The sequence below is a fragment of the Acidaminobacter sp. JC074 genome (assembly GCF_022496765.1).
Classification (GTDB): Bacteria; Bacillota; Clostridia; order Peptostreptococcales; family Acidaminobacteraceae; genus JABXKX01.
The window spans coordinates 230686-346028 of the sequence record NZ_VANV01000001.1 but is presented as its reverse complement, the minus strand read 5'-3'; the positions used below and the strand labels follow the sequence as shown (position 1 = coordinate 346028).

The window sequence follows — 115343 nt, the reverse complement described above, 5'->3', positions numbered from 1 at the left end:
AATTATAGAAAAATTTGACCAAACAGAGCATGCAGGAGGCGACATGATTAAAGGAAAGTTAGTAACTTTAGTACCATACACAAATGAGCTTTGTCACGATTTTTATAGAGGCTATGTACCGGATTCTCAAATGACATATGATGAATACTCATATGATCAAGGTATAGTCGATGATTATTTTGAACTTAAAACTTCTGAATCGAATAGGAGGATTTTTGCAATTTTAGTCAATGATAAGGTAATTGGTGAGATTCAACTCAAGTATATTGATTACAGTAAAAAGCATGCGACTTTAAGTATCCATTTGAAAGATGATTCTGTTAAAGGAAAAGGTTATGGAACTGAAGCTGAAAATCTCATAATTAATTATGCATTTAATGCGTTGAATCTTGATAAGATATTGGCAGATGCTACCTTTAGGAATGAAAGAAGTAAACATATTCTAAGAAAACTTGGTTTTAGACATATCAAAGATGAAAATGAAATGAGCTATTTTGAGTTAGAAAAGATAGAGGATTAGGGAAGTTTCCCCAATATGACATCGTTTGGAGATGAATATGAACAAAAAAATGATGATGGATATTGTAAAAAAACAGTTAGCACTTGATATGAACTGTCTTGTTAGTGACTTTGATGGTGATGAAACCAGATATTGTGAGGCAAGACTCAATGAAGGCAGAAGACTCTTTGATAGACAAGAGCCCTTTCTAGAAGTTGTGACTATGGGAAAGAGTGTGGTGGTTTCTGCTGATAAAGCTATTATTGATTATATAAAACCAGCGCTACAATCTAAATCAAGAGATGATATATTTAATGCCCCATTTTTATATGGTCAGTCTATTTATTATATACCTGACCCAAAGAAACTAAAAAGATATAAGAGCCATCGTAAATTTGATTTTATTGAGAAAAGAAATGCAGAAATACATGAACTCTATAAGTTGTCTGGTTTCGAAAACGCATTGATGTATAATCCAAACCACCCAAGGCCAGATGTTATAGCATTATGTGCATTGCATAATGATGTGATTGTTGCCATTGCAGGTGCTTCAGCAGATAGTGAAGCCATGTGGCAGATTGGTATTGATGTACTTCCTAAGTATAGAAACTTGGGGTTGGCAACTGCTTTAGTAAGTGATCTGGCAATTAAGATAATCGAAGAAGGGCGTGTGCCCTATTACGGTACTGCTTCTTCTAACATAGCCTCTCAGGCTGTTGCCTTCAAGAGTGGATTCATACCTACTTGGATGTGTTCATATAAAAACGTTTTCGATGGAACGACACCGTATGAGGGTGAGTACCAAAAGCATGTTATTATTAATAAATGAAACATTGGAGATAATATGATTCATCTATGACTGTATTCATAAAATGAGATTATTGACTTGAATAAAGGAGGAGTAATGAAAGTTAAATTGACGATAACTGATGCTAACTGTAGATGTGGCTACCATCACGAAGGTGAGGAACATATTGTAGGCGATTTGTGTCCGCCAATATGTCATGAGTTATGGCAGTGTATTTATCCAAGTGTGTATGTTCTTATGAATGGTGGTATCCTTGATTATGGTAATGATAAAGCTAAGAAGTTTATTGGGAAATGTCCTGATGGTGGTAGAGTTGAAATCATGGGTGAAGTCGTTGAATAGCGTTTGTTGTAATTCAAGCCATATGGTAAAATAATATGATAATTGGTATTGAAGTTTGGAGGTAACTGTTGAATACGCATATAACAAAAGTAAGACAGAGTCTGGTCTTAGAAGGTATTCTAAGTATCTTTTCTAATAAATACGGGGATGATTGGTTTGGCCTAGAAAGCAGAAACAAGAAACGTAGGATTTATTACTTTATACTAGATACCATATTGTATATAGATGAAAGGGACCATCTAGATGATTATTTAAAGGCACTCTCAGAAATACCTGAAAACAAGTTAAATGAGATGTTACTGGCAAATGATTACGAAACTCAAGAAGTCGAAGAGATGGATTATACGGCTTTTCTTAACAAAGTTAAGGCCTTGCTTGAAGAAGTCTTGGTAAATGATCCAAGTGTGGTAGAGCGTTTTGATACACATCAAGATGAAATAAGTCAAATGAAAAATCAGATGTTAGTAGAACTTGAAAATAGACATCCTTTAAGTTATGGACAAGGCCTGATGGGTAAAAGTTTTTACAACATTTTTGATTGGTCGGAATATGAGTTCATTCCTGTTTGCTCTGGACCTTTTAAGTCACTTAGAGTCATGACGGATAGAAAAAACATTCTTATATACAATGTGAAAAAGAGTAAAGAAAAACTTGAAGAGACCAAGGAGAGACTTAGTCAGGGCATGAAGCTTCTTGCGGATCCTAATCGCTTAGAAATCATGCGTATGATTAAACATTCGCCTATGTGTGGTAAAGACATTGCAAGTGCAATGAACTTAACGACAGCAACGGTTTCTCATCATATGGATTTACTAAGAAAAGCTGGGCTTTTACACGTCGAAAGAGACCAAAACACCAAGTATTTTTCAGTGAATTATCATAAGGTAATGGGATTATCGAGAGACATTCAATCATATATATTAAATCGAAAGTGAAGCAAATGCACCTTATGTATTGACTTCACTTTTATTTTTGGTGTATATTAGACGAGTATCTAATTAGATTAACATCTAAATAGCTATCTGTGATTATAAAATATTAAATTAGGAGAATATGATGGGGGAAAAAGTAGTAAATTTAAAAGCTGATGGCGACTACAGAATTATAGCAATAAGTGATATACATGGTCATGTAAGCCATTTTGCAAATCTTATCAAAAGAATAAATCTGACTGACGATGATTATTTGGTCGTCATAGGCGATTTTATCAACAAGGGTGAAAACAGCTATCAGACGTTAAAGTGTCTTAAAGATTTGGGTAAAAGAAAAAGAACCTTTGTACTCAAAGGCAATCATGAGTATTCAATGGAGATTTTCACAGGTAGTAAAGAAAGGTTTCATCAGATATATGATTACTTAAAAGGTGACCATTTAGAAACTTTATTAGATGGTCTTCTAGAGGATGCCGAGCTTTCTATAGATGATTTTAAAGACAGTGATGACTTCTTTGCATTTGTAAATAAAGAATACAGACACGTAGTTGACTATATCAGATCATTGCCAATCATTTTATATCTAGATGACTTTCGATTTGTCCATGGTGGCTTTGACAGTGAACTATGTACTCAAAAGGATGAACACAAGTTTCTTAAGTTTGACAACTATAACAGTCTTTCTAAAATCAACGAAATCACAACAGTAGTAGGTCATTGGCCTGCATGTATGCTTAGAGAGGATAAGTTAAGCAATATGCCTTACTTTAACCATGAAAAGAAAATAATATCTATTGATGGGGGCATGGGTGTAAAAAATGCACCTGAGTTGAATGCATTGATCATTGAAAAAAAAGATGGTGTCATCAGTTATGAGTGTGTTCAAGAAAATGATTTTGAAATGAAGAAGATTGTTAAAAGTCATCAGTTTTTAGATGAAGAGATCATCCATATAAAGTATCCCTCATATGAGTTTGAGGTTATAGAAAGTGATGATCTTATGTCTCTTTGTAAGCATAAGGATACCAATCAAGAGTTTTCAATATTTAACTCATTGATTATGGAAAATGGTGAAGCACTGGTGCCTAAAATTGATTATATTAACAAGTTCTTTAATCTTGAGGTTGGTGATGACGTTCTGGTCTGTGATACATATGATGAATGTGTACTCATTAAACGTGATGATGAGTTTGGGTGGGTTTTAAGAGAGCAAATTGGCTAGATCTTTAAAGTATAAAATGACTTGATATAGACCTTAAATCTTGACTATGATGATAGAAAAGTTAACGGAGAGAGTTTTCTCCGTTTTTTTGTGGATTTAATCTTTTGTTTATGTAATAAAATGGAACTATGCTGTAAAATTGAAAGAGAGTGAATAGCTTGTTAGGAGATTCTATGGCTAAAAATAAGAAGTGGATAGTTTTAATTATAGTACTGGTCATATCTTACTATTCTTTTGATATGATTATGCCCATCATAAGACAAGAAGACCATGTTGGAAAAATCATATTGAGTGGTTTTAAAGTGATCTTTACAAATCAGGATATGGTCAAATATCATGAAGATGATTCAGGTGCTTATTACCTAACAAGGACTGAAAACAGTCATAAGTTGATTAAAGACTATATGGAAGAAAAGGATTGGATCTTCAAAGAACAAGCGGGGTCTGGTTTTATATTTATAAAAGAAAACAGCGATAACACATTAGTGGTGTCTACAAGACAGTTTACTAGATTCTTTAGGATCTGGTATATGCCAACGAATGATGATTAAAAGGTGATTTGTGATGAAAAAAGTTATAGTTTTAATGGTATTGTTATTATGTATCTCTTCTGTATATGCAGATCAAGTAGAGATTGGTACAGTTGTTAATCATGTTTTATCCACTGACATTAAAGCCTTTGTTAATGGACATGAAATTCCTTCTATGAATATCAATGGCTTAACAGCAATTATTGTTGAGGACTTAAGAAAATATGGCTTTGAAGTCACCTGGGATTCATCACAGAGAAGGCTGAGTGTATCAGGTGAAATAACGAATCAAGTCGATCCGATTCTTGTAGAGAAAGATTCTAACACAATCGGAGAGGTTGTAGCTGATGTGCTCTATACAGATATTAAAACAATGATAAATGACCTTGAAGTCGAATCCTTTAACATTGGTGGTTATACAGCCATTTACATAGATGCTTTAGATCAACTTGGCCAAGTGGTATGGGATGAAAATGCACGAAAAATTACTTTTACACCAGACAAGCTGAGCACAAGTAAAAGACAGTCTTCACTTGATATTAATTATGGAGACTATCATACGTTTAAGGCAAAAATAATAGACGATGAAATTATCTATGATGAGGCTAAGTTGGGCTATATCGATAGATCAAATAATGGCTATAAAATCTATTTATCTCTAGAAAATCTGTATAAGGCGTTTGCTTTTACAGTAGAAAAGGATGAAGATTCTTATAAGCTTATAAAAGGTGATTATACCTGTATCATAGACATAGATAATGGGACTTATACAGAATATTATAATGGCATACAAACAAGACAAGAATTTGTAGAGCTTCACAAGAAAAATGATGACTTATTTATAGTGGATACTGATTTGATATTAGGTGCAAGAATTTATAAAGATTATATGAGCGAGGATATTTCGTTTTCATATCAGGAATATGAAGTTGTTGATTATGATAAGTACGACATACAAGGTGAGCTTTTGGTTTTAAACATTGATGAAGGTCAAGAAATGATCAGACGAAATGATACATATCTAGTGCCTTTTTATGATTATAAGAATATCCCTTTCAATAATACTTTAAATGTTTACGATGAACTATCGTATTATATACCTCTTAAAGAAACTGATAACTTTGAGCTTGTTATATTAGGAAATGACCATTCTGGCAAAGATAGAAGAACCATATATGTAAAGTCTTTTAAAGACTTAAAACCTGATTATAAAAGTCATGTGATTGATAAAGAATGGCCGGTCGGTTATTATACCTTCTTTTCTCTTAATACACCTTCAGAGGGCTATACTGAAACCACATCTAATGAAGTTGTTATAGATGGCGAGGTAAGAATGTTTTATGATGATTACCATGCTGTTAATGGTGATACATTTGAAGTCAGTATTCAAAAGTTTAATCCTATAAAAGAAGTCTTTGAGCAAGTAAATGTTCAGGAGGTTTCGTACAAGGATTATCACTATAACGGCACCATTACACTAGACGGTGGCCAAGGTCTATACAGAATTATAATGACTGCTGGCGTTGATGATTCTGGTGGAGATAATGTTGATTTAGAAGCCTTAAGGTTGTTTATACACTTTACTAAGTTATGATAATGAAAGTGATTGATTAAACTATTTATAGACATTAATATCCTTTGAAATAAAACCTGTAGAGATATTTACAGTTAGAAAGAATAGGATGAAAAAATATGGGGAAAAAATACTTCTTTGATTTGATAGAAAAAAGAGATGCAAAGGATATAGAGGGAATCAGCATATATGGGAAATATAATTTTGTATTCACGTTCATTTTCTTGGTGGTAATCCCCTTATTCATCTATTTTGCATGTGTTAATTTTCATCTTATACCGAATTTCAAGGAAAACAGGAAGATACTCGAGTTTATTACATTTTGTCTGTCTATTGTTTGTGTTAAAGATTATTTTTTATCAAAACACAAGCACCGTGAATTGGGGTTGGAAAAAATAAATGCTACAGGTAAGTTTCAGAATATTCTCCATGATCTACTTGTGCTTGGTTTACTTATTCTATCTTCAGTGCTATTGCTGATCAATACTTTAGATGGGAATGAACCTTTTATGACCTTAATCATGCTTTCTTTAATGTTTATACATAGTAAGAGCATTTATGTTTCCAATACTAGAATATCAATTTCTCATAGGATTTATGATATGAGGGACTTTGATAAATATCACAGGTTTGATGATTTTACACTTGATATTACAGCAAAATCTGGTCAAGTGCTGAGTGTGAGACTTAAGAAAAGTAAAATGGATAGGCTGGAATTTTTTCTGAAATCATTACCTAAAGAAAGATGCAAGTTTTAAACTCTATTATTGAAGTTAGAGGGGATAGAATCATAGATCATTATACTCGGATTTGTTTTTAGACCATGTAGTTAAGTTTGGAGGAGTGTATGAAAAGAAAGATTATATTAATGATATTTCTTGTTCTAATACTGTGTTCTTGTAAAGATTCTCATGAACCCATATTCTTAGAAGTTGAAGAAATTGAAAAAGTGGAAGTCGCTAATGGTACAACAGGTGTTTTTATTGAGATAGAGGATGAAGAAACAATAGTAAAGATTTATGAGTTGATTACTAAGAGTACTTATATAGAAAAGGAAGAGACTGAAGATAAGGGGGGGTGGACCATAGGTGTTAGAATCTATTATGATGGCACCCACCACTGGTTTATGCCTGATGGCGTGAATAATTTTGAGTATGAAGATCATGACTTCTTTGTTAAATTACTAAATATTATTTTAGAGGAAAAGGATATAGATTTTGTTGAAGCGTATGTTGATCGTAACAAAGAAAAGGATTAGCACATTGGAGATAATATGACATCAAACATAATAAACAAGTTGACTAGTCATGTCATAGAAAAGTATCCCCAGTTAGATACTATTCTATTAGTTGGGTCTTATGCGTCAGGAAATCAAACAGAAGATAGCGATATAGATTTATGTATCATTGGTGAGTATGATGGTTTTAAAAGAGTCAAAGACAGCTTCATGGATAAGGATATAGAGTTCATGATAGCTCCGGTAAGTTGGTATTATCATGTTATAAGGGAGTATGAAAGAAAAGACAATTTTGGCACTATCACTTCTATGCTTTCTAACTCAAGAATACTTTATAGTTGTAATAAAGATATTCATACATTAATAGATGAGGCTAAGAAATATTATAGTAAAGGTCCGAGAAAAGTAGGGATGGATGAAAGAGCAAAAATTCTTACAAAAGTTAATAAAGAACTAGAGGACTTGATGTGTATTAAAGGTGATAGAATAAACTATATTTATATGAAGCATAAATTTATTAATTCATGTATCGATAATTTTTTTATCCTCAACAATCTGTGGTTTGTAAAAGATAAGAAAAAGCTAGAAAAGATAAAAGCTGTTAATGAAGACTTCTATACAAAATTGCACTTATGTTTTGAAGATGTCACAAAAGAAGTTTATCTAAGACAAATGACTCAAGCACTGATGCAAGAAGATTAAACTTTTGTTTTACTAGAAAGATTAAGGAACTAACTTATGAAAAGAAAATATTTATATGTAATACTGATGGCTATTTTTATATTAATTGGAACTTTATCGAGAGAATATGGCTTTAGTGAGGAAACGAGTATTAAAAAGTCAAATACGAACAAAGATGACAGCATTGAAATCTTACTGAGAAAAGAAACTTTTTATGGAAGTGCTGTACTCTATAAAAATATAGATTCCAGAATGAGTGGTATTGCTAAGATAGAAAAGTCCTTTGGTTTCTTATGGAAAGTAAAATCAAACACTAAGTTAAAGTATCTTGATGAAGGAGAAGCCTTTACAGTGATAGGTGAACATATTCGTAATTCTGATGAAGAAGAACAATTAATGATTGGTTTTCAAACAAACGACTCAGAAATGGCTTATGTGATTTGTGGTCCTGAAGATAATCAAATTGAGGATAAACTAGAGAAAGTTAGTAAAGAGGCGTTTGTAAACTCAAATCCAGCTTATCATCTTACAGATATATTAGATGGTTATGCACTGATTGTTCAGAAAGAATACGACGTGATTAACTGGAACTTCTACGTGTTTGATGAAAATGATAGATTAATCGCTACGAAAATAGCAGGGACTGGTGATGCTATTTATGTTGAATAGACTTATAGGATTGAGGAAGAATGAAGATTAAAGAATATGACTTATCAGAATACATAAATGAAGATTTAGAAGTATCTGTTGATGCTATTCTTAATGAGTATGGCCTTCTAATATGTAAGGACCATACCAAGCGAGTTGCAGATTATATTCAAGTATTAGCAAGAAAGTTTGGCTATGATCCTGAAAAGGCTAAAATTGCTGCACTACTTCATGATATCAGTGGCGTAATTCCTAATATAAAAAGGGTTGAGTATTGTAAGGTCAATCATATTGATTTGATTAAAGAAGAAGTCGAGTTACCTCTTATTGCTCATCAAAAAACATCTAGTCATATGGCAAAGATACAATTTGATATTCATGACCAAGAAATACTCTCAGCGATAGCTTGCCATACTACCCTTAAGAAGGATGCTAGTAAACTTGATAAATTACTTTTTATAGCAGATAAAATAGAATGGGATCAAAGTGGATTACCATCCTACAAGAAGATGGTTGAAGACTTGTTAGAGGATTCTTTAGAAGAGGCCATTTATGCTTATATGAAATACAATCTAGAAGGTGGTTTACTAAAGGTTGTTCATCCAGATTATCTAGAAGCGGTTACATGGCTTGAAGCTGAACTTAAAAATAAGACTACGAGGAGAGTTAAATGAATCAATCAGAATCTACAAGAGACTTTTATAACAAATATGGTGAAAAAGAATGGGAGAGACTTTTTAGAAGTCCACAAGATAAACTTAATTACATATTGCACATGGATTTTTTAGATGCGGAGTTAGGAGCTGGTATCACAGTTTTGGATGCTGGTTGTGGTGGTGGACGGTTTTCCGTTGATTTTGCTAAAAGAGGTTGTCACATAACATTACTTGATATCTCAGATGAGCAGATAAGAATTGCTGAAGAAAAGTTGAATGAATATGACTTAGGTTCATATGTGGACAAAGCTTTAGTTGGAGATATAGGAAATCTTGATATGATAGAGGATGATACTTTTGATGTTACAGTTTGTTATGGTGCACCCTTAAGTTATCTTTATGATAATTATTTAGACGGCATAAAAGAATTATACAGAGTAACGAAACCAGGTGGTCAGGTATTTATCAGTGTCAATAATAGACTGGGTGTAATTAGGACGCTCATTGGTAGAAATGGATTTGATATAGTTGACTTTTTAGCAAGAAAAGATTATTGGTTTGTAGATGAAGTTGTCCAAACTGGTAATCTTCCAAGTCATCCAGATGTCGCTCACCCGCCAAGACATTTCTTTGAAGCCAGTGAGCTTATGAATTTATTTAAGGAAATAGGTTTTAAAGATATAAAGTTAGGCAGTAGTCCATGTTTATCAGCTGGATTATCAGATCGTGTTGAAGAGATTTATGAAAATAAAGATGCATGGGAAACACTCGTTGACTTGGAGATAAAGTCCTATCAGAAGGAAGCAACTTTAGATCTAGGTGAGTTTTTAATGATTAAGGGAAGAAAGTAATAGGTGAAACTGTGACTGAAAAAAATGCTATAGTATTAGAAAACTTGTGTGATGATCTTAAGAGTAAAAAGAATGTTATAGGAATAATCTTGTTTGGCTCTTTGGCAAAGGGAAATAGCCATGGTTATAGTGACATAGACTTATTTGTAATTGGACATGGAGAAAAACATAGGACACAGTCTTATTTTCATGATGGTATTCAAATACAAATAATATGGCGGTCGCCAGAAATCTTTAAAGACAAGGTCGTAAAAAGGACAAGGACCTATCCAGTCTCTAACACCTGTAAAATTCTATATGACAAAACTGGGGAAATAGAAGAAGCAATTGATCAAGCGAAAAACAATCTAACCTTAGGTCCTCTAAGCTTATCTGATCATGACAAGCTTTTTAAGCATGCAGACTTTTCTATTGAGTATTATACGATTAAAGGATGCATTGAGAATGGTGAGCTTGCAACTGCAGTTTATATAATCAATGAGCAAGTGATGTTAGGAATAGATTTGTACTATGATAAAAATAATTACTATCTAGTAAGTCCTAAACATCTGATATCAGATTTGAAAACGAAAAATGAAGCGCTTTCAAGTCTAGCTGAAAGTATAATCTTAGAATCATCTCTAAATGAAAAAATGAGTTTGTTTGAAACTTTCAGAGAAGTTATTCTTGAAATTATGGGTGGAGAACTAACAGACTATGAGTTGTATTGGTAAATAGTAAAGGAATAATGATGGCAGAAATACATGTAGTACCATATATAGAAGAGAAAAAGGTATCTTTAATCGTAATAGGATTTGTAGGTTCCGAGCCTCATGCTTTAAGAAACACCTTAGAGTTGTATGGTTACAGAGTTGATACACACTGGGTTGGTTCAAAGACACAGTTAATTAAGATTCTTGCAGGTGAAATAGAAACTCATGATACCTTGATCTTAAGTTGTCACGGTATAAATGAAGGCATAGTTATAGATGGACAAGCACCACTGAATATGGAAGAAATAAGAAAGTACTGCAATTTAAAAGGAAAAATTCTTATCTCAATGGGGTGTTTGACTGGGACAAGAAAGTTTGCCAGAGCTATTATGAATGTTGGTGCATCAAGTTATATAGCCCCAGAAGCAGAAGTTGATGGCAATGCATGTTTACTCTTTGTCAATCATTTGTTCTACCACACTGTAAATGGCGACGACTTATTGACTGCCTATAAAAATCTTATGAGTTTGATGATGAAAGTAAACTATTTCGTTATTTTGATAGTGAAAATGTATAGAGGGTTCAAGAAGAATGATTGCAGATTTTACAGAAAATTTTGAAGTTAATGTTTGCCTAAAAGATTTTATTAATAGGTTAAAAACTGTCCTTAAGGACAAGTTGAAATCAGTTTATTTACACGGTTCGCTTGTTATGAATAGCTTTGACGAACGTTCTAGTGATATTGACTTACTCGTTATAATTAATGATCAAGTCAATTCTGATGAAGTAGATAAACTTAAGAAAGTGCATGCTAGTTTGATTTTAGACCATGTGTGGGGAAATAAGCTTGAAGTCTCGTACTTATCAATAATTGAATTCTTAAATGATGACATACCAGTAGAGAAACGACTTTACTTCAATTCAAGTATGCTTTCTTGGGAAAAATATGGTCAGGAGTGGTATTTTGAGAGGCAAATCATAAAGGACTATGGCTTTCTACTTCATGGAGATGGTCTTAAAGAGCTGATTGAAAAAGTTGATGCAGAAGTTCTAATCACTGCTTCAAAGCAAATGTTATTAGAGGATTGGATGCCACTACTTGAGAAAAAAGAATCCTTGAGCAATGAGTATATCGTATTTGGCATTTTAACCATGTGCAGAATAGCTTATTTAATGAGTAAGAATGAAATCGCAACTAAGAGACAAGCTGCTGAATGGATGATAAAAGAGTCGAAAGATGCATATATAATTCGTGAAGCCCTTGAGTGGTCAAAAGGTAGTCCATTTAGATACAGAATAAAAGGCACTGAGTTTATACAGGACTTTGTTGAAATGAATCATTCAACATTGAATCGTGTAGAAGATAGAGAAATGGAGTAATAATGAAAATTTTTATTGCACAGCCAAAACTTTCAAATAATATAGATGAACTGTTGAAAGCTATAGAGAAGGTTGATTGCGATTGCATTCTGTTCCCGGAAGGTTATATAGCGTTAGAAGGCCAGCTAGATCAAGTTGTTGATTTGGCTAAGACTTACGGAAAATCTATAGTAACAAGTTACAGAAGAAAGAAGAGTCCAAGAGATATGGCGATATTAATTAACGAGAGAGGAAATCTGATATTTGACAGAGAAAAATCTTCAGTTGAGGGACCTTTGTTACTACCTTCAACAGGCATAATAAACAAGTTAAATGTAGGATATCTTTTGTGTAGAGAAATATTTCTTGATTATAATAAACTCCTAGATTCAGATATCATTTTTAACCCAATAGGAGTAGGAATGTTTTCTCATGAACAGTTAATAGAATGGACTACTAGAGCCAAACAGATTGCAATAGATACTCGATCGATTCTAATTGGAACAAGCCATTCAGATGGTTCTTATAGAGACTGTGGTTTTTCTTTACCAGTTTCGTTTGTATATGACTCAGAAGGAAATGTTATTCACGAAAGTATAGATGATGCTCGATCGGTCTTAATAGATTTAGGTAGCCGCGAGGTTGAGTATATAAATATCTAGGGGGATATATGAAAAAATCTAATCTTATTATTGGACTATCGATTCTTTTGCTGATATTCTTACTTTCAAATCAGATATTTTCAAATCATAGAATGAAAAACTTCATTGAAAAAGATAAGGATGCCTTTGTATATAGGATATCTGACTGTTTGACTGATATGGAAGATGCCTTAGAATCCGGGGACATTGAAGCTATTCAATCTGCGCATTCAGAGTATAGCATTGCATTTATTAGAAGTAGACAAAAATATGATCAGTTAGAAAGTGATTTATCTGATAAATATCTAGATATCTTTGATTCATTTCAATTGTTTTCAGGTAACAAAGCAATTCCTTTGTACAATGCATTAGAGGACAGACCTGTGACGAACGTTGATTCAGATTTGTTAGAAGAATTAAAGGTTGAGTATAGAAGAACTACTGAAGAGATTGTTGATTTGCTTAGGTATGAGTAAAAAATACTTTTTGATTATTATTGAATGTAAAAGGATTCAGGTGCATGTTCTTTGATTGAGTAGGTGTAATGAATTAAGACAAGGACAAAGTAACTTTGATTGGCATTGAGAAGACTTACATATGTATTGTGACTTTGATTAGATTGCATAGAGATGAACTAGGATTGTAGCTTAGTTTAGAAAGTTGGTGAATTTTGATGATGAGAAAACTTAGAATAATGATGTTACTGCTACTTATGATAGGGTTAGTTTCATGTAATTCTGAAAATGAAACCATTGTATTTGATGATGATGTTAAAGAAGAGATCTTCTTGACTGAACATGAGATTGTTGAAAAGTTTGAACTAGAAAGATACAAGCTATTTAGTTTTAAAAGCCCGTATGATAACTATAAAGCGCTCATAGATGAGTATTGTTTAAGTCTAGATTCCAATGAGATGAAAGCCTATGACGTGTTTTTTGAAGGTATGGATGAAGAGGATCTAAAAGGCAAGTTTTTTGTAGGACTGACTGTTGATGAGTCTAGAGAAAGATTGATTGAAATAGGAGCGGACCTTAAGTGGTTGGATACCTTTATCACTAATTATGGTAATCCAAAACATAACTTATACATCAGTGAAATCATACCTGGATATTATGAAAATGAGTCTACAGTTATTGTTGTACAAGAGGTTGATATAGAGGCAGAATCTTTGTACGACCCATCTACATGGTATCGTGTTAGAGGGTATAAGTTTAAGAAAGTTGAAGAAAAAAATATGTTGGTTCAGATAAGTGATTCTTATGGTTTTACTTATTTAAAAGAAGAAAGCAACAATGATAAGTCTTTAGAAGAGATGATGGCTGAGCTTGAAGAGAGAATATTTGTTGATGGCAATGCCAATTATGTGAAAACCATAAATTTAAATGAGATAGATTGATTAGGAAAAAGCATGTTGAATAGTTTTTTATTTTATTACATAATAGCCTTTCTTGGTTTTATACTGTGTGCTTACATTATTTTTAATAAAAGACTTCATACACTTTTTAAGATATTAGGTGTATTAATAGTAATAGGGTTGATGACTTATCCACTTTTCACCCATAGACTCTTTAACTTAACCAAGGAAGAAATCACTCATATTCATGTGTTTGATGGAAACACAGGTTTGAGTCTCGAAATTGAAGATAGAGATGACATTGAATATCTTGTAGAGGAGCTCAATGCTTCAGTGTCCAAGATTGACTCTTTAGCAATGTTTCGAATGGGTTACAGTTTTAGGATTTCCATTTATTCAGGTGAAAAACTGAAACGAGAGTTTATTTTAAACAACCCAAACACTATTAGAGATTTGGGATTCTTTTGGAGTGTAAAAAAGAATCCTATTGATTACAGTTATATCGGGAAGCTGTATCAAGAAGTATATGATGATTATAGAGAGTAGATAGGAGGAGCTCATGTTTTTAATGGTTGATAAATATTTAAAAGATGTCTACTTAGATGAGTTTTCAGCTTATGAGATAAATGAAAACAATGATCTCCCCTATATGATGCGACTGAAACATAAGTGTGAGAATTGTGGTAGTGGTCCAGAACTCTCTTTGTTTGGTATGCAGTATCAGATTAGTCTTTTCTTTATTCCTATTGCAAGACATTTCAAGGAATATTATGTGAAATGTAAAAAGTGCCATGTAAGGCTTCTCATAGACTATGAGGAATACAGATCGCTTAAAAAGATTGCCAAAATGAGAGAGTAATATAGGAGGATAAGATGGACTATAGAATCGAAAAAATAAATGAGTCAAATAAACACTATCATAATAAAGCCGTAGAGGCCTTTGAGGTATTTGGAAAACTTGAAATTAGATATGATGAGCATGGTTGGCATACAAAAGAAAAATTATTAGATAAACCCTACTTGAAGTTATATGATGCCTTTCAAGCTGAGTGTGAAGACTACTTATCTAATCCAGACCAAACTATTTTTTATGCCCTTAATGATCATGAAGTTCTAGGTCAAATAGTCATCAGAAAGAACTGGAATAAGTACTGTTACATTGATGATATTGCAGTCAGTAAGAAGGCCAGACAAAAGGGTGTAGCGACTAGACTTTTAGATCAAGCTCAGAAATGGGCTCTTGAGAATAAATTAGGTGGCTTTATGTTAGAAACTCAGGACATCAACTTGGCTGCATGTAGATTCTATAAGAAAAATGGTTTTGTTATAGGCAGTATAGATAATATGTTATACAGACATTTTGATACAAAAGATGAGATAGCCATGATTTGGTATAAAGAGTTTTAAAGGCGCATGTAAGATATTTTGATTTGACCTAATCTAACAAACTTAGGCCAATCTAAAAAGGAAAGAGATATGAAAAATTTATTAATCGTTATGCTAATTACAACACTCATTTTAATGGGATTATATTTTATCTTTGGACAAGAATTAATCCCTGACCTGTCTAAAGCTTCTTTGATAAAAATCGCATGGCTGTGGAGCTTTATATTTGTCCAATTACGGCTCGCATACAGAATCATATTTAGAAAAGTAAAGGTTCGCTCATTTACGGATGATACTATAAAAGGTCGTCACAACTGGTGATCATACTTGGAGGTAAGAATGGTACTTATAGACTCTGAATTGAATGCAGAACTATCTAATAGCTTGAAGATAAGACATTTCTTTGATGAGGATTTTCATGTTAAAAGATTCCACTTAGAGGAATATGATAGAGACTATGACGTTTTCAAGCTTTTTACTGATAAGAAGAGTTTGATTTTAAAAAAGTTAGCAAGTAAAAACGAGTTAGAAGCGAATCGGTTGTTATCAAAGTTAAGTTGTGATTTTGTTCCTGAAATCTACTTTTTTGAATCTACTGGTGAAGAATGGATTGCCATGGAGGAAATCATAAGTTTAACTCGTTCTATGAAAAAGAGTGATCTTATTGAGTTAACGAGCAAACTAGTAGACTTATATTCTAAGTCCAAAGACTATATAGAGACTTGTTTGGACCTAAGATGTTGGTCAACTACACCAGCTGACCTACTATTAAAGCTTGAAGGAGATGATTTAACCCAAGAGGACATTCGGATTATTGAGATATCAGAAAACATTCTGAATAGGAGTTATAAGGCTTTTATTCATGGGGATTTGATTCCTTTAAACATGATTGTTTCTAATGATGGCGTAAAGGTCCTTGACTGGGAACATGGAAAATTCGGTCCTTATATACTTGATTTATCAAGGCTGTTAGGTGATTATAACATCAATCGTCCTTGGATTGATCCAGAATGGGAAGAAGATATTTTAAATGTGTATTACGAGATGTTAAAGGCAAGAAACATTGTTGATTCCTATGAGCAAATGAAGTTGGAATATGAATGCGGCAAGCTACACAATTATTTTGGAATCATTAGAGCATTTAAAGTACATGGATGGGAAAGAATAGATTGGTATGACTTAAACATGAGTAAATTACATGATACTATTAAAAGCATAAAAGAACATTTGTCTATGTAGGAGGGATATTGGAAGAGAAGTTTAGAGAGGTACTAACATCCTTTTATAATGATTTAGAGAGCATTCAAGGTCTTGAACTAATAGATATTGTTTTATATGGTTCAGCTGTAACAGGAGACTTCACCTATGGAAAAGGTGATATTGACTTTCTGGTTTTCATTTCTAATGAAATAGCATTAGAACAGGTGGTTGCAGTATTTGAGTTACACGAAAACTACAGACTTTCTGATGATATGTTTTCTCAGTTAGAAGGCACCTACTATTCTATTACGAGTGATTATGATCTTCGATCAGGCATATATATTGGAACATCAAGAAAAGGTTGGAAGACAATTGATGCAAATATTCATGGTAGCATTGAACAAGGTATGATCTTAAGTAAATATAGTGCGCTTAAAGGACGTATAGATTTAATTGATTTGTTTGAGATAAATCATGAAGCCATAGAAAATGAAATAAAAACTTTGAATCTTGAAATAGCTTCTATGAGCAAGGCAGTTCATGATATTGAGTTTCAAATATACGGCATTCAGACGCTGGCGAGATGTCTTTATACAAAAGAGACTAGGTCCTTTGTATCAAAGAGTGGTGCGATAGAATATCTAGATAAATTTAATGAGTTCAGTGCGTATAAAGAGACATTAGGAAAGATTAAGAAGCTTAGATATCCTTATTCAAAGGAAGATTTGCTTTCTCTTTCATATGATGAAACGAGTCGAATCATACTTGGTTTGACTGACATACTAAGCAGATAAAAATGTACTTGAGAGGTTGAAATGAAGAGGATAATAAAAGTATATCAACATATCATATTGCTTCTTATAGGAGCTCTTATAACATACATCTACATACAGAAAGGTTTATTTTCTATTACTGGGTTTGATACACTGGAAAATAGCCTTCTTTTACTAGAGTTTGTATTTTTAATGAATGCGCTTTTAGTATTTGAATTTTTATATAAGTATGTTAAGCTTTTAAGAAAAAAGATTAGGGTGGTGAAAAACAGAAGTTATTATAAAGTATTACTCGCATTAAGTCTTGTTTTTATCATTCATATTATCTATCTTGTTTGGATACATAATGGATCAAGTTTTATTATAGAGAGAAGTTTGATTTTAAGCATCTTAATCTTGAAGTTTTCCTTAGATACCTTTGTTTATGCAGGAAGAGATATGATTGCCTATGGTAATTTTACATATGTTATTGGTGATATTGAATCCATTTGTATGATTGGCAATACAATTTTAGCAATGAAAACAGAAGACAATGCTTATTATATTAGGAGTCTAAATAAAAACATCACTTCATGCCTATTGGATTCTATTGTTGCTTCAGAAAACTTTCAAGGCAGTCTTGTAGATGAAAGTGACATAAGAGAATCAGTAAAAGTATGATAAAGGAGATACATGAAAGATCATTTAAAATCAGTTGCTCAGTCTTATGACAAGGCAATTGAATTAGGTAAAAAAGGCATCAACTTATATAAGGACCTACCTGATTTTATAACAAATCATCCTGATTATCAGACTTATTTAATCCTACAGAATGAAGTTGGACAGGACAGTCAAAGAAATGAAATCAAGGATTTTCTAAATCCTGATAATAATATGAAACTTGTTGATCTTGGTTGCTGTTTAAACCTCATGTTTAATGGCTATGACGAGTGGACGTCATCTTATTATGGATTAGATATCAGTAAAGAGACCATACAGCTACTTGATAATTATGTTAAGTCTAAAAACTTAAATATCGGGGGACTTCACTGTGGATCCATTCATGAAACCCCTTATGAAGATGAGTACTTTGATATGGCTACTTGTATAGGTGTTCTTGAGTATTTTGAAAAAGATTTTGTTATAACGTCTTTAAAAGAAGCTCACAGAATACTCAAGCCAGGAGGGAAACTTGTTTTAGACATTCCCAATTTAGAGAATGATGTATTTGAAATAAATAAGCTCATTGAGTCACACTTGGGAAGACCTGACAAGTTTGATTTATCAAGAGATGACTTTGAGACCATAATAGAAGCCTATTTTGAAATCATCAATACAGAAGATGTTGTAGGTATGATTCAATATTTTCTTATAAAAAAAGATTAACTAGATAACTGTCACAAGGAGGAAGGTATGTTTTATTCACATGAAGAGTTAGAAGGAATCGCTATCTTTACCTTACTTGCTGGAGCTTTATTAGGCATCAGTCATCTAATAACAGTAAGCTTTGCAAACCTAGACAGTTATGTTTTTTATCAAGTCGATTTTATCTTTAACGCTATTAAGTATATTAGTATTATAGGCTTTTCGTTTTATGTATCATTAGAATGGCGAAAGATGAACTGGAAGAAAGTGTTGAAGTTGCTAGTACTAATATTAATGGTTACAACCTTATGTAACATGCAGATGAAAGTAGTTACTGAAGAGGGCATAGTCTTTAGAAGCTTGTTTAGTACAGAAAGTAAGGATTACACCCAAGTAAATCTAGTAAGAGTAAAGTATGAAAATACACCAACGACTTCTAGAGTTTCTTATACCATCATATTTGACGATGACCATAAGATGAAGTTCTTTGATCCCTTTAACATTAACAAGGGGAAAAAGGTACTTTACTTGAAATCAAAAGTTCAGGAACATAATCCTATCTATAAGATAGATGATTTAGATGAGAGGCGTTTTAAGCTTTTAATGGATTATGAACAAGAGTTGATGCGTGAATGATATTAATAGAATAGAGTGTTTAGGGAGGAGTTATGACAAAACAGTACAAGTTGTCTGATGGAAGAATGATAGACATTAGACTTATTTCTAAGGAAGATTCAATTAGCGATTTAACTTCTTTAGTTAACAAGTCCTATAAGCTTTTGGCTGATATGGGCTTAAACTACTTGGCAGCTACACAAGGTGATGAAATCACGTTAAAGCGTTCTCAGAAAGCATATAAATGTTTTATAGGTATCTGTGAAGATCAGATGATTGCGACGCTTTCTTTATACGCACCTAAGCCTTCAGATAAAAGTGGTTGGTATAATAGAGACTTTGTTGCTAAAGTCGGTCAATTTGCTGTCCTCCCCCAATATCAAAAGTTGGGTATTGGCTCTATGATGATGGATCTTGCAGAAGTTGAGGCAGGTCAAATAGAGGGCGTTACTGAAGTGGCATTGGACACTGCAGAAACAGCTTACCATTTGATAAAAATGTATGAAAAACGTGGTTATAAGTACATTGAGACTGTTGATTGGGATATTACTAATTATAAGTCTATAATCATGAGCAAAAGACTCAAGGTGGTTTAAATGAATATTTCAACCATAATTATGAATCCTGAGCGATTTGATAGTGAACAGTTTGAAGCAAATAATATAGGTATTGAAATACAAACCTTCCCACAAGATATGTTAGATGATAACTATGATGACTTGATTGAACTCTGGAAAAGTAAGTTGAAGAACTATAATCAGACCATATCCCTACATGGTTCTTCTTTTGATCTTAATCCAGGCTCTACTGATAAACGAGTTTTAGAGGTAACCAAGTTTAGATATCTACAGTCTGTTGATATAGCTGAAAAGTTAAATGCTGATTATGTCGTATTTCATAGTCAAGTCAATCCGCTATTAACAGTAGAAAGAATTAGGAAGTTAAAATTAAAGAATCAAATAGACTTCTGGAATGAGTTGTTAGAGCATAATATTCCATCTGATATTTGTGTACTTCTCGAAAATGAATATGATGAAACTTATGAGGATATCTTAGAGATTATAGATGGTGTTAACCATGATAATATAGGTGTTTGTTTAGATATTGGTCATGCGCTAGCATACTCAAAAGTTAGCCTAGAAAATTGGATTTTAAATTTAGGAGATAAGATAAAGTATATCCATGTACATTGGAATGATGGTACTTGTGATGCCCATGATAAACCCAGCAATGAAGAGTTAAAGATATTAGCAGATTTACTGGATAAATATAATATTGAACCTGTGATTACACTTGAGTACTACTTAGATAATATCTGTGATGAAATCAACAAAGTAAAAGAAAATATGATAATACAGTAAAAAATATAATTGGAGATATATGGACGAGAAGAAATACAAACAAGCTTATTCAGTATGGGCTTACTCAAGAATTTTAGTTTTTATAATAATTTTACTAGCATACCTTATGGCCGAATGGAGACGATGGTTGACATTGCCTGCACTGGTTATGTTTATTATAATGTTACTTTCTGAAAAGTACATTATTTTAGGTGTACGAAAGTTAAAAATGCATATTAATGGTGCTCAGATGAAAGGCACAACTTATGATGATTTTAATTACCTATTTAATTTTTATTCGTCTAATGAATGTTATAAGTCACTTATTTTAGATTGGCATATGGCTTTTAAAAAATATAAGAAAGAGAAGAAAGATGAACGTTTTAATGATGATAAATTTTATGAGAAGGCTCTGATTATATACGAGCTCTTCAGAATAAATCAAGAAATAACAAGTGCGAAAAACGAAGATATTGATGTACTAGGCATAAACAGTTTAAACTTTGATGTCATAGATTATGTTCAAGATCATTTTGTCTACATAGACCATCGAGGTAAAATGATTTATTTGATTTCAAATGACAATGACTTATATTTTATAAGGAATAATAAAAAATCAAAAGAAGACTATCAAGAGATAATCAATGATATAGGATATGACAAGAGAATGCCCATTAATTATTCTTACAGGTTTCTGATATCAAACAAGACTATTGTGAATGAAGAAGATATTAGATTAAGTTCGCAAGTAAGTGAGTATGTTTGGACAACACTGTAATTATTGAAAGCAAGATAAAATATCTGTTTCACTTTACAAGTTGGGATATGAAGAAATTTAAGAGTAGTTATGTTTGAATGAAGCGATCGCAAAAGTATATGGTCTTAAAAAAAGTAGAAATGAAAAGAGAGAGGAATGTTAAAGAAACTATTACTATGTGTCATGGTTTTACTATTGATAGGATGCAGTAACACTCAAGATTATGACAAATTAGAAGCTAGTCTTTATAAGGCTAATGAAGAGATTAAACTGCTGACTGAGGAAAATGATTTGCTTGAAGCATCTATTGAGGAGCTAAGATTATCAATTGAGAAATTAGATGATGCTTCAAGAACAAAGGATGCGAAAATCAGAAATATGAATCAGGAGATTGAGGCACTTCAAGTTAATGAACATACTCATAGAAATACTTTAGGGGAAGTCTACAATGATTATTTAACCATGTTTGCCTATGATGTGATTAGAGATTTGGAGAATTATGAAATGCTCAGTGGAGTTATAGCAAATTACGATAAAGAAACAGGAAGAATAGATTTTTATATAGCTGAGTTTGTTGCTTATTACGATAATGAAAGGATAGAGGAACTAAAGATAGATACAACGGCCTCAAATCCTATAGCAGGCTCTTATATTTATTTGCATAAGGATAAGACTGTGTCATATGAGTTAAGTGAGAACTTTAAGTTTTACCTCATTGACTGGGATAAACATGCAGATTTAAAAGAAAGATCATTGGAAGATTATTTGAAAGAGTATCCTGAGTCACAAACCTTGTTTAAGATCGATATTGTAAATAATAAAGTTATTAGGTTTATGGAGTATTTTTTAGATTAAGTTTGGGGGAAAAATGAGAACTGACAATGATATGCTAGAAATGATTCTTAGTTATGCTGAGAATGATGAAAGAGTTAGGGCTGTAACTCTTAATGGATCTAGAGCCAGTCAAACCGCACTTAAGGATAAGTACAGTGATTTCGACATTGTCTATTTTGTTGAGGATGTCCGGGACTTTACAAAAGAGAAGTCATGGATTGAAGTGTTTGGAGACATACTGATTGTTCAATATTCTATGGACTGGTATTCTCATCCCTATGATTATTCTAGTAGAGAACTTTTTATCTATTTGATCCAGTTTGCAGATGGTCATAGGATTGATTTATCCCTAGTGGATTTAAGTAAAATGGATGAGTTTTTACAAAAGTCAAAGGAACCGACATGTGTTCTTTTAAATAAGGATAATTTCAAAGAGCTGAATGATACGTTTGATGAGTCAAAGTTTCATGTAAAAGAGCCGACTGAGTTTGAGTTTAACAATACATCTAATGAGTTTAGATGGATGTCGATTTATATCACTAAAGGACTCTGTAGAAGACAAATCTATTATGCCAAGTATGCCTATGATGTGCTTTTGATGGAAATGTTTATGAAAATGATCAGATGGAAGATTGGCATAGACCATGATTTTAAAATTACTCTAGGTTCCTTTAACAAATACTTTAATAGATACTTGTCTCAAGAAGAAATGAACAAGATTCATAATATTTTCCCAAATGGTTCTTATGAAGACATTTGGGACAAGCTGTTTTTTATTTATGATTTCTTTCATGAACTTGAAAAAGAGGTTAGAGAATACTATTCTTATTCTGTAGATGAAAAAGAAGTTATAAGAGTGCGAAAATATCTTCAAGAGAAACAAGAAGACTACAAGCAAACCTAATGCTTAGATTTTGAAAATATTAACAATGGATTAAGGATAAAGTCAAGTTTAAGTCAAATAAGCTGGCTTTATTTTATTTGTAGAGAGTATGTTATAAGCTTTTGTAAATGATAAAATATTAGGAGGCTAAAATGAGTGAATATTTAGAGATTAATCAAGAGGTCAAGAGAGTCAATAGGGTAAAACACCCTTGGAGAAGATTCTTTGCTAGATCATTAGATATGGCGATTTACAGTATCATTATAACAACTTTTGAAGCTTTGGTCCTACATGTAGATACAAGTGGACAGCCCTTTGTGAGTATACTAGAGACCTTTATTGCAATTCTAATTATGCTTGCTCTAGAGCCTTTGATGTTATCAACTATTGGAACAACACCAGGTAAATGGATCTTTGGTTTAGTCATTCGAAAGACAGATGGTAGAAAAATCACCTATGGTGAAGGTTTTCAGAGAACTTTTGTTTTACTAGGAAAAGGTCTAGGCTTTCAACTTCCAATCTATACCTTATATAGACAGTACGTGTCATATAAAGATTGTAGTGATGGAGAAGAGTTAGCTTGGGATGAAGATTTGGCTTACAGTATCAAAGACTTAAGTGGTTTAAGAATTCTAGGCTATTTTGCAGGTTGGGCTGTACTAATTGGACTGGTTATGCTGATTACTTTTAGGGCAACCATGCCTACAAACAGGGGCCCTATCACAAATGAAGAATTTGTTGAAAACTGTAATGACTTTGTGTCTTTTAACAAGTTAGATTATGGGATGAAATTATCTGAAAGTGGTAAATGGGTAGAAAAGAGTTACAGTCCTAGTGATTATTCTTTTAACTTCATGGCATCAATTATGCCTGATTATCAAGTGATAGAGGAAAATGGTCAGGTTAAAAGAGTCCTTTTAGAAATTGAAGAGGATACAGATAAATTCTTCTTTAACTTAGAAATGCATTTTCTTACAGCCTATGTTTCATTTGTAGGTGCTGATAAATCACTTAGCCATGGTGATGTATACGATAAGGCTATATTAGAACAAATAACTAGGTGGAAAGAAAACTATGAGTTAGAACTTGATGGCTATAGAATTACCAATCAAGTAGAATACGATGGTTATACTTCAACCTCGTCAACATTGATTCCAAAAGACGGTGAAGAACAATATTTACATCTTGTATTTACAGTTGAGAAAATAGATTAGGAGATTTATGTACAACATTCAATTGGATAAGTTATGTGACAGACTAGAGTTAGGTCAAGTAATGGCTAACTATGGAGGATAGATTTGAGAACAAATGATAGAAGTCAATGTATTGTCATAAGAGAGGAAAAGCTTCTAATGGCCAAACACCATATGGATGGTATGTCGTGGTATTGCCTACCCGGTGGTGGCGTAGAAGAAGGAGAATCACCAGAAGAGGCAGCACTCAGAGAGTTAGAAGAGGAGTGTTTGGTTAAAGGACGTATTCTTATGAAGACTTCTACTTATCCTGATCCAATGACACAAGGTTATATCCATACTTATTATGTAGATATAAAAGATCAAGAACCTGTATTAGGTGAAGATCCTGAGCTTAAGGAAAATCCTATTCTAATAGATATAAGATGGCTTTCTTTAGACGAAATATGTGAAAGAGACAGGGCTTATCTATGGGCTGCAGGCCTTTTAGCTGTTAAGTCATTTTCAAAAGAGCTTGAGTCTTGGGGAGACGACATCAGTTATCCAAGCTACAGATAAGATTAAGGAGAGATATGAAAGCGCTCATTGTAATAGATATGCAGTATGTAATCACATCTAGAAAGGATTTTATACTTGTTCAAAATAACATAGACCTTTTAATTAAAGCTTATAGAGAAAAGGGGCATAAGATTGTTTTTACAAGGCATGTTGTAGATATTGATGAAAAACATAATCCTTATCATTCTCAAAGGGAAGAATCTAAGATTGACAGTGATCTCGTTCTTGATGAGGATAAAGTTATTCTTAAATCCACTAAGAGTATTTTTAGAGATACAGGCTTAGATTTATTTCTTAAAGACCTGGGTATTAGAGACCTAACAATTGTTGGTTTTAATTCCGACGATTCTTGTCTTATCTCAACATTTGCTGCTTACGAGAGAGGTTACAATGTTATTTTTGTAGAAGATGCAGTGGAGACTTTGCGAGATGGTTATGACTATGATATGCCAGAACTTAGAGTAAATGATCTTGTTGCAAGGTCCATTGAGATGTCAGGTGGCGCAGAGGTCGTGTTAACAGAAGATATATTAGGAGAATTTAGTGATTATTATATTTAGAGGAAAGGCTGCCACAGGTAAAACCACTTTAGCAAAGGCATGTCATGATAAAATGGGTATTTCAGTCATCAGTAAGGATACTGTCTTTGATGATCTGCTTTTAAAAGGTATCTCTTGGGACGATGCCAATCGAATAACTTATGATACTTTAGCAGAAAAAATACAGGCAGCTCATGATGCAGGTGAAGACTTAATAGTTGATATTGGTCTTTCACATACACCATACTACAGAAACTTCTTGTCTATGATGAAGTTGAAGCATGTAAAGCACTTCCTATTTATGTGCGATGATCATATATGGAAAGAGCGTATGGTTAAACGTATTCAAAATCCACAAGGACCTAATCAGACTTTTAAGTCTGTTTCGGAGGCAAAAGAACATTATTCTAAATACCATATAGTCCCTATATCTGGTGAAGTATGCCTAGAAGGCTCTAGACCACTAGAGGAACTTATGAGTTTAGTACTATAAATATTATGTAAGTAAAAAATTAACATCTCCAGTATGCGTGAAATATAGCATACTGGAGATATTTTTTCATAAAGATTAAGTTAGTCTTATTTAAAGATACTGAGCTTGTTATTGATTTTCATTTTAAGGTAAACTATACATAGAGACAATTAAATTGTGAGGTTATAATGAAAAAGATAGTGATTGTACTGGGTGTCCTACTTCTTGTACTTGCTTCATTATTACTGAGTCAGGACTATGAAACCCTTTATCTGTATGATGGACCAGAAGAAGAGCTTTTCAAAGACATGGAGCAAGATTTTGATGTTTTTTACAATGGATTTAAAAAGATTCATAAGGTAGAAATAAAGGTCAAATCCAACATGATTCAAGAACTTATTTTTACTGAAGAAATAATCATTCCTAGAAACCAAGTGGATGTTATAGAGAAGTTAGAAGCCTATTATGAGGACCGAAAAATATTAGAGACTTATATGGATAATCACATAAGACTAAAATATTATGTTTCTCATGACAAGTTTCTTGCTGTGACTAGTATAGATTGTAGAGATTTAGATAATGAAGCTTTTATAGAGGCTTTTAAAATGGATAGGGCATTATCAGATAAGGGACTGGATTATAATACCTACAAGACAACTTTAAAAGAAATGGGTTTTAGCGAAGAGGAGAATTAATGACAAAAGATGAAATTATAAAAGACATTCAGTGTTTGATAAACACAATAGAAGCAGTACACCCAAATCCTTACTACAACAGTGATGAGAAAAGAATAAAAGAAATGTTTTCTCAGGCGTATGAGGATGTATACGATGATATGACAGAGCTAGATGTCTTTAAGGTCATAGGTCCTTTAGTAACGAGTCTTAATGATGGTCATACTTCTGTATTTCCGGGTCAAGTCTACGATAAGTATATCGGTTCAGGTAAGTCCTTTATGCCTTTAGATGTTCATATGGTTGATGGAGAACTTGTAATAAAGCATGTCTTATCTAAATCAAATCTTAATCAAGGTGATCAGGTTCTTTCTATCAATGGTGCCTCTGCAAGTGAACTGACTAGAGTCATGATGGACTATATCAGTAGTGAAGATAAGACCTTGAAGCATGAACTTGTTTCTGTCTACTTTAGGGCTTTTTTATGGATGCTCTTCAAGATGGAAAAAGACTTTGATATTACTTATAAAAGAGACCATGAGGTTTATAAGACGCATTTAAAGGGGATAGACTATAATCAATTGGTCACTGCTCTTGATGACTTGAGTCCAAATACCGGACAGGTAAGTTTTGAAATAACAGACAATATGGGGCTTATGACTTTCGAGAGCTTTACAGACTTTGATCAAAGTGAAGACCTTGTTCATGGCTATTTTGATGAACTTATTAAGAGGGATATCAAACACCTAATCATAGACTTAAGAAACAACTCTGGTGGTGATTCCAGATATGGAGAAGCTTTACTAAAAAGGCTCTATGACAAACCTTTTAGACAGTTTTCAAAAGTAAACATAAAGGTGAGTGACCAAGTAAAGGATTACTATAAAAACAATGACTTTATCAGAGACTATTACAAATCTTATGATGAAAACATTCTTACTCAGGTTGAAAATGCCAAGGTAGGTACTATGATTTCTGTGGCAGGTAAATATATAGAGCCTCATTCAGCAAGGTATTTAGGACAAGTTTATCTTCTTACCAGTGGTAAAACATATTCTTCAGCATCTTCTTTTGTATCTGCCTTTCATGATTATGAGTTGGGACAAATTATAGGTCAAAGCCCTGCAGGTTATTCTAATTCTTATGGTGATATATACATGTTTACTCTTGAGCATAGTGGTTTAGAAGTCTGTGTGTCTCACAAGTACCATATAAGACCGAATGGGGATGAAGAACTAAATAAAATAATCCCTCATATTTATATGGACGGTATCAGAAATAAGAGCATAGACGATATTATAAAGGCTTTAGGAGATTTAAAATGAATATTCAAATAGAAAAAATGAAAAATAGTGACTTTGTAAATGCAAAAGATCAGTTAGATTTTTATGATGCAGATGTAGAGCTGACATCAGCCCTTGAGAAAAAGAGTCATGATTTATACAAGATTGTAAATGGTGATGATCTTCTTGGTCTTATTCAGATAGAACAAGGCAAACATGCTTATCTCTATGTTTATATAGATCCTAAGTATAGAAACAAGGGCCTAGGTCAAAGGGCATTAGAGATCGGTGAAGATATGATTGATAAAGATCAGGCTGAACTGATTTTAACCATGTATAAATTAGATACAGATATTTCAAAAGCCTTTGCTATAAAAAATGCTTATTTAAGAAAGTTTTCTTCAACATACATGACCTATAATGGAGACAAGTTTGAATGCGGTGATTTACCAGTAAGACAGTACAAGGATGATGATTATGAGTCTGCTCATGAGTTATATGCCAGAGCCTTTCATGAAATGAGACTATCTACAGGTGATTTTCCTGATTCGATTATAGAAAAGCCGAGTACTCAAATGAAAGAACATTGGCATAAAACAAGTAAGGACAGACTGGTTTATACAAAGAGTAAAGAGATTGTTGCATATGCCCACTTAGAGGGTAAAGAGTTATCGAGTGTGTCTGTTAAAACATCTCATCATAATCAGGGCATTGGCAGTGGCTTTATCAAATACATATGCAACCAGATTTTAGATGAACATGATTGTGTAGACCTCTTTTGTGTGGTTGGTAATAAGGCCAGACATCTATATGATAAGTTGGGATTTAAGGTAGTTTATACTGCAGAGTTTGCTACTAAAAAAGTTTAGGAGGTATGCATGGCTAGCTATGAAGGACTTCTAGGTATCTTAAAAGAGCGATTTGAAAAGAATAAAGATCATTACCCTGAGATTGCTTGGTCAGATATAGAAAAGAGACTGCTAGATAACTTAGACAAGGTCTGGTCACTTCAAGAAATGGAATCATCAGGAGGTCAGCCAAGTTTTGTCTATTATGAGGCATCCTCTGATAAATATGTATTCTTTGACTGTTCAAAGGAATCACCCAAAGGCAGACGATCTATATGTTATGACCATGAAGCCTTAGAGGCAAGAAAAAAACATAAGCCAAAAGACAGTGCGATTCATATGGCGGAAGTTATGAAAATAGACATTCTAAGTGAAAAAGACTATAAGAGACTACAAGACATGGGTGACTATGATACCAAAACATCATCTTGGATACAGACACCTGATTCTATTCGATCTTTAGGTGGTGCGCTTTATTGTGATAATAGATATAAGACCGTCTTTACTTATCATAATGGTGCGGATGCTTATTTTTCAGATAGGGGTTTTAGAGGTGCACTTAAACTATAAGGAGCGTTTTAAATGAACTTATTAACGATATTATTTTTAATTGTCTTTGGTTCAGTCATGCTAGTCAAACCAGATATTTTCTATATGATAACGGAGTCTTGGAAATCAAGTACTGAAGGTGAACCAAGTGATTTCTACATAGCACACACAAGATTTGGTGGGGTCATTTTTATAGGCGTCGGTATCTTTGGATTGATAGTCTATATTTTTTTCATGTAAGCCTAGAGGGTTTGGTTATTGATAGATTTAAGGAGATAAATCAAGTTGAGATTGAATGATATTAAGAATAATTTTGAAGATAGAAATATTGAGTTTAAATACTTTGAGTCAGAAAAAGATTTATTGGTGTCTATTGAAAATGAGATGAGAAAACATGAGACAATAGGTATTGGAAACTCTCAAACATTAAAGCATTACGAGATAAGTGATATGGCTTTAAAATTAGGTAAAGTAGTTTATGATAAGACTCTTTCAGAAGATAAAGACCAAGTACGAAAGCTTAAGAAACAGGCGCTTTTGTCTGACTGTTACATCACATCTTCTAATGCCATTACAGAAGACGGCAAAATAATTAATGTTGACCATAGTGGTAACAGGGTAGCTGCCATGACATATGGACCTGATAGGGTCTTGGTTCTTGTGGGTATCAACAAGCTGACCTTAAATGAACAAGCTGGTATCAAAAGAGTATTAAATGTGGCGACACCTAAAAATGCCAAACGTGCTAAAATAGCATCACCTTGTAGCATGGAAATGTCCTGTGATACATGTCATCAAGGTGTAAGAGTCTGTAATTATCTGTCGATTATAAGAGGACAAAATACAAAAGGTCGTATGAAAGTCTATTTGATTAATAAAGAGCTGGGCTTTTAGAGAGGTAGACATGAAGAAAAAAGCATTGTTATTTGATTTGTTTTTCACACTGATTGTGCCGAAATACACTAAAGGTGCTAATGAGTATGATCTTCTTTCTATTAGTGAAAACAGGTGGAATGAGATTACTGCTCATGAAGGTTTGTATAAAAAAAGAGCCTCAGGAAAGAATTTAGATCCTGAATCTATTTTAGAAGAACTTGTAGGTCTTACATCTGTAAAGGCAAGTGAGTCCATGATAAGAGACTTGGTGGACATTAGAATCAAGCGCTTTAAGAGAGCTGTGGAAGATGTCGAGCCTGAAGTGATCGAGACATTAGAAGTCTTAAAAAACAGAGGTTATAAACTGGCTATTGTCAGCAATGCCGATAGCATAGATGTTATGCACTGGCAGACATCGCCTTTAGCTGGTTTATTTGATGAAACCATATTTTCATATGAAGTAGGTTGTTTAAAGCCAGATCCAATGATTTACCAAACAGCTCTCGAAAGATTAGGATGTAAGCCAGACGAATGCATCTTTATAGGAGATGGTGGTTCTGATGAACTAAGGGGTGCCAAAACACTTGGTATGACGACACTTTTGACAAGACATTTTATCAATCGTTATGAAGAGGGTCATGATTATCATGCATACATTGATATGTGCATTTCAAGGACTAAAGACTTGTTGACTATATTATAAAGGGGAAAGTTATGCAAAAAAATATGACATTTGAAAAAGAAATACTGAAAAAAGTTTCTTTAGATTATCTGCTTTATCTACCAGATGATTATGATAAAAAAGATGAGTGGCCTTTAATTTTATTCTTACACGGTGCAGGTGAAGTTGGGGACAATTTGGCTTATCTTAAGACGCAAGGATTACCTAAGTATCTTGAAACAAACAGCCTAGATGCAATTGTTGTTTCACCCCAATGTCCTAGAAACACCAACTGGGGCATGTTGATGGACGAACTCTATGAACTTCTTAAGTCTATTAAAGCTTCATACAAGGTGAATCTTAACAAGGTTTACTTAACAGGACTCAGTATGGGTGGTTATGGTACTTGGACATTAGCAGTTAAACATCCTAAAGAGTTTGCAGCGCTTGTTCCTATCTGTGGAGGCATGGTTCATAAAAACTCTGTTGAGATTTTAAAGGATATGCCAGTATGGGTTTTTCATGGTGCAAAAGACAATGTTGTACCTTTAGAAGCTTCTAAAAGACTGGTTGATGTTTTAGAAGAATGTGGTGGTAATGTTAAGTTTACAGTCTATCCTGACTTAAGACACGACTCATGGACTAGGACATACAACAATCCTGAACTTTATGAATGGTTGTTCAATCAAAGTAAATGATGTTTGAATCCATGTTCTCTGATAGGATTAGAAATCATTATCTGCTTGTATGATAGGTAGTTTTAAGACTATCTTAATGGTAAATTGGGAATATTTGTTGTAGACTTAATTAGGTATGCATTTTGTGAAATGAGATGGAGTAAGAAATGATAATATGGATTAATGGCGGTTTTGGTAGCGGTAAGACTCAAACAGCCTTTGAACTTGAGAAAAGACTGGATAATGCCTATGTTTTCGATCCTGAAAGAACAGGTTTTTATATAAGGGCAAATATGCCTAAGAAGATTATGAGGAGTGATTTTCAAGACTACAGTGTTTGGAGAACCTGTAATGCTGAGATGTTGAGTTATTTCGAAGAAAATTTTGATGGTATTTTAATTTGTCCAATGACTGTGACAGATAAGGGCTTCTTCAAAGAAATGACAGATCATTTGGATAAAGAGAACTTTCATCATTTTACATTAAGAACTTCTAGAGAGACCCTTTATAAGAGGTTAAGAAAAAGAGGGGAAAAGAAAAATTCATGGGCCATAGCTCAAATTGATAGATGTATTGATCATTTATCAGATGATTTCTTCCCAGGCCATATTCATACAGATGATATGTCCATTGATGATGTTGTTGATCATATTGGAAAAGCATGTGGCCTTGCTTTAAAAGAGGACAATAGAAGTTCTCTAAAAAAGAGATGGGACCGCTTTCTTGTATGGAAGGGTCATACACTCTAACGGAGCTTGGAGAAATGTAGCAATTGAGATGCTAGGATAGAAATTATTGATTTTGTTTAAGTAATAATACTGAATGGATATTGGTTAATATATCACACATTAGGATTTCAGAGATGCTGGAAATATTCATAGGAGCTGTAATTGAAAAAAACATTATTTATTCTACTTCTAGTCGTATTGATGACATTGACTTCATGTGAAGTAGTATCTCGCTTAAGAACAAAAGAGTTTGAGGCTTATCTTGAAGATTTTCAAGAGAGGTACACCTTAATAGAAGACTATGAAATCATGAAAGCGCAAAGCGGTATATTCGTGTATTTGTATTTTACAAGTTATGCGGATATTGAGTTTGATGAAAATATGTACAAGGATATTGAAACATTCATTTCGAATCCTGAAAACTATAAGAAAATATTAGATGATTATGGTAAACACTACAGTCTTGAAAACTATTATCCTTCCATAACTGTCTACTTTTCAGATCGTTTAGAGATTGAATCGCATGATATTGAAGCAGACGGCTATGAAGCGAGAAAAGATGTTCATTATGATAGGTGGACTAAGCCTTATTTTTTTAATAAAGGTTATTATACAACGCCAGACAAGGCAACTGAGGAAGTACTTGCTAAGAGGTCAAAAGCATATCCGCATATAGAGGAAGTAATTCTTGGAGAAGACCGTTTCAATTTTGTTTCGATTATATACAATTATGCCTCTTTAAGAGATGAGCATGTTGTTCTTAATATAACTTTTTCTAGTGATGAAGATGATAAAGAAGCACTCATAAGCTATTTAGAGGATGCTTTTGATAAGGAATATAATTTAGTTGTAAGTTATCTTGGCTGGGAATCTTTACTGAACTACAAGAAGGTGACATTTTTATATGATGACAATCATGCTGATAAGTATGTTTTTAGTATTCAGAAAGAAGATGTAGGTCTTGTAGACAACGACTTCTATCTACTAAAAAAAGACAAGCTATTTAAAGACATGAGTTTAAATGTTGGTAGGGACTATAGTTTAACGTTTGAATTCTATGACAATCAGTTGGTTTCATATAGCTTAGAAGAGGTTAAATAAAGATTATAATTGTGCTGTTTATAAAGTAGCACGAAAATATGAAAAATAGATAATGTTTTAATTGCAAGTATGAGTACGGAGGCTTAATGAGAGTTTGCATTCTAATGGGAAGCTTTAGAAAAGATAGAAATACAGAGACGTTAACAAAAACATTGATAAGGTCTTTAGAAGAAGAGGGTATTGAAGTGGATTACATCACTTTAAGGGACAAACATATTGAGCCTTGTACAGCATGCTGGACTTGTCAAGATGTGTTTGATGGACCTGGATGCCCCAAAGAGGACGATTGTGATGAAATCTTTAAAAGTGTCTTAAAATCTGATTGTATCATACTGGCTACACCAATATACTCTTGGTATTGTACGCCACCTATGAAAGCCCTGCTCGATAGAATGGTTTACACGATGAACAAGTACTATGGTGAAGTAGAAGGGCCATGCTTATGGCAAGACAAGAAAATTGGTATTGTGACAACATGTGGTTATGGTATTGAAAAAGGTGCTGGTGTCTTCGAAGAAGGTATCAGACGATATGCCGAACATTCTAAATTAGATTATATTGGCATGATTGGGATGAAGGATAAGGATGATTTGAGTATCTATCAGGGCGATGAGGCAAAACTGTTGTTGAGTGTCTTAGTAGATAACATCAAGGAATAGTTATGATAGAAGTTAATAATTTAAGTAAGTATAAGAATGATTTTAATGTGTTTACACATAATGTACCTGTTATTTATGCACACTTTGAAGGTCAGTATCAAGGTCACTTATATGTGGATGATGAAACAGATCCACAGGTGATGGTACTTTTTACACCTTTTGATTTTCATTACCTTACAGGCAATCCTCAAGCTGAGAATGTACTTGATAAGGTGGATGAAATAATATTTACATATCTGAAGAATAATCAAAAGAAAGAAGCCATATTATTTGCACCGACACTTGAATGGCAAAATGTTTTAGATCAAGTTTTCAAGCGTCATAAAGGTATCTTGGACAAGAGATTCATATTTGAACTGGATAAAGAAGTCTTTGAAAAGAGACTAGAAGACAATAAGGTAGAGATTGTATTTGAAAGTGAAAACGGGTCAACTATAGAATATCCTGTGGCAAGAATCTATCAAGAAGGTAAGAGCGTGAGTTTCTGTGCAGGTTTTATGTTAGGTAAAGGACACGCTGAAATCAATGTAGAAACACTAGAAAATTTCAGAGGTAAAGGTTATGGAAAGATGGCATCCATGGCCCTTATCAAGTACTTGTTGGATCAAGATATTCAACCTGATTGGTGTACATGGCCATATAGGATTGCGTCTCAAACCTTGGCTGAATCTTTGGGATTTGTGTTAAAAGAAGAGGTTCCAGCTTACATTTGGGTAGAAGAAGTGTGCGGCAAACTGTAGTGAGTTAAAATACTCTCTTTTTTTATGGATAATTTTTGAAAAATCAACAAATCTGATTTCCTTAAGTTATAATATAAGTAAGGTATTTATACTAAAAAGAGTCTACAGTCTTCTGACTGTAAACATAATAGACTAGGATAACAATATGGATAATAATTTAAAGCCTATAAAGCGATCTAAACTAAGATTAGCTCTGGGGAAAAGGTATTATACAGTTAAAAGATATCTAGGCTGGACTTTTTCAAAAGAAAATTATGTGGGAAGTCTCTTAGATGATAGCCTTGAGCATCTTGTGTTTACACACCAGACGCCCCTTAGAAGGCATCTTAAAGATGTAGACAGATACATTGATGACAATAAAATTAAGAATCTCAAGATAGCCATTAAAAGTATGGATGGTCTAATAATTAAACCGAATCAGACCTTCTCTTATTGGCAATTGATTGGTAGGCCTACTTATAGAAAAGGTTATGTAGATGGCATGGTTTTAGACCATGGTAAGTATAAACTAGGTGTAGGTGGTGGTTTATGTCAGTTATCTAATATGCTCTTTTGGATGGTACTACATACGCCTTTGCAGGTAACTGAACGACATCGACATTCTTATGATGTATTTCCAGATTCCAAAAGAACACAACCTTTTGGTTCTGGTGCGACTTGTGTTTATAATTATAGAGATTTTCAGTTTAAAAACACAAGCAACGAAACTTATCAAATTAAGTTGAAGGTGGATGAACAGCATCTTATAGGCGAGATTAGGTCGACCCATCCAAGGTATTTAAGTTATGAAATCTATGAGTCGTCTCATGAGATTACACAGGGCTACTGGGGGACTTACATCAGACATAATACCATTGACCGTAAAGTGTTTGACCTAAATATGAACTTACTAGATGACCACAGAGTGTGTGAAAACAAGGCACTGATGATGTACTCACCACTTCTAAACCCACCAAAGACATTTGAAAGAGAGGATTTATGATATTCAAACATACACCCTTATACAGGTTTTTAGAATACTGTGAACAAGAAGGGGCAAGTCAAAAAAGCATACTGGATTGTGGTGCTGGAGGACCTATGCCTCCTCTGAGTTTATTTTACAGCCATGGCTATAAAACCACCGGTATTGATATTGTTAAGTCACAAGTTAAGGTAGCTAATGACTTTGGTAAAGATCATAATCAAGTTTTAAATGTACTTGAAGGTGACATGACAAAGCTTCAATTTGAGGATGATTCATTTGATTTTGTATACTCATATAATTCAATTTTTCACATGATGAAGGTGGATATAGAAAAATCCATCAATGAGTTGAAACGTGTTTTAAAGCCAGGCGGTTTATTATTTGTAAACTTCTTGTCAGTTGATGATTTCAGATGTGGTGAAGGCCCTCATCTAGGCAAGCATCAATATGAACAAATGGATGATGAGCCTGTCATTCATTCTTATTTTGATTATGAAGAAGCTGAGAAATATTTTCAAGGATTAGACTTTATCTTTAAAGAAAGAAGAATAGTAGAAAGACTTTACGAAGGACAGAGAATCAAACAAGGCTTTATTGATTATATAATGAGGAAGAGATGATGAGTGATTATGTTTTATTAAGTGGCTATAAGGAAAATGGCTTTTATGAAACGTCTCAAGAAGCAATAAAGAAAGTCATTAAAGAGACTGCTTCTATTACCTTTATTGCTTCCGTGTGGCAAAGACATGAAAGAAATGATGGGGCTTCTAAGGCCATTCATGGCTGGTTTAAAAAGATGGGAATCAATTTCAAGGATTATCGATTAATAGATGATAGAGTTGAAAATGACAAGCAAGTGGAGTGGCTGCAATCTAGCTCATGTATATTTCTTATGGGTGGTGATACACTTGCTCTAAGAAAACAGTTGAGAATTAATAAACTTGATGACCTACTTCTTAATCACAAGGGGCCTATTATAGGCATCAGTGCTGGAGCCATAAATATGGCAAAGCGATCGGTATTACCTCTTACTAAGATGAGAAAAAGATCCTATGTCTATAAAGGCATCGGTCTTGTAGATGTGACCATAACGCCGCATTTTGATTTATCAAGATCAGAGCATATAGAAAAGGAAGTTTTGCCAATGTCTTATGAGGGTCTTATTTATGGCTTAGAAGAAGATGGCACCATATTGGTAAGTGGTGACCAAGTAGAGTTTTTCGGAACTGTTCACCAAATACATAAGGGGCAGATCACATGTATCCATACTTAAGGAGATGATTATGGAAGAGCTTATAAGATTAAAAAAGAGAGCAACTGCCATCAAATATACCTACATAACATTTTCAATAGTTTTAGTACTGATACTTTTAAGAAATAGGCATTTTATTGGTGATATAAAGATACCTAATATAGATCTAATGGTTATTATTATTGTTATGTTTCTACTGCCTTTTATCTATTTCTTAATAGATGCCAGGATTAGAAGCAAGTACTACGAACCTAGGGGATTTACTGTCCTATACGGAAGAAGTAAAAAGAAAAGGTACTTGATGAGTATTATTTTACTGACACTTTTTATTGGAGAGTTTCTTCTGCTTTATTTTGATTACTATAGAAATACAGGACCTGCTATAGGTATATCATTTGTATTACTGTATCAGTTGATCAGTGAAAAAGTATATGTGAACAAATCACGTTTTTCAGTCAAATACTTTGAAGGTGAAATCAAATATATCAATGCTATTAGAAAAAGTTATGGTGTAAATATCGTTCTAAATTATAAGGACAAAGACATGCAGCTTTCACTTCCCAATAAGTATGCTAGAGACCGATTGTTTGAGTATATAACTGAGTCTGATGAGTTTAAGGGCATAGTTTATAGTTAGAGAAGTGAACGAGGATTAATGATGAAGAGAAACTTACAAGGTATCGCCTTGATATTGTTTGCTATTTTGCTTGCAATAACATTTCATATATTAGGTTATGATACAATTTTTGATTTGGATTTGGAATGGAGTCATATATTCATTCTATTAGGACTGGTAGGTCTAATACTCAATTATGTAAGGCCAAAAGTTCCAGATGAAGATCAAGTTGTTGAGCCTGTTAGAGAGATCAAAAAAGACAAAGAGAGTCGAAGTTGGTTTAAGCCTGTTCTGGTAATTGTTCTAGTTGTAGTAATAGTTTTAGGAGTAGTCATAAATCATGCTTATAACCTATATAGAGAAGAAAATTATGTAGAAAGCTTTGCGGATGAGTGTTCGGTAATCGTTAGCGAACATGAAGCAAACATCATAAGTTCACCAGATGATTATGAGTTTGTAACTTATTATAAAGTTGGTGATACAGGTTATGGATACATGTTAGATGAAAATCTTGATATACTACTACATCCGAATACAGATGTAATAGGAAAAAACGTGAATGACTTTATACCACATATACTAGAAGATGCCAAAGATAAGTTAGTAGTTGGGGCTTCTCAACTAGTTATGTATGAGTTTAATGGTGTTGAGAAGATGATTTACATCTATAAAGATAGCAAAGAAAATTACTTATGTATTGTTGCTGATCTAAAATATTATTAGAAGTCCATAACGCATATTAAGTGAGGTCTTATGTCTAAACGAAAAAACATGTTAATCTTGTTTTCCTTCTTGTATATTATGGTTATTGTAGCCTTTACAGTCAACTCATTTAAGGTTTCAGCAAAGCCTTATCATAAGGTGTATGAAGGTGGTTTGTATCGAGAATCGGATCATACTTATTTTGAGAAATCGAGCATTACTTTTGATGGAATGCTTTCTAATCCTTTGATTGGAAAGAGTCGGTTTATTGGCAGAATTACATATCTCGAACGAGATTATGATGTGGATATATCTTTTAAAGATGGTGAAGGCGATTACATTACAGACATTAAAAACTATACAGGTGCCAATTCAAATCTAGGAATTCTATATGCTGATGAAGATTTAGAAAAGGTGACGATTCTTATCTTTGAATACAATGATATGTATATTGAATCTTGGAACGCAAGAACTGGTCTTATATTATCAGGAGAGGCACATGATAGGGAGATGGCAAGATCAATTACTAGAAAAAACTTAGAGAAGTCCATATACAATGTCAATTAATAGAGGTCATATCAGTAACCTTATAGGCAAACTGAAAACACTTTAATTCTTAACTCGTACCGTAGGTGCGAGTTTTAGTTTATCTAGCTGGAGTTTACTTCATGAAGTGTCAGGTATTCATGAAATATAGTTATTTTTGAAAAGAGTTGGGTGTAATATTATTGAAAGAAAAGCTGGTCTAATCAAGTGCTATACTATTTGTAGTAGGAAGAATAATCTTACCTTTGAAAGGATAAAGTAAAATGTATGAATGTATTTATGAAGATGAAATAATAAGGCTTAGAAAAGCTACTATGGACGATGCACCATTTTTACATGAGTTGATTAAGGATCAAAAGGTGATGGCGTTTTACGGTGAGTCAGAAACCACTTATGAGGGTGCAAAGTCGGATATAAAGTGGTTTAATGATCTATTCGATATGAATGCGGGGAGATGGGTTATTGAAGACCGTCTTTCAGGCAATTACATTGGTGATGTCGGTGTTTTTGGCTACCACAAAAAACATAAAAAAGGAGAAATAGGCTTTAAGTTAGATAGCAAGTTCTGGAACAAGGGCATTATGAGCAAATGTGTCCAGGCAGTCCTAAGTGTGGCCTTTATGGACTGGGGATATAATAGAGTAGAAGCGCTTGTTGACGTAAGGAATACAGGATGTCAAAGGCTGCTTCAAAAGAGTAGGTTTGTTAAAGAAGGTACCTTAAGAGATTATGAGTTTGAACATGGTCATTATGTGGATCTTGAAATGCATGCCATCCTGCACAGGGACTTTATTGAGCTATAGCTTCTTAGCAGTTGTTTCTAAGAATATATATCAAGCTTATGGGTACAATTTGTATTAAAAAATAAATAAACAAAATGACAATAGCATTTACTTTTCCTTCTTGATATAATGGCTTTGAGTGAATACAAGGGGGAAGTATGTTTGGTAGAAAAAATAATAAGATGAAAGAAATGCTCAAACTATATCAAAACTTTGATTATTTTGGGTTAAAAGATTTTAAGACAGATGATGAGATGACTAAGGCTTATAAGGACATCTTGTTATTGGGCTTATCTGAAGGGCGTACTATTGTAATTGTAAATAACAAGATGATTGAAACAGTTCCTAAAACTGAGGACATTTCTTTGCAACTGGACTTGTTTGCAAATAACTTCAATTACGACTCTAATAAGATAGGTGAGTTGATGACCAGTGCTATGCACGCAGCTGATTCTACAAATCAACATGTCAATGAAATTGTAGAGACGGTTGAAGAACAAAGACAAAGAATTGATCAGATGGCCACATCGGGTCAAAGAGTATCGGAAAACATCAATGACAATACCAGCAAGTTAAATAATATGAGTGGCAACAATCAGCATATCCTTAATATCACAGAAGAGCTTGACCAAAATATGAAAGCACTTCAAGAAATGTTAGGAGAAATCAGTTTTATTGTTTCTTCTGTTAATGATATTGCAGAACAAACCAACTTGCTTGCACTCAATGCTTCTATAGAAGCTGCAAGAGCAGGTGAACAAGGAAGAGGTTTTTCTGTTGTTGCAGATGAAATCCGAAAGCTGGCTGAAAATACTAAAGAACAGCTAGAAAGAATGAATACATTTACTAGAGAAATTGATGTTAAATCACAAAGCAGTGTTCAGAGTGTATCGGAAACCCGACAGGCTATTTCTGGTTTAACAGAGGATTACAATCAAATCACATCATCATTTGATGAGAGCAAAACAATGGTTAATAATATCATGACTTCTATTGGTGGCGTTGCTTCTTTTATGCAAGAGCTAACAGCATCCACACAAGAAATAAGTGCTTCTATGGATGTGATTACTGACGAGGTCTCTAATATTTCTAACTTTGGTACGATATTAGAAAAATATGCTCACAGTTCTGAGAGAATGAAACATGATTTGGATGTTATCGGTGAGGAGTATATTGATATTGCAAATCACTTAATCGAACCATTGAACAACGGTAGTCACACGATTTCCAATAAAGATGTTATTTGTCATTTAGACAGGTCTCTTGAGAGCCACCAGGCTTGGATGAATGAGCTTAAGATGATGGTTGAAAGTGGCCATTTAAGAGCACTACAAAGTGATGCAAAGAAAAGTACTTTCGGCTATTTCCATCAGGCCATCAAACCTCATAATGAGAAAATCAAGAAAGTTTGGGCTTTGATTGATCAGCCTCATACGCACCTGTATGCCTTGGTAAGTCAAATTAATCAGGCCATCATCTCAAAAGATGAGGCTAAAACTAAAAGTTTATACAATGAAGCACAAGATTTATCAAGAACGGTTGTGAGTAATATCAATCAGTTAAAGAGTATTATTTCTAACTTTACATCAGAAGAAAACTTACTTAAAAAATAATTTGCAGTGGCATTAGCCACTGCTTCTATATTTTATGGAACTAAAAGCACATTAAATGCTATAATAGATTTTAAGAAGCGTTATTTTAAATGGTAAGAAAATTCTGTATATAAGAAAGGCAAACCTATGATACATGTAAAAAAAGATCTTGTTTATCTAGATTACTTTTCAGGCTTTGAAGATGTTATAGCCATTGAGGCAATTTTAAAAGGGACATCTAAAGGTGAACTATATTTAGATTCTAAAGAAAATCCACAAGTCCTAGTGATATGGAATGGCTTTGACGGCTTTTATGCAGTCTTAGAAGAAGAGTATGTATCAATGGTTTATGATTTTATATTAAGAACTGTCCAATCATCAGAATATGAAGACTTTGTGGTCTATCTAGATTCTAAGCTAGATGGTATCAAAGAAAAGATCATACCAGCAAATAATCTAGAGTCTTTAGAAGTCTTATACTATACCGGTGACATTTTACAGAACAATGTAAAGGCTGATCATCAAATACTTGATATAAGCTCAGTCGATCTAAGTCTGCTGGATAGTTTTGAAGATATAAGAGAGGTCATAGAATCTACATGGCAGGATTACAATACCTTCATTGCTCATGGTCATGGATTTGTTTCTATTAAAGATCACGTGGTTACAGGTTATTGTATATCAGAACATGTAACAGAGTCGGCCTTAGAATTTTCTATAGAAGTTCATGAAAAACACCATAGAAAGGGTATTGGCTATGGTCTTGGACGTGCCATGTTAGAGAGGTGTTTTTCAGAGAACAAGAAGCCAGCCTGGTATTGTACTGATGATAATTCTGGTTCTATGTCTTTAGCTGAAAAGCTTGGACTGAAGCTAATATCTAAATTTCACGTATGGTACTTTAATAAGTCAGATTTAATTGGGGGATAAATGCATAAGATACATGTACATTTCATGGGTATTGGTGGTAGTGGTATTGCGCCTATAGCCATGTTGGCAAAGGCAGCTGGATTTGTAGTATCTGGTTGTGATTATCAAGAAACAAATTATGAAGAAACACTTTTACATCATGATGTGAATTTTTCTATTGGTCACGATGTAAGTCATTTAGAGGATGTTGATATACTGGCTGTTTCACCAGCTATATTTGATATCAATCCTGATCATCCGGAACTTTTAGAAGGTCTAAGAAGAGAAATCGTCATGACTTGGCAGGAGTTTATGGGGCTTTATTTGCAAAAGGATAAGAAAGTCATTTCAATAGCAGGCACACATGGTAAGTCAACGACAACCATTCTCGCAGGACTGACCTTAGAGGCTGGTGGTCTAGATCCGAGTGTACAAGCAGGAACCATCTATAGACCCTGGGATGCCGGTTGTAGAATAGGTGAATCTAATTATTTTGTAGGTGAAGCAGATGAGTTTAATTGTAACTTCTTAAACTATTCACCGGATATAGCCATTATCAATAACATTGAAATGGATCATCCTGAGTTCTTTGAGACCTTTGAGGATTTTAAGGAAGCCTTTAGAAAGTTTATCATGCGTATCAAAGAGGGCGGCCTTTTGATTGTTAATGAAGAGAGTAGAGGCATTCAAGAAGTCTTAGGAGATATGAAAGATTGGATTAAAGATCAAGAGATACGTCTGGTCGGTTATTACTTGAATAAGTCATTTGATTTTCCTTTTGACAAGGAGTACAAGGGTCAAATAATTTCATATGATGCTGACGGTATGGTTTTTCATGTGAAAAGCGAGGACATCGATGATATTGTAAAACTGGGTATCTTAGGAGATTACAATGTTTCTAACTCTTTAGGTGTGTTAAGTGCAGCATTGTACTTGGGCATCTCAAAAGAAGAGATTAAAGATGCTTTTAAAAACTATAAGGGTGTTGGTAGAAGATCTGAGTTAAAAGCCAACATTAGAGGTATCAAGGTTTATGATGATTATGGACACCATCCTACAGCCATATCAGCTGTTATTGATAACTTTAAAAAGATGTATCATGACCATAAGATCTATGCCATTATAGAACCTCATCAAATCTCTAGGCTTAAGATGTTTCCTGATGAATATTTACAAGCCTTTTCAAAAGCTGATGAAACCATCGTCACAAAGAGTTATATGGGGCGTGAGATTCATAAACACTTAGAACCCATTGATTTACAAGCTATGGTTGACAAGGTATCTAACCATAATGCGGTCTATATAGAATGTTTTGAAAAGCTGGTAGAACATATAGCTGACAAGCTTGTACCAGGAGATATAGTGATAGTCTTTGGTGCTGGTAAGTCTTATCAAATTACACAGAAGTTAATAGATTTATTAAATAGCAAATACAGACATTAAGTAGGATTTGTTTATATCTAAGTCATATATAGATTAGAAACTAAGTAAGCGTATAATAAAAGAAAGTCACCTGTTTATTTCTACAGGTGCTTTTTAAAAATGAGGTATTATGATAGAGATTAGACCGATTAAGAGAAGCGATATAGAAGCGGTGGTTAAGCTAAATGTGGCGGTTTAGCAGACAGCCTATAAAAGCATTATCGATCAAGATTTCTTAGAGTCAAGACTAGATGGTATAGATGCTGCCATCAAGAGACAGAAAGATAATTTCAATCCAAGCGCATATGTAGCCATATGTGACAATAAAATTGTCGGATATGCAGCTTACGGTAAGGAACGTTCAGGTAAAGACAAGACCGGTGAAATATACGCCATCTATATTTTAGACCATATGCAATGTAAGGGTATAGGGAGTATGTTGGTTCATCATTGTAAGGCCAGTCTTATGGAGTATGATTATATGCATATTTGGGCCTTGAAAGATAATCCTAACAAGTCCTTTTATGAAAAGATAGGCGGAAACATAGTTGCTAGAAAATATTTGGAAATAGGCAGTCAGTCACTTGAAACTGAGTGTTTTGAGTACAAGCTGAAAGGATAAAGTATGATAAAGGGATCTTTAGTAACTTTAAGAATGTATCGTAGCTTTGATGAAGTTGTAGAGGTTTTCGATGCTTTTAATACAATGGAGATAAGAGCTATAACAGACCATACAGAGCTCTATCATCCCAATAATCTAAGGGGAGACTTTGAAAAAAATGGTCTATGGTCTAAAGATAAGGGGACGCTTTTAATCGTCAACCATCAGGATGAAAAATTGGGCACCATAAGCTTTTCAAGGTCTACAGAGCAAGAAGTCCAAATAGGTTATAGAATCTATGCTGGTAAAGATAGAAACAAGGGTTATATGACTCAAGCTTTAAGACTTTTTTCAAGCTACTTGTTTGAGACAATCCCTTTCATAACAAGGCTGTCACTCTTAACGGCTGAGGACAATGTGCCTAGTAGAAAGCTTGCAGAAAAGTGTGGTTACAGACAAGAAGGGATGCTTAGAAATGCATATTTTTATAGGGGAAAAATATGCAACTGGGTTATTTATGGTTTATTAAGAGAAGAAGTAGAGTGATATTATGTTAGCATTTGATCAATATATTAGAGAAATATCTTTGGTAGGCGTTTTTGAAAGAGACCGCTACCCTTTTAACTTAAATGCTGTAAAGGCATTAGATACAATTAAGCTACACCCTAAAGTGACTTATTTGGTTGGAGAAAATGGCTCTGGCAAGTCTACACTGCTTGAAGCCATTGCCGTTTCATATGGTTTTAATCCTGAAGGTGGTGGTAAGAATTTTAATTTTTCTACAGAAGATTCTCATTCAGTCTTGTCAGAACATATTAAAATTACAAAAGGCATTAAGTTACCTAAGAATGGCTATTTCTTAAGAGCAGAGTCTTTTTATAATGTGGCCAGTAATATCGATAAGATGGATAGAGAAGGTGCAGGCTATGGCGCGCCTATCATAGATTCCTATGGCGGCAAGTCTTTACACCAGCAGTCGCATGGTGAGTCATTTATGTCTCTTCTTTTACACCGTTTTTCAGGCAATGGCGTTTATATTCTAGATGAGCCTGAAGCTGCTTTATCACCGACAAGGCAACTGTCTATGTTGTCAAGGCTACATGAACTTATTAATGAAGGGGCCCAGTTTATTATAGCGACCCATTCACCCATTATCATGGCTTATCCAGATGCTGTGATCTATAGTGTGGATGATGATTTAAAAGCCATTGATTATGAAGAAACAGAACACTATCAAATCATGTATGACTTCATGACATGTAAAGATGTTTTATTACATAAATTATTAGGAGATGAAAATGAAAATTGAGATAATCGGTAGTGGGGGATGTGTCTCACTGCCTAAACCACTTTGTTCGTGTAAAGTCTGTGAGGAAGCTAGAATGAAGGGTAGACCCTATAGTCGTTATGGTCCATCCATCTTTGTTCATGACATCAACTTGCTTATTGATACACCAGAAGATATTTGTCATGCCATTAATGCTTCTTCGATTAAGAAAATAGAAGCAGTTGCCTACAGTCATATGGATCCTGACCATATATTAGGCTTCAGAGTATTTGAACAGCTGAGACTCAACTGGTTTGATGTGGGGTTAAACATCAAGTGTGATAATCCAATCAATGTTTATGCCAGAGCTGAAGTGATGGAGGACTTGAACAAGATTCAAAGTAAGTATGGTCCTTATCTAGACTATTATGAAAAGGGGAGAAACCTTATCAAAAGACAATCGCTTGATAAGAAAGTCTTTGATCAAATTACCATGACTTTGATTCCTGTAGGTGGTGCAAGTGTCTTTGTATTTGAAGATAAGAAACATAAGGTGATTTATGCACCATGTGATGTTAAACCTTTTCCGGACAATGAACTATTCTTTGGTGCAGATGTGATGATCATCGGTAATACAGTTATAGGAGAGACACTTAAAGATGGTTATATTTTGCCTGAAGACAGTTTTATGAGAAAAGAGCTCTTTGATTTAGACCAGATTATGGACCTTAAAGACAGGTATGACATCCATCATGTAATTATGACCCATCTAGAAGAGGACTGGGGCAAGTCCTATGATGACTATAAAGTATTAGAAAACCAATATGTAGGTTTATCATTTGCCTATGATAGCATGATGATTGATACCAGTAAGCTGTAATCAATAAAGGAGTGAGTATAATGGATAAAGCAAAAGATTTTCTGTTAAAGCATTGTAGAAAACTGGATTATTTAAGACTGTGTCATTTAGAAGAAAACAAGTCAGATGAAATTCTAAAGGAACTTCTTAGTTATCAAAATGATGATGGTGGTTTTGGTAATGCCTTAGAAGCAGACTTAAGAACTCTGTCTTCATCTGCTGTGGCAACAGAGTTCGCCATTAATGTGCTTGAAGAAATCGATGAAGTGCCAGAGTCCCTTATAAAGGAGATAATTGGCTATTTAGAAGCGACTATCAATGATAGAAATTACTGGACCATTTCACCTGATGATGTAGAGGACTATCCACATGCTGTATGGTGGAACAAAGACCGTTTAGATGGCTTTGGTACCATGAATCCAAGTGCCACACTTATTGGATTTTTATATAAATACAAACACTTAACTCAGTTAAATGTAGACCAGCTGTTAAATAACTTGATAGAAGAAATCCTAGTAACAGAGGTTAATGACATTGAAGAACATACACTGCTCTGCTTATGTAGGCTTTTAAGGTACATAGGTCTAGACTACAATAGATCTTTTACAGAAAAGATTGACGAGGCTATTTACTTTGTCATAGACCGAGACCCTGCTAACTGGGTCAACTATGCACCAGAGCCTATTAAGTACATAACCAGTCCAAATCACAGACTGTATCTAGAAAATAAGGATATTGTGGATAAGAATATCTTATACCTATTAGAGTCAAGGTCTGAAGATTGTACTTGGAAGACAAAACACAGGTGGGGCCAGTACGAGGAAGTATTTGATAAGACAGCCAAGATAGAATGGGAAGGTGTATTTACAGTAGACAACTATAAAGTACTCCAAGCCTTTAATAAGTAACTTAAGAAACTAAAATTTTTGGCATCATGCCAGAGATTTTTATTATGAAAGTATAAAGTTTTCTTACTTCGTTGACAGAAAAAAAATGAGGTGTTAGACTATGGATAGTTAATAATAACATGGTGTTCATTATTTGAATGCCTATTTTATTGGAGTATTAATGATATGGTGTTCATTATTACTCTAAACTTTTAAATTAATAATGAACACTAATGCATTTATTGGAGGATCTATGGCACAGGTATTAAAAGAAGAAGTAAAAGAAAGAATCATGAGTACCGCAGTTCTTGAGTTTTTTGACAAGGGTTTTGATAACAGTTCTTTAAGAAAAATAGCCTTAGGTGCAGGTATTACACCAGGAAACTTGTATCATTACTTTGATAATAAAGAAGCCCTTTATGAAGAAATTGTAGGTTCTGCATATAGAAAGCTCAATAAGATTTTTGCAGAAGTAACCAACAACCAGTTGGATATGGATCAAGAATTCACAATTGAGAACTATGACAGACTAAGAAGAGAACATTCTGGCAAAATCGCTGAAAGAGTTATCAGTGAAATATTAGAATTTTTCTCAAGTGATTACTTGGCAGTACTGATATTACTAAAAGACGATCGTGCTGAGTTTGTTTTGAACTCTAGATTCAGAATGATAGATTGGATTGCCTCGCAGTTTAAGTATATCTATGGAGATGAAAAGCTAGCAAAGGATTTAGCCTATAGTTTTACAGAAGGCATTATTCATATATGTACAACATCAGAAGATGATATGTCAGACAGAATTGTTCAGTTTGTTGGATTCTACTTTATGAAAGGATTAGATTAATGTTTAAAAGATTGGCATCATTGGGTTTGGTCATAATTGCTATAACAACATCCTTAATAGCGTGTAACAAGGAGCAAGTTGTTATTGAAAGCAAGGAGAGGATTGTAACGACAACTAGGTTAGATGAAAGTGAAATGGTTGAGCGTGTATCTTACATTGGACACATCGAACCGAGGGAGATAAAGAATTATGCCCTGAAGACAAGTGGCTTGATTGAGGAGATTCACATAGAATCTGGGCAGGCCATTGAATCTGGTGACATCTTGGTAACTCTTGATGATTATGAATACAATTTAAGTTTAGAAGCTTCATCAGACCAGGTTAGTCTTGCACAACTGGACGTTTCAAAAGCTAAAGAAGCCTTGAACTATATAGAAAAGAATTATAAGGATATGAAGGTCTTATTTGAAAATGGTATAGCAAGCCAGGCTCAAATGGATGAACTAGAGCTACAAAGAGACATTAAACAAAAGGAATACAATCAGGCTATAAATGTCTTGAGTCAGGCTAATGTTGATAGCAAGTATAAAGAGTCTACTTTAGAAGATACAAGCTTGTATGCTGATATCGACGGATATGTTGTGGATGTCTTAAATGAACCAGGAGAGCTTATTGCAGAAGGTTATCCCCTTGTCATTGTAAGAAGTAAGGACAATGTTGTTAAGATTGGTATGACGGCAGAAGATGTTAAACAGATAGATATTAATACAAGAGCTAAAGTTGTCGTAGATGACAAAGAGTATGATGCTCTTGTGAGTAACATCAATATGATGCCTGATATGAAATCCAAGACCTTTGAAGTGGCACTCACAATTGATCATGGTAACTTCTTCATTGGAGAATCTGCTAAAGTTTATTTTGAAATGCAGATGATCAAAGGTGTATGGGTGGACATTTCATATATCTTAAATGATGGTGTAGACTATGTGTATTTGGAAAAAGACAACCGTGCGACTAGGGTTGATGTTCAATTAGCAGAACTTAATGAGTCTATGGTAAGAGTTGAGAACTTAGAACCTGGCTCAAACTTGATTATCAGTGGTACCAATGTACTTGCAGAAGGTTATAAAGTAAAGTCTGTAGGTGATCATAATGAGTAAGATTATTGCAGCTGCTATTAAAGAGAGAAAAGTAACGATTTTCTTGTCTATAGTTGTTCTACTTTTCGGAGCTTACTCCTATTATTTTATTCCCAAACAAGAAAATCCTGATACATCTGCACCAATAGCTCAAGTGATTACGACCTATCCTGGTGCTTCTGCAAATGATATAGAGGCTTTAATAACAAAAAAGATTGAGGACTCTGTAGCTGAATTAGAGGGTGTAGAGTATATCAAGTCATTTTCTTATGACAATGCTTCCATTGTCATGGTCATGCTGAATTATGAAGTGGATTATGAAGAACAATGGGAGCAGTTAAGAATAAATATCGATGAAATAGCCAATGAACTGCCAAGTGATGCATGGACACCTGAAGTCAAAACAGAGTTATCTGAAACTGCTGGCATGATACTTTCTGTCAGTGGCGATGATTATTCATATGACCAGCTTGAAGACATTGCAGTCCAATACAAAGAAAAGCTAGAAGTTATTCCAGGTATCAAACGAATTGATATTGAAGGCAGTGTTGAAAAAGAGTTGGTTATAGAAATACACAATGAAAAACTTGCCGCCTATAATATTTCGACAAATGATATTTATGATATGATTAGGGCTCAAAATGTAGAGATTCCATCTGGTGCCATTAAGACTGAAACTGGAAAAATCAACTTGAAAACACCAGACAGTCTAAGCAGTCAGAGAGATTTAGAAGAATTAATTATATATGTTTCTGAGGACACTGGCAGTGTTGTAAGACTTAAAGATGTGGCAAGTGTATCATTTGATTATGTGGACAATAGTCTTAGATTTAGAGATGATGGTCGTCCAGCTGTACTGGTAACAGGCTATTTCATGGAAAATCAAAATGTCGTTTTAATTGGTAAGGACGTAAGAGACGAATTAGACCAAATGTCATATGAGATGCCAGACAATATCAGCATCAATGAGGTTCTGTTTTTACCTGAAGATGTAGACGGTGCTGTATCAGATTTTATCATCAACTTACTACAAGGTATTTTCTTTGTTATTCTTGTTGTACTTATTGGCATGGGCCTTAGAAATGCCATGATTGTATCTGTTACAATCCCACTTTCTATTGCTTCAACATTTATAGCCATGACTTTACTAGGCATTGAAATACAGCAGGTATCTATAGCTGCTTTAATTATTGCTTTAGGTATTTTAGTTGATAATTCCATTGTTATAAGTGACGCGGTTCAAATAAAAATCAACGAAGGTTTAAGCATGTTTGAAGCTTCTTTCCAAGGAACTAAAGAACAAGCCATACCTGTTCTTGCTTCAACTTTAACAACCATAGCATCTTTTGCACCTTTGGTGGTATTACCAGGAGAAGCAGGTGTATTTACCAAATCACTTCCTCAAGTTGTGATGATATCCTTGATTGCATCTTTTGTGGTTGCCATGCTTGTAACACCAGCTCTTGCAAGTAAGTTCTTTCATAAGTCAGACAAAAATAAGGATAGTCTTTCTAGAATAAAGAAACAATATCATAAGCTGTTGAATATCAACTTAAATCGACCTAAAACAGCATTGGCAGTAACTATCATAATCTTCTTAATTGTAATGGGAACGATGACGCTACTTGAGATTAGAATGTTTCCTTATATTGATAAAAACATTATCTACTTCTCTTTAACAAGTGAAGTCAGTGGAGACATTGAAAAAAATGAGGAATTTGTAAAGTCTGTAGAAGAAATGTTATCCAATGAACCAGAGATAACCAGTATGACCAGTTCTGTTGGTGGGGGATTGCCTCGTTTCTACATGACCGCAGATATTATCACACCATCAGATGATAAAGCCCAGATTTTGAGTCAGTTTGACTTGAAAAAAAGTGGCAGGTTTAACACAGCTGAGGAACTGGCTATTTATTTGCAAGATAAGTTTGATAGTGAACTTGTTGGTGGTTATGCTACAGCCAACCTATTGGAGATAAATGTGCCAGGACCGGCCATAGAAATAAGATTATCAGGAAAAGATTTAACAACGTTAAATGACGCTTCTAGCTTGGTCTATGAGGAGCTTTTAGATATTAATGGTACCATAAATGTACAAAACGACAATATTATGTACAAGTATGTTTATGCTTTAGATGTAGATCAAGATTTAGCAACTACTTTTGGCTTAACAAAGTACGATATTCAATATCAGATTAACTTGGCCTTAAACGGTAACAATGCTTCCATCATGAAGGTAGATGGGGAAGAGTATAATATACGTGTTGTTTCAGATATTTCTTCTTTAGATGATATTTTAAATCTACCTATAAAATCACAACACACGGGAGAAAAAATACTTGTTAAGCAGTTTGCAGATGTAAAACTAGAAGAGGAACTGACAGCTATCAAGCGATATGATAGAAACACTTTAGTTTCTGTTACAGCCGATGCAAGACCAGGTGTTTCTTCATCAGATATTCAAGCGGAAATTGAAGCTTTCATAAATGAAAATATCGATACCAAAGATATCAAAGTGGTCTATGGAGGAGATAGTGACACCATGTCTAAATACTTGACAGGTCTTATATCAGCAGGTTTAGCAGCTTTAATAGTAGTATACGTTATTTTAATGATTCAGTTTAACTCTTTCAAACAACCATTTATTATCCTTGCCAGTATTCCATTGTCTTTTATCGGTGTCATACTTGCGCTTTTAATGACAAATACACCATTTACATTTACAGTAGGGCTTGGTATAGCCAGTCTCTTTGGTATAGTGGTTAACAATGCAATTCTCTTAATTGAATACATCAACAGGGCTAGAGAAGAGGGCATGGATGTTAGAGAAGCTTGTGAAGATTCTGTAGAAAAACGCATGAGGCCGATTCTTTTGAGTTCAATCACAACTATTTTTGGACTGATACCTTTGGTCTTAGCTCAAAGTTCTTTCTTCTCTCCTATGGCTATTGCCTTAATTGGAGGCCTCTTGGTATCGACACTTTTAACTTTAACAGTTATTCCAACCATCTATTATTTGGTAGAAAGAAGAAACTAATAAAAACATCCTCATCTGGGGATGTTTTTCTATAAATTATATTAAAGTGTTCAAATAAAATGTAAATAGTCTCATATTTAGCATACAATATAATTAGATTATTTAAGAAGTAATGCTTTTAATTGACTAAGGATGATGTCGATTTGTTGGATAGGGCTTAAATCACTTAAGCTTGCCTTATGGACGACATGATCACTTATGAGAATCTGATACTCGTCATCTTCAAGATCGGGATTATCCTTGATTCTTATGAGTTCAAAGGGTTTGCCATAGACTTCATGGAAGTCTAACCTAAACTCATGAATACTGGTCAAGATATTGGGCGTGTTTTCTTTAAGAGCAATAGGTATAAGGTTATTACCAATATCTATGGTGATGTTCTTTTGGGTCATGTAAAGCCACCTTTCTTCTTTAAGATAGATTTGTTCTTTAAGAAATGCATCTAAGGTGCTGGTGTGAATCTCTTTTGAACCAGAGGTTTTAAGTATCGATTCCATAATAGATTTATAATACTGAAGTCTTTGGATGTCATCGTCTGTTTGACTGAGTCTGTCTTTTAGAACTTCCTTAAGTGATAGTGACTTGTCCAGTAAACCTTTTATAGATTTTAAAGGCAAGCCTATAGACTTGTAAAGGAGAATTTCTTCTAAGATTAGAATCTTATCATGACTAAATAAGCGTATGCCGTTTTCATTTCTTGAAAGGTCATACAGTCCTATAGATTCATAATATCTTAGTGTTCTTGTTGAAATCTGATACTTCTTAGATACATCATTAATTAACATAGAGGCCTCACTTAAATATATTATACCAGTTGACGTAAGGTCAGTGTCAAGAAAGAAGGAATCATGTCGAAAAAATGGTTAGAATGGGCGAAAGAATTACAGATGTTGTCACAAAGTGCCTTGGCATATTGTAAGGATCCTTATGATATAGAACGGTTTGAACGCATTCGCGAAATATCTGTTGAAATCATGAGTGAATACACAGATATACCTGTAGAAAAGATGAGAGATTTATTTGCTGGTGAAAGTGGCTATCAAACACCTAAAGTTGATATTAGGGCAAGCATTATTAAAGATAACAAGATTCTTCTAGTAAAAGAGAAGTTAGATGGCAAATGGTCTATGCCAGGGGGTTGGGCAGATATTGGTCTGAGTGTTTACGATAACATCATCAAAGAATCTCATGAAGAAGCGGGTGCTGTCGTAAAACCCAATAAAGTGATTGCTATTATTGATAGAAACAAACATGTTAAAGATGACTATCCTTTTACCATTTATAAGATCTTTGTAGATTGTGACTATATCAGAGGCGATCATGTAGATAATATTGAAACAAGTGAAAGTGGCTTTTTTCCACTTGATAATCTGCCTGAACTATCGGTGACAAGAAACACGTACGAGCAAATCAAAATGTGTTTTGAGGCAAAGGCAAATGAAAATCATCAAGTTATATGTGATTAGAAAGGGATTTTGATGAAATACCAATCTTATTATCACAAGTATCTTGGATACGATGGTTCTGAAATGGCTTTTTCAGAGCAAAGAGATAAACCACTCAATAGATCTTATTATTACAGAGTCATCGCCACTCAAATTGATGGCAAAGATTTCTATTCTGTATCTTCTAATTTGAGATCATTTGATGTGAAAGATACCATCAAAGAGAGTTTTGAACATATGAGAGATAAATACGAGTACAGATGCTTTTACAGGATGGGCCTTGAGTCATATAAAAGAACTCAAGTCAACTTATCTCGTGTCTATACCTATGACGACTTAGATAAGTTTGATAGTCAAAAAAGAGCACATGTCATTCAAAGCTATAAAGATATCTTAGATCAAGGCAGACGTTTTGTTGTAACTGTATCAGGAGAAAATGTCGCCTATGGTATGATAAGTGACATAGATTTTGGTGGTGGAAATATAGTGGTTTATGTTAAACCTGAACATAGAAATAAGGGATATGCAAAAATGCTGGTATCTTCATGTGTAGATTGGTGTTTAGACCATGACATACTCCCAGTTTATTTGGTGGATAAAGACAATCTTCCTTCCATAAGACTTGCAAAGTCTCTTGGATTTGCAAGCTTTTCAACTGAACATGTTCTGTCAGAATAAATAGGAAACATATGATTGCTTTTATATCTTTCTAAAATATGGTATGATACTTTTTAGAAAGAAGGGCTATAAATGAAATTAGTTAGTGATTATCGAGTAAGATATACTAAGTGGGTTTATCTTATGATTATTCCATTAATTGTTTACTTTTTTACGTTCAAAGGGTATATTTATGATTTGGTAGCTGGCGGTATCATGTTCATGTACTGGACTTTACTGGTTATGTTTATCAATCGTTATTTTAAGGTGTGGTTACAAGAAAAGTTAGCCTTGCTACTAGGTTATCAGCCACAAGCTTATTATAAGACTTTAAAGCCAAAAGTTGTGCCGCAAAAGCAGTTGACTGCAGTTGATGTACAAAAGTTAGAAGGCTATCCAATTTTAATGGTGATGGCAATCAACTTCCTTGTAGCAACAGGTCTATATGCACTTGCTGGACCGGTTCTTATTACACAGATTTTCTTCGGTGGCTTTATATTATCTTTTAATATCCACTACTCAAGTATCAGTAAAATAGTAAAAACATTGGAATATCCAAATGCATTTTATGAGTATACGACAATATCTACAAAGATATACGATACGTCGGTAAAATCTCATGCAATATCTTAGAACTGTTTAATCAGTTCTATTTTTATTTTTTGAGCAAAATATTCGTCTTAAGCGCAAGAATCTACATTGACGCAAGCTTTGATTTAAGAGTATGCTTAATGTGGAGGCAATTATGAAAAGACACTATCTATTAACCTATGTATTTATAGGCATAGCAATTTTATCAGCAATTATCTTTTATATGAGTACAGATAGACTGACTTATAGTAAGAGTTTAAATAATGAATCAGATCTTGTTACCATTAGATTTTCAAGCTCCTGGGCTGGTCTAGACTCAAAAGCTGCATATTTGGAAAGGGTTATAGCAGCCTTTGAAGAAGAAAATCCAGGAATTAGAATCATGAATGAGTCTATGTATGGAGAGGATTTTTTATTTACTTTAAAAGCAGATTTTGCATCAGGCAATGGACCTGATGTCTTTGGCGTATGGCCAGGTTCTGATTTGGACTTGTTAATTGAAAATGGTATGGTTGCAGACTTAAAAGAGGTCTTAGATCAAGATGAAACTTGGTCCAGTAACTTTGACTCTTCCATATTTGAGTTTATGGACCAGGGAGATCATATATACAGTATTCCATTTGAGGTCATTTATGAAGGCCTTTATTATAACAAGGATCTTTTTGAAGACTTTGAAGTAGACATTCCATATGATTATGAATCTTTATTAGAAGCCGTCCGAGCTTTTAAAAAGAAGGGGATTATTCCTATCGCCTATAATATGACACCTGAAGGGAGCTTTATTTATCAAAACATCGTGGTACAACTAGCAGGTGTAGAAGGGACAGAGAATCCACTTAAAAATGGACAAGTAGAAGATGGCTATATTGAAGCCATGTATAAGATGAGAGAACTTTATCAGATGGGTGCCTTTCCGAGAAATGCCCTTAACTTTGACGATGCATCAAGAAATATGCTCTTTATTGATAAAAGAGCGGCCATGATTGTACAGGGGTCATGGTTTAACAGTGGGGCATTAGATGAATCGGTAGGCTTGATACCCTTTCCGATGAAAGATGACAAGTATGTGATTTATGGGATTGGAAATGGTAATTTCCATATGAACCAAAATACTTACGATGATCCTGTTAAAAAACAGGCAGCACTAAAGTTTCTTAAGTACCTTACATCAGAATCTGGTCGACGTATTTTTAACGAGTCACCTTCTTTTATTGGTACAAGAACCAGTGAAGACGATGACTACTTAAAGGTCCAGGGTTTAAAGCTTATAGAAGATGCTGATTACCTGGTTAAACCGCCAGACCATTTTATCAACAGGACATTTTGGGAAAATGTTTTAATTAAAGACTTCCCAGCCATGTTAGAGGGCGAAATATCACCAGAAGAAATTTTTGACAAACTACATGATTACCAAGAGGAGGATTAATGGGGTTTTATAAAAAATTGAACATTAAAAACAAACTCTTATTTATGTTTGTTTTTCAAATGGTTTTGCCTGTGATCATCCTAGGATTTTTCTTGCTTAGAAATGTAGAAAGTAATATGAAAAGTCAGGCACTGACTTTATCACAAGATATGTTAAAGGTGCTCGAGCTTAGGATTACTGATTTTACAAGCGGTATTAAATCTGTATCACAAGACCTCTTATATGACTTAGAAGTTTATGATGTCTTAAATGATGATCAATCAGACAAGTTCATCTACTATCATAATGTCAACAATTTAAAGAATGTATTAAGAACCTTAACCTTATCGAATGATGGTATTCAAGCCATTACCATTTATGATAAAAGAGGTTCTAACCATACCTATGATATGTCGAGTGGTCGATTAAACAACTTAAAGGATATCCCCTATGATATTCTTTTAGAGAAATCTAGACAAGCTGAAGGCAGGCCTATCTGGCATGTGGATTATGAGGGGACCAATGCAAATATTTATATGTCTAGAATCATCAATGACATAGATACCTTTAATGAAGTAGGCTTGTTGGTCATTAGAGTAGACTTTATGCCCATGAAAAATGATTATGAAAACCTTTCATCTGATATTTTTCAGTCTATAGCCTTATTAGAAAATGACGGCCAGATTATTTTTACAACAGAAAACAGTCCTATTCATAGTGAGTCTGTTAACTATGATGAATCAACGGGTGTTCTTTACGAAGATGATTCTAAAGAACGGATCATTTCTTATAGAAAAGTAGACAACCCCAACTGGGTCATTGTAACAGCCATTTCTAAGAAGGTCTTACTTAGAGATGTGACTAAGTTTACCCAGTATGCTTTCATGATATTTATACCAATGGCAGTACTACTATCCTTTTTTACCATCTTTGAAGGCATGCATATGGTAGAGGCTATCAACCAAATTGTATCTGGTATGAAAGATGTCAGTAAAGGCAAGAAACATGTCAATATCCAAGTGGATAGGGGGGATGAACTGGGTTTTCTTGCTGAATCCTTTAATGATATGTCAACGGAACTTAAAAATCTTGTTGAAAATGTAAAGACTGAACAGATCACAAGAAAAGAAGTTGAAATGAAAGCCTTACAGGCTCAAATAAATCCTCATTTCTTGTACAATACCCTAGAAACCATCAACTGGCATGCCCAGTTAAAAGGGGCACCTGAAATCAGTGAAATGGTGACAGCTTTATCATCCATCATGGAAGCGACCATTGGACGAGACAACAAACTGATCAGTCTTAGGGATGAAATGAAGTACATAGAAAACTACATCTCTATTATGAAATATAGATATGAAGGCAGACTGACCTTTAAAAGAGACATAGATCCTCAAATACTGAGTATCAAGATACCAAGGTTGATTTTACAACCGATTGTTGAAAATGCTATTAATCATGGGATTGGAAAAACTAAGAAGGTGGGTGAAATCAATATCTCTGCCTTCAGAAAAGAAGAAGATATCGTCATAGAGATTTGCGACAATGGAAAGGGTATGACGGTAGACACCTTAAAGGAAGTTTATCAAAGAATTGGAGACAAACAGGATGGTTCCAGCATTGGTCTTCAAAATGTGGACAAGCGTTTAAAACTCTTCTATGGAGAAGACTATGGTATTACCATCTTGTCAGAAGAAGATGTCTATACAAAAGTTGTTGTTATTATACCTGAGAAGAAACTGACACAAGGAGATAACTATTATGTTTAAAGTAGTCATTATAGACGATGAACCCATTGTAAGAAAGGGCATCATCAACATCATCGATTGGGCATCTCTCGGCTGTCAGGTTGTCTCAGAAGCATCAAATGGTCTAGAAGGTATGGAGATTATTAGACAGTACAAGCCTGATATCATTCTAACAGACATCAATATGCCTGAAATAGATGGTTTGGAAATGATCAGAAATACCTTGGACATCATTCCTTGGAGCAAGATCATCATCTTAACGGGCTACAGGGAGTTTGATTATATTCAGGAAGCCTTAAAGCTAGGAGCCAGTGAGTTTCTACTAAAACCATCTAAAATTGATGAAATCACAACGGCTGTAAAAAAGGCTTGCTTGGAGCTTGAATATAAAAACCGACGAGATGAAAACATACAAGCTTTAAAAGATCACTATGACAGGTCTTTGCCCCTACTAAAGGAGAAGCTTCTATTTGATATTGTTTTTTCAACAGCACTCAATGAAAAAGAAATTGAGGAGGAGCTAGAACTCTATGGTATGCATATTGACTCTTTTGTCATGGTATCTGTTGATATATCTCATGAAAAGCCAATTGATATTTATCAAAAGCAGCTCTTTAAAATTGGTATAAAAAATGCATTTGTCGATATATTTAAAGACCTCTACTTGTGTGAAACCATTCATGTGACTCAGTCTAGGATGACTTTTGTCCTTCAGTCTAAAAGCAGTCTACAGGACTTTACTGATGATGTATCAAAGAAGGCCGAAAGTTTCCAAGTACTTATCAAGTCATGTTTTGATTTAAATATGTCCTTGGCCATCAGTACTCAGGGCAATGGTTTTAGGCAACTATCTTCTAAGATGAAGGAGTGTGAGCAGGCCTTAAGTTATAAGCTCTATTTTGGTGAAGACGCCCTTATCTTATACGACGATATAAAAACACTCTCATTTGATAGAGAAGATGACAGTCTTAAAACCATCTCAGAAGACATACTATCTGCTATAAAGATTGGAAATGAACACCTATTAGACGAGCTTAACAAGAAGTTGTATCCACTTATTGAAAAGACTGATTATCAGAGTAAGTTTTCAGATTTAGTTGCAAGCATCAAGCAGGTTTCAATTGATCAAGTACATGACTTTAATGACCGAGATTTCAAGACTTGTATCAAGATATACGAGTCTATCGCCAGTGATTATAGGCAAGAAGCAAAAAACAGTCATCTGAATAACTTGAGTCAAATACTCAAACAGTCTTTGGAATACATCCACAACAATTACCAAGACTCCATTTCACTACAAGATGTTGCTGATTATACTTATGTCTCGATATACTACTTATCTAGGATGTTTAAAAAGGAGATTGGTAAGAACTTCGTTGATTACTTGAATGAGTATCGTATTCAGAAATCTTATCATTATTTAAAAGACTATGAGTTAAAAACCTATGAAGTTGCTGAACTGGTAGGAATATCTGATCCACATTACTTTTCTAAGCTTTTTAAGAAGTATACTGGTCAAACACCAACTGAATATAGGAACAAACTATAGCTGTATTCCTAGGAATACAGCTCTTTTTGTCTTTATATTTCAACATGTTGAAAATTGAAGATATGAAAAAGTCAGGAAAAGTTTAAAATAAACTTATCATTTCCTTCTAACAAGTTCCTTTATTTCAAGGCCAGTAGCATAGTCAAGTTGCCTTGGTTGGTCATCGCCTGTTGGTCTTTGACGGGTCATGCCACTGTAGTCCCAAGTCGGTATGAAATCTTTATTCCATGGCCGTTGTTCCCAGTAATAACCACGATAAGGATCACGCGTTTGATTCATCCAGTTAAGCAGCTTTTGGTGAAGTTGATTTCTTGTATCAGCGTGACTCTCAGAATGAATCAGGTTAATTTTCTCATGAGGATCTGTATTTAAATCATAGAGTTCATCAAGTGTCAGAAGATTGATGATGAGTTTATAGCGATTATCCCTGATACATCGTATGGGTTGAAAACCACCAAAACCATCGTGATCTATTTCATATCTGGTAAATTCCATAAAAACTGCGTCTTGATCTTCTGGTTGATCATCGAGTGTATTAAGCAGAGACCTGCCTTCTAAATGACTTGGTATATTTAGGTCGAAGTAGTCTAAACAGGTAGGTAAAATATCTATATGACTAATGAGTCTGTCAGAAGAACCTGTTTGAATATTATCTTGCCACTTGATGATAAAAGGGATTTTTGTGATGCTGTCGTACATGGCAGGCCCCTTAGAATGAATGCCGTGATCGCCTAAAGCATCACCATGATCCGAAGTGTAGATAATCAAAGCATCAGGTGCAGATGTTTCGATGGCTTCTAATACACGACCGATTTCATAATCCACATAAGAGTTACAAGCGTAAAGACGTTTTGCCTCTTCCGTTAAAGATGTTGTCTTGTAAAATGACTTGCTTTTATCAGACCAAAGTTTAATGTGGTCAGGTGATAGGTCTGAAAGTTCATCAAGATTATGGTCAATGGTGTGGTCGAGCTCGTAAAATGATTTTGGCATGATATAAGGATCATGGGGCTCGTCGTATGAGACCACCAGCATAAATTCTTTGTCCTTGTGTTTTTCAATGAAATCAAGTGCATAATTTGAACACCTATGCCCAAATGTAAAGGATTCGTCTACACCTGCTAAGACGGTTTCAAATTGTCTTGATTTTATCCTATCTTCTTTACTTAAATCATCAAGGTAATTTCTCATATCGTACCAGTAATCAGGCATATAGCCTTGAGGGCAAATACCATTTCCAAAATAATCTCCACCATCAAGGTGCCATTTTCCGATATAGCCAGAGGCAATGTCTCTATTATATAAGTAATCACCTAGAGTATTCGAAAGCTGGTTTAAGGACATTGAGTTTGAGGTCATACCATTAGTATGGGGATAGGTACCTGTAAAGATAGCAGATCTTGCCGGTCCACAAACAGGTTGAGTGGTATAAGCCTTTTTAAAAACCTTACCTTGGCTGGCCAAACGGTTTAAGTTAGGCGTGTGCTGACCACCTATCATATCATGACGCTGGGTGTCAGTCATAATTAAAATACATTGTTTTCTTTTCATCGTATCATCCTTTCTATTTGAATCATAAATGGAAAGAAAGACAATAAAAAGGGAACTTTCCGACATGTAAAAGTAAAAATACGAGGTGTTTATGAAACTAGAATCTCTTATCAATCATATAAATCCTGTCATCAGGAAAATTGGGGTACAGAACAATGAATGGCCAGACAAGAAGAGAATAATCTATGATTATGAAATGTTATTTTGCATAAAAGGCAGTCTACAGGTGATTGAGGACAAACAGGTCCACATGTTAAAAAGAAATGATTGTTTACTCATTCCTCCTAATAAGAAACATAGGCTGAAACTCACGTCAAAGGACCATCTTATTATATGGGTGCATTTTGATCTTTTTTCTTCCTTTAATCAAAGAAGTTTAGATGCAAGCCTTAGAAATAATCACTTAGATCTGTTTAAGAAGGAACTTGAAAACAGGGTTTTCATAAGAAACAATGTGTTTAAATCAGATGCCGATTTAAAAGTATCCTTTGAAGATGAACTGGCAGAAGATCTTACAAGTAAAGTATTAAATCTCAGACAAGTATTTACTGATAAAAAGGCTTTTTATGTTTTGGAATCAAAGTGCATTTTCCTATCTATTTTGACAAGCTATTTTAAAGAGCTAGAAAAAAGTTATGATCTGATTCACGAAGAGGACTTATTGGAAGTACTAATTAGCCAGTATATCCATGAAAATATACATGAAAAAATTTCTGTAGCAGAAATCGGCAAACAAGTTGGGTATCATCCAGACTATTTGAATCGATTGTTCAAGCAAAAGAAAGCTTGTTCTATCAGGACTTATATTACGGATTATAAACTTATGACGATTAAGGAACTCTTATTAAATGAAGAGATGAATCTTCAAGAGATTAGTGAGATGACAGGCTTTAGTTCTGTCAATTATCTCTCTAAGTTTTTCAAGTCACATGTAGGTATAAGACCTATCCAATACCGGAAGGTCAATCTACAGAATTCAACATCTTCAAAATGTGAAAAAACCACTAACATATGACTTTGTAAAGGCTTGAGGGGGAGGGGGAATTTTGATGATTCATTGTTGATTAATGATGATTTTGCATTGTAATGATGAATGTTAACCTATATATGGGAGGCATATATGAAAAAACATTTAGTAATGATTATGACTGACCATCAAAGAGCAGATGCTATTGGGAGAGCATTTGATGGTAAAGAAGTCATGCCATATTTAAGTTCCTTGGCTCGTACAGGCATCAAATTTAACAGAGCATATACCACTTGCCCCTTATGTGCACCGGCAAGAACTGCACTTGCAACAGGCAAATGGCCATCTGAGTCAGGCGTCATCTATAATGATTGGTCTGGAAAAACAGCCAGACAAGTAAAAACAATTGATGATTATCTAAAGGATGCTGGTTATTCAGTTGGAAGAATCGGTGTACAGCATGTAAAAGTCAAGCCTGCTTTGGAATCCAGAAGTGATTATGATGCTTTTTATACAGAAGTTGATTATAAGAATTTTATGAAAAACTTAGGGCATGAGCTTGGAACGGACTCTAGAGACAAAACACCTGTTAAGGAGTGGTTAGATGGGACTTATCAAGAAAAAAAGTACTCTAACACACGAGTGAGTCAGTGGCCTTTTGATGATGACTTGTTCAAAGATGCCTGGTTTGTTGATAAAGGCATAGATTTTATAGAAAAAGAATCATCCAAACCTAAGGCTTTATTCCTTAATATATGGGCTCCACATCCACCTTTGATATTACCAACCTGTGTAAAAGATCAGTTTAGTATTTCGGAAAACGTTTTACCAAGTAATATCAATCAAACAAGTCTCAATGAACCCTCTCTTAGGCGACAAGGCATTGCAGCTCAACTAGGAGAGCATATCAGTAAAAAGGAGTGGGCCAAGGTTTGGTCAGCACATCACAGCCTCTTATATTTTGCTGATATGCAAATCAAACGTTTGATGGCGGTTGTTGATAAGAAGCTTGGTCTTGAAAATGTACTCTTTGTATTTACTTCAGACCATGGTGATCATTTGGGTCAGCATCAAATGTATCAGAAGATGGAAATGTATGAGCAAGCGATAAATGTGCCATTCATCATAAGAGATGATCGACTGAAAAGGCGTGAGGTCGAAACTTGTGTTTCACATCTTGATTTGATGCCAACAGTACTTGGCTTATTAGGTATAGCTTGTGACAAGCTTGATGGTAGAGATTTAAGTTGGTGTTTAGAAAATGATTTGAATATAAGAGATATGCCAGTCTACGCTCAGTATTCTGGAAACCCTGGTATAGGTACCATGCGTCGTACAATTGTTGATGGGTCCTTAAAGCTGACCCTGGATTCAAATGGGGATAGGGAGTTTTACAACTTGAACTCAGATCCTCTAGAAATGAACAATCTAATGCATGACCCACGTATTCAAGACATGGAAAATGACTTGATATCATGGTGCCGTAATCGTCAAGATGTTTTTACAAAGGAGAAGTAAATGAAACAACCAAACCTGATATATATATTTGCAGATCAGTGGCGCAGGCATGCTATTTCTAGCTACAATCAAGATCCTGTAATAACACCCAACTTTGATGAGTTTATAAGAGAATCTGCTCATACCAAACATGCCATTTCCTGTTGCCCCTTATGTTCACCTCACAGGTCGTCCCTTTTAACAGGCAGATACCCACTTGAAACAGGTGTATGGACCAATTGTAAGGTAGGGCTTGATGTAGAACTGGATACTTCTATTAAATCCATTGCAGACTATTTAAATGATGCAGGCTATAAGACAGGCTATATCGGTAAATGGCATTTGGATTTGCCTGAGTTAAATAAGAGTCCGGTGCCTTTGTCAGGTGCACAAGGATGGGATGCCTTTACACCGCCAGGAAGAGGGCGAATGGGCTTTGAATATTGGTATTCATATGGTGCAATGGACAATCACTTATCTCCTCATTACTGGGAAGATTCACATGAAAAAATCCATATAAACCAGTGGTCGCCCCAACATGAAACAGATAAGGCAATAGATTTTATTCATAGACAAAAGTCACCATTTGCACTATTTGTTTCATGGAATCCACCTCATAATCCTTATGATGTGGTACCTGACAAATACAGGTCTTTATATGATAAAGATAAAATTAAACTAAGAGACAATGTTCTTTATAACAGCATCGGTCATCATACCGATCCCAAAGAAGCTACTTCACAAGATGAACTTCTAACAATGACCAGAGATTACTATGCGGCTGTAACGGGGATTGATGAGCAGTTTGGAAGAATATTATCAACACTTGAAGTCCTGGACATAGATGAAAATACCATCGTTGTAGTTTCATCTGATCATGGTGATATGATGGGGTCACATGGTTTAATAGGTAAACATGTCTGGTATGAGGAAGCCATTAATATCCCTTGGATGATCAGATGGCCTTGTAAAATCAATCCAGGTGAGTTTTCAGGGGTCATCAATAGTGTCGATCAAATGCCTACTCTTTTATCATTGATGGATGTACCTTTTGATCCAGTCAGCGGTATGGATTGTAGTGACAACTTGTTGGAATTATCACCTAGTCGTCATTCAGCTTTTATTCACGCCTATCCAGGAAGAGCGGCAGTAGTAAAATCATTTAAAGAAAAGGGCTTAAACAATCTTTCTTATGGATGGAGAGGAGTAAGAAATCAAAGGTATACATTGGTTGCAGACAGAGGCTATAAGCCTGTAGAAGTTAAAACAGAGTATTTCTACTATGATCTAATATCGGATCCGCTACAGGTCTCACCGATGAAGTATCAAAAAAATGAATCGGAAATTCTTGATGAGATGTATTCGGAACTCATGTCATATCTAGAATCTACCAATGATCCATTTGTAGTACATATGTCGTAATAATGTTATAATTAGAGATAGCTAAATTGGGGGAAGTTATTTTGTATAGACATATTAAAGGACTATTTAAATCAAGACTGTATTACAAGTCAAAGTTGTTTTACAGTTTTTTCATCTTACTTTCATTAATGATCACTTTGCTGATTACAGCAGGTGTTATACCATATATCATGGATATGAATCGTGAAACTGATATGGAGGAAAAGCAGACGATTGAAAGGTTTGCAGAGGACATGGACAAGGATTTTGCTGAGATATTTAAGCAGATTCTTATTATGAAGAAAGATCCTCTAATAAGTGAGTTTATTCTTACTGACGAAGTCACCTATTATCAAAAGGTCTTGATTCAGGAACACCTGATCAAGGTTGTTCATGATATGGACAACTTTGGTTACCAAATAGCTATAACAAAACCAGGGGATGAATCTGTTATAGCCAATGATGCTACTTTGACCATGAACCAGTACTTAGAATCTTGGATGATTGATGAGTATTCCTGGCAGAAAGCTGCTAATAGACTCATATATGATAGGAGTTTTTCTAATCCTTCCTACTTTGTTATGAATGCAGTTAATGATTCAACGGAAGTATCCTATCTACTTTTAACCAAGCTAGAGACCGAATACAATGTTGGTGAAGCCCTATTTTTGATCAGTATTCACAGAGATGAAATGCTCGGTGATCATATGACAGACCAAAAGGGGACTTTATCTGTTATTGGTAGAGACTTTCATATAGGTGATGACACACTGGCTTTTTCTCAGATAAAGGAAATAGAAGAAGTCACTTATTTAAAAGGTGATTCATTGAATCATAGAGTGATACCATCTAGTCTAGGTCCTTGGTATTATGTTTATAATCTTGAAAAAGACAATCTTTTACTTGTCGTAGGCATATATGTTCTTTTAGTGATCATTTGCTTGTCTCTCTATTATGCTGCGTGGATGTTGTCTAGCCGACTCGCGGATGTTCTTAGTAAACCCATTTCTAACCTCTTAAATGATGTTGGTGCTGAAAATGTAGAAGGAGCTCTAGACTATATTCAAGATATGAAGGATGCCTATGAGCTTATACAAGAGGAAATGTCTAACTTGTTGAATGACCAAAATCAGCTTTTAGGTACAAGACTCTTAAGAGAATACATGATGAAAATCATCAATTACAAGCAGTTTCAAGATAGAAGTGGAAAAGTAGGTTTGTCAAAAAGCCTAAATCCCTATACACTGGCCATTATAGATTACAGTCAAGTTGAAGATGAAACCCTTCTTTTTTCAATCAAGTCTCAGATTAGATTGTCGGTGGACCATCTTTATATATCTGTTAATGCCAACACAGGTGCCATCTTGTTCCATGAATTGTCTTATGGTGAAGCCTTAAGACAAATCAGACAACTTTATGATGAACTGACTTCTAGCAAGAGTTTAGATATATTGTTTGTTGTAAGTGGCAATTTTGATGATTTAGAAGAACTACCAAGTATCTACTGGAAAAATATCCGATCACTTGAGTATAGGTATGTTATACCAGAGGCTGTCATTATCACAGATGAAATCATTTCAAGTGTGGATTTGGCTCAAAACTATTACTATCCAATCAGTATAGAGCAGAGATTGGTACAGCTTATTATCAGTGGCAAGTCTGATGAGGCTCGTTTTCTGATTGATGAAATATTACAGGAAAATTTTAAAAATAGATCACTTTCCTCTAAGCAATTGGATGCGCTTGTTTATGCCATTAGAGGTACTGTCAGAAGGATTGTCAACCAGCTCAATGTCAACTATGAAACGATTTTTTCAAATAATGATGACCTACTTGAATCTTTGGTTGAATATGAATCACCAAGGCATGTGGTCAACTGGATTTTAGATATAGTGGAATGTTTGATTGAATGGCAAAAGAGTAATCATCAGATGAACGAAGTTCTTCTTGAATCCCGTATGTTTGAGTTTCTTGAAAACAATTATTACAAAGACATCGGTTTAGAGGAGTTCTCTGAAGCACTTGGTGTTACAGTTAAGTATTCAAGTATTCTTTTTAAGCGTGTAACAGGTAGAAACTTTAAAGAGGTACTCAATGAATACCGGATTAAGGAGGCAAAGAACCTATTAAAAGATCCAAGTCTTCAAATTAAGGATATTGCAGAGAAGGTAGGCTTTAATTCTTCCAATACATTTATCCGAGTTTTTAAAAAAAGTACAGGTTATTCACCTGGACAATATAGAGAAAATCATTAAGTCTGCTATGCAGGCTTTTTCTTTGTTTACAAATGAATATCATAAGGAATATGCAAAAGAAGAATTGAGTGTTTGCAAGTGTTTGAACCGTTGAATTTTGATGATTGTTATGTTAGCGCCACCGTGATAAATTGTTGTTAAGCCGAAAGGCAAACGTTTGTCAGAGCATAAATTTAGAGGGGAGATTTAATGGATAAACCTATAGATCCTCGCATAAGATTTGGCGAGAATAGATCATCAAATGATAAGCTTGAAACTTACATGAAAAAAGCGAAAAGACAACTAAAAATTATGAGAGACAATTGGCAGCTATATGTCATGGCTTTACCAATTATCATCTGGTTTGTACTTTTCATTTATAAACCCCTAACGGGTCAAGTAATCGCGTTTCAAGATTACAGTCTTTTTAAAGGCATTGCTGGTAGCGAATGGGTTGGATTGGATAACTTTGTAAGTTTCTTAACAGGACCTTACTTCTGGCCAACATTTAGAAACACACTTATGTTAAGTCTTTATGGCTTGGTGTTTGAGTTTCCGGCAGCAATCATACTGGCACTTATGTTAAATGAGGTTAAGAATAAAATATTTAAGACAAGTGTTCAAACAGCAACTTTTATACCTTACTTTGTTTCTATCGTAGTAACTGCCGGTATTGTGACCAATATTTTGGCACCGGACTTAGGCATTGTAAACCTACTTTTAGAAAGACTTGGTTTTGAAAAGATATACTTTTTAATGAAGCCGGAATTGTTCAGAGGTATTTTTACAGGGATGAACATCTGGAAGGAAACAGGCTTTAACGCCATTGTTTATCTTGCAGCATTAATGGCAATTGATCCAGCCTTGTATGAGGCAGCACGTGTAGATGGGGCCAACAAGTTCCAACAGATGCGACATGTGACCATACCTGGTATTATGCCAACGATCATTATTATGTTTATTTTAAGGATAGGACAGATGCTTAATATAGCATTTGAAAAAGTATTATTACTGCAGCAGCCTGCTACATATGAAACTTCACAGATCATTTCAACATATGTTTATCAGACAGGTTTACAAAATCAAGATTTTGGTCTGGCTACTGCGGCAGAGGTTTTCAATGCCATTGTTGCATTGATATTGGTATACAGTGCAAATCGTATAGCAAGCAAGTTTTCTGATACAAGTTTATGGTAAGGAGTGACTATGGGAAACACAATAGAAGGAAGATCGGAAAAAATCTTTAAATGGGTTAATATAGTGCTCCTTGTGGTAATAGGTTTTTCAGCACTTTATCCACTGGTTTATATCTTAAGTGCATCGGTATCATTACCATCAGCAGTTGAGACTGGGGAAGTGGTATTATTGCCAAAAGGCTTTAACCTAGAATCCTATAAGGAGGCCTTAAAAACACCTAATCTATGGGTTGCTTATGGCAATACACTTTATTACACAGTTGTAGGTACTATCGTTAATATGGCTTTTACAACACTTGGTGCTTATGTTTTATCAAGAAAGAATATGCCATTTTTAAAAGCCATCACTTTATTTGTGCTTGTAACCATGTGGCTAAAGCCAGGTATCATTCCAATGTATCTGAATTTTAGGGATTTAGGTCTTATCAATTCAAGGTGGTCTATTGTACTTGGATTTGCTATATCCACATTCAACTTGATTATCTTAAGGACATTTTTCTCATCAATACCTGAGTCACTTGATGAAGCAGCCAGGATAGATGGTGCCAATCATTTTACGATTTTTAGAAAAATATACTTACCACTTTCAAAATCTGCACTTGCAACAATTACCATGTTTTATGCTGTATCAAGATGGAATGGTTACTTCTGGTCTATGGTGTTATTACAAGATGATTCGAAGATTCCACTTCAGGTACTTTTAAAGAAACTTATTGTTGAGCAATCAACAGGTGGTGAAGAGGCCGTTTTAATTACACCTGATGCCTTATCGTCACCACAAACCATTATATTCGCTATTATTATGATCTCTATTATACCTATGCTGATTGCATATCCTTATATTCAGAGATTCTTTAAAGAAGGCGTTATGATAGGTTCTGTAAAAGGTTAGAAAAGTCTAACGAGACTGTTGTATAATATTATTTAGGAGGGAAACATGAAAAAACGTTTATGTCTGCTATTAGCACTAGTTATGGTTCTAACATCGGTATTTGCCGGATGTGGTCAATCAGAAAATGTTGCATCAGTAGAAACATCAAAAGGCTCAGGTGAACTGGAAGGCTCTTTAGTATCAGCAGAACCTGTAGAATTTACTTACTTTGGTATCTTTAATGGTACAGTGTTCAATGAAGAATGGCCAGTATTTAAAGAAGCAGCTGCTATGACAAATGTCTCTTTAAAAGGCACCTTATCATCAGGGGCTTCTGACGATAAACAAGCATTCAACTTAATGGTATCTTCAGGTAACTTACCAGATATCATCTCTTACATGCAGATAGAGGACATGGAGAAATTAGGTCGTGACGGTGGTTTACTTGAGCTAACAGATTTAATTGATCAACATGCGCCAAATATCAAAGCATACTTTGCAGCTAATCCTGACAAGGAAAAATTAGCGACATCTGTTGATGGCAAGATGTATGTTATTCCTAAGTTTATGGCTGGTGAACCATCTTTAGGTTACTTCGTTAGACAAGACTGGTTAGACAACTTAGGTTTAGAGCAACCACAAAACCTAGAAGAGTTAGAAGCTGTGTTAACAGCATTTAAAGAACAAGATCCAAATGGAAACGGCCAAGCAGATGAAGTACCATTTTTCCAAAGAAAAAATACTGAGCTTAGCAATGTATCGTGGTTATTAAGCTTATGGGGTTCTTCATTACGTTACTACATGGATGACGACGGTGAGCTTAAATTTGCACCTATGGAAGATGACTTTGTTAATGCTATAAAAGAATTGAAAAGATGGTATGACAAGGGCTTAATCGACCAAGAAATATTTACAAGAGGTAACAAGTCAAGAGACGTTCTTTTAAGTTCAAACACAGGTGGTATGACTATCGACTGGTTTGGTTCAACTTCTACTTATAATGATAAATTAGCAGATTCTATAGAAGGCTTTAGCTTTATGCCTTTTGCACCGCCAGAAAATATCAATGGTGAAAGAGTTATGCCTGATAAGAGAACAACTGTAAATGGTGGCTGGGGTATTTCAGCATCATGTGAAGATCCAGTAAAGGTCATTCAATACTTTGATTTCTGGTTCTCACCAGAAGGTCAAAAGCTGATTAACTTTGGTGTAGAAGGTTTGACATATGAAGTTAAAGAAGGTAAGCCTGTTTATACGGATATGATCATGAATGGTAAAGGTAATGCTTTACAGAACTTAAGAAGTGAAGGTGTTCAGTACCTTATCGGTATGGCTCAAGATTTCGATTATGAAAGAGGCTGGATTCACCCAATCGGTTTAGAGGGATTTGAAATGTATGAGAAGAACGATTACTACAAGTACGTGTGGGATCCTCTAACATTGAAGTATTCACCAGAAGAAGAAAAAGAAGTTATCAAAATCCAAGTTAATGTGGATTCTTATGTACAGGAGATGGTACAAAAGTGGTTATTAGGTGCTTCTGATATCGACAGTGATTACGATGAGTTCGTTGAAAGATTAAAAGAGCTTGGTATTGAAAAATCTATTGAGATTAATACCAATGCTTACAATAGAATCTATTAATAGTGTTCACCTGGCTGATGCCAGGTGAAATTTCTAAACCTTATTATTTTTTAGATTGCAATTACAAATTATTGAAATGGAGGAAAAAATGAGCTGTGAGCATACAGACATTTTAAAGCAAGAAGATGTCGAAAAGGCTTTTGAAGAAGCCTTAAAGAAGGTAGACATTATGCTTGAAACATTTAAGACAACCTTTCCATCTCCTAATAGTAATAATCTTATCTATTGGGCAGAAGATAACGACCAGGGTTGGACTCAATCATTTTGGACGGGTATTCTTTGGCTGGCTTATGAAGGCTCAGGAGATGAAAAGTACAGACAAGCAGCCGAAGGACAACTGGATTCTTATATCAAAAGATTACGTGAAGAACTAGAGATTGATACGCATGATTTAGGTTTTCTATACTCTTTGTCAGGTGTTGCTGAGTGGAAAACAACTGGTAACAAAAAAGCGCGTCAAATAGCGCTTGAAGCAGCCGATCACCTTATTGGTCGATACAAACCTAAAGGGGACTTCATCCAAGCATGGGGCGATATAAATGATCCAGAAATGTATCGTTTGATTATAGACTGTTTAATGAACTTGCCTCTTTTATACTGGGCAACAGAAGAGACTGGTGACAGAAAGTATAGAGAGATAGCCGTAAAACACTTAAGAACGACATTAAAAACAGTGGTCAGAGAAGACAATTCAACATTCCATACTCATTATTTTGATCCTGAAACTGGTCTGCCTACTCATGGTGTTACTAGACAGGGCTATTCAGATGATTCTGCATGGGCAAGAGGACAAGCATGGGGTGTATATGGCATGCCTTTATCTTATTCATATATCAGTGAGCCCCAGTGTATTGAGTATTACTATAGATTTACAGATTTCTTTATTGAAAAATTACCTCAGGATTATATTCCTTACTGGGATATGATCTTTACAGATGGTAGCGATGAACCGAGAGATTCATCTGCAGCTGCCATTGCTATTTGTGGCATTTACGAAATGGACAAACACTTAAAAAGCGAAAAACAATCAACTTATATGCTTTATGCAGATAAGATGCTTAAATCCTTGATTGATTCATATACAACCAAAGACGACCCTCATGCCAATGGGCTTTTGAAACATGCTGTTTATTCAAAACCATGTGATAGAGGAGTCGATGAATGTAACATCTGGGGATGTTATTACTATATGGAGGCTTTGGTTAGAAAACTTAAAGATTGGGATATGTACTGGTAGAAAGGAAAGACATATGGACATTAGATACGCATCACATCCATCGGATGCAAAACACTATGATACAAAAACAATGAGAGAGCAGTTCTTGATTAAGAATTTATTTACTGAGGATAATATCGCCATGACTTATTCTCATATTGATAGAATCATAACAGCAGGGGCAATGCCTGTGAATGAGATTCTTGAAATGACAGCATCAAAAGAACTTGGTGTGACTTATTTCTTAGAAAGAAGAGAAATGGGCCTTATTAATATTGGAGGACCTGGTAAGGTTTATTTGGATGAAGAAGTCTTTGATATGGCATCAAGAGATGGTTTGTATATAGGTATGGGGACTAAAAAAGTAGCTTTTGAAAGTTTAGATCCTACTAATCCTGCTAAATTTTATATCAACTCTGCGCCAGCTCATCAATCTTATAAGACCGTTAAGATTGAGATTGAAAAGGCGTCTCCAAGCAAGCTAGGTGAAGCTGCTAAATCCAATGAAAGAACCATATACAAGTATGTTCATCCTGATGTATGTCAATCTTGTCAGCTCTTAATGGGTCTTACCATGTTAGAGCCAAACAACATGTGGAACACCATGCCTTGTCATACCCATGATAGAAGGATGGAAGTTTACTTCTATTTTGATATGAAAGAAGAAGATGTTGTTTTTCATCTGATGGGCGAAGTGGATGAAACAAGACATCTTGTTATGAGAAATGAAGAGGCTGTTATTTCTCCTTCTTGGTCAATTCACTCTGGTGTAGGCACAGGCAGCTATACTTTTATTTGGGGTATGGTTGGTGAAAATCAAACATTTGATGATATGGACCATATTTCTATGCGTGACTTAAAATAAGGAGGTCATCATGATACTTAATAATTTTGATTTAACCGGTAAAGTTGCAATGGTCACAGGAGCTTGTACAGGTCTTGGCCAAGGCATGGCTGTGGGACTTGCAGAAGCAGGTGCTGATATTGTTGCTGTTGACATTGGCAATTTAGATGATACAAAAGAAGCCGTAGAAAAATTAGGAAGAAGATTTCTTGGTTTGGAGGCAAATCTTATGGCGTTAGATGCCATAGATCAAGTCATGACAGCAGCTGTAGAAAGCTATGGGAAAGTGGATATCCTCATTAATAATGCAGGGATTATTAGAAGAGAAGATGCCATTAATTTTTCTGAGAAAGATTGGGACGACGTCATGAATCTGAATGTGAAATCTGTATTCTTCATGTCTCAAAAAATGGCCAAGCAGTGTATGGCTAACAAGATTTCTGGCAAGATTATCAATATAGCTTCAATGTTATCCTTCCAAGGCGGCATTCGGGTACCATCCTATACAGCTAGTAAATCTGGCGTTATGGGCATTACGAGATTGATGGCCAATGAATGGGCAAAAGAAGGCATCAATGTCAATGCCATTGCACCAGGTTACATGGATACCAACAATACGGCTCAACTAAGAGCAGATAAAAAAAGAAGTGAAGAGATTCTAGGAAGGATTCCAGCATCGAGATGGGGCTTACCTGAGGATTTAAAGGGCCCTGTTGTCTTTCTAGCTTCTAAGGCATCTGACTATGTCAATGGCTACACACTAGCTGTTGATGGGGGTTGGTTAGCAAGATAGTTTTAAAGTCTACTTTTTTAAGTAGGCTTTTTTTTGTTGTCAAATTTTGCAGGACCACACTGTGCAAAATATTCGACTTAAGGACAAATACGTTTATTAAGAATAGTTTGAATTTAGCCTACAATTATCACATAAGAGAAAACGTTTGCAAAAGGGAGTATAGATGAAAGAGAAAACAAATATCGTAAAAGAGTTTAAGAAAAATCCAGCTTTGTTTTTTATGTTGTTACCAGGTATTTTAGTTTTACTTGCTAATAACTATTTACCCATGCCGGGTATACTGTTGGCATTTAAGGATTACAACTACACCAAGGGCTTCTTTGGAAGCGATTGGGTAGGATTTGATAATTTCAAGTATTTATTTACATCCAAACAAGCATTTATTATTACAAGAAATACGATCTTATACAATCTGACATTTATTTTAATATCGGTAACCATTGCGCTGGCTCTAGCCATTGTCTTAAATGAGTTAAGAAGTAAGAAGCTTGCCAAACTATATCAATCCATCTTCTTTCTACCTTACTTTTTATCATGGGTAGTGGTAAGTTACTTGGTCTATTCGCTTTTAAGTTCAGACCAAGGTGTCTTTAACGGCATACTAACCAGTCTTGGTAAAGAACCAATCAACTGGTATGTAGAAGCCAAGTTCTGGCCCAGTATCTTGGTTTTTGTAAACACATGGAAGTGGACGGGTTACGATTCCATCATTTATCTAGCAGCCATAGTGGGGATTGACAAGTCTTTATACGAAGCTGCTGCCATAGATGGGGCAGGCAAGCTTAGACAGATATTTTCTATAACCATTCCAACCATTATGCCTGTTGTAACAATTGTAACTCTGATGAAGGTCGGTAGAATATTCTATGGTGACTTCGGTCTTTTCTGGAACATACCTAAGAATATGGGGGTTCTTTATAATGTGACCAATGTCATCGACACTTATGTATACCGCGCCCTTACTCAGGCTGGTGATATTGGTATGGCAACAGCGAGTGGTCTTTATCAAGCGACAGTTGGTTTTATTCTTGTAATATCAGCTAACTATATCGTTAGAAAATTTGATGAAGACAGTGCACTAATGTAGGGGGACTCATGAGAAAAAGCAAATTTCAAGAAGTGACCATGATATCTAAAAAAGCAGATATTATATTGAACATATTTATGTTGTTATTGGCTCTAGCCTGTATTTATCCGCTTTTACTGGTATTTGGCATATCTATTACAGATGAAAAAACAGTGACATTAGAAGGTTATAAGTTGATTCCGCAAGTTGTGAGCTTTAAGGCTTATGAGTATGTTTTTACAGATGCAGTTGATATTTTCAGGGCTTATGGTGTGACAATCTTTGTAACCATTGTTGGTTCTATCACAAGCTTAAGCGTTATATCACTTTATGCTTATCCACTTTCGAGAAAGGATTTTAGGTACAGAAAACACTTTACTCTACTGGTATTTTTCACAATGTTGTTCAATGCAGGTCTTGTGCCTTGGTATATGGTTTATACCAATGTTTTACACATAAAAGATACCATTTTTGCCATGATACTGCCGGGGCTTATGACACCCTTGTATGTCTTGATCATGAGGACCTTTTATTCAACGACCATACCTGAATCCATCATAGAGGCGGCCAAGGTAGATGGGGCAAGTGAGTTTAAGATTTTTACATCGATCATCTTACCACTTTCAAAACCATCTTTGGCAACCATTGGTCTGTTCAATGTGCTTTATTATTGGAATGACTGGTATGCACCACTCTTATTTATAACAGATGAAAAACTTTACAATCTTCAGTATCTACTTTACAGAATCAACCAGTCCATTACCTATTTAACATCACAGTCCAACTCACTGGGTAATGTATCTGAGTTACTGGCAAATATACCATCACAAACAGCGCGAATGGCTATGGCCATTGTTGCAATCGGACCAATTGTACTGGCTTATCCATTCTTCCAAAAGTACTTTGTAGAAGGTTTGACAGTCGGTTCAATCAAATAGTGTCTTACGGCTATGCCGTAATAATAGATTTTAATGAGGGGGAAAAACATGTTTAAAAAGTTAATGGTCTTATTACTATCGCTATCTTTAGTATTTGGCTTATTTGTAGGGTGTGGTGACAACACTTCACAAACCAATACTTCGGAAGGTGCAGGAACTGAAGTGTCTAAAGAGTTAGAAGAGGTTACGATCACATGGTACTTTATCGGTAATGGTCAGCAAGAAGATGTTGCACTTGTTGAAGAAGCGGCTTCTAAGTATCTAAAGGAGAAAGGTATCAATGTTAATCTTAAGCTTCAATGTTTTGACTGGGGCTCTTATGACCAAAAGTTAAGAACCATGATTGCAGCAAGAGAAGAGTTTGATATCTGCTTTACATCATCTTGGACAAACAATTACCAGCAACAGGCTGTTAAAGGTGCTTTTGTTGAGTTGAATGATCTCTTAGACCAGTATGCGCCAGAAACTAAGAAGATGCTGGGTGAAGACTTTATCAAAGGTACTCAAATTGAAGGCATCAACTATGCAATTCCTGCCAACAAGGAAAAAGCTCACCAATGGGGCTTTATCATCAGAAAAGACTTACTTGATAAATATGATTTAGATATTTCTTCAGTGGCGTCATTAGAAGATTTAGAGCCACTTCTAAAAGCGGTACATGATGGTGAAAATGGCGAAGTTTATGCACTAGAAGCACTGAATGGTGAATCACCTTTCAAACTTTTAGATTTTGATAGAGTTGGTGATGATAAGTATCCAGGCGTTGTATGGAATGATTCAGCTGATATGAAGGTATTCAATGAGTTTGAAGCGCCTGAGACCATGGAACTGTTCAAGACCATGAGAAGATATTATGAAGCTGGCTACATCAGACCTGATGCTGCAACAGTAACAGACTTTAACGCTGATTTATCAGCTGGTAAGATCTTTGTTTCAACAAAATCATTAAAGCCTGGTAAAGATGCAGAAATGTCTTCAGCTACAGGTTATGAGTGGGTACAAGTTGAAATCACCAATCCAGTTATTTCTAACAGAGACACATCAGGTTCAATGCAGGCAATTTCATCGACATCTAAGAACCCTGAAAGAGCTTTGATGGTTATTGAGTTATTCTCAACAGACGAATACTTTAACAATTTAATTAACTTCGGTATTGAAGGTACACATTATTCAAAGGTATCTGACAATGTGATTGAGCCAACGGATAACAATGCCAAATACAACCCAGGTACTGGCTGGATGTTTGGTAACCAGTTTATCAACTACTTATGGACAAATGAAGATCCAGAAAAATGGACACAATTCAAATCATTTAATGACAAGGCGGTTGGTACTAAGACTTTAGGTTTTATCTTTGATCCAGCACCTGTTAAGAGTCAAATAGCAGCATGTAACAATGTTTGGGACCAATATGTACCTGCATTAGAAACGGGTACTGTAGATCCTGAAGAGTACCTGCCTAAGTTGATTCAGGCATTTAAAGATGCTGGCGCTGATGAGATCATCGCAGAAAAGCAAAAACAATTAGATGCATGGTTACAAGGTAAGTAAGATGATAAGCGCTCTTTATGAGCGCTTTCTATTAGGAGGATAAAATGGAAGCCAAGTATAATAGGAATAATATTTTTATGACGGTCATGACGCTTGTTTATCAGTTGATGCTTTTAAATATACTTTTTTTAGTATTTTCCATGCCAATAGTGACTATTGGCGCCTCTTCAAGAGCCTTAGCAGGATGTATAAGGGACCTGTTAAGAGGTGAGTTGAGTCATGAGTTTAAAAGCTTTCTTTATTACTTTAAAGGTAAGTTTAAAACATCGACCTTGTCTTTTCTCTTACTCTTATTAGGCTACTGTATAGTCGTGATCAATCTGACCAATGTTCAAAGCTTGGGTTATTTACTAGGTATGATTCAGTTGCCGGTGATTATACAGTTACTTGTCAGTCATATGATGCTGTCATATGTTGTCTTGGAGTGGGATCTAAAGACTTTAAAATCATTAAAGCTTGCTTGGATTCTTGGTAATAGAAACATCATAAAGATCATAGGTGCAACAGGGCTGATGTATGTGATTTTAAAACTTAGCCTCAACATACCTGTGATATTAATCTTTTTCTACATGCCTATTACCAGTATTATTCAATATTATTTTTGCTATCCAACCATTTTAAAAGTTAAAGGAGACAATTCATGAAGTACGGTTATTTTGATGATAAAAATAGGGAGTATATCATCACATCACCTCAAGTACCAACCAAATGGATCAATTACATCGGGACACTTTCTTTTGGCGGTTTTGTAGATCATCTGGGTGGTGGTGTTATTTGTAAAGACGATCCTGCCATTAACAGGATTACCAAGTATATACCACAGCTGCCTGACAGTCATTTCAATGGTGAAACAGCCTACATCAAAGTTTATGCAGATAACGAGACTTTCGTATTTTCTCCTTATATTGTACCGACATTACACGATTATGAAAGCTATGCATGTGCTGTTGGTCTTGGCTATAACATCTACAGATCAAGCTATAAGGGCATTGAAACAGAAGTTAAAGTATTTGTGCCAAAAGACATGGATGTGGTCATCCGTGATTACAGTGTGAAAATCAAGAGAAATGATGTAAATAAAATAGAGATCATACCTCTTGTAGAATACACCCACTTTGAAGCTTTGAAACAATTTACCAATGCAGACTGGGTGCCTCATACCATGGTATCGGATATGGTAGATTTAGATGGTATAGTCCTTAAACAATATGCCTTTATGAACAAAGAGACGGCTGTTAATTACTTTACTTCAAATGGACCGATTACATCATTTGAAACCGATAGAAGGCGATTTTTAAAAGACAACCAAGGTGGTAGCTTTAGAAATCCAAAATCACTTGAAGAAAATGAATTTAGTAATTATGAAGCCAGACGTGGTGATAACATTGCTGCTTTAAGGCATACCTATCAAGTGGATGGCATGACTGAGATTAATCTGATTACACAACTGGGGCAGACACGTCAGCTTGAATCTATTAAGAGTCAGATTAACTTCTGTAGAGACAAAGTTAATGTGGACATACTCTTTAGTAAGTTAAGATCATTTTGGGAAGATTATCTTTCAGTTATGCAAGTAAACACACCTGACCAAGAGATGAACAGTCTTTTAAATATTCATAATCCAAAGCAGTGTTATATGACAAAAAACTGGTCGAGATACTTATCCCTGTATCAACTGGGTCTAGGTGCAAGAGGAATTGGTATTAGAGATACATCTCAGGATGTCATGGGGATTATTGCCTTTATGCCTAATCAGGCAAAATCACTAATCGAAACCCTGCTTTCTATGCAAAGAAGAGATGGATCGGCTTATCATCAATACAATCCAAAATCACTAATTGCATCCATAGGTGATGCACATGAAGATGAAGATGCACCGGATTATTATGGTGATGACCACTTATGGCTGGTACTTGTCACAAGTGCTTATATCAAAGAAACAGGCGATTATAGCTTTTTAGATAAGATCATTCCTTTTTACGATAAAGATAAAAAGGATGAACCTATAGAAAGCGCGACTGTCATGGAACACTTAAAAAGGGCTTTTCACTTTACAGAAAATGATTTAGGTAAAAACAAGCTTCCCCACTTAGGATTTGCTGATTGGAACGATCCAACCAACTTACCGACAGGATCTGAATCAGTCTTTAATGCCAACTTATATGGCTATGGCATGAAGTCTTTCATTGACATGCTAAATTATTTAGAAATGGACTCAAAAGATTATTCAGCCAAATATGACAGGATGAAAGAAAACTTTAATGCTGTGGCTTGGGATGGCAGGTGGTTTAAGAGATACTTTGACCAAAATGGTTTGCCACTAGGTTCTAAGGACAATGATTATGGACAGATTTATACCAATGCCCAGTCATGGTCTGTTATGTCTGGTTTTGCAGATGATGATAAAGGAAGGATGGCCATGGATTCAGTTCATGACATCTTAAACACGGACTTTGGTGTGAAACTTTCTTATCCTGGCTTTAATGGCTACGATCCTGTAAAAGGTGGTATATCCTCATATCCGCCTGGAGCAAAGGAAAATGGGGGGATCTTCTTACATGCCAATCCATGGGTCATGTATGCAGAAACCCTACTAGGCGATGGTGATAGAGCTTATAAGTACTACAGTCAGATCAATCCCATTAAGAAAAACGACATTATAGATACTTACGAACTTGCACCTTATGTTTATGCTCAAAACATTCTTGGCAATGAACATGAACTCTTCGGTCTTGCAAGAAACTGCTGGTTATCAGGGACAGCATCATGGTCTTATCAGGTAGCCACTCAGTTTATATTAGGCATACAAGCCTCTTTTGAAGGCTTGAGAATCAACCCTTGTATACCTAAGAACTGGCCAGGTTTTGATGTGGTAAGAAAGTTTAGAAATTCAACTTATCATATTCAGGTAATGAATCCTCAAAAGGTTTCAAAGGGTGTTAAAGCCTTATATGTTAATGATGAAAAGTTAGAATCTGATGTCTTGCCATTTGGTCAAGAAACATACAATGTAAAAGTGATTTTAGGAGAATAATATGAAGTTTGGACATTTTGATGATATCAAAAAAGAATACGTAATTGAAACCCCAAAAACACCTTACCCCTGGATCAACTATCTAGGAAGTGAATCCTTCTTTGGTTTGGTTTCAAATACACTAGGAGGTTATAACTTCTACAAGGATGCAAGACTGAGAAGGTTAACACGCTACCGTTATAACAGTGTACCAGTTGATTCTGGTGGCAGGTATTATTATATAAAGGATGATGGCGTCATTTGGAATCCTGGATGGATGCCTGTAAAGACAGACCTAGACAAGTATGAGTGCAGACATGGATTAGGTTATTCGAGATTTATCTCTAAGAAAAATAACTTATCGTGTCAGCTGACCATGATGGTGCCTAATGACTACAATGGTGAAGTACACCAGCTAATACTAGAAAATGAGTCGGATAAAGAAAAAAATATCGATCTTTATTCTATGATTGAGTTTTGTTTATGGGATGCTCATGATGACATGACCAACTTCCAGAGAAACTTAAACACTGGTGAAGTAGAATATGACAACTCAGTTATTTATCATAAGACTGAGTTTAGAGAAAGAAGAAACCATTATGCCTTTTTCAGTGTTAACTCTGACATTGATTCATTCGACACAGACAGAGATGCTTTTTTAGGTCCTTTTAATGGCTTTGATTCACCTGAGGGTGTATCTAATGACAAGCTAAGTAACTCAGTCGCTTCAGGCTGGCATCCAATTGGTGCCCACCATAAGAAGATGGTTCTTAAGCCAGGAGAATCTATGTCTTTCATCTATATCATTGGTTATATAGAAACAGACATCAAGTTTATCGACCGAGATGTGATCAATAAAGCACCTGCTTTGGAGATGATTAAAAGATTTGAAAGTGATTTAGATTTTGAAAGGGCTTTTAATGAACTAAAAGAAAAATGGGATGGTCTCTTAAAGCCATTTTCAATAGAATCTGACGATGAAAAACTTAACCGTATGGTCAACATTTGGAATCCTTATCAGTGTATGGTGACCTTCAATATGTCGAGGTCGGCTTCTTACTTTGAATCTGGTATCGGCAGAGGCATGGGCTTTAGAGATTCGACTCAAGATATACTTGGTTTTGTCCACCAGATACCAGATAAGGCAAGAGAAAGACTCATCGATATAGCTTCTACCCAGTTTGAAGACGGGTCAGCCTATCATCAATACCAACCCCTAACGAAAAAAGGTAATGATGCCATAGGTTCTGGCTTTAATGACGACCCATGCTGGTTGATTATGGCTGTAGCGGCTTACATCAAAGAGACTGGTGACTTTAGTATCTTAGAAGAGAAGGTTGTTTTTGAAAATGATCCCACAAAGGTTGGTTCTATGTATGACCACTTAAAAGCATCCTTTTTCCATGTTGTCAATAACCTTGGTCCACATGGTCTACCACTGATTGGTAGGGCTGACTGGAATGACTGCTTGAACTTGAATTGTCATTCTACTCAACCAGGAGAATCATTTCAGACATCAGGTACAGCAGATGGTCGTGTTGCAGAATCCGTATTTATAGCAGGTCTATTCCTACTTGTAGGAGATGATTTTATCTACCTTGCTGATCATCTAGAAAAACAATCGGATGTTTTAGAGGCTGATAAGCACATTGCTGATATGAAAGAAGCCGTTATTCAGCATGGTTATGATGGTGACTGGTTCTTAAGAGCCTACGATGCATTTGGCAATAAGATTGGGTCTAAAGACAATGATGAGGGGAAGATTTTCATTGAACCTCAAGGCTTTTGTGTCATGGCTGGTTTAGGTAGTGAAGATGGTAAAGCTTTACATGCGCTTGATTCAGTAAAAGACCATTTGGAAACACCATATGGTATTGTTTTAAACCAACCAGCTTATAGCAAGTACTATCCTGAACTTGGAGAGATCACATCTTATCCGCCAGGATACAAGGAAAATGCGGGTATATTCTGTCATAACAATCCATGGATTGCCTGTGCTGAAGCAAGACTTGGAAGAGGGGATAGGGCCTTTGAGGTCTATAAAAAAATAGCACCAGCTTATCTAGAAGAGATCAGCCATATCCATAAAACAGAACCATATGTTTACTCGCAAATGATTGCAGGTAAAGATGCTGTAAACATGGGACAGGCTAAAAACTCATGGCTTACAGGTACAGCGTCCTGGAACTATATTACCATTACTCAGTGGATACTTGGGATTAAACCAGACTATAAGGGTTTACGAATCGATCCTTGTATACCAAGTGATATCAAGTCTTATAAGGTCACTAGACATTTTAGAAAGAATCATTATGAAATCACTGTAAAAAATGTGTCAGGCCAGGGACATGAAGTTAAGACCATTGAAGTGGATGGTAAGAAGATAGAAGGTGATATTCTGCCTTTATTTGATGACCAAAAGCTCCATCATGTAATAGTAACCCTATAAAAAAACTGCTAGAAATTTTCTAGCAGTTTTATCTTATTGGTTTGAAAGTCACGATGATTAGTTCTTATTTAAGTATATCTTCTACAGAAGTTTTAACCTCAGCTTCAAAGTGTTCTAACTGATTCATTTGCTCTTGTAGATTGTCACTGATACGGCTTCCATAATTGGCACTTTGGTCTACTGTATCTGCTAAAGACTCAATGGCAGTTTGCATTTCCGTTGTAGAATGAACTTGCTTTTCGATTTGATCTTTAACAGAACCTACAGCTGCATCAACATCGTTGATTTCTCTTAAGATAGATTCAATGTTCTTAGTAGCTGTTTCAACTTGTCCCTTATTCTTATCTGTATTTTCAGCTGTTTTATTTACTCTGTTAACAACACTAGATATATCATTTTGGATAGACTTCATGATCTCTGAAATCTCTGTTGCAGAGTCCTGTGATTGGACAGCTAACTTACCAACTTCGTCAGCTACGACTGCAAAGCCTTTACCATGTTCACCAGCTCTAGCAGCTTCTATAGATGCATTCAGTGCAAGAAGGTTTGTTTGACTAGAGATGTTGTTAATCAGTTCAATCATCTCATAAGCTTTAGAAATTGATGTATAAAGTGTTTCAATCTGGTCTTTGATACCAATGATCTCTGATGAAACATCACCAATCATGGTGTTGATCTCAGAGACAGATTCTATACCTTCTTTGGCTTCGGTCATAACGCTTTGACTTGCTGCAGATGCTTCTTCAACCATAGCGTAGATATTTGTTGAAAGCGTGGTAATGGAATCAACGCTAGATGCCACTTCTTCAGATGTCGCAGCAAGTTCTTGAATGCCACTTGTCATATCTGTAATATCACCAGTGATTGCTCTAATAGCCGCATTTGATTCTTCAATTTCTGTTACAACATTTCCAAGAGAGCCGGCAATTTTTTCTTCCTTAGCAAGAGATTCTGCTATACCTACAGCACCAACACACTTACCATTATCATCTCTAATGGGATAAGTTACAGCTCTAAATGGCAGGCCATATACTTCCTTAGGCACAACTGCTGTAATGATCTGATTGTTTTTTATAGTTGCTTGGAGTGGGTCGCCTTCTGGAATCTTTGATCCTACTTTAACTTTAACATCTAAAGCGTCCCCTGGTACATAAGAGATAAACTTTTCCAAATCAGTTACTGAAACCATGATGTCTTTTTGCATAACCTCTTTAAGGTATGGCATAAACTCAACAAATTTCTTATGATAATTCTTTTTAAACATTTCGCCTCCTTTAACTAGCTTCTTAATTATACCCTTTATACAGTTAATGTAAATTTATTTCACTTATGAGTTTTACATAAAATTCTTGGAAGTGTATTACGCTTAAAAATACACCTCGCTGCATTTATATTCATTATAGCTTGTCTTGTTATTAAAAAGTCGTGTTGCCCTTTCTTTATGCAAGATGACATGCGTTTATGAAATCAAAATGAATTGTAAAATAATTATATACAAAATCCGTATAGTAGATTTCTTATATGGTCGATTTCTCTAGATTGGAAATGCTTGGCTTTCAAATAAAGTACATTTTACATTTGAATATAGGTTATAATAAAAGTAGAAAAATAAAGGAGAACTTATGTCAAGAGAATACATCTATGAAATAATTAAAAGACTTGAAGGAGAAAGACATCCTTTGGATACTTATGATGCACTTGAATCAACGGCAGACTTTATAGAAAGTAAGTTTAGTCATGCTGGTTTAGATACCTGGACACATACATTTTCTGTAAAGGGTTTTAACAAGACCTTTAAGAATATTATAGGCCATCTAGGTGATAAGAGTGAACCTGCTATTTTAATTGGTGCTCACTACGATACAGTCAGAAAGTCGCCTGGTGCAAATGACAATTTATCAGGCCTATCTGTCATGTTAGATGTTTTAAACAAGATAAAAGATGATAAGAAAGTACCCCATATCATGTTTGTTGGCTTTACTTTAGAAGAAGGACATCCTGGATTTGATCACTATTTAATCAATGAACTTCAAAAAAAGGGTATAACAGATGCTGAAGGCAGGTATGTAACTTTAGAAGTCAATCAACTTTGTTTGCAAGTGGAGAAGTCCGCTAGAAAAGAAAAGCAAAATGGTTCTAGTTTGTTAGATGGCTATAAAAAGCAAGTCGAAGGATTATCTGGTGTCCAAAAGACCTATTGTGATATTATGATACATGGCCACGAAAGCTTTTTAAATGACTTTTTTGATGGTGGTCGTATAATGATGGGCTCATCTAGACTTCAAGGCTATCTTGAGGAAAAAGGTATTCAAGTATCAGAAGTTATAGTAATGGATTGTTTAGGTTGGATAAAAAAGGGCAAAAATACCCAAAGACCTCTTCCTTTAAATGATATGACCAAAGATCTTATACAAAGTCACTTGGTAGATATGGATCAAAATGAAGGCAACTATATAGGCATATTTGGTGGTAACTCATCAAAACATATCTTATCAGACTACTTAAAAGCCTGTGAAACTGTAGGACAGCTGCCTTATCTAGGCATGCATTTGCCGCTTTCTTATGATCAAGTTAAAATCATGCTGCCTGATTTGTTAAGATCAGATCATGCACCATTTTGGAAGGCTGGTATCAAAGGCCTCTTTATTACGGATATGGCCAACTTCAGATCAGAGCTTTATCATACACCGGCTGATCAATCCAATAGAATTGATTATTCTATCTTAGATAGGATATCAGCCGCCACACTAAAATATCTTAGGAAAAAATAATCTTCTGTAGATATCAGATTCAACCACAGACTTCTTATTATTAGATACTGGATTATGTGAAAAGTGAATAAATACCCAAATTAAAGGAAGCTTGCTTGGGTATATATAAGGGTCGATCATTATATTGAAGCAAATCATGGCCGGTCATATCTTGTTAGGGTATAAATGCAATAATAAGATTTTGACAAAGGGCCTAGTATACGAAAAGAGAGAAAACATGGAAAAAATAATATTAGTAGATGGACATAACTTGCTATTTAGGATATTCTTTGGCTTTAACAGGCCGATTATGCATCATGGTATCGACCGAAGGTGCCAGGTCGGCTTTGCCAGTTCTATTAACAAGATGGTTAAGGATTTAGGCGCATCTAAACTACTTGTCCTCTTTGATTCTGTAACAAGTACCAAGTCTAGACTGGAAGTTTATCCAGATTATAAGCAAAATAGAATCGACTATACTGAACAAGAAGAAAATCCATTTGAGCAGTTAGGGGACATTTACAAGGTTTTAGATGAGTTGGATATAGCCTTTTTAGAAGCCGATGGTTTTGAGGCAGATGATTATATTGCAACCATTTGTAAAAAACACCATGATGACTATGAGTTTGTTATCGTATCGACAGATTCAGATTTCAACCAGCTTGTAAGTGAGTCTGTATCCATCTATAAATCAAGAGGCAAAAACAGTGAAATATTAACGCCTATATCCATTAAGGAAAAGCTTGGTGTGAGTCCAGAACAGATTATTGAGTATAAGTCACTCGTAGGAGATACAGCAGATAATATTCCTGGCATTAAAGGGATTGGACCAAAACGTGCTGCGGAAATCCTTTCTTATGGAACAATAGATGAGATCATCAGCGGTCAAACAGAGATTCCTGATAAGTATCTAAATAAAATTAGAGACCATGAGGATATATTAGTAAGAAACAGATTTCTAATTACCATGATGGACAATGCTCCCGTAGACTTGAATCTAAATGATTTAGAAGTAGCTTTTGAAAAATCATTTAAACCGACAAGTGTTCTAAAATTTCTATAACACATAATTCCCCATAATTCATTGATAATTCCTCCATATAGTATTGATAAGATGATGACATAAACAAGAAAGGAGCTAAAACAATGAAAAAATTAGCAAAGACATTAATCGTTACAATTATGGCATCATCTCTATTAGGAGCAGCTGCTTTTGCAGATGATACAGTATCACTTGAGGAGAGAATCAAAGAATTACAGGATCAAGGTTTAACAAGAGTTGAAATTCATGCAACACTAGAAGATGAAGGTTATGAACTTGAAGGACCAAAAACTTTTTCAAAGTCATTCGGTAAGTTTCAAAAGAAAGAATTAACAGAAGAACAACAGGCTCAAATGGATGCTTTCATGACTAAGGTTGAAGAATTAAAAGAACAAGGTTTAAGTCGTGAAGAAATGAAAGAAGCACTAGAAGATGCAGGTTTTGAAATGCCTAACTTTATAGGTTCGAGAATGCAAGCGCCTAAAGTAGAGTTAACAGAAGAGCAAGAAGCACAGTTGGAAGCTTACAAGGCTAAAATCGCTGAGTTAAAAGAACAAGGTGTTGAAAGAGAAGATATGAAAGCAGCTCTAGAAGAAGCTGGTTTTGAAGTACCTGACTTTTTAGGCTCTAAATTTGGTGGTTCTTCTAAAGTAGAACTAACAGAAGAACAACAAGCTCAACTTGAAGCTTACAAGGCAAAATTAGAAGAACTTAAAGACCAAGGTCTTAATCGTGAAGAAATGAAAGAAGCTTTAGAAGAAGCAGGGATCGAACTTCCAAACTTTATAGGTTCAAGAATGTCATCTTTTCAAAAGGTTGAATTGACAGAAGAACAACAAGCTCAACTAGATGCTTACAAGGCTAAAGTAGAGAAACTTAAAGAACAAGGTCTTGATCGTGAAGAGTTAAAAGAAGCTCTAGAAGAAGCAGGCTTTGAGATGCCAGACTTTAATTTTGGTTCTAAATTGAAGGGTGCTGTAAAAGCATTCGGTGGTAGAAAATAATGGTGCGAGATTAAGAGATTTTCTCTTAATCTTTTCCTAGTTTTATGAAAGGACATTTTATGATTTGTTATCTTGTCGAGGATGAAGAAAACTTAAACACACTTTTGACGTTTTCACTAAAACAAGAAGGATATGATGTGACCAGTTTCTTAACTTATAATGAAGCTGTCGATCATTTAGAAGATGATGTAGACGCTTGGATTGTAGATATCAACCTACCTGATGGGTCTGGACTCGATTTGGTTAAAGAAATCAAAAGTATTTACCCGAGCAAGAAAGTGTTGATTACATCTGCAAGAGATTCGGAGATAGACAAGCTTCTAGGGTTAGAAATTGGCAGTGATGATTATATCACAAAGCCCTTTTTACCAAGGGAGTTAACTATACGTTTAAACCGACTTATGAAATCAGTAGTAAAAAATACATCTAACAAGACTTTCGGTTTAGTAGAGATCGACTATGAGAAAAGGTTGATTTATGTGGAAGGCAAAATGGCTGATTTTACTTCTAAAGAGTTTGATATGATTGCCATGTTTTCAAAACATCCCAATCAAGCCTTTACAAGAGAACAACTCCTTTATAAGATTTGGGGAGATGATTACTTTGGAAGCGACAGAGTCGTGGATGATTTAATCAGACGTATAAGAAAGAAATCAAGTCATCTGCCTATAGAAACGGTTTATGGCTTCGGTTATAGATGGTGCGGACATGAAGACTAAGTCATTGTTCACTAGGTCTATGTTATGGATTGTTGTACCAACAATTATCATTTCACTGATTCTGATGATTGTTTTGCAATCTGTCATTAAAGATTACTTTAGACAAGACTCTTATAACAGGCTGGATAGTGAAATTGGTCGTTTAAGAGGGATAGACCAGGATAAAATAGAATCCAGTGTAATAAGTCCTGTTAAAGATCGAATAGCATCAGCCCTGGCCATAAGGGTTCTACCTTCTAAGCAGGTCAATTCTACATTTGTTTTAAAGAAGAATGATGGTTCTTATGAAGTCCTGGCAAGAGACTTAGGATTTCTAGAAGCAGTTATTCAAGAAATTGACGTCACTCAGGATATGCCTTTTCATGGAGAAACTGTCTTTGAAGAGGAAAATGTTTTTTATGCCGTTGCTCAATATGACCAACTTATTGAAGAAAAAAGGCTGCCATCTAAGGATGTGGCGAGTGTTTATTATGTGACTTATATTTCTGAGAAATACAGCATTGAATTGACGCAAAATGTGATGCTTACATTTGCCGTCGGCTTGTCTGTTTTACTCATCATCGTCATAACCATTTTATTCTTTGTATTTAGGTCGATTGGTAACAGACTAGGGCATTTAGAAGATGGTACTAAAAAAATAGGTGAAGGCGATTTTAACACGGTTATCAAATCAACACCAAAAGATGAAATCGGCAGACTCGGCGATGCTATGAACAGGATGGGAAGACAGCTTTCTTTAATTCAAGAGGAACAGGCTGAAAACTTTCAGATCATCAGTCATGAGCTTAAAACGCCGATTATGGTTTTACAAGGCTATATGGATGCCCTTATTCATCATCAATATCCCAATGGGACGCCTGAAGCTTCTTATGAAATCATCATGAAGGAGCTAGATAAGTTAGAGAACTTAACCAAAGACTTGATTATTTTAAATAAGAGTGATTATCTGGCAAGAAACAATGTGAGTATGGCCTCTCTTAAGTTAGAGGACTTGTTTGAAAAAGCAGTAGAAACCCTTAACAATAGACAACTCGATGTTGTCATTGAAGGTTATCATCATTTGACAGGTGACTATGAATCTTGGATGAGGATTGTTGAAAATATTTTAACCAATCAAATGCGGTACGCAAAATCAAAAATCATTATCAAGCTAGGTGATTCCATTATGATTGAAAATGATGGTGACCAGATAGATCCATTTATACTTTCTAATATAAAGAAACCATTTGTTAAAGGTAAAGAAGGCAGGTCTGGACTGGGTCTTGCCATCATAAACAATACACTTAAACTTTATCATTATGAGCTTTATATAGAAAACACGCCTATGGGTGTCAGGTACATGATCACAAAAGAAGTTCATTAGGACTTCTTTTTCTTGTATAATAAAATCAGAAAAATGTGGTTTAGACAACAAATTTATCTTGTCTAATCTGTTATAATCACATAAATGTGGGAGTAGGTATAAAAATGTATGAACAACTGTTTAATGAAGAACTTCAAAAAAAGATGACAAAATGTTTTCTGAATGTGCTGGCCCCTTTAGGCAGTAAAAAAACATTTAAGAAAAATGAGATTGTTGATCCTGAAAGTGCAGACCAAGTTTATATCGTTGTTGAAGGTGCTTTCGACCAAGTCCTTTATTCAGAAGATGGCGATGAAATTACTTTTTTTAGATTAGATAAGGGCACGATTTTTGGAGAGATGGATTTCTTCGATGGTTATAGAACCTGTGTCATTACAAGGGCTGCAGAAAAATCTTCTATATCGATTGTTTCGAGAGACAAGATTGAAGATCTTCTTAAAGAACAACCAGAACTTTATAAGGAGTTTATGCATTCCATCATTAGAAAATATAGGATTGTCATGCTTGAACTTGCTGATATGAGGTTTAACAATTCTCTTGGTAAGCTTGCCCATGCTATTTTGAGATGGAGCCATACAACCAACTACCGAACTGATGATGACAAGCAGAAAAAGACGATTCAGATGAGACTGACCCATGAGGAGCTTGCCAGCAGGTTGGCTTCTAATCGTTCGACCATAACCAATGGCCTTAAGTTTTTTAGGGATAAGGGATTTATAAAGATAGAAGAAAGGCGTATTACGGTTATAGATGAGGCCGGACTAAAGGATTACATCAATCCTTACTGGGCAGATTGTTAAATAGAGGACTTTTGTTAGCCAGACAACAGAATCTTCCATGTCTAAGATGTAAACTATGACTAGCAAATAAAGAATACTGGAGGTATAGATGAAAGCATTGGTTACAGGCTTTGACCCATTTGGCGGTGAAAAGATAAATCCTGCTTACGAAGCAGTTAAAAGAATGAAAGATAAGATTGGGGAATGTGAAGTAATAAAGCTTGAAATTCCTACTGTTTTTAACAAGTCGCTTGAACTACTTGAAAGTGCTATAGAAAAAGAAAAACCTGATTTTGTTATTTGTGTTGGTCAAGCAGGCGGCAGATTTGGGATGAGCCTTGAAAAAGTTGGTATCAACTTAAATGAAGCCAGAATTCCAGATAATGAAGGCAACCAACCTTTAAATGAAAAAATCAAAGAAGATGGAGAAACAGCATACTTTTCAAGTCTACCCAACAAGGCAATTGTAAAGACCATGAAAGATAGCTTTGTACCAGCAGAGGTTTCTTATACAGCAGGTACTTATGTTTGTAACCATGTTTTATATGGTTTGATGTACATGATTGATAAGAAGTATCCAGAGATAAGAGGTGGCTTTATACATGTGCCATTTTTACCTCAACAGGCCATAGATAAAAGAAATGCACCTTATATGGATTTAGAAAGCATTATAAAGGGGCTTGAGATTGCCGTTGAAGTCACTGCTACAAATAAAGAAGATCTAGAAATACATGATGGTCAAACACATTAAAAGAAGTTTTCAACTTCTTTTTTTTGTGTTTTCTTTGTTATAATAGTGATGACGAAAGGAGACTTATGATACATCAAGACAATAACAAGAAAAGACCGGATTCTGATTTTTATCCAGGTCATTTAAAATATTTAGTTAAAGGCAATAGTTGCAGGCTTTTAGACGGCAGGCGAACACCAGGCTATATAGGTGAGATTTTTAAAGATGAAGGCATGTTTAGGTTTTGCATTAGTGATTATGAAGACAAAGGCAGGTACTGGGACTTAAATATAGAACGTGTAGAAAACTATCAATTTGATAAGTCGTCTAGTACATGTAATTATAAGGACTTTAAAGTCTTAATTGAAAGCTTTGATAAAGACCTTACCATTGAATATCAAACTTTTATAGAAGATAAGTCTTACTTTGAAAGTGCTAAAGCATTTATTGAATCAAAGTATATGCCACAAGGTCCTTTAGATTATAAAGATGAAGACCAAATGAGCCAAATCCATGAAGTTTTTAAAATATATATGTTAAAGCTTGATTTATGGGAGCTAGAGAAACTTTCCCAGGAACTCATGGTCTTAAATCCATCTTCTGGTGAATGGTTCAAAGGTCTTTACATCGTTATGGCGGAGATGGGGCTTTGCAACTATAGGGGGAAAATACCAAGAACAAAGTCCATTTTTGAAGGTATGGGGACAAAAGAAAAAAGAAAAACCTATATCATGACGCGGAGAGGTTTTGTACAAGCTTTATTTGACCATTATAATCTTTCAGAAGTCACACTTTATAGGGGCATGTCCTCGGAAGGGGACTTTAAAAAAGTTCAAAGATCTCTTTTGAATATGACATTTTCTTTTGAGGTGGCCAGTGCATTTTCTGATATGACCATTGAAAAGTATAGGACGTCTTATATCATCAAACAGACCCTACCTGTAGACACTCTTTTTATGACCTGTTACGAAACCCATGAAATGAACCAAAGGTATAAGGAAAAGGAAGCCATTATTTTTTACAAAGATTCTATTGAGATTTAATGGGTATATTCTTAATGAGGTGATTCGATGTTAGAAATACAAGTTAACTTACCTATTAAAAAAGAAGATGCTATTAGGTACTTTATCGAGCCAGAGCTTTTAAAGAGATGGCTGTGTCGTGATGCCATTGTCAATCCTGTTAAAGGAGGCGCTTATGAGCTCTTTTGGGAATTAGAGGACCGAAACCACAACTGCACTCAGGGGTGTCATTTGACGTCACTTACAGAGGATTATATATCCTTTACATGGAAAGGTCCTATTGAGTTTGAAGATATTATGAACCAAGAGCCATTAACCCATGTGGTAATTATGTTTCATGAAAAGAACAACTCTACTCAGGTAACCCTCTTGCATTCAGGCTGGCAGTCCAGTGAAAAATGGCAAAGAGCCAGACTCTATTTTAAAAATGCTTGGGGCTCAGCACTAAAATCATTAAGGAATATGGAATTTCTCTAGTAAGCCGAAAGGCTTACTTTTGTATTTAAATTGTATAAACTCTCAGCTCAGATGATTGAAAGAAAAATCGTATCTTGCTACAATGTAGCGGGAGATTGATTATGAACTATATAAAATACATGAGAGATAAAGTGGGGACAGCACCTATAAATCTAAGTGGCGCCGTAACCATCATTCATAGGGACAAGCAAATCCTTTTGCAGCATAGAAAAAATGGTAAGTGGGGCCTTATAGGTGGCATTAGTGAGTTAGGAGAATCTTTAGAAGATACTGCTAAAAGAGAAGCTTATGAAGAGACGGGGCTTTCGATTCAAAATCTAAAACTTGTAGCTACCCATTCTGGTAGAGAGGCCTTTATCCAAGTAGATAATGGAGATCAGTTTTACTCAGTAACCATATGCTTTGAGACGTCAGATTTTTCTGGTGATATTTGTGTAGATTTAGAGGAATCTTATGAGGTTAATTTTTTTGACTATGACGATTTACCAGATCATATGGTAAAAAGTCACTTGTTCATGATAAATAAATTTTTGGAGAAATGTAATGAAAGTTAAATACGATTGTATAGGTTGTTTGTCTAGACAGTTTGTTACCTTGGCAACAAAGTTGACTGAAGATGAAATCAAGCAGCAAGAAATTATATCATATGGCTTAAAGACTTTAAGCCATCAGGCCTTTGATTCAATGGCACCAGAGATCACTGGTAAGGTTTGCGCTTATGCATCTCAGCTTACTGGGGTTTTGGATCCTTACTATAATGAAAAAAGAGACTACAATGACATTGCCTTTGACATCATAGATAAGATGGATTTAAAGAAGAAGGTACTTGAAAGTGATGACCCCTTTGATACTGCAGTAAGACTGTCTATAGCAGGTAACATCATAGACTTTAGTGTGGGCTATGACATCGATGAATCAACGGTGGAAAAGTCCGTTCAGATGAGTCTCGAAACACCTCTTTATGGTGTATCGACAAGTCACTTCAAAGAAGCTATTTCAAATGCAAAGAACATATTGTTTTTAAGTGATAATTCTGGTGAAATCGTGTTTGATCAACTTCTAGTTTCACTTCTACCTAAGAGAAAGATCAACTATGTTGTAAAGGGTGGACCTATCGTTAATGATGCCACTATGGAAGATGCTATTTCAACGGGCATGGATCAAATGGTTTCTGTTATAGAAACTGGTTCTCAGATACAAGGTACACTTTTAGACGATTGTCATGATGACTTTAAGGCCTACTTTGAGAAGGCAGACTTGATTATATCTAAGGGTCAGGCAAACTTTGAGACTTTAAGTCATCTTAATAAAAATATATACTTTCTATTAAGAGCTAAGTGTCAGTGTGTGGCTGATGAGATTGGCTGTGAAAAAAATGATTTTGTAATAAAACATAGGGATGTCGTTTAGACATCCCTATTTGGATATTATTATAAGAAATCCGGGTTCTTCTTAAAGTAAAGTCTTTCAGATTCCTCTTTGGACTGATCGATTTTTTTATTTAAGTTACTCAGTATATCCTGGAACTCACTTATGTCTTCTCTAGAGACATTGTAGTATAAAATAAGGTCTTCAAACTTGTTAACAGCTAATTTCATCTGCTTTAAAAAGTCAATGAAGTCATCTACATTCTTTGAAGAACAAACATTTTTAAACTGCTCGATGTCAATGGCGATGATGTCTACCACATCCTCTTCACATTTATATGCCTTAAGGGGTAGAGGATAAGGCTTGATACGTTCTAGGAAATATTCATTTTTCTTGTTGATGTTGTAAACATAAGATAAGTCAATGCCGTTGATATTAAACTTAACATAACAGAGTTTTGAGTTTACAACTTCCACATCTGCACCCATTTGTCTGAGTTTCATTGTTTGGTGAAGTTCATTTGCTTTAATTATCTTTTTCATATGAAAGTTCCTCCTTTATCATTGTATGCCTAAATATAAAAGATGCCAAGATAAACTGCAGATATTAAAACACTTACCATCATAAGTGGAAAACCGATCTTCATGTATTGACCAAAGGATAATTTAAATCCTTTCTTTTCTAACATCCCAGAAACAATGACATTGGCTGATGCACCAATTAAGGTTCCATTACCACCTAGACAAGCACCTAGTGATAATGCCCACCATACAGGTGTCATATCACCACCGCTGATAGCACCAAGCTTTGTTAAAAGTGGGATCATGGTTGCTACAAATGGGATATTATCTAAGAATGCTGATGCGATGGCAGAAACAAATAAAACGATAAAAGTTAAAAGTACAATGTCACCATGAGTAAAGTGTACCAGCTTATCAGCCAAGTAGTCTAAAGCGCCGACTTCTTCTAGGCCACCTACAAGAACAAAAAGCGAAACGAAGAAGAAGATGGTATTCCATTCGATTTCAATAAATATATCCTCTGGATCTTGCTTGGATACAAATAACAAAATGGCAGCACCTGAAATAGCTATTGTTGCTGATTCCAGTCCTAAGGCACCATGCATGGTAAAGCCTACCATGGTTAAAAATAGTATAACCACGCTTTTCTTAAGTAGCGTCTGATCTTTGATGGCAAGGTTTTCATCAAGAGCAAGTATCTCTTTTCTGGCTGATTCTTCACAAGTATAACAGCCTTTATATATGATTTTAAATAAAAACAGTGTGACTAAAAATATAACTACTACAACAGGACCCAGGTTAACTAAGAAGTCCATAAAAGTAATGCCTGTAGCAGAACCGATCATAATGTTTGGTGGATCACCAATAAGTGTTGCTGTACCACCGATGTTTGCCATCAATATTTCTGGTACAAGAAATGGTATTGGATTTAACTTCAGTGTATCCGTAATAACCAATGTGATTGGTGCGATCAGAAGTATGGTTGTCACATTATCTAAAAGTGCTGATGCGACAGCTGTTATGATTAGAAAGAGGACTAATATCCCCCAGGGCCTACCATCGACGACTTTTACAGCCTTTATAGCTAGGTATTCAAAAATACCAGACCTTCTTGTAATGTTAACAATAATCATCATACCAATTAAGATACCGATGGTATTGAAATCAATGTGTTCAATGGCTTTTTCCTGTGCTTCTACACTCATAAACATCATAAGTGCAGCTCCGGTCATAGCAACGGCTACTCTGTTAAATCTCTCTGTTACTATGAGTAAATAAGTAATAGAAAAAATTGCTATTCCTAGAATAATGTGATCTAATGTCATAATTTCCTCCAATATAATTCATAAAAAAAGACCTCAACAAATAAGGCGCTCTTGCGTCTTACAAGTAGAAGCTATCATCCGAATTACGGCGTTTTGAAAGCACTGCTTTCATGGAGAGCATCATCTCCTATCCAATTCCAAACCACATTATACTCCTATGATTTTAAAATGCAATACTTATTTTAAAAATTTTTTTGAGAGCGTTTTCAGAATGAATAGGAATGGGTAATATACTTGAAAGAGGGGATAAATAAATTTTATATACCACCAAATAAGTCGTAAATGAATTAACTTATTCAGTCACTTTTTACAGGACCTATCTGTCTTTATAATATAAATAAGGAGTGAAATGATGAAGATACCAAAAGATAAAAAAATAATATTAGATACACTAATTGAAAAAGTAAAAAGAGACTATCCTGATACCATTGATGCTGTCATTGTTTATGGGTCATATGTGACTGATAGAGCCCATGACTTATCAGATTTGGATTTCTTTTTTATCCCCAATAACGAGTCTGCCTTTGAAATGTCTGTCCAGTTTATTTATGATGAGATAGGCTATGATTTCTGGCCAATTACTTGGGATAGACTGGAGAGATTTGTTTGTCTTAAAGAAGATTTATTATCTCTTATTGGAAGAGGTCAGCTGGTATATGCAAGGGATGAATCTGTCAGAAATAAATACTTAAATCTAGAAAAAAGATCTAATCAGTTAGACGCATATGATTTAGAACAAGCTATTAATCGGCACTTGAATTTATGTAAGGCTAAATACTTTGACATGTATGAAGATCATGTGGATTTAACGGCAGATATTTTAAGCCACTTAATACAAGCAGTAGCATATTTGAACAAGACTTATATCAAGAAATCTGTTAATGATTTAAGAAGAGAAATTCAAGGCTTTAAACTGATACCTAAAGACTTTTATGATAGGGTCTATAACATTGCATCTCAGTCTTATATGGTTCATCATAATGAGTTAAAACAGCTTATTACAGATGTGGAAAAGTTGAGAAATAAAAGTCATGAAGTGCAGGATTTGAAAGGCTTCTATGAAGAACTGAAATCATCTTACAACAAGATTTATCATGCTTGTGATATAGAAGATTACTTAACTATTTTCTTTACCCTATCGAACGTTTGTCATGAAGTTAGATACTTCTTAGGCGAAAAATATTCAGCTTATCCATTTCCTGATTTAAGTGCTGAAGTGAGAAGAAAAAACTACAAACGTATCAAAGAATCAACTAAAATTCATGAACAAACATTATGTTTTGTTCTAAAAGAGATGGATGTCACTGTTGAGAGATATGAAGATTTAGATGATTTTAAAAAGAAATTAGGCATATAATATAAGTCTTTCATGAAAGTATAAGATGTTGATTATCTATTAATGACTTGCATATTTTGGTAAGGGTGAGGTCGTTAAATGGTGGTATGGTCAACTAAGTAAATAACATAGAGTATCAAGAACTTCAGGGCAAATATTGGAGTTCTTTTTATGAGGTAAGAATAGAACTGTAAAGAGTATGATGAAAGCATTTAAACATACAGAATTAGAATTAAGAGTTTATGGAATATTTTTTTGACATAACCTTTCAATTTAGTGTATTTTTAAGTTAGAATGTTAGACTAGTTTGTTAAAAGGAAATGAGAACACATATGATTAAAATTAATTTATTAAATAGACTTTTAAGTAGTGATAGTTATATAACGTCAAAGGAACTTGCTCAAGAACTTAAATGCTCTGTTAGAACCATTAAAACTAACATGGACTATGTAGAAGCTATTTGTCAAGAGCATAAGATTTCCTTCATTAGGAAGAAGGGGAAAGGTTACTTAATCGATGAGAATAGTGAAGTTAAAAGTAAGTTGTCAAAACTATACGAACAGTCTCATTTTAGTCAATCAACTGATAAAGAACGCATGTTAATATTACTGTTTATACTAATCTTAGAACCTGAAAATAAATTAACTATTACTGAACTTTCCGAGATATTTTTCTTATCACGCCCTTCGATATATAAAGGAATAAAAGAAATTAATGGATTCTTAGAGTCGTATGATTCAGAAATTATCAACACTAGAAGTGAAGGACTACAGTTACAAGCTGGTGAAAAGAGAAAAAGGTTGTTACTAACAAAGTGTTTGGATTTATGCAATGACCTATTTGATCAAGAAGATAGCTACGACGATAGATTTAAATTTAGTGAGTACATTAATCAAATTATCAAGCAGAGTGATAAAAGATTTATAAAAAACCTTATATTGAGAATTAAAGAAGAGTGTGGATTAGATTTTTCTTTGCATGAACTTAATTGGTTAATAGAAATCTTTTCAATTTCAATACAAAGAAGTAATAGTGGAAATGAGGTGACTATTCCTCAAACTAGACAAGAGTTGATTAAGCAGATTGATAACAAAAAAACTGTTAAGCTCATTATGGACGAGGTTACCTCTTATACAGGGGTTACATTTTCTGAGCAGGAGGCTATTTATATTTATACACTATTGGTAGTTCAGTCAAGTGAAATGCCAATAAAGCATACTGAAATTTCAAGAAAACTTAGTAAAGAAATTAAAGAATATATCATGGGAACTGTGAACCTGGCAGATGAAGATTATAATTTGTTAACTGATACGGCTATAGGCTTTTTAGTTAAGGAGGTTCACTATCAAATAAATAACCATTATTATAGTATTGTTATTGACTATTATAGAAAACTGGAAGCCAGCTTTGGATTATCTGCTGTTATGGCAAAAAAAATATGTGAATTGAGTAATGAATATTACTCTATCAGGATGACTGAACAATTATTATGTAATTTGATATTTTCAATATCGAATGTGTTTGAAAAAAACAAGCGCCAACTTAAGACCGTTTTACTTCATGATTGTAACGAAATTGAGTTGATATATATAAAAACAAAACTAGATAAGTATATTAACTTCATTAAAATCGTAGATGAAACTTTTGAACTTAAAGATATAACTGATTGCGACTTAATTATTTCAACTATTGATGTTTCAAGAGATGATTTTTCCGTTATTCGGTTTAGTAAAAACATGAATCATTTGGAACTGAACTTACTTTTTAGTAAATGCAATCAGTTGTATCAAATGAGTAACTATAAAAGGATTGTAAAAAATTTTGATAACTTTCCACAAATACTATGTAAATAATTGCACTTGTTTTAGTGTAGCTTTAGATTCGCCGAGACTATTGTTAGTAGATAGTCTTTTTTTTATAATGTTTGTGAGAGGCCTCATTAGTATAAGGAGGAAATATGAACAAGGGGAAATTAAATATTCAAGCGAAGTTTCAGCAATTTGCTGGTGCAATGATGATTCCAATTATTGTTTTAGTAGTGTGTGGTCTTACAATGGGTATAGCATCACCACTAGCAAACTTTATATTTACAAAAGGGACTGTTTTATGGAAAGTAGCTAGACTTTTTATGAAGATTGCATCATTGATTATTAGGAACTTATCTTTATGGTTTGTAATTGGTGTTACATTCGGTTTATCGAAAAAGAACAAAGGTTATGCTGCTTTAGCGGGTATTTTTATGCTTATGAGTGTAAATACTGTAATCTCTAATTTAGCAAGTTTTGATGGTATTACACAAGCAACACTTAATGTAGAATGGCTAATGGAAAACATGGCAATGTCGGCTGATAAAGCCATAGTGTACACGAAAATGTATACAAATGTACTGGGGATCTTTACATATGACTTAAGTATATTTGGTGCAATTATTTCTGGTATTGTTGTTGCATGGATGATGAACAAATGGGGCGATACAAAACTCCCTAATGCTTTAGCATTCTTTGCAGGCCCTAAATTTATTATTATGCTAGTCCCAGTATTTGCAGTTGGTTTAGGCTTTGTATTGTATCATGTATGGCCTGTGATTAGTGCTGGTATTCAAACTTTAGCAATCTTTATTGGTAATGCTGGATTGTTTGGTACATTCGTTTATGGCTGTGTTGATAGAGCTTTACTACCATTTGGTATGCATCACTTAGTAACAATGCCGTTAAGGTACACTGAATTAGGTGGAACTATGTTGGTAGATGGTGTCATGGTTAGCGGTACAAAGAACATTGAAATTGCCTTAACAGGCTCACCAACAGCAACACATTATTTAATAAGAAACTTTACAAGTGGAAGATTATTAATCAACTTAGGTGGCTGGCCGGGGGCAGCATTTGCTATGTATGTTACTGCAAAAAAGGAAAATCGTAAGAAAATGCTTGCGCTAATTATTCCAGCAGTATTTACAGCTACATTTGTTGGTGTAACTGAACCGATAGAGTTCACTACTTTATTTGCAAGTCCATTGTTGTATTACTTAGTACATGTACCGCTATCAGGTCTGGCTTTTGTGTTAGCAGAAGCTACAAAAGTATCAATCCAAGGCTTTGCTGTAATCTTTATGTTACCAAATATTCTACAACCTGCTAAGGTACAAGCTCTTTCGTTGTTGTACTTAGTACCAATTTACTTTGCTCTTTACTTTATAGTTTTCAGATGGGCAATATTAAAGTTTAATTTGAAGACGCCAGGTAGAGGTGATTCAGACGTTAAGTTTGTTACAAAAAAAGAATATAGAAATAGTAGAGAAAATGGACCTAAAGATGGCATAGTTGCCTTTCATGATGCAGTGATAGAGGCATTTGGCGGAAGAAACAATATCGTGTCAGTGGAAAACTGTGCTACTAGGCTTAGGGTGACAGTTAAAGATGATGCAGTGGTAGCTGAGCAGAATGCATGGCTAGACGATCTAGAGGCATTGGGATATGTGAAGAATGGCTTGAATTATCAAATTATCTACGGGCCAAAAGTAACTAATATTTCAGCGGATATAAAAGAAGCCTTAGACATCAATTAGGAGGACAAATGAAGAAAATAAAAATTGCAGCAGGTATGGCAGGCAACTTTGATTATGGCGATGTAAGAAAAAATATGAAAGAAGCCTTAGATGCAGGAGCGGATGTTTGTCACTCTGATGCAGCAGATATGCATGATTTAAGAAATTTACAACTTGTAGGTGGTCATTTGATTATTAAGGGAGTTAGATCGATTACTGATAAGCCTATTGAATGTCATTTTTATACAGAAACATGTGATAGATTGTTTATTGAAAAAATTGCAAAAGCCGGCTGTACCATGTTAGTACTGCCTGCTGAGCACTTTATTGGTGCACCACTGGCTTACATTATTAATTGGTGCCATGAGTTCGGAATGAAGATTGGTTTAACGATTGGTTGTTATACGCCATTATCATTTGTTGAAGAATCAATTTACGATATTGATAGACTTCACCTTGTGATACATGGTGCTGGGAAACCACCAAAGGGAGAAAAAAAGTGGGCTTGGAGAAGATCTTCTTTGGATTTAATTAAAAGATCAAGAGCGCTTATTGATAAATGTAACCCAGACTGTGAGTTAGCCGTTGATGGTGGAATGAGAATTCATAATCTTGAGCCTGTTGTTGCGTGTAATCCTGATATTATGATCTTCACAACTGCAATATATTGCCATCCGGAAGGAACGACTGTTGCTGTACAGGAAATTAGACAAGCTATAGATGATGCTGCAAGAAAGCATAATTTAGAATAATGTTGGAGGAAGGAACCTTGATCAAAGTATTTAAGAATCATAGTAATTTGCTTAAGTTAATAAGACTGTTACACATAGGTGCAGGATTAGGATCCTTAGCATTAATTTATATGTATTCAGTTCATTCTGATGTTTCTTTTATAGATGTTATTAACACTAGAATTGGTTATAATCTTTACTTTCAAGTTGCTATGTTAAACTTCTTATGTTTTATTGAGTTATCTTATAAGAAGGATGAAATACCAAGTCTGGCATTGATTTTACTTTGTACTTTATCCATGAACTTTACTCTAAATATTTTGACAGGGTTCTTCCACCTATTACTACTTGTTAAGTTAAAGAGAGAGCGATTCTTGTCCTTAAAAGAGATACTTGTATCTGTTATAAAGGATAAGAAGATTCTAGGACTGTACATATTACATTTACTATTAGTGTCGGTCATTTATTTAACATTGTATTCATTGATAAGAGGTTAAAATGCGATTATTAAAAAAAGATAGTCTACGTGCTATCACGACAGGTCAATTATTAGATTTAAGTCAGGTTAAAGATCCTGTCTTTAATCAGAAAATGATGGGTGAGGGTGTGGCTTTTGTTTCTGATAGTAAGGTGTTTTATGCACCTTGTAATGGTGTAATTACTTTTTTAGCAGAAACAAAACATGCTATAGGTATAAAATCTGATAAAGGTTTGGAAATCATTATCCATATTGGTTTGGATACAGTTAATCTAAAAGGTGAGGGCTTTATCAGTTATTGTCGTGAACAGGATGAAATAAAAGCAGGTGATAAGCTCATTGAGCTAAGTAATGCATTATTTGAAAATCCTGATATAGATTTAACAACACCTTTAGTTATTACTAACTATACAGCTTTAAAAAATTTAGACATTGATTCAAGTAGACAAATTAATAGCATAGAAGAAAAAGTGATTACTTTTAAAACTTAGGCATTGGACACAATGCCTATTATTGAGGAGAATATTATGAAAAAGTATTATAATCCCGTTGAAATTAACTTTGTTGAGAGTGTTGATGAAGTGATTTCAGCTTTAGAATATGAAAATGGTAAATGCTTGATGATCATTCAAGATAACATTAAAGTCATGTGTGATTTAAGAGAAACATTTAGAAAAAAGCTTATAGAAGCAGGTATTACTGTTGATATCTTTAATAGTATAAGACCAAATCCATTGTATAGTGACATCGATAAAGGTATACAGGTGATCAAAGAAGGTAATTATGACTTTCTTTTGGCTATTGGTGGAGGATCAACATTAGACAGTGCCAAAGTGATGGCTTTTTCTAATAAATATGATATCAGATGGCAAGAAATGTACAATCGAGATTTTAAGAAAGTCAATCCACAGAAACTACCTTTAATTGCTGTACCAACGACTTTTGGTACCGGTTCACATGTGACTCAAGCTTCTGTTGTGAGTGACAGTAATAATGTAAAGCATACTATCTTTAGTGATGATTTCTTCCCAAAAACAGCTTATATTATACCTGCATTATCACTTACTCTTCCGAATTTCTTAACTGCTAGTACAAGTTTCGATGCCTTCTGTCATTTGTCAGAGTCTTACATCAATAACAGGTATTCTGAAATTAGTAGTCATATGGCTATTGAGGGAATGGAGAAAATCGTATGCAACTTGCCAAAAGTATTAAAGGAAAACTCCTTAACTTATAGAAATCAACTTGCCATAGCAGATGCTTATGCGGGTTTGACCTTGTCAAATGGTGGTGCTAATATCCCTCATACCTTTGGAGAGTTGATAACAAGTAGCATCAACAGGATTAATCATGGTCAATCCTTAGCGATTGTCTATCCGTACTTTATCAAATCTTTTTTTGATGATCCAGCATATAGAGAAGGCATAAGAGGGGTTTTAGAGATAGTAAATGACCAAATTCCTGTTATTTGTTCTAGTCAAGCCATTGAAGTCATGACAGATTTTCTAGATGAGATTGGAATGAGTTATAACTTATCTGAATATAAAGTCACGCCAGAAGAACTAAATAGATTAAAGAGTTACTTTAAGAGGCAAAAGAAGTTCCAAGGGGTATTGATTGATGAAATGATAAGTGATTTAGTGAATGAAAGAATTGGAGAATAGCTATGCAAGTCAATGGAGAAGAACTTATTAGTTTTAAGACATTTAATATGAAAAAGATCTATGAAATTGGAAATGCAATTGCACTTAAAGCCATAGAGGAGAATTTGAAGTTGTGTGTAGATATATATAGTTGTGGAAAGATATGCTATCATTTTTCCTCTGATAAATGTAGTCTGGATAATATCAACTGGCTAAGACGAAAGAGGAACTCTGTTTTACACTTTCACAATTCTACATATTTTCTAGATAAGAAGCTTAATGGTGATGCTAGTCTGCTTCCTTCAAAATATGGTTTATCCATTAAAGACTACTGTATAGTAGCAGGAGCTTATCCTATATTCCTTGATACTCATTTTCTTGGTGCTATAGCTGTAAGTGGTATGGCACCAGAAGATGATCATCAGATTATCCAGAAGGTATTACTTGATGCAGGAGGTCATTATGATTAAGATAAATAACATAAGAAAAAACATTGTTAAAATGGTCCATAAGGCTAAATCAGGTCATATAGGTGGTGCTTTATCCGCCGTTGAACTCATGTATGTTCTATATTTTGAGAAGGCTAATATTAATAAAGAAAATGTAGCATCTATCGACAGAGATAGGGTAGTCTTTTCCAAAGGACATGCTTCAGCATTAGCATATGCTATTTTAAGTGAAGCTGATTTGTTGGATGAGGACTTAGAAACGTTTAGAGCACTTGATTCAAAGTTACAGGGCCATCCCAACATGAATTATATTGAAGGCATAGACATGTCGACAGGCTCGTTAGGACAGGGTTTTAGCGTGTCTGTTGGTATGGCTATGGCCAACAAGTTGTCAAATAACAGTCATCGAGTTTATGTTTTGATAGGGGATGGAGAATTACAAGAAGGACAAGTCTGGGAAGCTGCAATGTCAGCAGCACACTACAAACTTAACAATTTATGTGCTCTAGTAGATTGCAATAACCTTCAAATTGATGGTCCTATAGAAATAGTTATGAACTCCAAGCCAATTGATCAGAAGTTCAAATCTTTTGGATGGCATGTTCTAGAAGTAGATGGTCATGATTTACATGCTATTAGACGTGCATATGACTTAGCCGGAAAATATACAGAGGGACCAACAGTCATCCTTGCAAATACTGTAAAAGGTAAAGGAGTAAAATTTATGGAAAATAATCCTTCGTGGCATGGAACAGCACCAAATGACCAAGAGTATTTAAAAGCAATGGAAGTTTTAGAGGTGAATAATGGGTAAAGCGACTAGACAAGCATATGGTGAAGAACTAGAAATAATCATGCATAAAAACAACAAGGTAGTTGTATTTGATGCAGATTTATCAAAGTCAACCAAAACATTTTTATCATCTCAATCTTTTCCAGATAGACATTTCAATATGGGGATTGCGGAAGCTAATATGATTTGCGTAGCGGCTGGTTTTGCAGCAAGTGGTTATACAGCATTTGCATCATCTTTTGCAATGTTTGCTTCAGGACGTGCATGGGAGCAAATTAGAAACTCTGTTGCATATCCTAACTTAAATGTAAATATATGCGCGACTCATGCTGGTATATCGGTTGGTGAGGATGGTGTTTCTCATCAAGCAATAGAGGATATAGCCATAATGAAAGCCATTGCTAACATGGAAATTTATTGTCCTTGTGATGATTTGCAAACAAGAGCAGTTATCAATCATGTCGCTGATACGCCGGGGCCATCTTATGTCAGATTGGGCCGAAGTGGTGTAGAAGATGTTTATAATCATGCATGTGAGTTTAACGTAAAAAAAGCAGACCTCATTTTAGAGGGGCATCATGTCCTTATTATAGCCACAGGACTGATGGTTCAAGAATCTTTAAAGGCCTGTGAAATCCTTAAAGATCAAGGTATAAATGCAAGCTTAGTCAATGTATGCTGTATTAAGCCCTTGGACAATGAGAATTTGATACCACTTATTAAAGCTCATAATTATATTTTTACTTGCGAAGAACATAATATCATAGGCGGTCTAGGTGAGAGTATTACATCACTTGCATCAGAATATTGTCCAAGTTTGATAAAAAGAATAGGTATGCAGGATTGTTTTGCTGAGTCAGGTCCATTTGGCAAGCTTCTAGATAAATACAATTTAAATGGTGAAAAGATTGCAAAGACAATTGGACAGTTTTTAAAAGAAAGGATATAAGATGTTTTCAAACTCAATTAAAGTAAATAATCAAACTGGTATTCATGCCAGACCTGCTAGTGGAATAGTTAATATTGCCAACAAGTACAATGATGATGTAAATCTAATTAATGGAGACAAAACGGCTAATGGAAAAAGCTTGATCAATATTCTGGCTTTGTCAATGAAATGTGGAGATGAAGTAATCGTAGAATCAAAGAACGAAGCTGCAGTTAATGAAATAACAGCCTACATTGATGCACTTAAAGAAGATTAGTTGACAAGGAGAATGATATGTTAACAGGAATTACAGCTTCTGATGGCATAGCTATTGCAAAAGCCTATATCTACAAATCAGAAGCGATTATTATATCAGATCATAGGATTGAAAATGTAGAAAAAGAGTTAATCAAGCTTGATCATGCTATATATGAAACCGAAAGTAAGCTGAAAGATTTAAAAAACGAAACGGCAAAAAAAATTGATGAGGAAAGTAGTTTAATATTTGATGCTCATATCCAGATTTTATTAGATCCTCAGTTTATAGCTGAAGTTAAGTCGCTTATAAGTGATTCTAAGTATAATGCAAGTTATGCGTATAATGAAGTTTCTGTAAAGTATATAAGTATGTTTAATCAAATAGATGATGAGTATTTAAAAGCTAGAACAGCTGACTTAAAAGATGTATCAAGTCGTGTCTTAAGAAATTTATTGGGACTAGCTAGCAACGATTTAAGTCACATAAATGAGCCTGTCATATTACTTGCAGAAGATTTAACACCTTCTGATACAGCTCAACTTAATATGGATTATGTGAAGGGAATAGCCACTATAATGGGCAGTAGAACATCACACAGTGCTATTATGGCAAGATCCTTAGAGTTGCCAGCTATACTAGGTATCAAGGGACTAATGAAAGAAGTCAATCACGGTGATACGCTGATTATGGACTCATCAAGTGGTGGCTTAATTGTAAACCCTAATCAAGAAACTTTCCTATTTTATCAAAATAAACTGATGACTGAAGAGCGAGAACGAGAAGAACTATTGAAGCTTAAACACCAAAAGGCAGTAACTGCTTGTGGCAAAGATGTGGAGCTTTTTGCAAACATTGGATCTCTAGAAGATCTTGAGGGGGTTAAAAAATATGGAGGTGACGGAATTGGCCTCTTTAGGACAGAGTTTATCTTTATGGAGCATAAAGATTTTCCAACAGAAGAAGAACAGTTTATAATTTATAAACAGGTTCTTGATAGAATGGATAATAAAACGGTTGTGATACGTACCTTGGATATAGGCGGTGACAAACATCTACCGTACCTAAAAATGGATGAAGAACTTAACCCCTTTTTAGGTCATCGAGCAATAAGGTTGTGTTTAGAAAAACAGGAAATGTTTAAGACACAGTTAAGAGCCTTATTAAGAGCAAGTATTTATGGCAAACTTAAAATTATGTTCCCTATGATAGCAACAGTGGCTGAGTTTAGAGCTGCTAAGAATTTATTTAATGAAGTTAAAGAAGAGCTACTTGAATCGGACTATAAAGTGAGTTCTGATATTGAAGTGGGGATAATGGTTGAAATTCCAGCAGCAGCGTTGGCTGCAGATGTATTGGCAAAGGAAGTTGATTTCTTTTCAATTGGTACAAATGATTTAATTCAATACACATTCGCTGCTGATAGAATGAATGAAAAAGTATCGTACTTGTATCAGCCTTTCAATCCATCATTACTGAAACTGATTAAAATGGTGATAGATGCTTCCCATAAGGAAGGTAAGTGGACTGGTATGTGTGGGGAAATGGCTGGTGACATCCTTGCAATACCTTTGCTTTTGGGGTTAGGTTTAGATGAGTTTTCTATGTCTGCATCTGGTTTATTGCGAGCTAAAAGAATGATAAGTCAAATTACAATAACAGAAGCAAAAAAACTTGTGAATCAGTGTTTCGATTATGAAAGTAATGAAGCGGTTATAGCTCTAGTTAAGGGGCATAAATTTAGCTAGACTCTTCTTAATTTGGTATTAAACTACCTAGAGTAATTGTAGCCTTACATTATCTTATAACTATTGAAATAGTTTCGTAAACATAGAAAGAAAATGTGGGAGATTAAATAGCTTTGGATAATACTTGATATAAAGTGTTATTTCAAAGCTTTTTTCTGTTAAAATAGTCATAAGGGAGGTAATTTTATGAAAGCAGGTATGACACTTTATGTAAGAAGAGATACAAAGGCAAATGAAGAAAAAGTAGCAGAGGAGATCTTTGAGGCGCATTTAAAGTACTTATACGATTACTCTAAAGACCACAGCTTAGTAGGTGGTGGATTTATGGATCGTCCTGGTGGCATGGTAATTTTTGAAGCAAAAGATATAGAGGATGCACATAAAATTACAAGAAAAGATCCTTTGATTGCAGGAGGTTATTACACTTATGAGTTGATACCTTGGGAACTGGTTATTGTATCAAAAAAATAGTACTTTGATACCTAAAATTGACAGTTTCGTGTTATATGAGTTTGAAATGAAATGGCAGGTGTAAGATGAATATAGAAGCATATTTAAATACTGAAGTTGAAGTGATTATTGATAGACCACTTGGTAAACCACATCCTAGACATAAGGACATGATTTATCCTGTGAATTATGGCTATTTAGAAAATACAGTCGCTGGCGATGGTCATGAGCTAGATGCTTATGTTCTGGGTCCTAAAGAGGCAGTAGAAAGTTTTAAAGGGATTGTTATAGCCATTGTATATAGAGAAGATGATGTAGAAGAGAAACTGGTTGTTGCAAAAGATCATGCTTATAGTGAAAAAGAGATACTAGATGCTATATGGTTTACAGAACAATATTTTAAATCTAGTATTAAGATGGCGGAGAGATAAAAATGTATAACATAGAGAGAATGAACCGTGACGAAATGAATGATGTAATAAGTTTAGTTAAGAAGGTCTTTGATGCATATGTTGGACCAGGCTACAGTGAAGAAGGAAAAAGAAACTTTAATCACTTCGTAGATGACATGGTTAATAGGGAATCAAACATTTTTGTGGCAAAAGCAGATAAGAAATTGGTGGGCATGATCGAGATGAATAAGGGGCATATTTCCCTATTTTTCGTTGACTCTGATTATTTTGGTAAGGGGATTGGTAGAACCTTATTTGAAACCGCTTCAAAAGACTTGCTTTGTGATGTAACAGTGAATGCTTCAGACTATGCTATTAAGGCCTATGAAGCGCTTGGTTTTGTAGGTGTAAATCAGATGCAAAAAAAAGATGGCATCATCTTTCTTCCGATGGTAAAAAAGAGTCCTCTAGTGATTGTAGAAGAATCACCTGATGATTATAAAGAAATTGATCAAGTACTTATCAGTGCCTTTGAAACAGATGAAGAAATGAAGCTTGTAAATTGTTTGAGAGATTCTAATGAGTATATCCATCACTTGTCGACAGTTGCCAAGTTAGATGGTAAGGTTATCGGTCACTGCATGATGACCAAAATAAAAGTAGGGGGTCATGAAGGTTATTTAGCACTGGCGCCCGTCGCTGTTCATGAATCTTATCAAGGCAAGTCAGTGGGCAGTCTTCTGATAAGAGATTCTATAAAAAGAGCTGATGAATATAAAGGGATTGTTGTACTTGGTCATAAGGACTATTATCCTAAGTTTGGCTTTGAACTGGCTTCAAAGTATGGGATAGAATGTCCATTTAAAGTACCAGATGAAAACTATATGTACTTAAAAATAAGTGATTCAGATTCTGGTGTGGTTGAGTACTCTAAAGCTTTTGGGTGATGATATGAAAAAGATTTTGCTACTTTTGATGGCTTTTCTTTTGATTGGCTGTGAAGATGTCTCTTGTGTAAAGCTAGATTATGATATCAGTCAGGTTGATGAGCCCATTATTTTGGATGAAGCGTATAAGCATGCAGATGTTTTTGATTTAAATATTACAGTAGAGGGATTTAAAGTCTATCAAGTGTCTGATTTTAATCATATTTTATTTGTAAAAGATGATTTGATCTTTCAAATGCCATATGGTTATCTAGAAGACATATACCTTCTGGATTCAAATGGAGACGGAAAAGACGAGCTTTTAGTCGTAAGTGATATAGGTTCAGGACTTTTGATCATTCAGATGGCTCACTTTGATCCCGTGACAAAAGAAATCACTGTCGGTCACTTTTACAATGATAATGATAGAATTTCGGTAGATGTTTTAGAGGGCAAGCTTGTTGCCTATAGTGAATATACTTTTGGTAGAGCATCAGAACCTATAGGAGAAATAAGTTTTAAGGAAAAGGTTGAAATTGAAGGGATGGTGGATCATCTTGAAAAGGATAATTAGATTTACTTTGATTATTATTGGTATTGTGGTTTCTGTACTTTTTTATCTGAATTTCTACACCATCGTGACAGAAGCAGACATTGAAAAAGCATTGGAAACAGATACTGGCTTAGATGTCCAGTTGATTTCTACAAGAATCTTTGAAAATGACAAGCTAGTAAGCTTTCGTATAGACAATCAGCTTGGTTTTGCTTATTTGTCTAAGGGACTGAATGACAAGTACCGTTTGGAGTCTGGTTATTACAAGGAACTTCAAGGCAAACTATTGATGTTTGATTATGAATACGATGGCACTGATTATATTCTTCTTGTTGGTGAAGACAATTATAGTAACGTGACATTAGTCAGTGTTCGTGGCTTGCATGAAGTGAATGTGACGACAAGGCCAGTATTTGAAATGATTGATATCGGTCTTAAGGAAAAGGCTATTAAGTCATATTCTATAGATGGCAGTTTGACAAGCATTAAAATTGATGAACCCATTGAATTTATGGACAACAGAAGGCTTATTTACAATGGCCCTAGAAATTTGATATTAATTTCATCTGTCTTAATTTTAGGTTTATTCTGGACTTTGTCTCTGATGTTTACGCCTAAGATCAACTTACTAGAAAAACTATATATGAAAATAACAGGTGCTTACGTCAAGGAAGCTGAACATATAGACGAGGCAGATGGCATGCTTAAATGGTAGGAGGACCTATGCATTATATATACAAGTTACAATTGATAGATAGATTGGTTGGTGGTCAGGATTGGACTGAAGAGGATGAAAAAATAGTGGAAAGACACTTTCATAAACTTCAAGACCTTAAGAAGGAAGGTATTCTAATATTAGCTGGTCGTACCACACATGATGGACCAGATACTTTTGGTATTGTCATCCTTAATGCGGATGAAGTTAAGGCACGTGAGATCATGCTAAACGATCCAGCTGTTAAAGAAGGCATCATGACAGCGGAACTCTATCCTTATAGAGTGGCATTAATTTCAGAAGATAACGTATAAAAGTCCACTAAGGACTTTTTTTAGTAAATTCTTCCTATTATGTCCATTTTTTATTGGCATATGATAAAATAAATTGAGTAGGGGAGGTTGTTCGATGAAAAGATTGATGTTGCTTCTAATGATAGTTTTTAGTCTTGTAGCCTGTGGTGATACAAATGATATGAGTGCTGATTTGCAAATTAAGGTGACAAGATTAGAAGAACAAGTGACAAATTTAGAAGATGAGTTAAGTTTGGCAAGAGTGGACAATGAGAAGGTTCTGTCGGTATATAAAAATCATTATCACTATATGGAAACTGTGGATGATAAAGTTTATGTCATCTATGAGGATACCAGTGGCGAACTTATAAGATCACTTTGGTGTTTGACACCGTCTTCAAAACCTAAAAAGCTATTTGAAGGCACTAGTTTTGATTTTAGAGTCAGTCCCAAAGGCAAGTATATTGCTGTAGAGAGTTTAGACGAGATTTACATACTAGATACAGAAGGTCATTTAGAAAAGAAACTGACTAAAGGTGATCTAGGACTTGAAGACATTTTCAGTTTAAATTTATACATGTGGAATGACCAGGAAACGTCTTTATGGATTGAATCAAAGGACTTGATGCTAACTCAAGCTTATATCAAACTAGAGACCAACACTTGGGATTATAAGATATATACAAATGATGATGTTTTTACGGATGATTATGTTCTGAATCCAAACACTGGTCTGATTCTTTATAGTGATTATCCTCTTATGTTAGATACCATAACTGTTGATGAGTTTATGGAAAATGAAAGATTGGTAACACTTTATCTTCTTGATTTAGAAGAAGAAAAGAATTACAAGATTGATTCTTATTTGACCAATGAGTTTAAGCCAGAGTGGCATAGTGATGAAGAATTTTCTTATTGGATGGGTCACAAATGGAAGAGTGGATCTGTCCTAGAAACGATGATGCTTAGTTTTTCATTTGATTCTATAAGGGAAGCTTGGAATGAAACTTTAGATGAGGTTTATTCTCAGAACAAAGTCTTATCAGAGAAGGAACTTGAAAGTTTAAATGAACTTTTTCAACCTGTATTAACTTTCGATACCATGTCAACAGTAAATCCAATAGGATGTTTTTTCACTTCATTTTATGAAGAAGTAAGAGATATCAATTTAAGTGAGTTTCTGATGTACTATCCTTATGGTGAGGTACCAAAAGAACTAGAAGAGTATGATATATTAAGTAAGTTGGATAATTGGCCATTCAAACATGTCAAAACTCTAAAGGCCATGCCTGTACCGATTCACCGTTATAAAAAGGCGCATGTAGAAGAGGTATTGAAGAGTATCACAGGTGTGAAGATAGATCAACTATCTGAACTTGCTTTAAAAGATGTCTTATACTTAGAGGAAACGGATGCTTTTTATAACTATACAAGTGACTTTGGACCTGGCTGGTTCAAGTGTACTAGTGGCTATCATGAAAAAGATAGACTTATCTTAGAAGGGCAGGCTATTGATACTGAGGCTAGATTAACAATTGTTAAAATTGGAGATGAATATTATATTGACTCTTTTGTAGAGATAAAATAACACTGTCATGGGCAGTGTTTTTTCGTATTTGATGGAATGATTTACACTTTATCTAATGTTTAGACTTTTGTTAGATAGAATCTATTATGATGAACTTAAAGATGAGTAATTATGATTTAGCATGAGCTAATTAGGTCCTATGAAATAGAGGTGACAATGACGAAAACAGAAAGAAAATATGTGGGGAAATCATATCCAATACATGATGCTAAGGCCAAAGCCTGTGGTAGGCAAAAGTACTTACCAGATATGAAGTTTTCAAATCTGTTGCATGCCAAAGTGCTTTTTTCTAGCATCCCTCATGGTATAGTCAAAAAAATTGATACAAGTAAAGCTGAAGCATTAGACGGGGTGGTAAAGGTATTTACACCTTTTAACACGACAAAGAAGTGTTTTAACTCTTATATTACTAATGCAGGAGAAACATCTGTAGAGGATGAAAGAATCTTTACAGATAGAGTAAGATTTGTCGGGGACAGAATAGCTGCTGTAGTGGCTAAAGATAAACATACTGCTAAAAGAGCAATTGATCTAATTGAAGTTGAGTATGAGGAATTACCTGCACTACCGACATTAAAAGAAGCATTGGAGTCGGATACATCTATTCATGAAGGTGGTAACATTTTAAGTGAAGCAGATTTAAGTATCGGTCAAGCAAGAAGTAAAATCGATGGCTCTAAACATAGCTTTAATACATCGGTACATACACAGAAGGTTCACCATGCTGCTATGGAGAATCATTCAGCTGTAGTTTTATACAATGAAATGGATGAGATGACAGTCTATGCACCGTGTCAAAGTGTTTATTCAGTCAGAAACACCATTGCCGGTTTTTTAGAGAAACGCTACAGTGATATCACTGTCATTAAAACGACCATGGGTGGTTCTTTTGGTGGTAAGCAGCAAGTTATACTAGAGCTGGTTTGTGCTTATATGGCCAATGACTTAAAAGCCAATGTGAGTCTTCAGTACAACAGAAAAGAAACCATTTTAAGTACTGTAACAGGTACTGCTATAGATTATGATGTGAGTCTAGGTTTTGATGAAAATCATCAACTAGAAGGCATTGAAATATCTTCACTAGTAGATTCAGGTGCTTATTGTTCTAACAGTGTGGCTTTAAATGTTGCAGGTGGTAAAAAGCTTTATAGGGTTTATGATGTCGATGATGTGACTTATAAGGGAAAGGTAGTTTATACCAATGGTCCTATCTCAGGTGGCTTTAGAGGTTGGGGCTGTCCTCAAATTTATACGGCACTGGAAATTGCAATGACCAATGCTGCTAGAGAGCTTAAGGTATCACCTGTAGACATTAGACTGAAAAATATGGTATCTCCTGGTTCCATGGAAAAGTACTCTAATCTAAGTCTTGGGAATGCTAGACCTAAAGATGTCATGTTAGAAGGTGCAAAAGCCTTTGATTTTGAAAATAGATACAATAAGAAGTCTGAAGATTCACGTTATAAAAAAGGCGTTGGTCTTGCTGCGGCAGGACACGTAAACGGTTACTATGGTAAAGTTCAAGACCATTCTTCTATTATTATGAAGATGTCAGAAGATGGCTCTGTTATCATTAATTCAGCAGGCCATGAACAGGGTTGTGGTACCTTGATCAGTTTTGCCATTATAGCTGCAGAAGTACTAGATACTCCTGTAGAATCTATTAAGGTGATGGAAGCCAATACTTCAAGAAGTCCATTTGATTTAGGTACATTTTCAAGCCGTGTGACTTACGTAACGGGTAGAGCTGTCAAAAATGCAGCAGAAAAGTTAAAAGACTTGGTTTTAGAAAAAGCATCTAGACTTTTAAATAAACCAGTGGCCTACTTATACATCAAAGATGGTGTGGTTCATGTTAAGGGAAATGCTGAATCGTCAGTATCGTATGGTGACATTTGCATTGAAACACATAGAACCTTCCAAGAACAATTACAGGTGACAGAAACCTATCAAAACACATCCAATCCAGGTGGTTATGGTGTACATTTTGCAGAAGTAGAAGTAGATACTTTAACTGGTCTGATCAGAGTAACAGATTACCTAGCAAGCCATGATGTCGGTACCGCAATCAATCATGGCATGATTGAAGGCCAAATTCATGGTGGTGTACAAATGGGAATTGGTTATGCCTTATCAGAAGACATTAAATTAAATGATAAAGGTTATCCAGTAGCGAGAAACTTCTCTTCATATCACGTTGTTAACACACCAGATATGCCTAAAGTTCGAACCCTTATCCTGGAATATGGACAAGATGATGGCCCATTTGGAGCCAAGGCAATTGGTGAGATTGCAGCAACGCCTGTTATGGCTGCTGTTGTCAATGCTGTTAATCATGCTTTAGACAGTGATTTTTCTAGCTTGCCAATCACACCAGAAAAGGTCATCGCTAAGTTGAACAGTGAGGTATAAGATGAAAATAAATTTTACTCTAAATAATAAGGCCGTTCAAGTGGATGTAGATCCTAGCCTTAGACTAATAGATCTCTTAAGAGATGAACTTGATTTAACAGGTACCAAAGAAGGCTGTAGTGAAGGTGAATGTGGTGCATGTACAGTTATCATTGATCAAAAGACCATCAACTCATGTTTGGTTTTATGCAGTCAGATTGAAGGTAGAGAAGTTATCACCATTGAAGGTTTAAAGGATGATGGTGAGTTTGAAGTGATAGAAAAGCAGTTTGTAGAATGTGGTGCCATTCAATGTGGTTTCTGCACAC

125 protein-coding genes and 1 riboswitch (1 of these 126 running past the window's edge) are annotated in these 115343 nt (G+C 34.8%); of the genes, 120 read left to right on the top strand and 5 right to left on the bottom strand.

What is annotated here, in order from left to right; translation table 11 throughout:
• Window positions 1-43: 43 nt before the first annotated feature.
• The 66 genes from EZV73_RS01730 to EZV73_RS01405 all read left to right on the top strand — a co-directional run bounded on the left by EZV73_RS01730 (window position 44) and on the right by EZV73_RS01405 (window position 52074).
• Window positions 44-520: a GNAT family N-acetyltransferase gene (locus EZV73_RS01730; protein WP_240837722.1), complete on the top strand. Its 477-nt coding sequence runs from the start codon at window positions 44-46 to the stop codon at window positions 518-520.
• 37 nt (window positions 521-557) lie between these two features.
• The gene (locus EZV73_RS01725) at window positions 558-1328 is read left to right on the top strand and encodes a GNAT family N-acetyltransferase (protein WP_240837720.1); all 771 of its coding nucleotides are present in this window, start codon (window positions 558-560) and stop codon (window positions 1326-1328) included.
• A 75-nt stretch (window positions 1329-1403) separates the two neighbouring features.
• Window positions 1404-1649: a TIGR04076 family protein gene (locus EZV73_RS01720; protein WP_240837718.1), complete on the top strand. Its 246-nt coding sequence runs from the start codon at window positions 1404-1406 to the stop codon at window positions 1647-1649.
• Window positions 1650-1717: 68 nt separating this feature from the next.
• Window positions 1718-2584: a helix-turn-helix transcriptional regulator gene (locus EZV73_RS01715; protein ID WP_240837716.1), complete on the top strand. Its 867-nt coding sequence runs from the start codon at window positions 1718-1720 to the stop codon at window positions 2582-2584.
• A gap of 121 nt (window positions 2585-2705) precedes the next feature.
• Window positions 2706-3803, top strand: a complete 1098-nt coding sequence (locus tag EZV73_RS01710) for a metallophosphoesterase (RefSeq protein ID WP_240837714.1) — start codon at window positions 2706-2708, stop codon at window positions 3801-3803.
• A 173-nt stretch (window positions 3804-3976) separates the two neighbouring features.
• Window positions 3977-4354 (top strand): hypothetical protein, encoded by a 378-nt coding sequence (locus EZV73_RS01705; protein ID WP_240837712.1) that lies wholly within the window; start codon window positions 3977-3979, stop codon window positions 4352-4354.
• 13 nt (window positions 4355-4367) lie between these two features.
• Complete coding sequence (locus EZV73_RS01700; RefSeq protein ID WP_240837710.1) at window positions 4368-5927, top strand: hypothetical protein; 1560 nt, start codon at window positions 4368-4370, stop codon at window positions 5925-5927.
• A gap of 98 nt (window positions 5928-6025) precedes the next feature.
• Window positions 6026-6664 (top strand): hypothetical protein, encoded by a 639-nt coding sequence (locus tag EZV73_RS01695; protein ID WP_240837708.1) that lies wholly within the window; start codon window positions 6026-6028, stop codon window positions 6662-6664.
• A gap of 89 nt (window positions 6665-6753) precedes the next feature.
• The gene (locus EZV73_RS01690; RefSeq protein WP_240837706.1) at window positions 6754-7164 is read left to right on the top strand and encodes a hypothetical protein; all 411 of its coding nucleotides are present in this window, start codon (window positions 6754-6756) and stop codon (window positions 7162-7164) included.
• Window positions 7165-7179: 15 nt separating this feature from the next.
• Window positions 7180-7845, top strand: coding sequence for a nucleotidyltransferase domain-containing protein (locus tag EZV73_RS01685; protein WP_240837704.1), 666 nt, complete (start codon window positions 7180-7182; stop codon window positions 7843-7845).
• Between the two features lie 36 nt (window positions 7846-7881).
• Window positions 7882-8493 carry a hypothetical protein gene (locus EZV73_RS01680; protein ID WP_240837702.1) on the top strand — a complete coding sequence of 204 codons (612 nt, stop codon included), beginning with the start codon at window positions 7882-7884 and terminating at the stop codon, window positions 8491-8493.
• Between the two features lie 20 nt (window positions 8494-8513).
• The gene (gene yqeK, locus EZV73_RS01675) at window positions 8514-9146 is read left to right on the top strand and encodes a bis(5'-nucleosyl)-tetraphosphatase (symmetrical) YqeK (RefSeq protein ID WP_240837700.1); all 633 of its coding nucleotides are present in this window, start codon (window positions 8514-8516) and stop codon (window positions 9144-9146) included.
• Window positions 9143-9979, top strand: coding sequence for a class I SAM-dependent methyltransferase (locus EZV73_RS01670; protein WP_240837698.1), 837 nt, complete (start codon window positions 9143-9145; stop codon window positions 9977-9979). Before yqeK ends, EZV73_RS01670 begins: the two co-directional genes overlap by 4 nt.
• An 11-nt stretch (window positions 9980-9990) precedes the next feature.
• The gene (locus EZV73_RS01665; protein WP_240837696.1) at window positions 9991-10692 is read left to right on the top strand and encodes a nucleotidyltransferase domain-containing protein; all 702 of its coding nucleotides are present in this window, start codon (window positions 9991-9993) and stop codon (window positions 10690-10692) included.
• Window positions 10693-10709: 17 nt separating this feature from the next.
• Window positions 10710-11291 carry a hypothetical protein gene (locus EZV73_RS01660; protein WP_240837694.1) on the top strand — a complete coding sequence of 194 codons (582 nt, stop codon included), beginning with the start codon at window positions 10710-10712 and terminating at the stop codon, window positions 11289-11291.
• Window positions 11263-12051, top strand: a complete 789-nt coding sequence (locus EZV73_RS01655) for a nucleotidyltransferase domain-containing protein (RefSeq protein WP_240837692.1) — start codon at window positions 11263-11265, stop codon at window positions 12049-12051. Before EZV73_RS01660 ends, EZV73_RS01655 begins: the two co-directional genes overlap by 29 nt.
• A gap of 2 nt (window positions 12052-12053) precedes the next feature.
• Window positions 12054-12692, top strand: coding sequence for a hypothetical protein (locus tag EZV73_RS01650; RefSeq protein ID WP_240837690.1), 639 nt, complete (start codon window positions 12054-12056; stop codon window positions 12690-12692).
• An 8-nt stretch (window positions 12693-12700) separates the two neighbouring features.
• Window positions 12701-13147, top strand: a complete 447-nt coding sequence (locus tag EZV73_RS01645; RefSeq protein ID WP_240837688.1) for a hypothetical protein — start codon at window positions 12701-12703, stop codon at window positions 13145-13147.
• 197 nt (window positions 13148-13344) lie between these two features.
• On the top strand, window positions 13345-14067 hold the full coding sequence (locus tag EZV73_RS01640; protein ID WP_240837687.1) for a hypothetical protein: 723 nt from the start codon (window positions 13345-13347) through the stop codon (window positions 14065-14067).
• Between the two features lie 12 nt (window positions 14068-14079).
• Complete coding sequence (locus EZV73_RS01635; RefSeq protein WP_240837685.1) at window positions 14080-14571, top strand: hypothetical protein; 492 nt, start codon at window positions 14080-14082, stop codon at window positions 14569-14571.
• A 13-nt stretch (window positions 14572-14584) separates the two neighbouring features.
• Entirely contained in the window at window positions 14585-14884 is a 300-nt protein-coding gene (locus tag EZV73_RS01630; RefSeq protein WP_240837683.1) for a zinc-ribbon domain-containing protein, read from the top strand.
• A 14-nt stretch (window positions 14885-14898) separates the two neighbouring features.
• The gene (locus tag EZV73_RS01625) at window positions 14899-15432 is read left to right on the top strand and encodes a GNAT family N-acetyltransferase (protein WP_240837681.1); all 534 of its coding nucleotides are present in this window, start codon (window positions 14899-14901) and stop codon (window positions 15430-15432) included.
• Between the two features lie 318 nt (window positions 15433-15750).
• Window positions 15751-16650, top strand: a complete 900-nt coding sequence (locus EZV73_RS01620; protein ID WP_240837679.1) for a phosphotransferase — start codon at window positions 15751-15753, stop codon at window positions 16648-16650.
• 8 nt (window positions 16651-16658) lie between these two features.
• The gene (locus EZV73_RS01615; RefSeq protein ID WP_240837677.1) at window positions 16659-17405 is read left to right on the top strand and encodes a nucleotidyltransferase domain-containing protein; all 747 of its coding nucleotides are present in this window, start codon (window positions 16659-16661) and stop codon (window positions 17403-17405) included.
• 21 nt (window positions 17406-17426) lie between these two features.
• Window positions 17427-18044: a hypothetical protein gene (locus EZV73_RS01610; RefSeq protein WP_240837675.1), complete on the top strand. Its 618-nt coding sequence runs from the start codon at window positions 17427-17429 to the stop codon at window positions 18042-18044.
• A gap of 12 nt (window positions 18045-18056) precedes the next feature.
• Window positions 18057-18749: a class I SAM-dependent methyltransferase gene (locus tag EZV73_RS01605; protein ID WP_240837673.1), complete on the top strand. Its 693-nt coding sequence runs from the start codon at window positions 18057-18059 to the stop codon at window positions 18747-18749.
• A 27-nt stretch (window positions 18750-18776) separates the two neighbouring features.
• Window positions 18777-19364, top strand: a complete 588-nt coding sequence (locus EZV73_RS01600) for a hypothetical protein (RefSeq protein WP_240837672.1) — start codon at window positions 18777-18779, stop codon at window positions 19362-19364.
• A gap of 32 nt (window positions 19365-19396) precedes the next feature.
• Window positions 19397-19939, top strand: a complete 543-nt coding sequence (locus tag EZV73_RS01595; RefSeq protein WP_240837670.1) for an N-acetyltransferase — start codon at window positions 19397-19399, stop codon at window positions 19937-19939.
• The gene (locus EZV73_RS01590) at window positions 19940-20704 is read left to right on the top strand and encodes a sugar phosphate isomerase/epimerase (protein ID WP_240837668.1); all 765 of its coding nucleotides are present in this window, start codon (window positions 19940-19942) and stop codon (window positions 20702-20704) included.
• Between the two features lie 19 nt (window positions 20705-20723).
• Window positions 20724-21461 (top strand): hypothetical protein, encoded by a 738-nt coding sequence (locus tag EZV73_RS01585; protein WP_240837667.1) that lies wholly within the window; start codon window positions 20724-20726, stop codon window positions 21459-21461.
• Window positions 21462-21596: 135 nt separating this feature from the next.
• A complete protein-coding gene (locus EZV73_RS01580; RefSeq protein ID WP_240837665.1) occupies window positions 21597-22295 on the top strand; it encodes a hypothetical protein in 699 nt (232 codons plus the stop codon).
• A gap of 13 nt (window positions 22296-22308) precedes the next feature.
• Entirely contained in the window at window positions 22309-23178 is an 870-nt protein-coding gene (locus EZV73_RS01575) for an aminoglycoside 6-adenylyltransferase (RefSeq protein WP_240837663.1), read from the top strand.
• Window positions 23179-23309: 131 nt separating this feature from the next.
• Window positions 23310-24371 carry an RDD family protein gene (locus EZV73_RS01570; RefSeq protein ID WP_240837661.1) on the top strand — a complete coding sequence of 354 codons (1062 nt, stop codon included), beginning with the start codon at window positions 23310-23312 and terminating at the stop codon, window positions 24369-24371.
• An 84-nt stretch (window positions 24372-24455) separates the two neighbouring features.
• Window positions 24456-24908, top strand: a complete 453-nt coding sequence (locus EZV73_RS01565) for an NUDIX domain-containing protein (protein WP_240837659.1) — start codon at window positions 24456-24458, stop codon at window positions 24906-24908.
• A 14-nt stretch (window positions 24909-24922) separates the two neighbouring features.
• Window positions 24923-25468 carry a cysteine hydrolase family protein gene (locus EZV73_RS01560; RefSeq protein WP_240837657.1) on the top strand — a complete coding sequence of 182 codons (546 nt, stop codon included), beginning with the start codon at window positions 24923-24925 and terminating at the stop codon, window positions 25466-25468.
• Window positions 25452-25940, top strand: coding sequence for an AAA family ATPase (locus tag EZV73_RS01555; RefSeq protein WP_240837654.1), 489 nt, complete (start codon window positions 25452-25454; stop codon window positions 25938-25940). The genes EZV73_RS01560 and EZV73_RS01555 overlap by 17 nt, the downstream gene beginning before the upstream one ends.
• A gap of 167 nt (window positions 25941-26107) precedes the next feature.
• Complete coding sequence (locus tag EZV73_RS01550) at window positions 26108-26614, top strand: hypothetical protein (protein ID WP_240837652.1); 507 nt, start codon at window positions 26108-26110, stop codon at window positions 26612-26614.
• On the top strand, window positions 26614-27918 hold the full coding sequence (locus EZV73_RS01545; RefSeq protein WP_240837650.1) for a S41 family peptidase: 1305 nt from the start codon (window positions 26614-26616) through the stop codon (window positions 27916-27918). Before EZV73_RS01550 ends, EZV73_RS01545 begins: the two co-directional genes overlap by 1 nt.
• Window positions 27915-28745: a GNAT family N-acetyltransferase gene (locus tag EZV73_RS01540; protein ID WP_240837648.1), complete on the top strand. Its 831-nt coding sequence runs from the start codon at window positions 27915-27917 to the stop codon at window positions 28743-28745. Before EZV73_RS01545 ends, EZV73_RS01540 begins: the two co-directional genes overlap by 4 nt.
• 9 nt (window positions 28746-28754) lie before the next feature.
• Window positions 28755-29294, top strand: a complete 540-nt coding sequence (locus EZV73_RS01535; RefSeq protein ID WP_240837647.1) for a DUF4256 domain-containing protein — start codon at window positions 28755-28757, stop codon at window positions 29292-29294.
• 12 nt (window positions 29295-29306) lie between these two features.
• Window positions 29307-29513 (top strand): DUF6199 family natural product biosynthesis protein, encoded by a 207-nt coding sequence (locus tag EZV73_RS01530; RefSeq protein WP_240837645.1) that lies wholly within the window; start codon window positions 29307-29309, stop codon window positions 29511-29513.
• 45 nt (window positions 29514-29558) lie between these two features.
• Complete coding sequence (locus tag EZV73_RS01525) at window positions 29559-30167, top strand: lactate utilization protein (RefSeq protein WP_240837643.1); 609 nt, start codon at window positions 29559-29561, stop codon at window positions 30165-30167.
• A gap of 10 nt (window positions 30168-30177) precedes the next feature.
• Window positions 30178-30852: an HAD family hydrolase gene (locus EZV73_RS01520; RefSeq protein WP_240837641.1), complete on the top strand. Its 675-nt coding sequence runs from the start codon at window positions 30178-30180 to the stop codon at window positions 30850-30852.
• 11 nt (window positions 30853-30863) lie between these two features.
• Entirely contained in the window at window positions 30864-31508 is a 645-nt protein-coding gene (locus EZV73_RS01515) for a prolyl oligopeptidase family serine peptidase (protein WP_240837639.1), read from the top strand.
• A gap of 146 nt (window positions 31509-31654) precedes the next feature.
• On the top strand, window positions 31655-32236 hold the full coding sequence (locus EZV73_RS01510) for an AAA family ATPase (RefSeq protein WP_240837637.1): 582 nt from the start codon (window positions 31655-31657) through the stop codon (window positions 32234-32236).
• A 141-nt stretch (window positions 32237-32377) separates the two neighbouring features.
• Complete coding sequence (locus EZV73_RS01505) at window positions 32378-33316, top strand: hypothetical protein (RefSeq protein WP_240837635.1); 939 nt, start codon at window positions 32378-32380, stop codon at window positions 33314-33316.
• 86 nt (window positions 33317-33402) lie between these two features.
• Window positions 33403-33975, top strand: a complete 573-nt coding sequence (locus EZV73_RS01500) for a flavodoxin family protein (protein ID WP_240837633.1) — start codon at window positions 33403-33405, stop codon at window positions 33973-33975.
• Between the two features lie 2 nt (window positions 33976-33977).
• Entirely contained in the window at window positions 33978-34715 is a 738-nt protein-coding gene (locus EZV73_RS01495; RefSeq protein WP_240837631.1) for a GNAT family N-acetyltransferase, read from the top strand.
• Window positions 34716-34860: 145 nt separating this feature from the next.
• Window positions 34861-35697: a VanW family protein gene (locus EZV73_RS01490; RefSeq protein WP_240837629.1), complete on the top strand. Its 837-nt coding sequence runs from the start codon at window positions 34861-34863 to the stop codon at window positions 35695-35697.
• Window positions 35694-36299, top strand: coding sequence for a class I SAM-dependent methyltransferase (locus tag EZV73_RS01485; protein WP_240837627.1), 606 nt, complete (start codon window positions 35694-35696; stop codon window positions 36297-36299). Before EZV73_RS01490 ends, EZV73_RS01485 begins: the two co-directional genes overlap by 4 nt.
• Window positions 36299-36952, top strand: coding sequence for a Type 1 glutamine amidotransferase-like domain-containing protein (locus tag EZV73_RS01480; protein ID WP_240837625.1), 654 nt, complete (start codon window positions 36299-36301; stop codon window positions 36950-36952). The genes EZV73_RS01485 and EZV73_RS01480 overlap by 1 nt, the downstream gene beginning before the upstream one ends.
• Before the next feature lie 10 nt (window positions 36953-36962).
• Window positions 36963-37568 (top strand): hypothetical protein, encoded by a 606-nt coding sequence (locus EZV73_RS01475; RefSeq protein ID WP_240837623.1) that lies wholly within the window; start codon window positions 36963-36965, stop codon window positions 37566-37568.
• 21 nt (window positions 37569-37589) lie between these two features.
• A complete protein-coding gene (locus EZV73_RS01470) occupies window positions 37590-38270 on the top strand; it encodes a hypothetical protein (RefSeq protein ID WP_240837622.1) in 681 nt (226 codons plus the stop codon).
• Between the two features lie 30 nt (window positions 38271-38300).
• On the top strand, window positions 38301-38816 hold the full coding sequence (locus EZV73_RS01465; protein WP_240837621.1) for a hypothetical protein: 516 nt from the start codon (window positions 38301-38303) through the stop codon (window positions 38814-38816).
• Window positions 38817-39058: 242 nt separating this feature from the next.
• Window positions 39059-39598 carry a GNAT family N-acetyltransferase gene (locus tag EZV73_RS01460; RefSeq protein WP_240837619.1) on the top strand — a complete coding sequence of 180 codons (540 nt, stop codon included), beginning with the start codon at window positions 39059-39061 and terminating at the stop codon, window positions 39596-39598.
• A gap of 137 nt (window positions 39599-39735) precedes the next feature.
• Window positions 39736-41190, top strand: coding sequence for a methyl-accepting chemotaxis protein (locus tag EZV73_RS01455; protein ID WP_240837618.1), 1455 nt, complete (start codon window positions 39736-39738; stop codon window positions 41188-41190).
• Between the two features lie 126 nt (window positions 41191-41316).
• A complete protein-coding gene (locus EZV73_RS01450; RefSeq protein ID WP_240837617.1) occupies window positions 41317-42099 on the top strand; it encodes a GNAT family N-acetyltransferase in 783 nt (260 codons plus the stop codon).
• Window positions 42100-43521, top strand: a complete 1422-nt coding sequence (gene murC / locus EZV73_RS01445) for a UDP-N-acetylmuramate--L-alanine ligase (protein WP_240837616.1) — start codon at window positions 42100-42102, stop codon at window positions 43519-43521.
• A 196-nt stretch (window positions 43522-43717) separates the two neighbouring features.
• Complete coding sequence (locus EZV73_RS01440) at window positions 43718-44122, top strand: GNAT family N-acetyltransferase (RefSeq protein WP_330636926.1); 405 nt, start codon at window positions 43718-43720, stop codon at window positions 44120-44122.
• Window positions 44123-44125: 3 nt separating this feature from the next.
• Window positions 44126-44647 (top strand): GNAT family N-acetyltransferase, encoded by a 522-nt coding sequence (locus EZV73_RS01435; RefSeq protein WP_240837615.1) that lies wholly within the window; start codon window positions 44126-44128, stop codon window positions 44645-44647.
• 4 nt (window positions 44648-44651) lie between these two features.
• Complete coding sequence (locus EZV73_RS01430; protein ID WP_240837614.1) at window positions 44652-45410, top strand: AAA family ATPase; 759 nt, start codon at window positions 44652-44654, stop codon at window positions 45408-45410.
• Window positions 45400-46248, top strand: a complete 849-nt coding sequence (locus EZV73_RS01425; protein WP_240837613.1) for an MBL fold metallo-hydrolase — start codon at window positions 45400-45402, stop codon at window positions 46246-46248. Before EZV73_RS01430 ends, EZV73_RS01425 begins: the two co-directional genes overlap by 11 nt.
• Window positions 46249-46268: 20 nt before the next feature.
• Window positions 46269-47135, top strand: a complete 867-nt coding sequence (locus EZV73_RS01420; protein ID WP_240837611.1) for a hypothetical protein — start codon at window positions 46269-46271, stop codon at window positions 47133-47135.
• 232 nt (window positions 47136-47367) lie between these two features.
• Window positions 47368-47958 carry a TetR/AcrR family transcriptional regulator gene (locus EZV73_RS01415; protein WP_240837609.1) on the top strand — a complete coding sequence of 197 codons (591 nt, stop codon included), beginning with the start codon at window positions 47368-47370 and terminating at the stop codon, window positions 47956-47958.
• The gene (locus EZV73_RS01410; protein ID WP_240837607.1) at window positions 47958-49058 is read left to right on the top strand and encodes an efflux RND transporter periplasmic adaptor subunit; all 1101 of its coding nucleotides are present in this window, start codon (window positions 47958-47960) and stop codon (window positions 49056-49058) included. Before EZV73_RS01415 ends, EZV73_RS01410 begins: the two co-directional genes overlap by 1 nt.
• Entirely contained in the window at window positions 49051-52074 is a 3024-nt protein-coding gene (locus EZV73_RS01405) for an efflux RND transporter permease subunit (RefSeq protein ID WP_240837605.1), read from the top strand. The genes EZV73_RS01410 and EZV73_RS01405 overlap by 8 nt, the downstream gene beginning before the upstream one ends.
• Window positions 52075-52172: 98 nt before the next feature.
• Here EZV73_RS01405 and EZV73_RS01400 read toward each other — a convergent pair whose 3' ends face one another.
• Window positions 52173-52859 carry a MerR family transcriptional regulator gene (locus EZV73_RS01400; RefSeq protein ID WP_240837602.1) on the bottom strand — a complete coding sequence of 229 codons (687 nt, stop codon included), beginning with the start codon at window positions 52857-52859 and terminating at the stop codon, window positions 52173-52175.
• Window positions 52860-52922: 63 nt separating this feature from the next.
• On the opposite strand from EZV73_RS01400, the gene EZV73_RS01395 reads away from it, so the two are divergent.
• From EZV73_RS01395 to EZV73_RS01370, 6 genes are all read left to right on the top strand, one after another.
• Window positions 52923-53540 (top strand): NUDIX hydrolase, encoded by a 618-nt coding sequence (locus EZV73_RS01395; protein WP_240837600.1) that lies wholly within the window; start codon window positions 52923-52925, stop codon window positions 53538-53540.
• Between the two features lie 12 nt (window positions 53541-53552).
• Entirely contained in the window at window positions 53553-54197 is a 645-nt protein-coding gene (locus EZV73_RS01390; protein WP_240837598.1) for a GNAT family N-acetyltransferase, read from the top strand.
• A 72-nt stretch (window positions 54198-54269) separates the two neighbouring features.
• Window positions 54270-54809 carry a hypothetical protein gene (locus tag EZV73_RS01385; RefSeq protein WP_240837596.1) on the top strand — a complete coding sequence of 180 codons (540 nt, stop codon included), beginning with the start codon at window positions 54270-54272 and terminating at the stop codon, window positions 54807-54809.
• A gap of 112 nt (window positions 54810-54921) precedes the next feature.
• Complete coding sequence (locus tag EZV73_RS01380; protein WP_240837594.1) at window positions 54922-56193, top strand: ABC transporter substrate-binding protein; 1272 nt, start codon at window positions 54922-54924, stop codon at window positions 56191-56193.
• Window positions 56193-57941, top strand: coding sequence for a sensor histidine kinase (locus EZV73_RS01375; protein ID WP_240837592.1), 1749 nt, complete (start codon window positions 56193-56195; stop codon window positions 57939-57941). Before EZV73_RS01380 ends, EZV73_RS01375 begins: the two co-directional genes overlap by 1 nt.
• The gene (locus EZV73_RS01370) at window positions 57934-59469 is read left to right on the top strand and encodes a response regulator (RefSeq protein WP_240837590.1); all 1536 of its coding nucleotides are present in this window, start codon (window positions 57934-57936) and stop codon (window positions 59467-59469) included. Before EZV73_RS01375 ends, EZV73_RS01370 begins: the two co-directional genes overlap by 8 nt.
• Before the next feature lie 96 nt (window positions 59470-59565).
• Here EZV73_RS01370 and EZV73_RS01365 read toward each other — a convergent pair whose 3' ends face one another.
• Window positions 59566-61020: a sulfatase-like hydrolase/transferase gene (locus EZV73_RS01365; RefSeq protein ID WP_240837588.1), complete on the bottom strand. Its 1455-nt coding sequence runs from the start codon at window positions 61018-61020 to the stop codon at window positions 59566-59568.
• 91 nt (window positions 61021-61111) lie between these two features.
• On the opposite strand from EZV73_RS01365, the gene EZV73_RS01360 reads away from it, so the two are divergent.
• The 16 genes from EZV73_RS01360 (at window position 61112) to EZV73_RS01285 (ending at window position 82700) form a co-directional block, all read left to right on the top strand.
• Window positions 61112-62035 carry an AraC family transcriptional regulator gene (locus tag EZV73_RS01360; protein ID WP_240837586.1) on the top strand — a complete coding sequence of 308 codons (924 nt, stop codon included), beginning with the start codon at window positions 61112-61114 and terminating at the stop codon, window positions 62033-62035.
• Between the two features lie 105 nt (window positions 62036-62140).
• The gene (locus EZV73_RS01355; RefSeq protein ID WP_240837584.1) at window positions 62141-63505 is read left to right on the top strand and encodes a sulfatase-like hydrolase/transferase; all 1365 of its coding nucleotides are present in this window, start codon (window positions 62141-62143) and stop codon (window positions 63503-63505) included.
• Window positions 63506-64906, top strand: coding sequence for a sulfatase (locus tag EZV73_RS01350; RefSeq protein WP_240837583.1), 1401 nt, complete (start codon window positions 63506-63508; stop codon window positions 64904-64906).
• 41 nt (window positions 64907-64947) lie between these two features.
• Window positions 64948-67140: a helix-turn-helix transcriptional regulator gene (locus EZV73_RS01345; RefSeq protein WP_240837581.1), complete on the top strand. Its 2193-nt coding sequence runs from the start codon at window positions 64948-64950 to the stop codon at window positions 67138-67140.
• A 189-nt stretch (window positions 67141-67329) separates the two neighbouring features.
• A complete protein-coding gene (locus EZV73_RS01340; RefSeq protein ID WP_240837579.1) occupies window positions 67330-68316 on the top strand; it encodes a sugar ABC transporter permease in 987 nt (328 codons plus the stop codon).
• A 9-nt stretch (window positions 68317-68325) separates the two neighbouring features.
• Window positions 68326-69207, top strand: a complete 882-nt coding sequence (locus EZV73_RS01335) for a carbohydrate ABC transporter permease (RefSeq protein ID WP_240837577.1) — start codon at window positions 68326-68328, stop codon at window positions 69205-69207.
• Between the two features lie 45 nt (window positions 69208-69252).
• Complete coding sequence (locus tag EZV73_RS01330; protein ID WP_240837574.1) at window positions 69253-70830, top strand: extracellular solute-binding protein; 1578 nt, start codon at window positions 69253-69255, stop codon at window positions 70828-70830.
• An 88-nt stretch (window positions 70831-70918) separates the two neighbouring features.
• The gene (locus EZV73_RS01325; protein WP_240837572.1) at window positions 70919-72067 is read left to right on the top strand and encodes a glycoside hydrolase family 88 protein; all 1149 of its coding nucleotides are present in this window, start codon (window positions 70919-70921) and stop codon (window positions 72065-72067) included.
• Window positions 72068-72080: 13 nt separating this feature from the next.
• On the top strand, window positions 72081-72911 hold the full coding sequence (kduI, locus tag EZV73_RS01320; RefSeq protein WP_240837570.1) for a 5-dehydro-4-deoxy-D-glucuronate isomerase: 831 nt from the start codon (window positions 72081-72083) through the stop codon (window positions 72909-72911).
• Window positions 72912-72921: 10 nt separating this feature from the next.
• Window positions 72922-73683 carry a 2-dehydro-3-deoxy-D-gluconate 5-dehydrogenase KduD gene (gene kduD / locus EZV73_RS01315; RefSeq protein WP_240837568.1) on the top strand — a complete coding sequence of 254 codons (762 nt, stop codon included), beginning with the start codon at window positions 72922-72924 and terminating at the stop codon, window positions 73681-73683.
• Window positions 73684-73846: 163 nt separating this feature from the next.
• A complete protein-coding gene (locus EZV73_RS01310) occupies window positions 73847-74770 on the top strand; it encodes a sugar ABC transporter permease (protein WP_240837566.1) in 924 nt (307 codons plus the stop codon).
• A gap of 8 nt (window positions 74771-74778) precedes the next feature.
• On the top strand, window positions 74779-75687 hold the full coding sequence (locus EZV73_RS01305; RefSeq protein WP_240837564.1) for a carbohydrate ABC transporter permease: 909 nt from the start codon (window positions 74779-74781) through the stop codon (window positions 75685-75687).
• Between the two features lie 48 nt (window positions 75688-75735).
• Window positions 75736-77238, top strand: coding sequence for an ABC transporter substrate-binding protein (locus EZV73_RS01300; protein ID WP_240837562.1), 1503 nt, complete (start codon window positions 75736-75738; stop codon window positions 77236-77238).
• Between the two features lie 44 nt (window positions 77239-77282).
• Entirely contained in the window at window positions 77283-77882 is a 600-nt protein-coding gene (locus tag EZV73_RS01295) for a YesL family protein (RefSeq protein WP_240837560.1), read from the top strand.
• Entirely contained in the window at window positions 77879-80272 is a 2394-nt protein-coding gene (locus EZV73_RS01290; protein ID WP_240837558.1) for a glycosyl transferase, read from the top strand. Before EZV73_RS01295 ends, EZV73_RS01290 begins: the two co-directional genes overlap by 4 nt.
• A gap of 1 nt (window position 80273) precedes the next feature.
• Window positions 80274-82700 carry a glycosyl transferase gene (locus tag EZV73_RS01285; RefSeq protein ID WP_240837556.1) on the top strand — a complete coding sequence of 809 codons (2427 nt, stop codon included), beginning with the start codon at window positions 80274-80276 and terminating at the stop codon, window positions 82698-82700.
• 64 nt (window positions 82701-82764) lie between these two features.
• Here EZV73_RS01285 and EZV73_RS01280 read toward each other — a convergent pair whose 3' ends face one another.
• The gene (locus EZV73_RS01280) at window positions 82765-83964 is read right to left on the bottom strand and encodes a methyl-accepting chemotaxis protein (protein WP_240837554.1); all 1200 of its coding nucleotides are present in this window, start codon (window positions 83962-83964) and stop codon (window positions 82765-82767) included.
• 358 nt (window positions 83965-84322) lie between these two features.
• On the opposite strand from EZV73_RS01280, the gene EZV73_RS01275 reads away from it, so the two are divergent.
• From EZV73_RS01275 to EZV73_RS01225, 11 genes are all read left to right on the top strand, one after another.
• Complete coding sequence (locus EZV73_RS01275) at window positions 84323-85471, top strand: M28 family peptidase (protein WP_240837552.1); 1149 nt, start codon at window positions 84323-84325, stop codon at window positions 85469-85471.
• A gap of 217 nt (window positions 85472-85688) precedes the next feature.
• Window positions 85689-86513: a 5'-3' exonuclease gene (locus EZV73_RS01270; protein WP_240837550.1), complete on the top strand. Its 825-nt coding sequence runs from the start codon at window positions 85689-85691 to the stop codon at window positions 86511-86513.
• 83 nt (window positions 86514-86596) lie between these two features.
• Window positions 86597-87496: a hypothetical protein gene (locus tag EZV73_RS01265; RefSeq protein WP_240837548.1), complete on the top strand. Its 900-nt coding sequence runs from the start codon at window positions 86597-86599 to the stop codon at window positions 87494-87496.
• Window positions 87497-87555: 59 nt separating this feature from the next.
• Window positions 87556-88215: a response regulator transcription factor gene (locus EZV73_RS01260; RefSeq protein ID WP_240837546.1), complete on the top strand. Its 660-nt coding sequence runs from the start codon at window positions 87556-87558 to the stop codon at window positions 88213-88215.
• Window positions 88205-89578, top strand: a complete 1374-nt coding sequence (locus tag EZV73_RS01255; protein ID WP_240837543.1) for a HAMP domain-containing protein — start codon at window positions 88205-88207, stop codon at window positions 89576-89578. Before EZV73_RS01260 ends, EZV73_RS01255 begins: the two co-directional genes overlap by 11 nt.
• A 104-nt stretch (window positions 89579-89682) precedes the next feature.
• Window positions 89683-90378 (top strand): Crp/Fnr family transcriptional regulator, encoded by a 696-nt coding sequence (locus EZV73_RS01250; protein ID WP_240837541.1) that lies wholly within the window; start codon window positions 89683-89685, stop codon window positions 90376-90378.
• A gap of 88 nt (window positions 90379-90466) precedes the next feature.
• A complete protein-coding gene (gene pcp / locus EZV73_RS01245; protein ID WP_240837539.1) occupies window positions 90467-91108 on the top strand; it encodes a pyroglutamyl-peptidase I in 642 nt (213 codons plus the stop codon).
• A 65-nt stretch (window positions 91109-91173) separates the two neighbouring features.
• Window positions 91174-92130 (top strand): hypothetical protein, encoded by a 957-nt coding sequence (locus EZV73_RS01240; protein ID WP_240837538.1) that lies wholly within the window; start codon window positions 91174-91176, stop codon window positions 92128-92130.
• 27 nt (window positions 92131-92157) lie between these two features.
• The gene (locus tag EZV73_RS01235; protein ID WP_240837536.1) at window positions 92158-92586 is read left to right on the top strand and encodes an SRPBCC domain-containing protein; all 429 of its coding nucleotides are present in this window, start codon (window positions 92158-92160) and stop codon (window positions 92584-92586) included.
• 101 nt (window positions 92587-92687) lie between these two features.
• Entirely contained in the window at window positions 92688-93140 is a 453-nt protein-coding gene (locus EZV73_RS01230; RefSeq protein ID WP_240837534.1) for an NUDIX hydrolase, read from the top strand.
• Window positions 93130-93996: a DUF89 domain-containing protein gene (locus EZV73_RS01225; RefSeq protein ID WP_240837532.1), complete on the top strand. Its 867-nt coding sequence runs from the start codon at window positions 93130-93132 to the stop codon at window positions 93994-93996. Before EZV73_RS01230 ends, EZV73_RS01225 begins: the two co-directional genes overlap by 11 nt.
• A gap of 20 nt (window positions 93997-94016) precedes the next feature.
• Here the strand turns inward: EZV73_RS01225 and EZV73_RS01220 are convergent, their stop codons facing one another.
• Both EZV73_RS01220 and EZV73_RS01215 read right to left on the bottom strand, forming a co-directional pair.
• On the bottom strand, window positions 94017-94496 hold the full coding sequence (locus EZV73_RS01220; RefSeq protein WP_240837530.1) for a hypothetical protein: 480 nt from the start codon (window positions 94494-94496) through the stop codon (window positions 94017-94019).
• Between the two features lie 29 nt (window positions 94497-94525).
• Window positions 94526-95800 (bottom strand): SLC13 family permease, encoded by a 1275-nt coding sequence (locus tag EZV73_RS01215; protein WP_240837528.1) that lies wholly within the window; start codon window positions 95798-95800, stop codon window positions 94526-94528.
• Window positions 95801-95858: 58 nt separating this feature from the next.
• Window positions 95859-95937, bottom strand: a riboswitch (Fluoride riboswitch).
• Between the two features lie 215 nt (window positions 95938-96152).
• Here EZV73_RS01215 and EZV73_RS01210 point away from each other — a divergent pair.
• The 21 genes from EZV73_RS01210 to EZV73_RS01110 form a co-directional block, all read left to right on the top strand.
• Window positions 96153-97157, top strand: a complete 1005-nt coding sequence (locus tag EZV73_RS01210) for a nucleotidyltransferase domain-containing protein (RefSeq protein ID WP_240837526.1) — start codon at window positions 96153-96155, stop codon at window positions 97155-97157.
• 311 nt (window positions 97158-97468) lie between these two features.
• On the top strand, window positions 97469-98989 hold the full coding sequence (locus EZV73_RS01205) for an HTH domain-containing protein (protein ID WP_240837524.1): 1521 nt from the start codon (window positions 97469-97471) through the stop codon (window positions 98987-98989).
• 104 nt (window positions 98990-99093) lie between these two features.
• Window positions 99094-100701 (top strand): PTS transporter subunit EIIC, encoded by a 1608-nt coding sequence (locus EZV73_RS01200; RefSeq protein WP_240837522.1) that lies wholly within the window; start codon window positions 99094-99096, stop codon window positions 100699-100701.
• Window positions 100702-100709: 8 nt separating this feature from the next.
• Complete coding sequence (locus EZV73_RS01195) at window positions 100710-101432, top strand: ribulose-phosphate 3-epimerase (protein WP_240837520.1); 723 nt, start codon at window positions 100710-100712, stop codon at window positions 101430-101432.
• 17 nt (window positions 101433-101449) lie between these two features.
• The gene (locus tag EZV73_RS01190; protein WP_240837519.1) at window positions 101450-101908 is read left to right on the top strand and encodes a hypothetical protein; all 459 of its coding nucleotides are present in this window, start codon (window positions 101450-101452) and stop codon (window positions 101906-101908) included.
• A gap of 1 nt (window position 101909) precedes the next feature.
• On the top strand, window positions 101910-102380 hold the full coding sequence (locus tag EZV73_RS01185) for a PTS glucose transporter subunit IIA (protein WP_240837517.1): 471 nt from the start codon (window positions 101910-101912) through the stop codon (window positions 102378-102380).
• 36 nt (window positions 102381-102416) lie between these two features.
• Window positions 102417-103553, top strand: a complete 1137-nt coding sequence (locus tag EZV73_RS01180) for an iron-containing alcohol dehydrogenase (RefSeq protein ID WP_240837515.1) — start codon at window positions 102417-102419, stop codon at window positions 103551-103553.
• A gap of 2 nt (window positions 103554-103555) precedes the next feature.
• Complete coding sequence (locus EZV73_RS01175) at window positions 103556-104002, top strand: heme-binding protein (protein ID WP_240837513.1); 447 nt, start codon at window positions 103556-103558, stop codon at window positions 104000-104002.
• The gene (locus EZV73_RS01170; RefSeq protein WP_240837511.1) at window positions 103995-104795 is read left to right on the top strand and encodes a transketolase; all 801 of its coding nucleotides are present in this window, start codon (window positions 103995-103997) and stop codon (window positions 104793-104795) included. Before EZV73_RS01175 ends, EZV73_RS01170 begins: the two co-directional genes overlap by 8 nt.
• Complete coding sequence (locus EZV73_RS01165; protein WP_240837509.1) at window positions 104788-105723, top strand: transketolase family protein; 936 nt, start codon at window positions 104788-104790, stop codon at window positions 105721-105723. The genes EZV73_RS01170 and EZV73_RS01165 overlap by 8 nt, the downstream gene beginning before the upstream one ends.
• A 1-nt stretch (window position 105724) precedes the next feature.
• Window positions 105725-105979, top strand: a complete 255-nt coding sequence (locus tag EZV73_RS01160; RefSeq protein ID WP_240837507.1) for an HPr family phosphocarrier protein — start codon at window positions 105725-105727, stop codon at window positions 105977-105979.
• A 17-nt stretch (window positions 105980-105996) separates the two neighbouring features.
• Window positions 105997-107706 carry a phosphoenolpyruvate--protein phosphotransferase gene (gene ptsP, locus EZV73_RS01155; RefSeq protein WP_240837505.1) on the top strand — a complete coding sequence of 570 codons (1710 nt, stop codon included), beginning with the start codon at window positions 105997-105999 and terminating at the stop codon, window positions 107704-107706.
• A 186-nt stretch (window positions 107707-107892) separates the two neighbouring features.
• Complete coding sequence (locus EZV73_RS01150) at window positions 107893-108177, top strand: YciI family protein (RefSeq protein ID WP_240837502.1); 285 nt, start codon at window positions 107893-107895, stop codon at window positions 108175-108177.
• A gap of 65 nt (window positions 108178-108242) precedes the next feature.
• Window positions 108243-108587 carry an inorganic diphosphatase gene (locus tag EZV73_RS01145; RefSeq protein ID WP_240837500.1) on the top strand — a complete coding sequence of 115 codons (345 nt, stop codon included), beginning with the start codon at window positions 108243-108245 and terminating at the stop codon, window positions 108585-108587.
• 2 nt (window positions 108588-108589) lie between these two features.
• On the top strand, window positions 108590-109495 hold the full coding sequence (locus EZV73_RS01140) for a GNAT family N-acetyltransferase (RefSeq protein WP_240837497.1): 906 nt from the start codon (window positions 108590-108592) through the stop codon (window positions 109493-109495).
• A 4-nt stretch (window positions 109496-109499) separates the two neighbouring features.
• A complete protein-coding gene (locus tag EZV73_RS01135) occupies window positions 109500-110048 on the top strand; it encodes a hypothetical protein (protein ID WP_240837495.1) in 549 nt (182 codons plus the stop codon).
• Window positions 110032-110742 carry a hypothetical protein gene (locus EZV73_RS01130; RefSeq protein ID WP_240837493.1) on the top strand — a complete coding sequence of 237 codons (711 nt, stop codon included), beginning with the start codon at window positions 110032-110034 and terminating at the stop codon, window positions 110740-110742. The genes EZV73_RS01135 and EZV73_RS01130 overlap by 17 nt, the downstream gene beginning before the upstream one ends.
• A gap of 8 nt (window positions 110743-110750) precedes the next feature.
• Complete coding sequence (locus EZV73_RS01125; RefSeq protein WP_240837491.1) at window positions 110751-111056, top strand: YciI family protein; 306 nt, start codon at window positions 110751-110753, stop codon at window positions 111054-111056.
• 94 nt (window positions 111057-111150) lie between these two features.
• On the top strand, window positions 111151-112623 hold the full coding sequence (locus EZV73_RS01120) for a hypothetical protein (protein ID WP_240837489.1): 1473 nt from the start codon (window positions 111151-111153) through the stop codon (window positions 112621-112623).
• A 156-nt stretch (window positions 112624-112779) separates the two neighbouring features.
• On the top strand, window positions 112780-115035 hold the full coding sequence (locus tag EZV73_RS01115) for a xanthine dehydrogenase family protein molybdopterin-binding subunit (RefSeq protein WP_240837487.1): 2256 nt from the start codon (window positions 112780-112782) through the stop codon (window positions 115033-115035).
• A 1-nt stretch (window position 115036) separates the two neighbouring features.
• A protein-coding gene (locus tag EZV73_RS01110; RefSeq protein ID WP_240837485.1) for a (2Fe-2S)-binding protein crosses the window boundary here: on the top strand, window positions 115037-115343 show its 5' portion. The gene runs 155 nt beyond the window's last position; 307 of the gene's 462 nt are visible here — the first part of the coding sequence; its start codon is at window positions 115037-115039; its stop codon lies beyond the right edge, outside the window.

Excerpts from the sequence above, each read along its gene's own strand:
- EZV73_RS01730 (WP_240837722.1), top strand. The coding sequence starts at position 44 with ATGATTAAAGGAAAGTTAGTAACTTTAGTACCATACACAAATGAGCTT.
- EZV73_RS01725 (WP_240837720.1), top strand. The coding sequence starts at position 558 with ATGAACAAAAAAATGATGATGGATATTGTAAAAAAACAGTTAGCACTT.
- EZV73_RS01720 (WP_240837718.1), top strand. The coding sequence starts at position 1,404 with ATGAAAGTTAAATTGACGATAACTGATGCTAACTGTAGATGTGGCTAC.
- EZV73_RS01710 (WP_240837714.1), top strand. The coding sequence starts at position 2,706 with ATGGGGGAAAAAGTAGTAAATTTAAAAGCTGATGGCGACTACAGAATT.
- EZV73_RS01705 (WP_240837712.1), top strand. The coding sequence starts at position 3,977 with ATGGCTAAAAATAAGAAGTGGATAGTTTTAATTATAGTACTGGTCATA.
- EZV73_RS01700 (WP_240837710.1), top strand. The coding sequence starts at position 4,368 with ATGAAAAAAGTTATAGTTTTAATGGTATTGTTATTATGTATCTCTTCT.
- EZV73_RS01695 (WP_240837708.1), top strand. The coding sequence starts at position 6,026 with ATGGGGAAAAAATACTTCTTTGATTTGATAGAAAAAAGAGATGCAAAG.
- EZV73_RS01690 (WP_240837706.1), top strand. The coding sequence starts at position 6,754 with ATGAAAAGAAAGATTATATTAATGATATTTCTTGTTCTAATACTGTGT.
- EZV73_RS01685 (WP_240837704.1), top strand. The coding sequence starts at position 7,180 with ATGACATCAAACATAATAAACAAGTTGACTAGTCATGTCATAGAAAAG.
- EZV73_RS01680 (WP_240837702.1), top strand. The coding sequence starts at position 7,882 with ATGAAAAGAAAATATTTATATGTAATACTGATGGCTATTTTTATATTA.
- yqeK (WP_240837700.1), top strand. The coding sequence starts at position 8,514 with ATGAAGATTAAAGAATATGACTTATCAGAATACATAAATGAAGATTTA.
- EZV73_RS01670 (WP_240837698.1), top strand. The coding sequence starts at position 9,143 with ATGAATCAATCAGAATCTACAAGAGACTTTTATAACAAATATGGTGAA.
- EZV73_RS01660 (WP_240837694.1), top strand. The coding sequence starts at position 10,710 with ATGGCAGAAATACATGTAGTACCATATATAGAAGAGAAAAAGGTATCT.
- EZV73_RS01655 (WP_240837692.1), top strand. The coding sequence starts at position 11,263 with ATGATTGCAGATTTTACAGAAAATTTTGAAGTTAATGTTTGCCTAAAA.
- EZV73_RS01650 (WP_240837690.1), top strand. The coding sequence starts at position 12,054 with ATGAAAATTTTTATTGCACAGCCAAAACTTTCAAATAATATAGATGAA.
- EZV73_RS01645 (WP_240837688.1), top strand. The coding sequence starts at position 12,701 with ATGAAAAAATCTAATCTTATTATTGGACTATCGATTCTTTTGCTGATA.
- EZV73_RS01640 (WP_240837687.1), top strand. The coding sequence starts at position 13,345 with ATGATGAGAAAACTTAGAATAATGATGTTACTGCTACTTATGATAGGG.
- EZV73_RS01635 (WP_240837685.1), top strand. The coding sequence starts at position 14,080 with ATGTTGAATAGTTTTTTATTTTATTACATAATAGCCTTTCTTGGTTTT.
- EZV73_RS01630 (WP_240837683.1), top strand. The coding sequence starts at position 14,585 with ATGTTTTTAATGGTTGATAAATATTTAAAAGATGTCTACTTAGATGAG.
- EZV73_RS01625 (WP_240837681.1), top strand. The coding sequence starts at position 14,899 with ATGGACTATAGAATCGAAAAAATAAATGAGTCAAATAAACACTATCAT.
- EZV73_RS01620 (WP_240837679.1), top strand. The coding sequence starts at position 15,751 with ATGGTACTTATAGACTCTGAATTGAATGCAGAACTATCTAATAGCTTG.
- EZV73_RS01610 (WP_240837675.1), top strand. The coding sequence starts at position 17,427 with ATGAAGAGGATAATAAAAGTATATCAACATATCATATTGCTTCTTATA.
- EZV73_RS01605 (WP_240837673.1), top strand. The coding sequence starts at position 18,057 with ATGAAAGATCATTTAAAATCAGTTGCTCAGTCTTATGACAAGGCAATT.
- EZV73_RS01600 (WP_240837672.1), top strand. The coding sequence starts at position 18,777 with ATGTTTTATTCACATGAAGAGTTAGAAGGAATCGCTATCTTTACCTTA.
- EZV73_RS01595 (WP_240837670.1), top strand. The coding sequence starts at position 19,397 with ATGACAAAACAGTACAAGTTGTCTGATGGAAGAATGATAGACATTAGA.
- EZV73_RS01590 (WP_240837668.1), top strand. The coding sequence starts at position 19,940 with ATGAATATTTCAACCATAATTATGAATCCTGAGCGATTTGATAGTGAA.
- EZV73_RS01585 (WP_240837667.1), top strand. The coding sequence starts at position 20,724 with ATGGACGAGAAGAAATACAAACAAGCTTATTCAGTATGGGCTTACTCA.
- EZV73_RS01580 (WP_240837665.1), top strand. The coding sequence starts at position 21,597 with ATGTTAAAGAAACTATTACTATGTGTCATGGTTTTACTATTGATAGGA.
- EZV73_RS01575 (WP_240837663.1), top strand. The coding sequence starts at position 22,309 with ATGAGAACTGACAATGATATGCTAGAAATGATTCTTAGTTATGCTGAG.
- EZV73_RS01570 (WP_240837661.1), top strand. The coding sequence starts at position 23,310 with ATGAGTGAATATTTAGAGATTAATCAAGAGGTCAAGAGAGTCAATAGG.
- EZV73_RS01560 (WP_240837657.1), top strand. The coding sequence starts at position 24,923 with ATGAAAGCGCTCATTGTAATAGATATGCAGTATGTAATCACATCTAGA.
- EZV73_RS01550 (WP_240837652.1), top strand. The coding sequence starts at position 26,108 with ATGAAAAAGATAGTGATTGTACTGGGTGTCCTACTTCTTGTACTTGCT.
- EZV73_RS01545 (WP_240837650.1), top strand. The coding sequence starts at position 26,614 with ATGACAAAAGATGAAATTATAAAAGACATTCAGTGTTTGATAAACACA.
- EZV73_RS01540 (WP_240837648.1), top strand. The coding sequence starts at position 27,915 with ATGAATATTCAAATAGAAAAAATGAAAAATAGTGACTTTGTAAATGCA.
- EZV73_RS01535 (WP_240837647.1), top strand. The coding sequence starts at position 28,755 with ATGGCTAGCTATGAAGGACTTCTAGGTATCTTAAAAGAGCGATTTGAA.
- EZV73_RS01530 (WP_240837645.1), top strand. The coding sequence starts at position 29,307 with ATGAACTTATTAACGATATTATTTTTAATTGTCTTTGGTTCAGTCATG.
- EZV73_RS01520 (WP_240837641.1), top strand. The coding sequence starts at position 30,178 with ATGAAGAAAAAAGCATTGTTATTTGATTTGTTTTTCACACTGATTGTG.
- EZV73_RS01515 (WP_240837639.1), top strand. The coding sequence starts at position 30,864 with ATGCAAAAAAATATGACATTTGAAAAAGAAATACTGAAAAAAGTTTCT.
- EZV73_RS01510 (WP_240837637.1), top strand. The coding sequence starts at position 31,655 with ATGATAATATGGATTAATGGCGGTTTTGGTAGCGGTAAGACTCAAACA.
- EZV73_RS01500 (WP_240837633.1), top strand. The coding sequence starts at position 33,403 with ATGAGAGTTTGCATTCTAATGGGAAGCTTTAGAAAAGATAGAAATACA.
- EZV73_RS01495 (WP_240837631.1), top strand. The coding sequence starts at position 33,978 with ATGATAGAAGTTAATAATTTAAGTAAGTATAAGAATGATTTTAATGTG.
- EZV73_RS01490 (WP_240837629.1), top strand. The coding sequence starts at position 34,861 with ATGGATAATAATTTAAAGCCTATAAAGCGATCTAAACTAAGATTAGCT.
- EZV73_RS01485 (WP_240837627.1), top strand. The coding sequence starts at position 35,694 with ATGATATTCAAACATACACCCTTATACAGGTTTTTAGAATACTGTGAA.
- EZV73_RS01480 (WP_240837625.1), top strand. The coding sequence starts at position 36,299 with ATGAGTGATTATGTTTTATTAAGTGGCTATAAGGAAAATGGCTTTTAT.
- EZV73_RS01475 (WP_240837623.1), top strand. The coding sequence starts at position 36,963 with ATGGAAGAGCTTATAAGATTAAAAAAGAGAGCAACTGCCATCAAATAT.
- EZV73_RS01470 (WP_240837622.1), top strand. The coding sequence starts at position 37,590 with ATGAAGAGAAACTTACAAGGTATCGCCTTGATATTGTTTGCTATTTTG.
- EZV73_RS01465 (WP_240837621.1), top strand. The coding sequence starts at position 38,301 with ATGTCTAAACGAAAAAACATGTTAATCTTGTTTTCCTTCTTGTATATT.
- EZV73_RS01460 (WP_240837619.1), top strand. The coding sequence starts at position 39,059 with ATGTATGAATGTATTTATGAAGATGAAATAATAAGGCTTAGAAAAGCT.
- EZV73_RS01455 (WP_240837618.1), top strand. The coding sequence starts at position 39,736 with ATGTTTGGTAGAAAAAATAATAAGATGAAAGAAATGCTCAAACTATAT.
- EZV73_RS01450 (WP_240837617.1), top strand. The coding sequence starts at position 41,317 with ATGATACATGTAAAAAAAGATCTTGTTTATCTAGATTACTTTTCAGGC.
- murC (WP_240837616.1), top strand. The coding sequence starts at position 42,100 with ATGCATAAGATACATGTACATTTCATGGGTATTGGTGGTAGTGGTATT.
- EZV73_RS01435 (WP_240837615.1), top strand. The coding sequence starts at position 44,126 with ATGATAAAGGGATCTTTAGTAACTTTAAGAATGTATCGTAGCTTTGAT.
- EZV73_RS01430 (WP_240837614.1), top strand. The coding sequence starts at position 44,652 with ATGTTAGCATTTGATCAATATATTAGAGAAATATCTTTGGTAGGCGTT.
- EZV73_RS01425 (WP_240837613.1), top strand. The coding sequence starts at position 45,400 with ATGAAAATTGAGATAATCGGTAGTGGGGGATGTGTCTCACTGCCTAAA.
- EZV73_RS01420 (WP_240837611.1), top strand. The coding sequence starts at position 46,269 with ATGGATAAAGCAAAAGATTTTCTGTTAAAGCATTGTAGAAAACTGGAT.
- EZV73_RS01415 (WP_240837609.1), top strand. The coding sequence starts at position 47,368 with ATGGCACAGGTATTAAAAGAAGAAGTAAAAGAAAGAATCATGAGTACC.
- EZV73_RS01410 (WP_240837607.1), top strand. The coding sequence starts at position 47,958 with ATGTTTAAAAGATTGGCATCATTGGGTTTGGTCATAATTGCTATAACA.
- EZV73_RS01405 (WP_240837605.1), top strand. The coding sequence starts at position 49,051 with ATGAGTAAGATTATTGCAGCTGCTATTAAAGAGAGAAAAGTAACGATT.
- EZV73_RS01400 (WP_240837602.1), bottom strand. The coding sequence starts at position 52,859 with ATGTTAATTAATGATGTATCTAAGAAGTATCAGATTTCAACAAGAACA.
- EZV73_RS01395 (WP_240837600.1), top strand. The coding sequence starts at position 52,923 with ATGTCGAAAAAATGGTTAGAATGGGCGAAAGAATTACAGATGTTGTCA.
- EZV73_RS01390 (WP_240837598.1), top strand. The coding sequence starts at position 53,553 with ATGAAATACCAATCTTATTATCACAAGTATCTTGGATACGATGGTTCT.
- EZV73_RS01385 (WP_240837596.1), top strand. The coding sequence starts at position 54,270 with ATGAAATTAGTTAGTGATTATCGAGTAAGATATACTAAGTGGGTTTAT.
- EZV73_RS01380 (WP_240837594.1), top strand. The coding sequence starts at position 54,922 with ATGAAAAGACACTATCTATTAACCTATGTATTTATAGGCATAGCAATT.
- EZV73_RS01375 (WP_240837592.1), top strand. The coding sequence starts at position 56,193 with ATGGGGTTTTATAAAAAATTGAACATTAAAAACAAACTCTTATTTATG.
- EZV73_RS01370 (WP_240837590.1), top strand. The coding sequence starts at position 57,934 with ATGTTTAAAGTAGTCATTATAGACGATGAACCCATTGTAAGAAAGGGC.
- EZV73_RS01365 (WP_240837588.1), bottom strand. The coding sequence starts at position 61,020 with ATGAAAAGAAAACAATGTATTTTAATTATGACTGACACCCAGCGTCAT.
- EZV73_RS01360 (WP_240837586.1), top strand. The coding sequence starts at position 61,112 with ATGAAACTAGAATCTCTTATCAATCATATAAATCCTGTCATCAGGAAA.
- EZV73_RS01355 (WP_240837584.1), top strand. The coding sequence starts at position 62,141 with ATGAAAAAACATTTAGTAATGATTATGACTGACCATCAAAGAGCAGAT.
- EZV73_RS01350 (WP_240837583.1), top strand. The coding sequence starts at position 63,506 with ATGAAACAACCAAACCTGATATATATATTTGCAGATCAGTGGCGCAGG.
- EZV73_RS01340 (WP_240837579.1), top strand. The coding sequence starts at position 67,330 with ATGGATAAACCTATAGATCCTCGCATAAGATTTGGCGAGAATAGATCA.
- EZV73_RS01335 (WP_240837577.1), top strand. The coding sequence starts at position 68,326 with ATGGGAAACACAATAGAAGGAAGATCGGAAAAAATCTTTAAATGGGTT.
- EZV73_RS01330 (WP_240837574.1), top strand. The coding sequence starts at position 69,253 with ATGAAAAAACGTTTATGTCTGCTATTAGCACTAGTTATGGTTCTAACA.
- EZV73_RS01325 (WP_240837572.1), top strand. The coding sequence starts at position 70,919 with ATGAGCTGTGAGCATACAGACATTTTAAAGCAAGAAGATGTCGAAAAG.
- kduI (WP_240837570.1), top strand. The coding sequence starts at position 72,081 with ATGGACATTAGATACGCATCACATCCATCGGATGCAAAACACTATGAT.
- kduD (WP_240837568.1), top strand. The coding sequence starts at position 72,922 with ATGATACTTAATAATTTTGATTTAACCGGTAAAGTTGCAATGGTCACA.
- EZV73_RS01310 (WP_240837566.1), top strand. The coding sequence starts at position 73,847 with ATGAAAGAGAAAACAAATATCGTAAAAGAGTTTAAGAAAAATCCAGCT.
- EZV73_RS01305 (WP_240837564.1), top strand. The coding sequence starts at position 74,779 with ATGAGAAAAAGCAAATTTCAAGAAGTGACCATGATATCTAAAAAAGCA.
- EZV73_RS01300 (WP_240837562.1), top strand. The coding sequence starts at position 75,736 with ATGTTTAAAAAGTTAATGGTCTTATTACTATCGCTATCTTTAGTATTT.
- EZV73_RS01295 (WP_240837560.1), top strand. The coding sequence starts at position 77,283 with ATGGAAGCCAAGTATAATAGGAATAATATTTTTATGACGGTCATGACG.
- EZV73_RS01290 (WP_240837558.1), top strand. The coding sequence starts at position 77,879 with ATGAAGTACGGTTATTTTGATGATAAAAATAGGGAGTATATCATCACA.
- EZV73_RS01285 (WP_240837556.1), top strand. The coding sequence starts at position 80,274 with ATGAAGTTTGGACATTTTGATGATATCAAAAAAGAATACGTAATTGAA.
- EZV73_RS01280 (WP_240837554.1), bottom strand. The coding sequence starts at position 83,964 with ATGTTTAAAAAGAATTATCATAAGAAATTTGTTGAGTTTATGCCATAC.
- EZV73_RS01275 (WP_240837552.1), top strand. The coding sequence starts at position 84,323 with ATGTCAAGAGAATACATCTATGAAATAATTAAAAGACTTGAAGGAGAA.
- EZV73_RS01270 (WP_240837550.1), top strand. The coding sequence starts at position 85,689 with ATGGAAAAAATAATATTAGTAGATGGACATAACTTGCTATTTAGGATA.
- EZV73_RS01265 (WP_240837548.1), top strand. The coding sequence starts at position 86,597 with ATGAAAAAATTAGCAAAGACATTAATCGTTACAATTATGGCATCATCT.
- EZV73_RS01260 (WP_240837546.1), top strand. The coding sequence starts at position 87,556 with ATGATTTGTTATCTTGTCGAGGATGAAGAAAACTTAAACACACTTTTG.
- EZV73_RS01255 (WP_240837543.1), top strand. The coding sequence starts at position 88,205 with ATGAAGACTAAGTCATTGTTCACTAGGTCTATGTTATGGATTGTTGTA.
- EZV73_RS01250 (WP_240837541.1), top strand. The coding sequence starts at position 89,683 with ATGTATGAACAACTGTTTAATGAAGAACTTCAAAAAAAGATGACAAAA.
- pcp (WP_240837539.1), top strand. The coding sequence starts at position 90,467 with ATGAAAGCATTGGTTACAGGCTTTGACCCATTTGGCGGTGAAAAGATA.
- EZV73_RS01240 (WP_240837538.1), top strand. The coding sequence starts at position 91,174 with ATGATACATCAAGACAATAACAAGAAAAGACCGGATTCTGATTTTTAT.
- EZV73_RS01235 (WP_240837536.1), top strand. The coding sequence starts at position 92,158 with ATGTTAGAAATACAAGTTAACTTACCTATTAAAAAAGAAGATGCTATT.
- EZV73_RS01230 (WP_240837534.1), top strand. The coding sequence starts at position 92,688 with ATGAACTATATAAAATACATGAGAGATAAAGTGGGGACAGCACCTATA.
- EZV73_RS01225 (WP_240837532.1), top strand. The coding sequence starts at position 93,130 with ATGAAAGTTAAATACGATTGTATAGGTTGTTTGTCTAGACAGTTTGTT.
- EZV73_RS01220 (WP_240837530.1), bottom strand. The coding sequence starts at position 94,496 with ATGAAAAAGATAATTAAAGCAAATGAACTTCACCAAACAATGAAACTC.
- EZV73_RS01215 (WP_240837528.1), bottom strand. The coding sequence starts at position 95,800 with ATGACATTAGATCACATTATTCTAGGAATAGCAATTTTTTCTATTACT.
- EZV73_RS01210 (WP_240837526.1), top strand. The coding sequence starts at position 96,153 with ATGAAGATACCAAAAGATAAAAAAATAATATTAGATACACTAATTGAA.
- EZV73_RS01205 (WP_240837524.1), top strand. The coding sequence starts at position 97,469 with ATGATTAAAATTAATTTATTAAATAGACTTTTAAGTAGTGATAGTTAT.
- EZV73_RS01200 (WP_240837522.1), top strand. The coding sequence starts at position 99,094 with ATGAACAAGGGGAAATTAAATATTCAAGCGAAGTTTCAGCAATTTGCT.
- EZV73_RS01195 (WP_240837520.1), top strand. The coding sequence starts at position 100,710 with ATGAAGAAAATAAAAATTGCAGCAGGTATGGCAGGCAACTTTGATTAT.
- EZV73_RS01185 (WP_240837517.1), top strand. The coding sequence starts at position 101,910 with ATGCGATTATTAAAAAAAGATAGTCTACGTGCTATCACGACAGGTCAA.
- EZV73_RS01180 (WP_240837515.1), top strand. The coding sequence starts at position 102,417 with ATGAAAAAGTATTATAATCCCGTTGAAATTAACTTTGTTGAGAGTGTT.
- EZV73_RS01175 (WP_240837513.1), top strand. The coding sequence starts at position 103,556 with ATGCAAGTCAATGGAGAAGAACTTATTAGTTTTAAGACATTTAATATG.
- EZV73_RS01170 (WP_240837511.1), top strand. The coding sequence starts at position 103,995 with ATGATTAAGATAAATAACATAAGAAAAAACATTGTTAAAATGGTCCAT.
- EZV73_RS01165 (WP_240837509.1), top strand. The coding sequence starts at position 104,788 with ATGGGTAAAGCGACTAGACAAGCATATGGTGAAGAACTAGAAATAATC.
- EZV73_RS01160 (WP_240837507.1), top strand. The coding sequence starts at position 105,725 with ATGTTTTCAAACTCAATTAAAGTAAATAATCAAACTGGTATTCATGCC.
- ptsP (WP_240837505.1), top strand. The coding sequence starts at position 105,997 with ATGTTAACAGGAATTACAGCTTCTGATGGCATAGCTATTGCAAAAGCC.
- EZV73_RS01150 (WP_240837502.1), top strand. The coding sequence starts at position 107,893 with ATGAAAGCAGGTATGACACTTTATGTAAGAAGAGATACAAAGGCAAAT.
- EZV73_RS01145 (WP_240837500.1), top strand. The coding sequence starts at position 108,243 with ATGAATATAGAAGCATATTTAAATACTGAAGTTGAAGTGATTATTGAT.
- EZV73_RS01140 (WP_240837497.1), top strand. The coding sequence starts at position 108,590 with ATGTATAACATAGAGAGAATGAACCGTGACGAAATGAATGATGTAATA.
- EZV73_RS01135 (WP_240837495.1), top strand. The coding sequence starts at position 109,500 with ATGAAAAAGATTTTGCTACTTTTGATGGCTTTTCTTTTGATTGGCTGT.
- EZV73_RS01125 (WP_240837491.1), top strand. The coding sequence starts at position 110,751 with ATGCATTATATATACAAGTTACAATTGATAGATAGATTGGTTGGTGGT.
- EZV73_RS01120 (WP_240837489.1), top strand. The coding sequence starts at position 111,151 with ATGAAAAGATTGATGTTGCTTCTAATGATAGTTTTTAGTCTTGTAGCC.
- EZV73_RS01115 (WP_240837487.1), top strand. The coding sequence starts at position 112,780 with ATGACGAAAACAGAAAGAAAATATGTGGGGAAATCATATCCAATACAT.